Raw genomic sequence first — 110,323 nt, 5'->3', positions numbered from 1 at the left:
GGCATGCCGACCGAGGCGTAGGCGTCCATCATCTGCTCGGCGGTGATCACCTCGATCTGGTTGGGGTAGGTGTCCAGGGCATAGCGTTCGGCGAGTCGACTGATTTCACGGTCGTACTGGCGGATCAGCTCGAAGGTCCACTCCGAGCCGGTAGAAATCGGCTGACGGCGCTTATCTTTGTTCGTGCTCATGTGGCTAGCCTCCGCTGGAACAGGTCGCGGAATACCGGGTAGATGTCGCCGGCCGATACCAGCTGCTGCTGGGCGAAGGTGTCGGCGAAGGCTTCGCTGACCTGCTCGTATTCGAACCACAGCGCCTGATGCTCGCGCGGGGTGATCTCAACGTAGGTGAAGTACTGCACGAACGGCATGATCTGCTTGATCAATATATCCCTGCAGATCGGCGAGTCATCATTCCAGTTGTCGCCATCCGACGCCTGGGCGGCGTAGATATTCCATTCGTTAATCGGGTAGCGCTCAGCCATGATCTCCTGCATCAACTTGAGCGCGCTGGAGACGATGGTGCCGCCGGTTTCGCGTGAGTAGAAGAATTCCTCCTCATCCACTTCCTTGGCGCTGGTGTGGTGACGAATAAACACCACCTCGATCTTGTCGTAATTGCGCTTGAGAAACAGGTACAGAAGGATAAAGAAGCGTTTGGCGATGTCCTTGGTCGACTGCGTCATCGACCCGGACACATCCATCAGGCAGAACATCACGGCCTTGGAGCTGGGGTTGGGTTGTTTGACCAGCAGGTTGTACTTGAGGTCGAAGGTGTCGAGGAAGGGCACGCGCTTGATCCGCGCGCGCAGTTTGCTGACTTCTTCTTCAAGCGCCTGGATATCGCCGAGGTTGTCCGGCTGTTCCAGCTTCAGGCGTTCCAGTTCGGCCTGGGCGCTCTTGAGTTTGTTGCGGCTGCTGCCGGACAGGGCGATGCGCCTGGCGTGGGCTGAGCGCAGGGTGCGCACGATATTGATGCGTGACGGGTTGCCTTCATTGCTGATACCCGCGCGCACGCTCTTGAAGGTGTCGCTGCCGGTCAGGTGGCGTTTGATCAAATTGGGCAGTTCCAGGTCCTCGAACATAAAGTCGAGGAATTCCTCCTGAGTGATCTGGAAGACGAACTCATCCATGCCTTCGCCGGAGTTGCTTGCTTTGCCGGCGCCCTGGCCACTGCCACCGCCTTGTGGGCGGGCAATCTTCTCACCGGTGGTGAATTCACGGTTGCCGGGGTGCACGGTGGTCTGGCGCCCGCCACGGCCGTGGTGCAATACCGGCTCGTCGATATCACGACCGGGGATGCTGATCTGTTCGCCGTGCTCCATATCGGTAATGGAACGGCGGCTGACCGCTTCTTCCACGGCCTTTTTGATGTGGTCGCGGTAGCGCCGCAGGAAGCGCTGGCGGTTTACCGTGCTCTTGTTCTTGCCATTCAGGCGTCGGTCGATCACATGGCTCATCACTGCCCTCCGTGCACTGCAGACATCAGGCGCAATCGCTGGCAGAGCGCTGTCCCGCGCTCTGCGCTGCTGCGTGGCCTGTTGCACCAGGCCGTTCTATTGCGATTTACGAACCCGTAGATACCACTCGGACAGCAGGCGTACCTGCTTGTCGGTGTAGCCGCGCTCGACCATGCGAGTGACGAAGTCGTTGTGTTTCTGTTGATCCTCCTTGCTCGCCTTGGCGTTGAAACTGATGACCGGCAGCAGGTCTTCGGTGTTGGAGAACATCTTCTTCTCAATCACCACGCGCAGCTTCTCGTAACTGAGCCAGGTGGGGTTCTTGCCGTTGTTGTTGGCCCGGGCGCGCAGCACGAAGTTGACGATCTCGTTGCGGAAATCCTTCGGGTTGCTGATCCCAGCCGGTTTTTCGATCTTCTCCAGCTCCTCGTTGAGGGCCACGCGGTTGAGGATCTCGCCGGTTTCCGGGTCGCGGTATTCCTGATCCTGAATCCAGAAGTCGGCGTACAGCACGTAACGATCGAAGATGTTCTGCCCGTACTCGCTGTAGGACTCCAGGTAGGCGGTCTGGATTTCCTTGCCGATAAACTCGATATAGCGCGGCGCCAGGTACTCCTTGATAAAGCGCAGGTAGCGCTCGCGTACTTCGGCGGGGAACTGTTCCTGTTCGATCTGCTGCTCCAGCACATAGAGCAGGTGCACCGGGTTGGCGGCGATCTCGTGCGGGTCGAAGTTGAACACCTTGGACAGGATCTTGAAGGCGAAGCGGGTCGATAGACCGTTCATGCCTTCATCGACACCGGCGCTGTCGCGGTACTCCTGAATCGATTTGGCCTTGGGGTCGGTGTCCTTGAGGTTTTCACCGTCGTATACGCGCATCTTCGAGTAGACGTTGGAGTTTTCCGGCTCCTTCAGGCGGCTGAGCACGGAGAACTGCGCGAGCATCTTCAAGGTGTCCGGGGCGCAGTGGGCCTTGGCCAGGGAGCTGTTGATCAGCAGCTTGTCGTAGATCTTGATCTCGTCGGAGACGCGCAGGCAGTACGGCACCTTGACGATGTAGATGCGGTCGATGAACGCCTCGTTGTTCTTGTTGTTACGGAAGCTGTGCCACTCCGATTCGTTGGAGTGCGCCAGCAGGATGCCACTGTAGGGGATCGCGCCGAGGCCTTCGGTGCTGTTGTAGTTGCCTTCCTGGGTGGCGGTCAGCAGCGGATGCAGCACCTTGATCGGTGCCTTGAACATCTCGACGAATTCCATCAACCCCTGGTTGGCCCGGCACAGTGCGCCCGAGTAGCTGTAGGCGTCGGCATCGTTCTGCGGGTATTCCTCCAACTTGCGGATATCCACCTTGCCGACCAGAGCGGAAATGTCCTGGTTGTTTTCATCGCCTGGTTCGGTCTTGGCCACGGCGATCTGATTGAGGATCGAAGGGTGGAGTTTGACCACGCGGAACTGGCTGATGTCGCCGCCGAATTCCTGCAGACGCTTGGTGGCCCAGGGCGACATGATGCTGTTGAGGTAGCGCCGGGGAATGCCGTAATCCTCTTCGAGGATGGCGCCGTCTTCGGCGTCGCTGAACAGACCGAGCGGTGACTCGAACACTGGCGAGCCTTTGATCGCGTAGAACGGTACTTTCTCAATCAGGTGCTTGAGCTTTTCCGCCAGGGACGACTTACCGCCGCCCACTGGGCCGAGTAGATAAAGGATCTGCTTCTTCTCTTCCAGGCCCTGAGCGGCATGACGGAAGTAGGAGACGATCTGGTCGATGCATTCTTCCATGCCATGGAAGTCGGCAAAGGCCGGGTAACGGCGGATCACCTTGTTGGAGAAGATTCGCGACAGCCGTGGGTCGGTTGAGGTGTCGAGCAGTTCAGGCTCGCCAATGGCCAGCAGCAGGCGTTCGGCTGCCGAGGCGTAGGCGCTGCGATCCTGTTTGCACAGTTCGAGGTACTCCTGGAGGGAGAGCTCCTCCTGGCGAGTCGCTTCGAAACGTTGTTGGAAGTGGCTGAAAATGCTCATGACTTCACCTCGCTCGATGCGCAGAGCCGGTGCGGGTTCGGTCAGGCGCTTGGTAGCCCCGGTGCGGATGCCGCCGGGATAAACCCCCAGAACACCTAATAATCCTAGAGCTTGTCCAACGTCTGCTGCGCGTCGATCCTGCTGCGTTAAGAACAGGCTCGGAATGCTCATTTACATCAGTAAACTTCGCTTCCTCGCCTGTTCTTGCCTTGCATGACTCTAGCTCGCGAGACCTTGAACAGGTTCTTACCGATGGCCCTATGCCGTTTGGCCGGCTCTACCTTGTTTTGGATGGCCTGAGCTAAAGGATAGTTCGGAATCGGCGAGGTCAAGGGCCGCGCAACGATAACAGGATATTACCGTTGGTCGGCAATGCCCGGCAGGCCACAGCTGGTGCGGCCTGGGCGATGAAAAAATTATTCTTCCGAACTGTGCGCGGTGTCGTTGGGAAAAGTGGCGCGCCACAGTTCAAAACCACCATCGAGGCTGTAGACCTCACTGAAACCCTGGCCAACCAGATAGGCCGCTGCGCTCTGGCTGGAGTTGCCGTGGTAGCAGGTGACAATCAGCGGCGCGTCGAGATCGGCCTGGGTGATAAAGGCGTGCAGTGAGTGGTTGTCGAGGTGCTGCGAGCCGCTGATGTGGCCGGCGGCAAAGCTTTGCGGGTCGCGGATATCGACCACCACGGCGCCTTGTTGGCGCAACGCCTGAGCCTGCTCGGGGGGGATGCGTTTGAATTCGCTCATGCTTGCTCCTTACAGTCGCAGCTGTATTTCTCGCCGCTATCGATATTCATCAGGGTCATGCTTGCGCCCCATACGCAGCCGGTATCCAGGGCGATCACGTCGGGCTCAGGGGACTGGCCTTCGAGTGCTGCCCAGTGGCCGAAGATGATGCGCTGACCTCGGGTCTTGCGCTGTTTGTAGCTGAACCAGGGGGCGTAGCCCGGTGGTGCGCTGCCGACGCCTTCCTTGCTTTTCAGGTCTAGGGTGCCATCGGCTTTGCAGAAGCGCATACGGGTGAAGTAGTTGGTGATTACCCGCAGGCGCGTTACACCGTGCAGGTCTCCGTCCCACTTGGCCGGCTCGTTGCCATACATGCCGTCGAGAAACAGCGGCAGGCGCGCGTCATCACGCAAGGCTTCTTCCACTTCAGCAGCGCGGCGAAGGGCTTTGTCCATGTTCCACTGTGGTGGGATGCCCGCGTGCACGAGTGCCATATCGCGGGCTTCATCGTAATGCAGGAGCTTCTGCCGGCGCAGCCAGTCAAGCAGGTCAGCAGCATCTGGTGCGTCGATGATTTCGCGCAGGGTGTCGCCTTTCTTCAGGCGCTCGATATTGTGCGCCACGGCCAGCAGGTGCAGGTCGTGATTGCCCAGCACGCAGGTCAGCGCATCACGGATGTTGTAGAGAAAACGCAGTGTCGCCAGGGATTCTGGGCCGCGGTTGACCAGATCACCTACCAGCCACAGCTTGTCGCGTGACGGATCAAAAGCCACGCGCTCAAGCAGGCATTGCAGAGGTTTCAGGCAACCTTGCAGGTCGCCGACTGCGTAGGTGGTCATTAGGGTCTGTTCCCGCTTCGTCGCGAGCCGCGTTGCTGCGAAAAATTGCGCCAGGCAAGGCGCGAGGCGCAGGTAATGGTCGCTCCCTTGCCAAGCCTCGAAACGCAGCATGGCGCAATTTTTCGCGCAACCCGAAGGGCCGGGCCAGTTTTTGCGCGGTGCTGCGTTATTCGTCGTTCATTTGGAACAACCAAACTTCTCTCCTCATGCCTTACTCCGCGCAAAAACTGGCTCCGGCGCGGTCGTGAACGAAACGGGAGCAGACCCTAGTGCAGTGAGCCCGGCACCGCCAGGCGGAAGGGTGCGATCACGGCGTCAAAGCGTTTGCCGTCTTCGGCGAGCATCTGGTAGCTGCCCTGCATGATGCCGACGCGGGTGGCCATCACCGTGCCGCTGCTGTAAGTGTGGCTGGCGCCGGCCTCGATCAGCGGCTGCTGGCCGATCACGCCGGCGCCGCGCACTTCCTGCACACGGCCATCGCCATCGGTAATCACCCAATGCCGCGAGAGCAGTTTGGCCGGCAGTTCGCCGTTGTTGCTTACTGTGACGGTGTAGGCGAAGGCAAAGCGGTTCTGCTCCGGCTGTGACTGCTCCGGCAGATAGCGGGTGACGACGCTGACGTCGATCTTGTAACGCGAATCGCTCATGCGTAATTAACTCAGTGGGCAGGTACCCAGTCTAGCCGCTGTCAGTCGGCGTTGGGCTGTTCAGCCAGTTTGTCTGCCAGGCGTACAAATGCAGCCAGGTCCAGTTGTTCGGGGCGCAGGCTGCCATCCACGCCGGCCTCTTCGATGGCAGCAGCCGGCAGCAAGGCCTTGAGGGTGTTGCGCAGTGTCTTGCGGCGCTGGTTGAAGGCTTCGCGCACCACGCGTTCGAGCAGGTGGTGGTCTTTAGCTGGATGTGGCAGCACCTCGTGCGGCACCAGGCGGACGATCGCCGAATCGACCTTGGGCGGCGGATTGAACGCGCCAGGGCCGACATTGAACAGATGCTCCACGCGGCAGTGGTACTGCACCATGATCGACAGCCGGCCCCAATCGCCACCGCCGGGCTCGGCAGCCAGGCGCTCGACCACTTCCTTCTGCAGCATAAAGTGCATGTCGCGAATCAGTGCGGCATTGCTCAGCAGGTGAAAGATTAGCGGCGTGGAGATGTTGTACGGCAGGTTACCGACCACGCGCAGGCTGCGTGGCGCGGCCTGCAGTTGGTTGAAATCGAACTTGAGTGCGTCACCCTGATTCAGGCGAAAGCGCGGATTGCTGCCGAACTGATGTTGCAGGATTGGCACCAGGTCGCGGTCAAGTTCAATCACGTCGAGCTGCGCGCCGCTGTTCAGCAGGCCTTCTGTCAGCGCGCCCTGACCTGGGCCGATCTCCAGCATGTGCTCGCCGTCACGGGCGTGGATGGCGCGCAGGATGCGATGAATCACTCCGGCGTCATGCAGGAAGTTCTGGCCGAAACGCTTGCGCGCGCGGTGTTGGTAATCGGACATGCAGCAGCTCCAGGCTTCAAAGCATCGGCTTGAAGCGAATGTAACGCGAGTAGAAAGCCCGGCAGTTTAACAGCATTGGCGGCGTTCGCCCTGTGCCGGGCTTAGTCTTCAGCGGCTTTTCACCTGGTTGGCAGCCATTTCATAGGCGGTTTGCAAGGCGACCTGCAGGCTGCCGCAGTCGATCTTGCCGCTGCCGGCCAGATCCAGTGCAGTGCCATGGTCGACCGAGGTGCGGATGATCGGCAGGCCCAGGGTGACGTTTACCGCCGCGCCAAAGCCCTTGTATTTGAGCACCGGCAAGCCCTGGTCGTGGTACATCGCCAGCACTGCATCGCAATGTTCGAGGTGCTTGGGGGTGAACAGGGTGTCGGCCGGCAGCGGGCCGATCAGGTCGATACCTTCGCTGCGCAGCTGCTGCAGGGTGGGCACGATCACGTCAATCTCTTCACGGCCCAGATGGCCACCTTCACCTGCGTGCGGGTTGAGGCCGCAAACCAGAATCCGCGGCCGTGCGATGCCGAACTTCGTGCGCAGGTCATGGTCGAGGATGCGCGTGACCCGGCTGAGGCGCTCGGGGGTGATGGCTTCGGCCACATCCTTGAGTGGCAGGTGCGTAGTCACCAGCGCCACGCGTAGGCCATGGGTAGCGAGCATCATCACCACCTGCTCGGTGTGGGTCAGCTCGGCGAGAAACTCGGTATGCCCGGAGAAGGTAATCCCGCCTTCGTTGATCACGCCCTTGTGCACGGGGGCGGTAATCATCCCGGCGAAGTGCCCGTCGAGGCAGCCTTGTCCCGCGCGGGTAAGCGTCTCTAGGACATAGCGCGCATTGTCTGCGTTCAGTTGGCTGGGGTTTACGGCGGCGGCCAGCAGGGTGTCCCAGACATACAGGCTGCCGGCGGGGGCAGCCTGGCTTGGCCAGGCATCGGGGCTGACGCTGACCAGGTCAATGCTTAATCCCAGCAGCTGGGCGCGCTCAGCTAGCAGGTCGCGGCTGGCAATAGCGATCAAAGCATGTGGCTGCGCTTCGCGGGCCAGCAGCAGGCACAGGTCGGGACCTATGCCGGCGGGCTCACCAGGGGTCAGCGCGAAAAGGCGGGCGTGGCTCATCGGTAGGCTCTCGCTATGCGTCAACGGGGCAGTGCATCAGTTGATCGGGGTGTAGGGCTATTATGCGTCGGGCCGGCGAGTAGTCGCCAGGCAGGGGCGGCCACAAAAAAGCCCGGTTTGCGTGCGCATAAACCGGGCTTGTCTGTTATCTCGCGTTAGGGCGAGACACCTGTCAGAGCTTGGTCTCGACGTAGGCTTCGTCGCGGATCTGGCGCAGCCAGGCTTGCAGCTCTTCATCGTACTTGCGATTACGCAGTACGGTCATGGCCTGCTGCTCGCGGAACTGGGCGCTGCTGTCAGTGGCACGACGGCCCATGACTTCCAGCACATGCCAGCCGTAAGGGCTCTTGAACGGTTTGGACAACTCGCCAGCTGGCGTGCTGTTCATTACTTCACGGAACTCTGGCACCAGCACGTTCGGGTCGATCCAGCTCAGCGTGCCGCCGTTCAGCGCCGAGCCTGGGTCTTCGGAGAAGCTCTTCGCCAGTTCGGCGAAATCTTCCCCGGCCAGGATGCGCTGGTGTAGGCGTTCAACCAGGCGTTTGGTTTCAGCTTCACTGCGGATTTCGCTAGGCTTGATCAGGATGTGGCGAACATTCACTTCGTCACGTACCTGGCTGTCGCCGCCGCGCTTTTCCAGCAGCTTGAGCATGATAAAGCCGCCAGGAGTACGCAGCGGCTCAGTTACCTGGCCAGCTGACAGGGCGCTAAGCATGGTGTCGAAGGGCGGTGGTAGCTGCCCGGCTTTACGCCAGCCCATTTCGCCGCCTTCCAGCGCGGTTTCACTGGCTGAGCGGGCAATGGCTAGTTGGGCGAAGTCCGCGCCTTGTTGCAGCTGTTGGTACAGATCGCGAGCTTGGCGGTCTGCGGCCTGGATGTCTTCCGGGGAAGCACCTTCGGGTACTGGAATCAGGATGTTGGCCAGGCGGAACTCTTCCGAAAGCTGCATCTTGCCCATGTCCGAAGCGAGGAAGTTCTGCACTTCCTGGTCGGTGACCTGGATGCGCTCAGCCACACGGCGCTGGCGCACACGGCTGATGATCATCTCGCGGCGTACCTGATCACGCGCATCGGTGTACGACAAGCCGTCAGCAGCCAGGGCGGCGCGGAACTGTTCGATGCTCATGCCATTGCGCTGAGCGATGGTGCCGATGGCCTGGTTCAGCTCTTCATCGGTAATCCGAATGCCGGAGCGTTCACCAATCTGCAGCTGGATGTTTTCGATGATCAGGCGCTCCAGCACCTGCTGGCTGAGCACATGCTCAGGCGGCAGGGCGGCGCCGCGCTGGGCAATGGTCTGCTGCACTTCACGCAGGCGTGAATCGAGCTGGCTTTGCATGACGACATCGTTATCGACAATCGCTACAACACGGTTGAGTGGCTGTACCTCAGCGTGTGCCGCAGTACCCAGAAACAGCGCGCCCAACAGCAGCGGGCGCACGCAATCAGAAAGCTTTGTCTTCACGTTCACGATAACCTTGAATGCCTTGGTCGAGGAAAGTCTCAACTTTATTGCCGACTACACCACCCAGACCTTTGAGTACGATCTGCAGAAAGATGCCACGATCAGCCTGGTCGTTCAGCGACGGGTTCAGGCTGACTTCGTCGTAGTCGATCCAGTAGCGGTTGATCAGGCGCAGTTTCCAGCAGCAGCTGTCGTATTCGAAGCCAGCGAAGGCCTCCAAGGTGCGGTCGCGACCGTAGTCATACTGCCAGCGGGAGATCACGCTCCATTGCGGTACGATCGGCCAGATCACCGAGAAGTCATGCTGACTGATCTTGTAGTAGTCCTTGATGTAGTTCGCGCTGCCGGGGGTGCCGTAGTCGCCACCGCCTACTACCCAGTTACCACTGTCTTGGTCGTAACGGATGGTGTCATTGCGGTAGCGATAGCCAGCGTTGACCACCTTGTTCGGGTTGTCTTCTGGCTGGTAATGGAACATCGCGCTACCCGAACGGGTGCTGCCGCTGTCCGGATCCCAGTTGAAGTCCGACGAGAAGCGCCAGTCGCGGTTAAAGCGATACATGTACTCGAGCGCATAAGGCGATACTGATGCCGTGGCGTCGCTGCGGGTGCGGTAATCAATGCCTGGTAGCTGCACTTGGCGATCTTCAAAGTAGAAGGCCTGGCCGATGCTAAAGCGTTGACGCTCAAAGCCGTTGGGCTCAATCCAGCGGTTGGTTATACCCAGAGACAGCTTGTTCTCGTCGCCGATACGATCCTTGCCGGAGAAGCGGTTTTCACGCCACAGCGAGGAGTAGCTGAATGTGCTTTCGCCGGTATCGAAGATTGGGATGTCCGTCTGGTCTTCTTCGGGAACATAGAGGTAGAACAGGCGTGGCTCCAGTGTTTGCCGATAGGACTTGCCGAACCATTGGGTATTGCGGTCAAAGTACAGGCCGCTGTCCAGGCTAAACATGCCGACGCCGCGGCTTTGGCTGCTCTTGTATTCCTGTTCGGCCAGCAGCGTGTTTTTGCCTTGCTGATCCAGGGTCAGGTCATAGTTGGTCTGCAGGTACTTGACCTGCGGCTTGATAAAGCCCCAGCTCCAGTTGAGCGGCAGGCTGACGCCTGGCTCGACATGCAGGCGCTCACCATTGGCGCGTGCCAGGCCTTGAACGACTGTGTCATACCAAGGCTGTTCAACTACCCCATCTTCATTGATGAAGTTGCCTTTGCGTAGGTTGCGGTCGAAGCGCACATATTCCGTGCCATAACTGAAGTTCACCCCAGCTGGTTTAAATGGCAGCACGCCATCCAGGGTCAGTTGTGGCAATCGATTGTACGGGGTGATGTCCGTGATATTGGCCAGCTCATAAGCGTGTGCATTCAGCCGTGCGGTATAGCCGTTGCCGCGATAGGTTAGGGTTCCGCGTTGGTTGATGTAGCTAGTGGAGCTGACTCCCAAGTCAGTGTCTAGGTCTTGAAAATAATACGGATCGCTGATGTCGGTGTAGTCGACTTCAGCCAACAAGCGCGAGGTCAGGCCTGTTTTATGCTGCCAACTGTACATCCAGCGCTGATCTTCGTAGTCCGACTGCAGTTTGCGGTCGTCGTTGCTGTCGTCGAGATACGCGCCGCCAACCTGGCCTTCGCTGTTCTTGGTGAGGTAGCGGAATTCGCCTTCCATCATCAAGCCGCGATCGCTCATATAGGTCGGGTACAGCGTGGCGTCGTAGTTCGGCGCCAAGTTGAAGTAATACGGCGTTTGCAGGGTCAGGCCGTTATCGCTCGAGCTGCCAATGCTTGGTGGCAGGAAACCGGACTGGCGACGGTCATCAATCGGGAAGTAGATATAAGGTGTGTAGAACACCGGAATATTCTTCACCCGCAAGGTGACGTTGGTCGCGGTGCCGAAACCGGTGGCCGGGTTCAGGGTGATGTTGTTGCCCTTCAGGTGCCAGGCGTTGCTGCCCGGTTCGCAGCTGGTGTAGGTGCCGTCTTTCAGGCGGATAATCGCGCTTTCTTCACGCTTGGCGTAAAGCGCGTTACCGCGAATATGGCTCTTGTGCAGCACATATTCGGCGTTGTCGACTTTGGCTTCGCCGTTGTCCAGTTGCAGCTCGGCGCGGTCACCCACCACCAGCATGCCCTGGTCACGCAGGCGCACATTGCCGATCAGCTCACCGCGGTTTTCCGCCTGACGCAGGTTGGCTTCATCCGCTTCAACCTGCATGCCGGCCTGGCGCAGAACCACATCGCCGGCGAGGGTGGCGACCTGTTCTTCCTGCTCGTAGCGCGAAGCTTTAGCCGATACGAACATCGGCGCTTCGTCCATAGGCGTCTTGTCGTCCATGCCCGGCCGCGTCGGCTCTATATAAGCACCTGCGCAATACGGGCCGGCTTCAGCCAGCTGGGCGGCGCTGAGGTTTTCTCGCGGCACCCAGTCCAGGTGGCTGTAGTCAGCGCTGCGCGAAGCGAGGCCTTTGCCACGGCTTTCAGTCACCAGGGTCGCTTGCGCGGCTTTTTCCTGAGGTGCTTCGGCGCTGCCTTCACCAGCTTTGTTGCTGGCAACCGAATCACGTTGTACTGGCCGTGCTGGCAGTGCAGCATTGCTGGTCTTCGGGGCGCATGCCCAGCCGCCGGTGGCGGAGACCTGGCAATCGTACTGCTCGGCAGCGATAGCAAAAGGAACGGCTAAAGGTTGTAGCGCCAGAAGGCTGCCAGTGACCAGTAGAGGGAATTTTTTACGAAACGCGGGGTATTTTACTGCCATCTTATTTTTTCCGGGCTTCCTGCGCGCCATTGGCCCTGAGGCCGCACGCCTCTCGATGGGCTTGAAAAGATGCTGGATAATAAAGCATGACCCGCGCAACGGCTAGCGCCGTCGGAGACCTTGTAATGCCTGATGAAGATGTACGCTTAAAACTTCTCGAAAACTGGCTGGATCAGCAGCTGCCTGAGCTGTTTGCCGAGCAGGGTTGGGGCGCTGTACCCGCCGCCACGCTTACCTCTGCCAGCAGTGATGCCAGTTTCCGCCGCTATTTTCGTTGGCAAGGCGCTGGGCGTAGCCTGATCGTGATGGACGCACCGCCGCCGCAGGAAGACTGCGCACCCTTCGTCAAGGTGGCGCATTTGCTGGCCGAGGCACGTCTAAATGTGCCGCAGATTCTTGCCGCTGATCTCGAACGAGGCTTTTTATTGCTCAACGATTTAGGTCGGCAGACCTATCTGGATGTGATTAACGCAGGCAATGCTGACGCGCTGTTCGCCGATGCGCTGCAGGCGCTATTGGCGTTTCAGCAGCTGCCGATGACTACGCCATTGCCCAGTTATGACGATGCCCTGCTGCGCCGTGAGTTGCAGCTATTCCCCGAGTGGTATGTACAACGCCACCTGGGTGTCGAGTTCAGCGAGCAGCAGCAGGCCCTATGGCAGCGCGTCAGTCAGCTGTTGATCGACAGTGCCCTGGCCCAGCCCAAAGTGCTGGTGCATCGCGACTATATGCCGCGCAACCTGATGCTCAGCGAGCCGAATCCTGGTGTGCTGGATTTTCAGGATGCGGTCTATGGCCCGGTGACTTATGACGTCACCTGTCTGTTCAAGGACGCCTTCCTTAGTTGGCCCGAGGTGCGCGTGCGCAGTTGGTTGGAGCAGTATTGGCAGCAGGCGCGTGATCTGGGTGTACCGGTACAGGCAGAGTTGGAAGACTTCCTGCGTGCCAGTGATTTGATGGGCGTGCAACGCCACCTCAAGGTCATCGGCATCTTCGCACGCATCTGCCATCGCGATGGCAAGCCCAAGTACCTGGGTGATGTGCCGCGGTTTTTCTCTTATATAGAGGCGGTTTTGGCGCGTCGGCCGGAGCTGGCTGAGCTGGGCGAATTGCTGGCCAGTCTGCCGCAGGAATCCGTATGAAGGCGATGATTCTGGCTGCCGGCAAAGGTGAGCGGCTGCGCCCGCTGACCCTGCACACACCCAAACCTTTAGTGCGTGCGGCTGGCGTGCCCTTGATCGAATACCACGTGCGCGCGTTGGCAGCGGCAGGGTTTACCGAATTGGTGATCAATCATGCCTGGCTGGGGCAGCAGATTGAGGATTACCTAGGTGATGGATCGCGCTTTGGCGTCAGCATTGCCTATTCCGCTGAAGGTGAGCCGTTGGAAACTGGCGGCGGGATATTCCAGGCGCTGCCGCTGCTGGGGGATCAGCCGTTTGTATTGATCAATGGCGATATCTTCACCGACTACCCCTTTGCCGAGTTGCGCCGTCCGTTATCCGGCCTGGCTCACCTGGTGCTGATCGATAACCCTGGCCATCACGTCAAGGGCGATTTCTGTTTGCAGAATGGACAGGTTACGGACGCGCGGGAAGGGCAGGACAGTCTGACCTACAGCGGCATGGCCGTGTTATCGCCTGGGCTGTTTGCTGGTTGTGAGGCAGGCGTGTTCTCGCTTGCGCCATTGCTGCGTGCGGCCATGGCGACTGGGCAGGTGAGCGGTGAGCGGTTTGACGGTTGCTGGGTGGATGTGGGTACTCATGAGCGGCTGGCTCAGGTCGAGCGTTTGCTTGAGGCGCGCGGCTAGGATGATCTGGCCTGTGACCTTTCTAGGGGCGGTTGCCGGGCTGGCGGTTGCCAGTATTCCAGGTGCCATGCTCGGCGGTTTGCTGGGCCAGGTTCTGGATCGGCGCTTGCGTCTGCAGTCCTGGGCGGCCTTGCGGGAACGCCTGGGCGGCCGTGCCGAGGTGCGTGACGAGTGGCTGCTATTCGTGCTTTTGGGGCGTTTGGCCAAATGCGGTGGTCGCGTGCTGCCGGCGCATATCCAGCAGGCGCAGGCGGAAATGCAGCGCTTGGGGCTGAATGCCGAGGGGCAGCGTCAGGCCATCGCGGCTTTTGCTCGGGGCAAGACCGGGCGCGACAGTTTGCGCGTGCCGCTGCGGCGCCAGCACGCGCGAAGTGAAATGCTGATGCGCGCGTGCTGGCGAATGGCCTGGGTGGATGGCCAGGTCGGTCAAACCGAGCGCGAGCTGATTATGCTCTGGGGTAAATGGCTGCAGGTTTCATCGGCTACCCAGGCGCAGCTAAGTGATGCTTATGCGCCGCAACGGGGGCCGCTGGTTTCGACGGCCAGCAATGCCTATCAGCGTGCCCTGAATCTGTTGAACGTGAATGCCGATGCCGAGCCGGCGCAGATCAAGCAGGCCTATCGGCGCTTATTGAGCCGCCATCACCCCGACAAGCTTGCGGGCAGCGGGGCCACGCCGGAGCGTGTGCGCGAGGCCACTGAACGTACCCGTGAGTTGCACCAGGCCTATGACCTGGTTCGCCAGCGTCACGGCTTTCGTTAGCAGGCTGTAGAAAGACTACCTGCGTTGCCATCGCGGCATTAAAAGCAAGCTCGGCAAGCCGCTTGCGGCTAACGCGCTTTAGCGCGACCCGAAGGGCGAGTGAAACGAGTAATGCTCATCCGCTTCCTTGCTGGCTTTTGCCTTGCGCTGACTGTCTCGTTAACGTTTTTCAACGGCCTGCTAGGGCTATTTCGCCTGCAATTTCAGCATCAGCCAGCCACGGATACGGCGGTAGAGTTGCTCCTGTTCGGCTTCGCGGTTGCCTGGCAGGGCTTTCATGGCGATCTGTATATAGCTGGGGTGCTTCTGTCGTTTGCTGGCTTGCGAGCGCTTGAGGGCGGCCTGGCGGTCGGCTGCCAGATCCTTGTAATAGAAGTCGCCAGTAGCCAGTTGCAGCTGCGGAATCAGCTCATCGAGTGGCGGTGTATAGCCAGCGGGCAATTGTGGGGCTACCAGCAGCAGGTTCTGAATCTTGGCTGGCTTGCGTTCGGCCAGGTAGCGTGCGGCCCAGTAGGCGCCGCTGCCGTGGCCGAGCAACACAATGGTGTTGGCCTGCCGTTGTTCGGCGAACGCGATGGCCGATTCGATGCGTGCCAATACGCGTTCGGCATGGGCTTTCTGCTGCTCCTCAATGTTTTTCACTTTGTTTGCCGCGGCTTCGGCACTGTCTAGCTGACTATTGCGGTTTTCCGTCGCGGCTTCATCTGTTGCTGGGCTGCTCTCGACGCTTTCCTCTGTCGGTGCTTCTGTGGTGTCGACAGCAGCGTCTTCTGCAGATTCTGTAGTGGGTAGCTCGGCGCTGCGCAGTGGTGGTGCATCGCTATTGGGGTCGGGCAAGGTCACGCTGAGACTATGCCAGCCGCCGTTTGGCAGTTTGCGGCGCAAGGGGCCGACACTTTGCGGCCAGTCGGCGGTTTCATCATCCCCTGGCAGAATGATCACTGCGCCGCTGGGTTCGCCGACATTGGCCGGCAGCCAGAGGGCCAGGAAGCGTTCATCGTCAGCCTGCAGTTGCTGCTGTTCCTTTTGCTCCAGTTGCTGCTCCAGCGCCGTGGCTTCCACTTCGCTGCGTTCGGCTAAGGGCGCACGTACTTCCTCTGTCGTCTCGGTTGAGGCGTCCGTAGCGGCGGGGGCTTCTTCTGCAGGAGTTTCTTCTTCAGCCTGTAGCGGGCTGATCGATAGCAGCAGGCTCAGGGCCAGGGCGGCAGGGCGCGAAAGCATGGGGTTCTCCGGTGAGCATCGGGTTTCAGCAGCCTAGCCTTTTCCGCTCAGCTTTGTCAGGTGTCGCTCATGCGCGCCAGGCCTTGGATCGGGCTGTTACAATGCGCGCCTTCCGTGAATGCCACCGAGGTGCGCTATGCAACCCTTCGCCATTGCTCCGTCGATTCTGTCTGCCGATTTCGCCCGTCTGGGCGAGGAAGTGGACAAGGTGCTCGCCGCCGGTGCCGACATCGTGCACTTCGATGTCATGGACAACCATTACGTGCCCAACCTGACCATCGGCCCGATGGTCTGTGCGGCGCTGCGTAAATACGGCATCACCGCGCCGATTGACGCGCACCTGATGGTCAAGCCAGTCGACCGCATCATCGGTGACTTTATCGAGGCTGGTGCCACGTATATCACCTTCCACCCGGAAGCGTCCGAACACATCGATCGTTCTCTGCAGCTGATTCGTGATGGCGGCTGCAAGGCCGGCCTGGTGTTCAACCCGGCTACCCCGCTGGATGTGCTCAAGCACGTGATGGACAAGGTGGACATGATCCTGCTGATGAGCGTTAACCCAGGTTTCGGTGGGCAGAAGTTCATTCCCCATACCCTGGAGAAACTCAAGGAGGCTCGTGCGCTGATCGACGCCTCTGGCCGTGAAATCCGTCTGGAGATCGACGGTGGGGTGAATGTGCAGAACATCCGCGAAATCGCCGCTGCTGGAGCCGACACCTTTGTCGCCGGCTCGGCGATCTTCAATCAGCCGGACTACAAAACCGTGATCGACGCCATGCGCGCCGAACTGGCTCAGGCGCGCGGATGAGTCTGCTGCGCGAGCTGTTCCGGGGTGAGGTGCCGCGCCTGGTGATGTTTGACCTGGACGGCACTTTGGTGGATTCGGTGCCGGATCTGGCCGCAGCCATCGACAAGACTTTGCGCGATTTGGGGCAGCCTGCAGCGGGTGTGGCACAGGTGCGCGACTGGGTCGGCAATGGTGCGCGGGTGCTGGTACGCCGCGCCCTGGCGGGCGGGCTGGCCCATGAGCATATAAATGAGACCCTCACCGAGCAGGCGCTGGAGCTGTTTATGCAGCATTACGCCGAAGACCATGCGCTGACCGAGGTGTACCCCGGTGTGCGGCCGGTGCTGGATTGGCTGCGCGAGCAACAGGTGGAGCTGGCGATTGTCACCAACAAGCCCGAACGCTTTGTCGCGCCACTGCTGGATGAAAAAGGACTCGGTGGCTATTTCCGCTGGATTGTTGGCGGCGACACCTTGCCCCAGCAGAAGCCTGATCCGGCGGCGCTGCTGCATGTACTAAAGCTGGCACGGGTGACGGCTGAGCAGGCGTTGTTTGTCGGTGATTCACGTAATGATGTGCTTGCCGCCAAAGCCGCCGGGGTGCCGTGCGTGGCGCTGAGTTATGGTTACAACCACGGCCGCCCGATTGCCGAGGAAAACCCGGCGTATGTGCTGGATTGCCTCAGCGGCCTGCTGCGTCCTGCCGAGCCCGCGCTTTTGCCGGGCCTTGCGGGTTGATTCGCCTCCGGCCCTGCGCTAGTGTGGCCGGAGTTCAATCCCGCCTGAATTAAGAGAGTTTCGTGGTGGTCACCTGCACGCGCTGGTCGGCAAGCACCGACATGAAAATCATCAAGGCCCTGGCCCGTTGGCGCTGGCGCCTCTGACCTGATCCTGGCCGCTACGGCGGCGCGCCTGCATTCGACCGTTTTAACCTCAAGCCACGAGGCTGCTCATGACCCGCGAAGAATTTCTGCGTTTAGCCGCTGCCGGCTATAACCGCATTCCTGTTGCCTGCGAAACCCTGGTGGATTTCGACACCCCGCTGTCGATCTACCTGAAACTGGCCGACGAGGCCAACACCTACCTGCTGGAATCCGTACAGGGCGGTGAGAAGTGGGGCCGTTACTCCATCATCGGCCTGCCGGCGCGCACTGTGCTGCGTGCTTATGAGCATGAGGTGACCATCAGCGTCGACGGTGTCGAAGTGGAGCGTCATCACTGCGAAGACCCACTGGCCTTTGTCGAGCAGTTCAAGGACCGCTACAAGGTGCCGACTCTGGCCGGCTTGCCGCGCTTTAACGGTGGCCTGGTCGGTTATTTCGGCTATGACAGCGTGCGCTACGTCGAGCCCAAACTGGCCAAGGGCGTTAACCCCGATGCCTTGGGTACGCCGGATATCCTGCTGATGGTGTCCGATGCCGTGGTGGTGTTCGACAACCTGGCCGGCAAGATGCACGCCATTGTGCTGGTCGATCCGAGTGAGGCCGAGGCGCTGGAGCAGGGCCAGGCGCGCCTGCAGGAAATTTTGCACAAGCTGCGTCAGCCGATCACTCCGCGCCTGGGCGTGGACCTGGCCGCGCCGGCCGCTGCTGAGCCGGACTTCGTTTCCAGCTTCAAGCGTGATGACTACGAAAATGCAGTCAAGGCGATCAAGGAGTACATCCTGGCTGGCGATTGCATGCAGGTGGTGATCTCGCAGCGCATGTCGATTCCGTTCAAGGCGGCGCCGATTGATCTTTACCGCGCGCTGCGTTGCATCAACCCGACGCCTTATATGTACTTCTTTAACTTCGGCGACTTCCATGTGGTTGGCAGTTCGCCAGAGGTGCTGGTGCGCCTGGAAGATGGTCTGGTCACCGTGCGCCCGATTGCCGGCACCCGCCCGCGTGGTGCTAATGAAGAGGCTGACCTGGCCCTGGAAGAGGATCTGTTGTCCGACGCCAAGGAAGTGGCCGAGCACCTGATGCTGATCGACCTGGGGCGCAACGACGTCGGTCGTGTGGCCAGCACCGGCAGCGTCAAGCTCACCGAGAAGATGGTGATCGAACGCTATTCCAACGTCATGCATATCGTCTCCAACGTCACCGGCCAACTGAAAGAAGGCCTGACCGCGATGGACGCGCTGCGCGCCATTCTGCCGGCCGGCACCCTGTCCGGCGCGCCGAAGATTCGCGCCATGGAAATCATCGATGAGCTGGAACCGGTCAAGCGCGGCGTCTACGGTGGCGCTGTGGGCTATCTGGCCTGGAACGGCAATATGGACACCGCCATCGCCATTCGCACCGCCGTCATCAAAGATGGCGAGCTGCACGTGCAGGCCGGTGCCGGCATCGTGGCCGATTCGGTGCCGGCGCTGGAGTGGGAGGAAACGCTGAACAAGCGTCGCGCCATGTTCCGTGCTGTGGCGCTTGCCGAGCAAACCGTTCCTGACCTGTCCACGCGCTGAGGAGTCCCGCCATGCTTTTGATGATCGATAACTACGACTCCTTTACCTACAACGTGGTGCAGTACCTGGGCGAGCTGGGCGCTGACGTGCATGTGATCCGCAATGATGAACTGTCGATTGCCGAGATCGAGGCGCTTAAGCCTGAGCGCATTGTGGTCTCGCCGGGGCCGTGCACGCCGACCGAAGCCGGGGTTTCCATCGAGGCCATCCTGCACTTTGCCGGCAAACTGCCGATTCTTGGCGTGTGCCTGGGGCACCAGAGTATCGGCCAAGCCTTTGGTGGCGATGTGGTGCGCGCGCGCCAGGTGATGCACGGCAAGACCAGCCCGGTGTTCCACCGCGATCTGGGCGTCTTCGCCGGCCTGAACAACCCGCTGACCGTGACCCGCTATCATTCCCTGGTGGTCAAGCGCGAAACCTTACCGGAATGCTTGGAAATCACCGCGTGGACGCAGCATGAGGACGGTTCGGTGGATGAGATCATGGGCCTGCGCCACAAGACCCTGCATATTGAGGGCGTACAGTTCCACCCTGAGTCGATCCTTACCGAACAGGGCCATGAGCTGTTTGCCAACTTCCTCAAACAACAAGGAGGCCAGCGCTGATGAATATCAAGGAAGCCCTCAATCGAGTGGTCAATCAGCTCGACCTTAGCACCGAAGAAATGCAGGACGTCATGCGCGAAATCATGACGGGCCAATGTACGGATGCGCAGATCGGCGCCTTTCTGATGGGCATGCGCATGAAAAGCGAGACCATCGACGAGATCGTCGGTGCCGTTTCGGTGATGCGTGAGTTGGCCAGCCATGTGTACCTGCAGACCCTCGATCATGTGGTGGATGTGGTCGGCACTGGCGGTGATGGCGCGAATATCTTTAACGTCTCCACCGCGGCGAGTTTTGTCGTCGCGGCTGCGGGCGGCAAGGTGGCGAAACACGGCAATCGCGCCGTTTCTGGCAAGAGCGGCAGCGCCGACCTGCTGGAGGCCGCAGGGATCTACCTGAGTCTGACGCCCGTGCAGGTCGCGCGTTGCATCGAGAGCGTCGGTGTCGGTTTTATGTTTGCCCAGGTGCATCACTCGGCGATGAAATATGCCGCCGTGCCGCGTCGTGAGCTGGGGCTGCGTACTCTCTTCAATATGCTTGGCCCGTTGACCAATCCGGCCGGGGTCAAGCATCAGGTGGTGGGCGTGTTCAGTCAGGCGCTGTGCCGACCGCTGGCCGAGGTGCTCAAGCGCCTGGGCAGTCAGCACATCCTGGTGGTGCACTCGCGCGATGGGTTGGATGAATTCAGTCTGGCGGCGGCGACCCATGTCGCCGAGCTGAAAGATGGGCAGATCACCGAATACGAGGTGTTGCCGGAAGACCTCGGGCTGAAGAGTCAGAGCCTGGTCGGCTTGGCGGTGGAAAGCCCGGAGGCTTCGCTGGCGCTGATTCGTGATGCTCTGACGAAGCGCAAGAGCGAAGCCGGGCAGAAAGCGGCCGACATGATTGCCCTGAATGCTGGTGCGGCGCTGTATGCGGCGGATCTGGCGAGCAGCCTCAAGCAGGGCGTGCAGCTGGCCCATGACGCCTTGCACACCGGCCTGGCCTGGGAGAAGTTGCAGGAGTTGGTGTCCTTTACCGCTGTATTCAAAGAGGAGAATGCCGGGTGAGTATTCCAACCGTTCTGGAGAAGATTCTGGCGCGCAAGGCTGAGGAAGTCGCCGCGCGCCGCGCCGTTGTTTCGCTGGCCGAGCTTGAGCAGCAAGCCCGTGCTGCCGATCCGGTGCGCGGCTTTGCCGAGGCACTGATCAGCCAGGCCAAGCGCAAGCAGCCGGCGGTGATCGCCGAAATCAAAAAGGCCTCGCCAAGCAAGGGTGTGCTGCGCGAGCATTTCGTGCCTGCCGAGATTGCCCAGAGCTATCAGGCCGGCGGCGCCACCTGTCTGTCAGTGCTGACCGATATCGACTTCTTTCAAGGCGCGGATCGCTACCTACAGGACGCCCGTGCGGCGTGCTCGCTGCCGGTGATTCGCAAGGACTTCATGATCGACCCGTACCAGATCGTCGAAGCCCGCGCCCTGGGGGCCGACTGCGTGTTGTTGATCGTCTCGGCGCTGGAAGACGCGCAGATGGCCGAGCTGGCTGCGACGGCCAAGGCATTCGATCTCGATGTGCTGGTGGAAGTGCACGACGGCGACGAGCTGGAGCGGGCGCTGAAGACCCTGGATACGCCGCTGGTGGGGATCAACAATCGTAACCTGCACACCTTCGAGCTGAGTCTGGAAACCACCCTCGACCTGCTGCCGCGCATTCCGCGTGATCGTTTGGTGGTGACAGAGAGTGGCATCCTCAATCGTGCCGATGTCGAGCTGATGGAAATCAGCGAGGTGTATGCCTTTCTGGTTGGCGAAGCGTTTATGCGTGCTGATAATCCAGGGGCTGAACTGGAGCGTCTGTTCTTCCCGGAGCGCAAGCGGGTGATCGCTGCCCCTGACGTGGACTGAAACCACGACACGTAAAAAAGCCGACGCATGCGTCGGCTTTTTTATGGCTGCAGCTGGGGGCTCAGCGCGTGCCGAACACCACCATGGTTTTGCCTTTGACGCTGACCAGGCCCTGTTCTTCCAGTGCTTTGAGCACGCGACCGACCATCTCGCGGGAGCAGCCAACGATACGACCGATTTCCTGACGGGTGATCTTGATTTGCATGCCGTCCGGGTGGGTCATTGCATCGGGTTGCTTGCACAGGTCGAGCAGGGTGCGGGCAACTCGGCCGGTAACATCGAGGAAGGCCAGGTCGCCGACCTTGCGCGTGGTGTTGCGCAAACGTTCGGCCATCTGGCTGCCGAGGGCGTAGAGGATGTCTGGATCCTGCTGGGTCAGCTCGCGGAACTTGGCGTAGCTCAGCTCCGCCACCTCGCACTCGGTCTTGGCGCGCACCCAGGCGCTGCGTTCTTTTTCGGTGCCGTCCTTTTCGAACAGGCCCATTTCTCCGAAGAAGTCGCCGGAGTTGAGGTAAGCGATGATCATTTCACGACCATCATCGTCTTCGATCAGGATAGTGACCGACCCTTTGACGATGAAGAATAGCGTTTCGCAGCGATCGCCCGCATAGATGATGGTGCTCTTGGCGGTGTAGCGACGGCGGTGGCAATGCGCGAGAAGCTTGTCGAGATTTTTTATTTTAGGTGTGAGGGTAATAGCTACCATGCCTGAATCCCGAATTTATAAAGGTAAGCCGTTGTGCGGCTGAAGTTCTAATAATAGTTATCTGTACAAGTGTGCCAGTAATTAGCTATCAGCTTAACCACCAGTCTAAGACTAGGTGTTGTTTTGCGACCTGGCTAACACTCAGCACGAGCTTTTGGCTCTCTTGGCACCCAAAGAGGTTGTAACGGTGCTGTGCTAAGCTGCCTTCCTTTTTAACAGCGGAGCCCGAGTAATGAAAGCGCGTATTCAGTGGGCAGGCGAAGCCCTGTTTATCGGAGAATCGGGCAGCGGCCATGCGGTGGTAATGGACGGCCCGCCAGAGAGCGGTGGACGTAACCTGGGTGTGCGGCCGATGGAGATGGTGCTGATTGGTCTGGGTGGCTGCAGCAACTTCGATGTGGTCAGCATCCTGAAGAAGTCCCGCCAAGCGGTAGAAAGCTGTGAAGTTTTTCTGGAGGCCGAGCGTGCTACGGAAGAGCCCAAGGTATTTACCAAGATCCACCTGCATTTCGTGGTCAAGGGCCGTGGTTTGAAGGAGGCTCAGGTCAAGCGTGCGGTTGAGCTGTCGGCCGAGAAGTACTGCTCGGCCTCGATCATGCTGGGCCGCGGCGGCGTCGAAATCACCCACGACTACGAGATTGTCGAGTTGGGCGAGTAAGCGGTTGTAGATACCTGGCGACATGAAAAAGGGCACCTCGGTGCCCTTTTCTGTGCCTGCGATTCAGTCTTACACGCGGTAGGTAGTACTGGTCATGACCTTGGCCAGCAGGCTCATGCCGAACTTCACTGGCGCCGGGAAGCGCAAGCCGCCGGCGTCCAGTGCGTTGCAGGCGTGTTGCTCTTCATCGACACGCATCTGCTCAAGAATCGCCCGGGACTTCTGGTCTTCCAGTGGGATCTGCTGCAGGTGTTCATCGAGGTGTTTGACCACCTGATCTTCGGTGGCGGCGACAAACCCCAGGCTGACCTTGTCGCTGATCAGCCCGGCCGCTGCACCAACGCCGAATGACAGGCCGTAGAACAGCGGGTTGAGAATGCTGGGCTGGCTACCGAGTTGACGGATGCGTTGCTCACACCAAGCCAGATGGTCGATTTCCTCATCAGCCGCATGTTCCATCGCCTGGCGCACCTGCGGCAGCTTGGCGGTAAGGGCCTGGCCCTGGTAGAGCGCCTGGGCGCAGACTTCGCCGGTATGGTTGATGCGCATCAAACCTGCAATATGCTGGGCCTGCTGTTCATCCAGTTCGGCTTCCGGTTGCACGATGGCCGGTGATGGCCGCGTCGGCTGGCCGCTGAAGGGCAGCAAGGTGCGCAGGGCGGCATCGGCTTGCAGCAGCAGGCGATCAACAGGTGAGAAGTGACGTTCGCTGGCCATAGGGACCTCCGGCGATGATGACGGCGCTCAGTTTACTCCACGCGCGGGAGAAGGTCTGTTGACGTTTCGTCGCAGCCTTGCCACGCGTTGACCTCAAGGCAATTCACGCAGCACGCGAAAACCCAGGGCGTAGTCCTTGTGTTGTGGCTGCTTCATATCGCGCTGGCTGCTGCGCAGGTAGGTCGGGCCGCTGTTCCAGGCGCCGCCGCGTACCACGCGCGGGCTTTGATCCAGCACCCCGGCGCTGTGTTGTTCACTGCCGTCGAAGGGGCTGGCGAAGCGCGAGGCGGTCCATTCCCAGACATTGCCAGCGGTGTCATGCAGGCCGAAGGCATTGGCGGTGAACTGGCCGACGCGCTCGGTCTTGCTCTGGATCAGGCGCGAGGTGGCGCAGCCGCGGCAATGCGCGCGCGGGCGGGTTTCCGGGCTGTCGAGCTGCTCGCCCCACCAGTAATAGCTGGTGCTGCCGGCGCGGGCAGCGTATTCCCACTCGGCCTCGGTGGGCAGGCGATAGCGCTGGCCGGTGACCTTCGACAGCCATTGGCTATAGGCCTGGGCCTGATGCCAGGACACATGGATCACCGGTCGCTGCGCCGACAGCCCCCAGCCCTCGTTATCCGGCATGGCCGTAGCGGTGGCGTCGGCATACTGCTGCCAGTCAGCGAAACTGACTTCGTAGCGGCCTATGGCGAAGGGGCGGTTGATCTTTATCGGCGTCAGCGGGCGTTCGTTATGGTTGCCGCGGCCACTGTGATCACCCAACAGATAGCGCCCGGCAGGCAGCACAACCAGCTGCGGTCCTTGCTTGCCCTTGGGCAAGGCGTCGCTGAATACGCTACCAACCGTATGCGCCTGCGTTGGATTGCCAATCAACAGAGCGAGCATGGTCAGCGCGCCGAGTAATGAACGACTCAACCCGGTGGCCATGCCATCTGCCTTTGACCCAGCACGTGCATATGGATGTGGTGCACCGTCTGGCCGCCCAGGTCATTGCAGTTCATCACCACGCGAAAGCCTTCCTCGCAGCCTTGCTCCTTGGCCAGACGCTGGGCGGTAAAGAGAATATGCCCGGCCAGCGGCTTATCTGCCTCACTCAGGTTATTGAGGGTGCTGATGTGTTTTTTTGGGATAACCAGAAAATGCACCGGTGCCTGCGGGCCGATATCGTGAAAGGCAATCACCTGATCGTCTTCATAAAGCTTGCGCGCCGGTATTGCACCAGCGACGATCTTGCAAAATAGACAGTCCATGGGCAGTCTCCTGGCCGGTATTTAACGAGGCCCGAGTTTAGTGGACAAGGAGCGTGGGTGAAAAACGATATTCATGATCTGGGCTTGGTATTGGATTCCAAGACCAAGCTGGTGCTGATCGAATCCTGGGATGAGCCACGAGTGCTGGAAACCCTGACCAGCCTGGCGGTGCGTCGTAGTCTTGGCCTGCAGGTGTGGTCGGTGACCGAGGGCATGCAGCGTGTGGGCTATTCCATCCAGGAGCCGGTCGACAGCACAACCTTGGAGCCTGAAACTGCTCTGCGTCTGATCAAGGCTGATACGCAGCCGACGCTCTATGTGCTGTGCGATCTGCATCCGTTTCTTGAGGACAACCCCAAGCTGGTGCGTCTGCTCAAGGAAATCGCCATGAACGAGTCGCCCAGCAAACCGACGCTGGTGCTGGTCTCCCATGCCTGCAAACTACCGCCCGAGGTGCAGCGCTATGCCTCGCGCTTCAGTCTGTCGCTACCTTCCGAGGAAGAGCTGCTGGCCATCGTGCGTGACGAGGCCACCGGCTGGAGCGCGCGTAACCGCAACGCGCGAGTGCGCACCGATAACCGCACCTTGCAACAGGTGGTGAAAAACCTGCGTGGTCTCAGCCATGCCGAAGCGCGTGCATTAGCGCGCAATGTGATTTGCGATGATGGCGCGATCACCCAGGAAGACCTGCCGGAGCTGAACAAGACCAAGTTCAAGCTGCTCGATCTCGATGGCGTGCTGAGTTTCGAGTACGACACCGCACGTTTCGCCGAGGTCGGCGGGCTGAGCAATCTCAAGCGCTGGCTGGGTGAGCGGCAAGGCATCTTCCTGGAGGGCAAAGGCGTCGATCTACCCAAAGGTGTGCTGCTGGTTGGGGTGCAGGGCGGTGGCAAGAGCCTCGCCGCCAAGGCCATCGCCGGCCTGTGGGGCTTGCCCCTGCTGCGTCTGGATTTTGCCTGCCTGTACAACAAGTTTTTCGGCGAGACCGAACGCAACCTGCGTGAAGCGCTCAAGCTGGCTGAGCAGATGGCGCCCTGTGTGCTGTGGATGGACGAGATCGAGAAGGGCCTGGCCAGTGGTGACCATGATGGTGGCGTCAGCCAGCGTGTACTCGGCACCCTGCTGACCTGGATGGCCGAGCGCAAGGCGCCGGTATTTATGGTGGCCACGGCCAACGCGATTTCCCGGCTACCGCCGGAGCTGATGCGCAAGGGGCGCTTCGATGAGCTGTTCTTTGTCGACTTGCCGGACGCAGCAGTGCGGGCCGAAATCTTCCGTATTCACCTGGCGCGGCGTGAGCTGGAGGTGACGGAGTTTGATCTGGCCCAGTTGGCCACCGCTTGCGATGGCTTTTCCGGCGCGGAGATCGAGCAGGCGGTGGTCAGTGCCCTTTATGCCGCGCAAGCTCAGCAGCAAACGGTCAACCAGGCATTGCTGCTGCAGAGCATTCAAGGCACTGCGCCGCTATCGGTGGTGATGGCTGAAGACCTTGCGGCCCTGCGCGCCTGGGCGGACGGCCGTACGGTCAATGCCGGCTAGCTAGGCTGCCGGCTTACCGAACTGGCGATTCAGTCGTGCGCTGATCCGGCGGACCAACCAGCGCGGTGCCAGGCGCGGGCTGAGGGCGAGCAGGCGGTTGCGCCAGCCCGGGATGATGATCGCGCGATTCTTCTCCAGGGCTTTAACCGTGATCAGTGCCACTTCTTCGCAGCTCATCATCAGTTTGCTGCCTTGCAGGGCTTTGACGTCCATGCTGGCGCTGCGGAAGAACGCACTGCGGGTCGGCCCTGGGCAGAGTACGGATACTTTGACGCCGTACGCTTTCAGCTCCTCGCGCAGGCCTTCGGAGAAGTGCAGCACGTAGGCCTTGCTTGCGTAGTAGTTGCTCATGCCAGGTCCCGGCTGAAAGCCGGCGACCGAGGCGACGTTAAGAATCTGCCCGCTGCCCTGGCCAGCCATGATGGTGCCGATGGCATGACACAGGCGCGCTAGGGCCAGGATATTCAGTTCGATCAGTTGCTGTTCGCGCGCCCAGTCCTGATCCACGTAAGCGCCTGAGCTACCGATGCCGGCGTTGTTTACCAGCAGGTCGATACTGCGTTCGCCCTGTTCCAGCTCATGCAGCAGGCCGCTGACCTGCAGCGGCTGGCTGAGGTCGCAAACGCGAAATAGTACTTCTACGGAAAATCGTTGAGTCAGTTCGCAGGCAATGCTTTCCAGCGCATCGCGCTGGCGCGCCACCAGAATCAGATTGCGGCCACGCCGGGCCAGGGCTTCGGCTAGGGCTAGGCCAATGCCACTGGAGGCTCCAGTGATAAGCGCGTAACGGGTCATAGGGTTCTCCGTGATGGGGCCTTTCGACCCCATGTACCGCGCAAGGTTGCGTAGTTTAGAGCCTGTAGAAAGGCACGCGAGCTAGAGTCCTACAAGGCGAAAACAGGCGAGGAAGCGGAGTGTACTTTTGTACATGAGCATTCCGAGCCTGTTTTTAACACAGCAGGGCCGACGCGCAGCAGGCTTTGAACAGGTTCTTACAGGCCGGCGTCGGCGTAGCCCATATAGGCAGGCAAGGCGATGGCCGCAACAATACCGATGACGATGATTGCCACCCAGAGCAGGGCGAGAATCTTCACTGCGCGGCTGTTCGGCGGTGGCGGCGGACCAAAGCGGTTGGCGGCAGTGCTGCCGGGAATGATAAACATCAGCAGGGAGAACACCCCGCCAACAACCGGCACCAGGGTGACCAGCAATAGCCAGCCCGACCAGCCGATGTCATGCAGGCGCTGCACGCCGAACATAATACCGACCACCGCCACGGCGATACCCACCACCACCATCAGCAGGCCACCAAGAATTTCCGATGCGGCGAAGAAGCCGCCGGCGATGCCGAACAGCGGCAAGCACGCCAGCATCAGCACCATCGACCACGCCAGGTAGCGCAAGCGGCCGATGCGTCCGTCGGTGGTAAAAGCCTTTAGCTCGCCGAACTCCGGCAGAGTTTCCGCTACGGCTGCTTTCGGCGTGGCATAGGGGGTGGCCGCAGCGCTAACCACTTCTGGCTGGCTTTCTGCGAGCATGGCCTGGCGGGCGATAAATTTCTCGATAACGATGCCGCAGGCCGAGCATTCGATAGCTTTGCTTTGCTGGTGGCCGCACTTGGGGCAGGTCATCTGTACGTTGCTTTCAGCTTCGCTGCTTTCCGTACGGTGATCATCGGTTTCCACCAAGCTCAGGCTGGCGGCCAGATCCTGTTCCTTGCGCACTTTGGCACCGGCGCTCTGCAAGGCCTTGAGGTACTGGTCGGCCTCGTTCTCGCTGAGGTCGCGCTTGATGTCGACATTGCCACCGCTAAACAGCGAGTTGATCCGGGTCAGGTCGCTCTTGAACAGGCGGGCGAGGTTTTCTTTGGCTGTTTCCAGGCTGACGTCGGGCATCAGTTCGCCGTTGAACACAATCTTGAAGCGGGCTTGGGTCATATCGGCGTCCTTGTCGGTGCCAGAATGGAGTTGCGCTACAGACTAGCCGGCCTGCAGGCCAGTAAACAAGCTGCCTACGCGCAAATGTGTAAGGGCCTAGAGACGGTTCACGCTCCGCTGGCCGACCAACTGCCGACCAGGCGGCCATTGCGCAGCAGCACCAACTGATTGAGCAGCTCGAACAGCCCTTCCGAGCGCTGCGGGCGCAGGAATACCCAGTCATCGACCTGCAAGCCTGTGCCGAGGGAGCCGATCAGCCGCTCCTGGTTGGCACTGCGGCCATACAGCGCGTCATAGCTGAGCCCGGCCGGTGAAACCGGAGTGGCTGGCCACTGTCCGCCATACAGGTAGTACGTCTGCTGACGGTTACGATCCCAGCGTTGCAGCAACGGCTGTGCCGAGTCGAGAAACGGCAACTGCCCAGGCAGTGCCTTGAGCACCGGGCTGGCGACCCACAAGGCTGGTTGCAGATCGCCGAGCAAGGGGCTGTCGAAGTCGCTGGGTTTGAGTAGCGCGGAGCCCACCGCCACCTCATTCAGCGGTGTGGCGAGGCGTGTGTGCAGGGCATAGGCCAGGCTGCCGGCACCATTGAGCAGCGGTTGCGCCGGCCACAGCTCGCTAAAGGTGGCAGCACTGGCAATAAAGGCCTGGTAGCGTGCTGCGCTCTGGGCGAAGGCAGTGTCTTGATTGACCCAGAAGGGCGTATGGGCCAGGTGCGCGTCATAGCCCATCAGGCCACGGATGCGCAGCAGATTCGGAGTGCTGCGCAGCCAGTTGAGTGCACTGCCGAGCGCTTCTGGTGTGGCAAAACCGCCGCGCGCCAGGCCGATGTCGATCTCGAAGGCAATTTGCAGCGGCTGGTTGAGGGCATTGGCCAGAGCGGCGTATTCCTGCAGGCGCGTTTGGCTGTCGATCAGCCAGGTCAGCTGCCTGGCCGGGACGAAAGCGCTGCCTTGTGGCAGTTGCTGGTAGAAACTCAGGGCCGCCGCCGCGGGCAAGGGCTTGCCGAGCAGCAGGTCGGCCTGGGGGAAGTTCACCGCGAGCTGATTGATCTGCGGTTGGTGAAACACCATAAAGCGCTGCGTACCGAGCTTCTTGGCCAGGTATTCCAGCAGGCCGATAGAGGCCAGGGACTTGGCCACCAGACGCAACGGCAACTGGTTGCCGAGCTGGTTGGCGAGCCTTTCGGCATTCTGATCCAGGCGCGCCAGGTCAACCACTAACAGAGGGATGCCGCCGCCCTCACGGCGCAGCAACTGGTTAAGCGCGGCGAAGTAGGGTGCGTGCGGCTGGCCAAGGTCGCTCGGGCGCAATGCCCAGCCGGCCAGCAGCCCGAGTGCGCCGAGGCCGAGCAGGCTGCGTCGCTTCATCGCGCCCAGCGTTGTTGCAGTTGCTGGCTGCTCGTGAGGGCCGCGCGGTATTCGCTGTCGAGGCGGGTGATCAACTGCTCGACGCTCGGCAGGTCGCGGATATTGCCGACGCCCTGGCCGGCCGACCACACGGTTTTCCAGGCTTTGGCTTCTTCATCCATCGGTTTGAGTTTCTCGCCGTAGTTGACCTCACCCTTGTTCTGCAGCTGCTTGAGGTCGTAACCGGCCAGCTCCAGGCTCTGGCGCATAAAGCTCGCCGGCACGCCGGAAACGGCTGGGGTGTGGATGATGTCGGCGGCTTTGGCGTCGAGGATCATCTGCTTGTAGGCGGGTGATGCGGCGTTTTCCTGGGTGGCGATCAGGCGGGTGCCGAGGTAGGCCAGGTCGGCGCCGAGCAGTTGCGCGGCGAGTATCTCGTGGCCCTGGTTGAGGCAGCCGGCGAGCAGCAGGGTTTTATCGAAGAATTGACGGATCTCGGCGATCAGCGCAAACGGGCTCCAGGTACCTGCATGGCCACCTGCGCCGGCGGCTACCGCGATCAGGCCGTCGACGCCCGCTTCAGCGGCTTTCTCGGCATGCCGGCGGGTGGTCACATCATGAAATACCAAGCCACCGTAACTGTGTACCGCATCGACCACTTCCTTCACCGCCCCGAGGCTAGTGAGGACGATAGGCACGCGCTGCTCGACGCAGATCGCCAGGTCTGCCTGTAGGCGCGGGTTACTGCCATGTACGATCAGGTTGACCGCATAAGGTGCTGCTGCGTGGGTCAGGCCGGCTTCGATTTCCTGCAGCCAATCCTTGAAGCCGCTGCTCTCGCGCTGGTTCAGGGCGGGGAAGCTGCCGACGATGCCGCTGTTGCAGCAGGCCAAGACTAGTTGCGGGTTGGATACCAGAAACATCGGCGCCGCGACGACAGGCAGGCGCAGGCGTTGTTCGAGCAAAGCTGGCAGCGACATGCAGTAATCCTCTTGATGTATTTAGAAAGGGCGCACCACGACCAGAATGACAATGCCAAGCAGAGCCAGTACGGGCGCTTCATTGAACCAGCGGTAGAACACATGGCTGCGCTGGTTCTCACCACTGGCAAAGGCTTTGAGTTGTGCACCGCACATAAACTGGTAGACCACCAGCAGTGCGACCAGACTTAGCTTGGCGTGCATCCAGCCCTGGCTGAAGTAGTAGCTCGGGTTGAGGCTGAGCAGCCACAGGCCCATGCCGACGGTAAGAATCAGCGACGGCCACATAATGCCGCGATACAGCTTGCGCTCCATGATGCAGAAGCGCTCGCGGCTGATCTCGTCGGTGCTCATGGCGTGGTAGACGAACAGGCGCGGCAGGTAGAACAGGCCGGCGAACCAGCAGACCATGGCGATGATGTGCAGGGCCTTGAGCCATAGGTAGAGCATTGTGCGCACTCGTTGCAGGAAAGTGCCCCGATAGTAGTGGGCATGACCGTCTCCGTCATCACTGGCGGCGCTCAAGTGTTGGCCCCTGGCCGAAGCGGCCGTATCATCGGCAGCTTTCCACTGCTGGTATTGCAAAGGGGCAAGTGATGATCAAGGTCGGAATCGTCGGCGGCACGGGGTATACCGGTGTCGAGTTGTTGCGTTTGTTGGCGCAACATCCGCAAGCGCAGGTCGAGGTGATTACCTCGCGCTCCGAGGCCGGCATGCGTGTCGACGAGATGTACCCGAACCTGCGCGGTCATTACGACAGCCTGGCGTTCAGCGTGCCGGATGTGGCTACCCTGGGCGCCTGTGATGTGGTGTTCTTCGCCACGCCGCATGGTGTTGCTCATGCCCTGGCCGGTGAGCTGCTGGCCGCCGGAACCAAGGTGATCGACCTGTCTGCCGACTTCCGCCTGCAGGACGCGGATGAGTGGGCCAAGTGGTACGGCCAGCCCCACGGTGCGCCGGATTTACTTCCTGAGGCGATCTACGGTCTACCGGAAGTCAACCGTGAAGCCATCAAGCAGGCGCGTCTGATTGCCGTACCAGGCTGCTATCCGACAGCCGCACAGCTGGCGCTGATTCCGCTGCTGGAGGCCGGTCTGGTTGATACCACGCAAGTGATCGCCGACTGCAAGTCGGGTGTCAGCGGCGCTGGGCGTGGTGCCAGCGTGGGTTCGCTGTTCAGTGAAGCCGGCGAAAGCATGAAAGCCTATGGGGTCAAAGGCCATCGGCATCTGCCCGAGATTCGCCAAGGTCTGCGCCGGGCTGCCGGTAAGGATGTCGGCCTGACCTTTGTGCCGCACCTGACACCGATGATTCGCGGTATTCACGCCACACTTTACGCCACTGTGGTCGACCGTTCGGTGGATCTGCAGGCGTTGTTTGAGCAGCGTTACGCCAACGAGCCCTTCGTCGACGTGATGCCCGCTGGCAGCCATCCGGAAACCCGCAGCGTGCGCGGCGCCAATGTGTGTCGGATTGCCGTGCATCGTCCGCAGGACGGCGATCTGGTGGTGGTGCTGTCAGTCATCGACAACCTGGTCAAAGGTGCGTCGGGCCAGGCGGTGCAGAATATGAATATTCTCTTCGGCCTCGATGAGTGCCTGGGGTTGTCCCACGCGGGCATGTTGCCCTGATGGCGGGCTGGGAGGTTCGTCCAAGCGATCCGGGGAGTACACGGCGGCGGCGCATGCTTGGGTTGCTGCTGGTGCTGTGCATTCCGTTGGCCTTCTATGTTGGTGGCTGGTGGCAGCAGTACAGTCAGCCTGCAGTGGTGGTGGGGCAGCCGGCCGCGCCAGTGCGTGATGAACAATTGGTGCGCGAGGTCGATGAGTTGCGTCAGCGTGTGGTCGTGCTCAGCAGTGCAGAAAAGCTCAGCCAGCAAGCCAACGAGCAGAACCGTTTGACTATCAAGCTGCTCGAAGAGCAAATCTATAAACAACAGCAGGATCTGGCCTTCTACAAAGGCGTGTTGGCCCCCGCCAGCCGTCGTGAAGGTTTGCGCATCAAGACCTTTGAGCTACAGGCCACGGACAGGCCTGAGCATTTCCGCTACAAGATACTCCTCAGTCGTGTGGGTAAAGGTGAGACGCCGCTGGAAGGCCAGTTGCAGGTGTCGATTGTCGGCAAGCAAGGCGAGCAGGATGTCACGCTTGAGCTGGTGGCATTGGGCGCAGACTTGCCCGCTGCCCTGCCTGAGCAACCGATTGCCTTTGCCTTCAAGCACTTTCAGGCCATTCCCGAGGCTGGGCGATTTGCCGAGCTAAAGTTGCCTGAAGGGTTTATCCCGCGCGAGATCAAGGTGCGTGCCGATGTAAAAGGCGAGAAGCCGTTGTTGCGCACATTTAAATGGAACAAAGAGGAGTAGCTGTTCCTTATGTGGAATAAAGATAAGGCGCGCACTGACGTGCAGCGTTTCGCGGGTAAGACCAGCCTGATTGCGGTGGGTGCCGAACTGCATGGCGATTTGCGTTTTCAGGGTGCGGTGCAGGTCGATGGCAAGGTCATTGGAAATCTGGTGGCCAGCGAAGGTATGGTGCGCGTCAGTGTGCAGGGTAGGGTTGAAGGTGAGATCCGCGCCCCCCATATAGTGATTGATGGTGAAGTAGTCGGCGATGTGCACGCCAGCGGTCATCTTGAGTTGGGCGCGCGGGCGCGGGTGCGTGGCAATCTGTATTACGCCCTAATGGAGATGGCCATGGGCGCGCAGATCGAAGGTCGTCTCTGTCGCTTGCAGGACGAGGCACGGCCGTTGGAATTGCCAGAAACGCTGGATGCCGCACAATAGTTGACCGCTTTTCTCGGGTAAGCGGATAATGCCGATCAGAATGCAGTATGGCGCGTAGCGCCGGGAGTTAATCAGCATGAGCGTCGAAACCTTCACCCCCAGTGCTATGCAATTTACGCAGGGCGCGGCGAACAAGGTGAAGAGCCTGGTCGATGAGGAAGGCAACCCGCGCCTGAAATTGCGCGTGTTTGTAACGGGAGGCGGCTGTTCCGGTTTCCAGTATGGCTTCACCTTCGATGAAGAAGTGGCCGAGGATGACACCATCATCGAGCGCGAAGGCGTGAGTCTGGTGGTTGACCCGATGAGCTTCCAGTACCTGGCAGGTGCTGAGGTGGATTATCAGGAAGGTCTGGAAGGTTCGCGATTTGTCATCAACAACCCCAACGCCACCACCACCTGCGGTTGCGGTTCTTCGTTCTCGATCTGAGTTGCAGGCTGTTCAAGCTAACGCCGTGCCTTGTGCACGGCGTTGTCGTTTTTGCACGTAGCAGACTGCACAGTTGATCAGGCGGGGTAGATCGCGCCAAGTACTCGCAGGCCGCGAGCACCGGTGACGCTGGGCCGGTTGGCGGGGATGCCTTCCAGGCAGCAGTGCGCCAGCCAGGCAAAGGCCATGGCTTCGACCCAGTCGGCGGGCACGCCATGCGCATCGGTGCTGCTCACCTGGCTATTAGGCAGCAGCTGCGCCAGGCGGCGCATCAGTGTGTGGTTATGCGCGCCACCACCACACACCAGTAGCACCTCGGTGTTCTGCTGAGCAGCCCTGAGTGCTGTGGTAATGCTGATGGCGGTCAGTTCCAGCAGGGTTGCCTGCACGTCAGCATTACCACACGTCGGCAGGTTCAGCAGGTGTTGATCCAGCCAGGCAAGGTTGAACAGCTCACGCCCGGTGCTTTTCGGGCCCTGGGTCTGGAAGTAGGGATCGCTTAGCAAGGCTTGCAGAAGCTGCGTCTGTACCTGGCCGCTGGCAGCCCACTGACCATCCTGGTCGTATGGCAGGCCCCGGTGGCGTTGAATCCAGGCGTCCAGCAGCACATTGCCCGGGCCGCAGTCGAAGCCATGCACCGGACTCTCAGGCTCAAGCAGGCTGAGGTTGCTGAAACCGCCAATATTCAGGATCGCACGGGTAGTGCCGTCGCTGGCGAATAATGCCTGGTGAAACGCTGGAACCAGTGGTGCGCCCTGACCGCCTGCCGCTACATCGCGGCGGCGAAAGTCACTGACCACGCTGATGCCGGTCATCTCCGCGAGCAGGGCGGGGTTGCCGATTTGAATGCTGAAACCGCGTGCAGGTTCATGACGTATGGTCTGGCCATGGCTGCCAATGGCGCGAACGCTGCGTGCGTGTAGGTCGTGCTGGATTAGCAGTTCATTGATGCCTTGCGCGGCGAGCGCGACCCACTGTCGCTCGGCTATTGCCGCACGGGCCAGTTCATCCGGGCCGGATGCACACAGGCTGAGTAAGCTGCTACGCAGTTCGTCTGGCATGGGCAGGTAGCGGGTGCCAAGCAGGCGGGTGGTGTGTTCCTGCTCGATCAGTGCGATGTCCAGGCCATCCAGGCTGGTACCGGACATCACGCCGAGGTAGAGGGGCATGGCTTAGCGCTGATTGTTGAGGGCAAGCATTGTGGACTTCTCTTTGTCCATTTGCGCCATCAGCGGTTTGCTCAACTGCATGAAGCGGGCTTTCTCGCTGCTGGGGATCGGATCGGCCATCGGCAGCTTCTGGCTCAGCGGGTCGACGTGCACGCCGTTGACCTGGAATTCATAGTGCAGGTGCGGCCCGGTGGACAGGCCGGTAGTGCCGATATAACCGATGATCTGACCCTGTTTGACGTTGCTACCACTGCGGATGCCCTTGGCAAAGCCGTTCATGTGGGCATACAGGGTGCGGTAGCGTTGACCGTGCTGGATAATGACCGCATTGCCGTAACCGCCGTGACGGCCTGCCAGAGTGATGCGACCATCGCCGGCGGCCTTGATTGGCGTGCCGCGCGGGGCTGCGTAATCAACGCCCTTGTGTGCGCGAATTTTGTTCAGAACAGGGTGGCGACGGCCTGTGGAAAAGCGCGAGCTGATGCGGGCAAAATCCACCGGGGTGCGAATAAAGGCTTTGCGCATGCTCTCGCCATTGGCGTTGTAATAGCTGCTGTTGCCTTGCTTGTTGGTGTAGCGCACGGCGGTGTAGGTCTTGCCGCGGTTGGTGAAGCGTGCCGATAGGATATTGCCGGTGCCGACCTGCTTGCCGTTGACCACTTTTTCCTCGTAAATCAGCTCGAACTCGTCGCCTTCGCGAATATCCATGGCGAAGTCGATGTCGTAGCCGAATACGTTGGCCAGATCCATGGTCAGGCTATGCGACAGGCCAGCACGCTTGGCTGAGAGAAACAGCGAGCTGTTGATCACGCCGTGGCTGTAGGTGGTTTGAACTTCAGGTTTGACCAGTTCGCGCTTGAAACTGAAGCCCTTATCGCTTTTCGTCAGGGCAATGCTTTCCAGATCACTGAGCTTACTGTGCAGGCTTTGAAGTTGACCGTCTGTGTTCAGATTGAATTCGAGCGCTTGGCCTACCTTGAGACGTGTCAGCTGCTTGGCTTCCTTGCTGCTATTGAGCACGTCATGCAGCGTGGTGGCATTCAGTCCGACCTTGGCAAATACCGTAGACAGCGTATCGCCGTTTTCCACGCGGAGGATGTGCTTGAGTGGGGCGATTTCTTCCTGCGGTTTTTCGACCTGCGCAGCCTTCAGCTCATCATCTGTAGGGCGTTCTGCGGCTGCCGTATTGGCGAAAGGTGATTGGCTTTTGTTGGGCGACGGTAGGGCGTCTAAGTTCTGCTCTCCCTGTAGCTCGGCGAACTCGGAGCCGTTGTCTAGCTCAAGATTGATGTAGGTTTTTTGGGCTTCAACTTCGCGGGAGGGAAATACCAGTAGGGCTAGGCTCAGTAAGGCGGCGACGCCACTGGCCGCCAGAATGTGGCTTTTCGGGTACAGGGGCGGCGCTTTAGCTGGAGAGGTCATAGGCTGCTTTTTGACTTTAAAAATGAAAAGAAATAGATAAACGAGATGATGAATATGCAGTAACTGTATAAAATATAACCAAATCGCTAACTAGGCAACCCCGGTTGTCGCGAGGTGGTCTTAGCGTAGGTGGGTGGCGGGCAGAACTTGTGATTTGTCTGCGATCTTGTATGGTTGGTTCCCTTTTGTTTTGAGTGGTCGTGAGTCCTGTCATGAAGTCGGTTGAAGAGCAGTTGGCGCTGATCAAGCGTGGCGCGGAAGAGGTTCTGGTTGAGGCCGAGCTGGTTGAGAAACTCAAGCGTGGTCAGCCACTGCGTATCAAAGCCGGTTTTGATCCAACGGCACCGGATCTGCACCTCGGACACACAGTGCTTATTAATAAACTGCGTCAGTTCCAGGAGCTGGGGCATCAGGTGATTTTCCTGATCGGTGACTTCACAGGGATGATTGGTGATCCCAGCGGCAAGAGCGCAACTCGCCCGCCGTTGACCCGCGAGCAGGTTCTGGAAAACGCGGAGACCTACAAGAGCCAGGTGTTCAAGATACTCGACCCGGCGAAAACCGAAGTCGCGTTCAACTCCACCTGGATGGATAAGATGGGGCCGGCAGATTTCATTCGTCTGACTTCGCAGTACACCGTTGCGCGGATGCTTGAGCGTGATGATTTTAGTAAGCGCTACTCGACCAATCAGCCGATCGCAATCCATGAGTTCCTCTATCCGCTGGTGCAGGGTTATGACTCGGTCGCTCTGCAGGCAGATGTTGAGCTGGGTGGCACTGATCAGAAATTCAATCTGCTGATGGGGCGCGAGTTACAGCGTTCCTATGGGCAGGCGTCACAGTGCATCGTCACCATGCCGCTGCTTGAGGGGTTGGATGGCGTGAAGAAGATGTCCAAATCATTGGGCAACTATATAGGTATCCAAGAAGCCCCTGGTGTCATGTACAACAAACTGGTGTCCATGCCCGATGCTTTGATGTGGCGCTATTTTGAGCTGCTCAGCTTCCGCTCCATGGAGGAGATCGAGCAGTTCAAGCGCGATGTTGAGCAGGGAGCCAATCCCCGTGACATTAAAATCAAGCTGGCTGAAGAGATCGTTGCACGCTTCCATGGCGAAGAGGCGGCGCTCAGTGCTCATCGCTCGGCGGGCAATCGAATGAAGGATGGTGAGCTGCCTGATGATCTGCCAGAGATTGAGGTGTTGTCTGTTGAGGATATGCCGATTGCCGCGCTCCTTAATAAGGCAGGTCTGGTGAAAAACGCTGCTATGGCGCGCGATCTGCTGGGTTCCGGCGGTGTGCGTGTGGATGGAGAGGTCGTGGATCGCTCCTTTATATATAAGATGGGAGCCGTGCATGTCTGTCAGGCCGGCAAGAAGGCGTTTGCACGTATTACGCTTAAGCTCGATTCGTGATGCGCTAGATGCAGTAGGTTCTACAAAGCCGTTGAAGCGTCAGCTTCAACGGCTTTGTCGTTTCTGCGGTCGGCGCATGGGTGTGGAGTCGTCGTGACTCTTGAGTTCGCGGCTTTTGAAACAAAAGCATAACAATCGATTGACCTTCGTTCGGCAGTCCCTATAATGCGCAGCTCTTGAGGCGTATGTGGCTCCTTAAACTTCTTATAAAACAAGAAGTTAGATTTAAATAAGGGGTTGCAAAGCAGCGAAAGCTGCGTAGAATGCGCCTCCTCTTCAGGTGGTAGTGTTTGAATCTGGAGAGTTGTTATTACGCCGATACCTATGTGTTCAACCTAGGTGATGGCGTGGACACGATCACCGAGAGTGCCAATGGCTCCTCGACTGTTTACACCGACATTTTGCGCTTCGGTGAAGGCATTGCGGCATCGGACATTCAGACCCAGCGGGTGGGTGTCGACTTCGTGTTCTCGCACAGTAACGGCATGGACAAGGTGGTGTTGAAGGGCATCTTCTCCGCAACGAGTTCGACGTCCAACTACCTAGTTAACAACGTGCTTGAGAAAGTTGAGTTCGCCGATGGCACGGTGTGGACTTGGGAGCAAATGATGTTGGCCGGCGTTAAGCAGGTCGGTAGCGATGGTGCAGAGACCATTGTCGGCTGGGCGGGTAATGACATCATCGAAGGCGGTGCTGGTAACGACATCCTCGATGGCGGCACGGGCAGCAATAAGCTGTATGGCGGTGCCGGCAACGACACGCTGAAGGTACATCTCTCCTCAAAAGACAACCTGCTCTCAGGTGGTACTGGCGACGACACGCTCGTCGGTAGTTATTACGCCGATACCTATGTGTTCAACCTGGGTGATGGCGTGGACACGATCACCGAGAGTGCCAATGGCAGCTCGACTGTTTACACCGACATTTTGCGCTTCGGCGAAGGCATTGCAGTCACGGACATTCAGACCCAGCGGGTGGGTATCGACTTCGTGTTCTCGCACAGTAACGGCATGGACAAGGTGGTGTTGAAGGGCATCTTCTCCGCAACGAGTTCGACGTCCAACTACCTAGTTAACAACGTGCTTGAGAAAGTTGAGTTCGCCGATGGCACGGTGTGGACCTGGGAAGAGATGATGCAGGCCGGCGTTAAGCAGGTCGGTAGCGATGGTGCAGAGACCATTGTGGGTTGGGCGGGTAATGACATCATCGAAGGCGGTGCTGGTAACGACATCCTCGATGGCGGCACGGGCAGCAATAAGCTGTATGGCGGTGCCGGCAACGACACGCTGAAGGTACATCTCTCCTCAAAAGACAACCTGCTCTCAGGTGGTACTGGCGACGACACGCTCGTCGGTAGTTATTACGCCGATACCTATGTGTTCAACCTAGGTGATGGCGTGGACACGATCACCGATAGCGGGGGCAATGATCAACTGCTCTTGGGTCTGTCCCCCGATCAGCTCTGGTTTCAGCGCAATGGCAATAATCTCGATGTCTTAGTTGAGGGCACCAGTGATCGCGTTACTGTGAGCAACTGGTATTCCAATGGCGCTTCGCGAATAGAGTCGTTGCAGAGCTCTGGTGGTCTTGCGCTTACTGCAGCCCGTGTCCAAACCTTGGTCGATGCGATGGCCTCGTTCGGTGTGCCTGCTGGTGGTGAGTCCAACCTCACTGCCGATCAGCGGGCGCAGCTGGATGTGGTGATTGCAGCCAACTGGCAATAGCTCTATGCGTTGATTGAAAGAAAGGGCTCGTTGAAAGGCGAGCCTTCTCTTTAACTGCAAGTCATCCCCTATGGGTAAGTGATAACTCAGGTAAGCCCTCCACGGAGTCCGTGCACTTCTAAAGCCAAGAGGCTGGAAAGGCCATCGTGGCCGCTTAGCTCACCAGTCCAATAGCAGGACACCTGTAAGTAACGCTGTATTAATGCGTATGTTTTCGTGTTTGTAGTGCTTTAGTCATCTCTCTAAGCGCTGCCAGGTGATTTGATTGCGGAGTTAGTAGGAGGATTGTTTTAACTCGTATTTAAAATTTGCTTGCGAAAGTTTTGTAGGGCAAGGCTGAGTTTTTGGTGCGGTGATATGAAAGTAGTTTGTCAGCTGGGCACAGTTGTACTCTGTTACAGCTAGTTGCTGGTATGCCATTGAGTTAATGGTATAGGCTTGACTCTCTATATCTATGCTCTTGGCGTTGGTGGTTTAGTAAGTTAAAAACTAACAAATATATATAAGGAGCTTGAATGAAACTCAATGGGACTGTGGGTAGCGAAATTTTGATAGGTGGTGCAGGAAATGACACCTTGGAAGGTGGAGACGGCGATGATCATCTAATGGGCATGGCCGGTGACGATCGCCTTTTCGGCGGCGATGGTAATGACCACCTGATGGACTTCGAAGGAAATAACCGTCTGCAGGGTGGTGCTGGCAACGATTGGCTGCATGCCGGCGAAGGTAACGACACTCTGGATGGTGGTACTGGTGATGACACCATGACTGGTGGCGCCGGTAACGATCTCTATATGGTCGATTCTTGGGGTGACCAGGTTATCGAAGAGGTTGATGGCGGTATCGATACCGTCAAGTCGAGTGTCGATTTTGGTTTGGGCGTGAATGTCGAGAATCTGACCCTGACCGGCAGCACGGCGATCATGGGGCATGGTAACGAGCTGGATAACACTATTCGCGGCAATAGTGCGGATAACCACCTATTTGGTGGCGATGGTAATGACCGACTCTACGGCGGTGATGGCAATGATGTATTGGACGGTGCTTCCGGTAACGACAGCCTTGAAGGCGGTGAGGGTTCCGATACTTATCTGTTCGGTATTGGCTCAGATCAGGACCGTATTACCAATAATGACAGCTCGCCGGATAGCGTCGATACCTTGTTATTTGGCGATGGGATATCACTGGAGCAGTTGTGGTTCCGCAAGGTCGGCTCAAGTTTGGAAGTCAGTGTCATCGGCACTGACGATAAAGCAACTGTGAGCAACTGGTATTCGGGCAGCAACTATCATCTGGATCAGTTCAAGACTGCCGATGGTAGAACTTTGTTGGACGGGCAGGTGCAGAGTTTGGTCGACGCCATGGCTTCGTTCGGTGTGCCACCTGGCGGTGAGTCCAACCTCAGCGCTGATCAGCGAGCGCAACTTGATGTAGTGATTGCAGCCAATTGGCAATAGATCATAAGCGATAGTGTCCAAGCAAAGGCCCATCCGATGATGGGCCTTTGCTTTTCTAGGCTGTTAACCCGTTTCTGTATGTCGCTGCGTCTACCTGAGCGAATGGTTTATTCGATCGCTCAGGAGATGCCCCCATGTCTGCTTACCCCGTATTGCTTACCCGCCCTCTGCTTGCCGGTTTTACCGCAGGCGTACTGATCAGCCTTGGTGCTTGCAGCGCCGCCAACCCCGAAGCGCCGGCCACCGAGGCTGGCAGCCCACAGCTGAGCGATCAGGCCCATGAACGTGAACGGGCCGAGTTGCATGAACAGCTGGCCGCTGCCCCTGCGGAACTGCAACGCAAAAGCCAGGTGGCGGGCAGGGCGGTGATGCCCAGCGTGGCGTATGCGCCGATGCCGATGTCTGTGCAAGCCGATTTCTTGCCGCCGGGCTACCGCGACCAGAGTCGCGAGCAGTATCAGAAACTGGCTGACAACCCGGTGCATGCCGTGGCCGAGACTCCGGTGTCGACCTTCAGCATCGATGTGGATACCGGTAGCTACGCCAATGTGCGGCGTTTCCTCAATGGCGGGCAGTTGCCGCCGCAGGACGCGGTGCGCCTGGAGGAGCTGGTCAATTACTTCCCCTATGCCTATCCGCTACCGAAGGGCAATGTGCCGTTCGGCGTGCACACCGAGCTGGCAGCCACGCCGTGGAACCCCGAGAGCCGCCTGCTGCGTATCGCCATCAAGGCTTCGGATCTGCGGGTAGATGAGCTTCCGCCGGCCAATCTGGTGTTTCTGGTGGATGTCTCTGGCTCGATGGATCGCCGCGATGGCCTGCCGATGGTGCAGGGCACGCTGAAGCTGCTAGTCGAGCAGCTGCGCGCTCAGGACAAGGTGTCGCTGGTGGTTTACGCAGGCTCTTCCAGCGTGGTGCTGGAACCGACTGCCGGCAGTGACAAGGCCAAGATTCGTGCGGCTATCGACCAGCTGACGGCGGGTGGTTCCACGGCGGGTGAGTCGGGCATTCAGCTGGCCTATCAGCAGGCGCAGCAGGGCTTTATCGACGGCGGCATCAATCGCATCCTGCTGGCCACCGATGGCGATTTCAATGTTGGCATCAGCGACTTTGAAGCGCTCAAGCAACTGGCCGCCGACAAGCGCAAGACCGGCGTCTCCCTGACCACCTTGGGCTTTGGCACCGACAACTACAACGAGCGCCTGATGGAGCAGCTGGCCGATGCCGGCGACGGTAACTACGCCTATATCGACAACCTGCGCGAGGCGCGCAAGGTGCTGGTGGATCAGCTCAGCTCGACCCTGGCAACGGTGGCCAGTGACGTGAAGATCCAGGTCGAGTTCAACCCGGCCGAGGTCAGCGAGTATCGCCTGTTGGGCTACGAGAACCGTGCGCTGAAACGTGAGGATTTCAGCAACGACAAGGTCGATGCCGGTGAAATCGGCGCAGGACACACGGTAACAGCGCTGTATGAGGTGGTGCCTGTGGGCGGCAAGGGCTGGCTGGAGGCGCTGCGCTATCAGCGGACGGAAAAATCTGTCGGCCAGCAGGGCGAACTGGCGCTTCTGCGTATCCGCTACAAGGCGCCGCAGCAGAGCAGCAGCCGCTTGCTGGAAATCCCTATCGAAGCGCAGCGAAACACCCCTGCGATTGCTCTGGCCAGTGAGGATCTGCGTTTTGCTGCCGCAGTGGCGGCTTTTGCTCAGCAGCTCAAGGGTGGCCAATACACTGGCGCCTTCGGCGTGCCTCAGAGCATCGCATTGGCCCGCTCCGCACGCGGGGATGATCGCTTCGGCTTGCGTGGTGAGTTCATTCAACTGGCCGAAATCGCCCAGAGCTTGCAGCGTGGCGAATCGGCTGCGAGCCTTATTCCGGCGCAGTAGTGAACATAGCTTGCACGGATATTGTCGCCACCCAGCGGCGGCGTTGTTCGTGCAAGGTGATGCCGAAGCGTTCAACCCGTTGTAACCGCTGCAGTTTGATACTGAGGCCGGGCGCAAAACGCTGGCACAAGGACGCTGATATGATCCCAGCGCAATTTCCACCTGAGCCTTGGCAAGGAGAGCCGCGATGACCGTAAAAGGTGCCGAGTACGACTGCCCAGGGCATGATCGTCAGCTGCTGAAGGTGGTGTTGGCTCTATTGTTTTTTATCGTTCCGCTTATGGTAGGGGCTACCCAGCCGCCACTGCTCAGCGCCGGGTTGATCGGCCTGTTGGCATTTGGAATGGGAATGGCCGCCGTCCATGGACGTTCTGATCTCGCCAAGCACTTCAGGTTACCGCTGGTGTTTTCGTTTCTGGGTCTCAGTTTCTACTTGTGGACAGCGGTCTCGGGGTTCCTGGGTTTTTGCGTAGGCCTGTTTATTTTGGTCTTCAGTGTTATTGCCTTGACCCTCTGGACCTCTTACCTGGGGCTTGATAAGCACTTCAAGGCACCGACGGTAACAGCGGGCCGGCAAGCTTTGCTGCGCTTTCAAGGCCACCCAGTTGAGTGGCCTGTTGTTGCGGCGCAGGAGTACCTGCCGGCGAGTGGTTTAGCCTGGACGGAGCTGCTGGGCCGGCGATTTTCGCTGACAAAGGATTTGCGCCACAGCCTGAAACCAGCAGCCTCCAAAGCTAGCTGGTCGCGCCTTGCGGCACAGGTCATTGGGCCTTCGACTGCTGCCATTGATGAGATATCTGCCCCCTTAGTCGAGGAACATACTGGCCTGTGCAGCGGTGAGGTCGATGGCAACGGAACCCTGTGGTTCGTCGCCCCGCAGGCTGGGCATCGTCTGCGGGGTGAGCCTCTATGGCCGGATGGCGTCAACCAGGCAGAGCCGGCGCCTTGCTTCGGCCTGTGGCTGGATGATCAGCCCAGTGGCTTGCTGCTTGATGCCGGTGAAGCAGTGCTGTGGAGGGAGGACGGTGAGTCTCTGGTGTGTCGGGCCCGCCCGGAAAGCCAATCGCATATGGAGACAGGCTCGTCCAGTTGGCTCTGGCAAGCGAGTGTAGGCTGGCGCCTACTGAGTGAGCCTTGGCAACAGCTTGTGGGTGATCCGATGCTTGAGTGGCGTGGGCCGTCGCGCTTGGATGCCTGCCATCTCTGGTATGAAGGGCTGTTGCAACCGCTCAGCACTGAGAGTCTCGAGGGAGGCTACGAGTTGCGGGTGCGTCCTGATTGTCGTGCCGTCCTGCTTGGGCATGATGCCGGCGGGCGGGCACTTCTCGGCCAGCGACATCTGGCCCCGGTGCGACTCTGTACGCCTTTAGATGCTAAGGGGCGAGAAGGTTTATCGCTGGAATTAGCGCCTATGCAAGGTGGTGTGCGGCCCTGTTTGAGTTGGATGCGCACTAGTTTGGATGCCCGTCAGAGTGTCTTTAGCTGCCGCATCGGAACCTGGCAGCTGGAAGGCCAATGGTGTCTCGACCATCGGGTGTCTGATTGCGGTCGCTATCTGGCGCTGATCGCCTTTGCCGAGTTTCCGGCCGTGCCTCACCGTTTGTTCGTCGCCGATATTCTGGCCCAGCGGCTGCTTATGCTGGAGGAGGCGCCGCTGATCGCCTGCCTGGACAGCTTTCAGAGCGGAGTTGTCAGCTTTATCTGTATACGTGGGCGGCTGGCAGATGCAGTCGAGTCTACACCTTTGCAACGCTTCCAGCAGGCGGCGCCTGATCCGCAACAAGGTGACCGCTTCGTGGCCGCCACGGCTGCGGGTAGGCTCTATTACGAGCGTTTGCAGTTGACTGTAGACCCGCTTGGCCTGCGTTTACTGCCTACCTGGCGCCTGGCATTGCAGCCACCTGTAGCCAGTGCTCAGGGCGACTGCATACTGCCGGCTCCCGGAGGGCGAGACGCTGCCTGGATGTTCGCTAGCGCTGGCATCAGCGCGGATAAGCGGGCGAGCTGTACTGAGCCGTGCGGTGGAGCTTGTCTGATTACCGCGTCGGGGTGTGCTGTCCCTGATCTGGCACCTTCGATGATTTGGTCGGCCGATGGACGCTATCTGGTGCTGTCTCGTCTCAGCCACTGTGAGGCTGGGCAAGCGGGTGTGACCGAGGCGCCGCACTGGAATCTGTTGTTACTGGATACCCAGGATCGAGCCCTATACACGGCCCCTCAGGCTATTGGGTGCAGGCCATGCTTTGAAGGTTTCGATGCACAAGTGCTGCTAGTGCGTACCTTTGCCAATGATCAAGAAACAGCAGGGGATCTGGGGGAGCTCATGAGTCTGCCGCTTGCCAGTTTGCTCGCTTGGCCGAAGCAGATGCTGATTCGATCTGTGACCTTGTGGATGCCTAGCGAGGAGTTGCCGCGTGGCAAGCAGTGGGAGCGCCTAGATACTGGTCACCTGCGCAGCTGGAGAACAGTCGGCGATACGCCCGTTGGAATGGCGAAAAGTGTAAGAGAGGCTGCTGTGTGAAATGGCTACTCAAGGCAACAATAGGTGTGGAACTGGTGCAATTTTCCGTCAGTCTGCAGAATCCAAACGATAACCGTCATGCATGAGGGCTGCAGTGAATTCAGCTTTAAAGTATGAAAATGACGCCGCCTTGTTGCGGCGTTACCGCCGCGGTGATGCGGCGGCTTTCGCCGAGTTGTATCAGCGCCATCGCCTCGGCTTGTTCCGCTTTCTGCTCGGCCTGTGTGGCGACCACGCCCTGGCCGAGGAGGTGTTTCAAGACACCTGGATGAGCCTGATCCGCAGCCAGAGTGAACAGCGCGATAGCGTGCTGTTCAAGACCTGGCTATATCAGATCGGCCGCAACCGCTTGATCGACACCTGGCGCAAGCACGGTCGGCACCAGACGGGGCATGCTGAGTACGATGAACAGCAGCATGCCCCGCACGACCCGCAGCCGGGGCCTGAGCAACAGCTCAGCCTGAGCCGCGATCAGCAGCGTTTAGAGGCCGCCCTGGCGGATTTACCGGCAGAGCAGCGCGAAGTATTTCTGCTGCGCGCCCACGGTGATCTGGAACTGGCCGAGATTGCCGAGCTGACCCAAATACCCACAGAAACGGTGAAAAGCCGTTTGCGCTATGCCCTGCAGAAGTTACGTCGGCTGCTGGCTGACCCGGCCGCCGAGGAGTTGTCCGTATGAACCATGATCAACATAGGCTCGATGAGCAGGAACGGCAGATGCTGGAGCATTTCCGCCAGCACAGCGGCGGTGAGCCCAGTGCGCAGCTGGACGCTCAGATTCTCGCGGCGGCCAGTGCCGCCGTGCGCGATGTGGCCACAGATAAGGCTCAGCCCAGTTTGGTCGTGCGCCTGCACAGCTGGCTGTTCGGCGCAGGCGGTCGGCAACGCTGGTCGGTGGCGTTGGCTGGGGTCGCTTGCCTGGGGATTGGGGTGAGCCTGACCTGGCGCACCTTCGAGCAGGCTCCAGATGCCTTCGATGCCGTGCCCAGTGGCGCGCCCATGGCGCCGGCTGCGGCAAGGATGGCACCGCAATCCGCACCGATGCCCGCGCCACTGGCAGAATCCGCGGTGATGGCTGATGAGGCAGAGCGCTCACGTGCGGCGCAGCCTGCGCCAGTGATCCAGGGCTACAGCGCCGATGCCGCCAAACCCGAGAAAAAGCTTTCGGCCGGAGCGTCCAATCAGCTGCTACGTGAAGAACCTGCGGCCGATGCGTTGCATGAACAACAGCCACAAGCAGCCCGTGCGCCCGCTGTATCAGCCCCCGATAAAGCGGTAGAGGCTGCAGGCCGTCAGGCCGAGCAGCAACTGCGCAGCGAGTTGCAACGCTTACTCAAATTGCGCCGTGATGGCTGGACGGACGAGGCCGATGCCTTGCTGTTACAGCTGATGCGCGAGAACCCGGAGCTGGATATCGACGCGCAATTGCAGCAGCTGCAATCGGCTGAATAAGGCGGGGTAGGTCAGTCGCTGGCGGCCATCGATACGGGTGGCCGTCGGCTGATTCTTAGTACGCTGTTACCTGCCGTACCGATTACGCGCTTGCCAGTGCACAGGGCAGGGGCCAGCATAGCGACTTGTGTCACTGCCTTTGTAACTGCCCATGTTGCCTATTCGAAGCCTCGCATTGCTGCTGACACTGTTGTCACTGGCGGCCTGCGAGCAAAGCACCAACCCTCCTGCACCGTCCAAGGTTGAAACCGCCAAGGCGCAACCAGCACAAGCCGTGGTTACCAGCAAAGCGGCCAAGGCCGAGCATGCGCTCGTTGTGAGCAAGCTTGCGCAGCCCAAGGCTGCCGAAGCCAAACCGGTTCCAGCCAAGCCAAAACCCGCTGTGATTGCGAGCAAGCCCGAGCCGGCTGAGCCGAAAGCACCGTTGGATCTGAGCCTGCATACCAATGTGTTTGATCCCCTGCAGCCGGTGGCACCGCTCAGCGACCTGTCGACCCCGCTATTACCGCCTATGTTTGGCGAGAAAGTCGCGCCGGAGAGTCCTTTTCAACTCAATGGCAAGCTGATCACCAACGAGCGCGATGACGACTACTGGCAATCGGTGGAAGGCGCGCAACTGGAGTTCGAATTCAAGCAGTAGCAGGCAGGGCTGAAAGCCTGCCTGCTGGGGGCAATTAGAAGCGATAGGCTTGCTCGCCAATGGCGGCGAACAGGTTGGGGTCCAGTGGGGTAAAGCGCTGCTCGCCCGGCAGACGCACCCATAGCGGTTCTTGCACCCGCGTCAGATCGTAGGCGGCCTGCTTGAGGTCGGCCTTCTTGTATTTGAAGGTGCCGGTGGTTTCCACCTCGCCCAGCAGGCGGATAAACAGCGGTGAGGCGTATACCGGCAATTCGGCATCTAGGTGTGCGGCAATGGCAGCGCTGTCCAGCTGCTGGCCTTCACTCAGGCGCAGCGCAGCCATGCCACAGCGGCCGTTGGTGCCGGGGATTTCCACGCCATACACCACCGCATCCTCGACACCGGGGAAGGCGCCCAGAACGTTTTCCACTTCGGTGGTCGAGACGTTTTCACCTTTCCAGCGGAAGGTGTCACCCAGGCGGTCGACGAATTGCGCGTGCTTGCAGCCGATGTCGCGCATCAGGTCGCCGGTGTTGAACCAGGCATCACCCTTCTTGAACACGTTGCGCAGGATCGCTGCCTCGCTCTTGGCTGGGTCAGTGTAGCCGTCGAACGGCCACTTGGAGCTGATTTCGCTGATCAGCAAACCCGGCTCGCCCTTGTCGGCTTTCTGCAGAAAACCTTTGGCGGTGCGGATTGCGCAGTCGTTCTCCAGGTCGTAGCGCACAATGGCGTAGGTGGCGGGGGAGAAGCCCACGGTATTGTCGAAGTTGAACACATTGGTAAAGCCGATATTGCCTTCGCTGGAGGCATAGAACTCAGTGATCTGCTCGACTCCGAAGCGCGCCTTGAACTCGGCCCAGATCGAGGGCCGCAGGCCGTTGCCAATCATGCAGCGCAGGCTGTTGTTCTTCTCTGCCGGAGTCTCTGGCTGGTTAAGCAGATAGCGGCACAGCTCGCCGATATAGCCGAAGCAGGTCGCCTGATAGCGCTGCACATCTGGCCAGAAGGCGCTGGCGGAGAACTTGCGGCGCAGGGCGATGGCCGCGCCGCCAGCCAGCGCGGCGCTCCAGCACACGGTCACGGCGTTGTTGTGGTAGCAGGGTAGAGTCAGGTAGAGCACGTCCTGATTGTTCAGGGTCAGCCCGGAATGGCCGAAGCCGCCATAGGCCTTGATCCATTTGCCGTGGCTCATGATCGAGGCTTTGGGCAGGCCGGTGGTGCCAGAGGTGTAGATCAGGAAACAAGGATCCTTCATCTGCACCTTGGCGCTGTCCGGCGGGTTATCACTGGCCTGACTGCGTGCCAGCTGCATCAAATTGGTCCAGCCGTTGGGGGCCTGGCCGGCGTCCTGCAGGCAATCCTGATCGGCCACCCAGTAACGCGGCGTCTTTGGGTTATCGAGTTGCTCGGCGACCTCATTGAAGGCGGCGAGCAGCTCTTCGCCGATCAACATAAAACCCGGTTTGACCAGATTCAGACTGTGCGTCAGCACCTTACCGCGCTGAGTGGTGTTGACCAGCGCGCCGACTGCGCCGAGCTTGCTTAGCGCCGCGAGGATCGTCAGCAGCTCCAGGCGGTTTTCCAGCATCACCGCCACCACGCTGCCATGGCGCACGCCTTCGGCCTTGAAGGCCCAGGCCAGGCGGTTGGCCCAGGCGTTGAACTGGGCATAGCTGAGGCTGCGCGATTCATCCAGCAGCGCCGGGCGCTCCGGGTGCTGCTGCGCCGCACGTTCCAGCGCCCAGGCCAGCGACAGGTTCTTCTCGCGATTGCGAATACCGGCGTAATACAGACCGCGCAACATGCGCGGTACGCGCGGCAGGTGCTGGGGCAGGCGGGCAAGGAAACGCAGGGGGGAAATCAGATCGGTCTGGCTCATGGCGCTCGCGTTTAGGGTTGTTATACGGGGCGAAGCCCAACTCTAGTCGCCGGCATGCACCCCTGCCATGGCTCTGGCGCAAGCCGGGTAGGGCAGATCGGCAAATAGCGGGCAGCCCACGTATTGCCAGCGCGCTCGGCGCTGTGGCATTAGTTCGATACGCCAGTGCGATTAGGCGCTGAATCAGGAGGGTGGAATGAACCTGAACCAGATCACTGTGGCGGTCACCGATGTGCCGCGCGCGATCCGCTTTTACCAGCAACTGGGGCTGCAACTGATTGTCGAGAGCCTGCCGGACTATGCACGCTTCTGCTGCCCGGATGGCCAGGCGAGCTTTTCGTTGAGCAGGGCCGAACAGGTGCCGGCCAGCCAGACCCTGATCTACTTCGAATGCGCTGAACTGGATCAGACTGTCGCGCGCCTGCAGGCCCAGGGTATCGAGTTCAGCATGCTGCCGACCGACCAACCCTGGCTGTGGCGCGAAGCCTATCTGCAGGACCCCGACGGTAATCCGCTGTGCCTGTATCACGCCGGTGAAAATCGTCTGAATCCGCCTTGGCGGCTCCAGCCAGTCACCTGAAGCCGAAGGCCAGACCTGCGCCACGGTGAGCTGGCTCAGCGATTAGTCGACAAACAGATCGTTCATCAGTTTGCCGGCCGGGTCATAGCGGTACTGCTCGAAGTCGCTCTGGCCCTGCTCACGGAGAATGTCCTCGTCGATCAGCAGACGCCCGCTGATGCTGCGTTCGTTGCTGGACAGAATGGCGTGGGCGGCATCAGCCATGATCGCCGGCAGGCGTGCCGCCTTCATCACCGCGGGGCCGCCGGCTTCGAACTCGATGGCGGCGGTGGCGATTACCGTCTTTGGCCACAGTGAGTTGACGCTGATGCCGTACTTCCTGAATTCCTCGTGCATGCCCAGGGTCAGCATGCTCATACCGTATTTGGTGGTGGTGTAGGGGCCGTAGTTGGCGAACCACTTGGCGTCGAGGTTAAGCGGTGGCGACAGGCTGAGAATATGGCCACGGCTGTCCTTGAGGTAGGGCAACGCTGCCTGGCTGCAGACCATCACCGCGCGGGTGTTGATCTGGAACATCAGGTCGAAGCGCTTGGGGTCGAGTTTCTCCACACCCACCAGCTTGATGGCACCCGCGTTGTTGATCAGTGCATTGATGCCGCCAAAATGCGCGGCGGCTTTGGTCATGGCGGTTTTTACTGCGTGTTCGTCACGCACATCGACTTGCAGGGCCAGGGCCTTGCCGCCAACTTCCTCAACTTCTGCAGCTACCGAGTGGATGGTGCCGGGCAGTTTGGCGTGGGGCTCGGCGCTTTTCGCTGCAATCACGATATTGGCGCCTTCGCGCGCGGCGCGTAGGGCGATTTCACGGCCGATGCCGCGACTGGCGCCGGTGATAAACAGGGTTTTACCTTGCAGTGACATATGCGTGCTCCAGTTATTGTTGTTTTTGTAGGGTGGATGAGGCTTTTTTCATCCACCTTGGCGGCGTGATGGTGGATGGGGGACGCGTCATCCACCCTGGGCTCAGGCTTCGCGGGCTTCGATTTCCACCAGCAGCTGACGGTTTTTCACCTGATCGCCACGGCTGACGCCAATGCGGCGCACCACGCCGTCGATGCTGGCCTTGAGCGGGTGCTCCATCTTCATCGCTTCCAGCACCAGCAACAGCTGGCCCTTGCTGACGCTGGCGCCTTCTTCCACCAGTACTTCGACAATTGCCCCGTCCATCGGTGCTTTGACGCTGCCCGAACCGGCGCCAGCAGCGCTGCTGACGGGCAAATGGGTGATATCAGTTAGCTGCAGATTGCCGTTATGGCCGTATAGCCAGAGGTTTTGGCCGTCCAGGTGATAGGCCAGGCGCTGGCGAATGCCGTCCAGCTCCAGGGTGGTCCAGCGGCCGTCGCAGGCCAGCAACTTGAGGCTGACTTGCTGTTCGCCAATTTTGGCTAGCAGGCTGGGCTGTCGGCCGTCTTCCAATACTTCCAGCTCCACGCTGAATTGCTGTTCACCCTGTTTGAGCAGAAAACGCCAGGGTGCGCTGCCGGCATTGCGCCAGCCGGACAGGCCCGGTTGGTGAGCGCGGGTATTGGCCGATTGCTGAAACAGCAAGGCGGCGGCAGCGGCTAATTCGGCAGCTTTAGGCGGTTGCGGGCTAAGGCTCGGGTCATCGGCGAAATGCTCGGCGATAAACGCGGTGGTGGCGTTGCCTGCGGCGAACTCCGGGTGCTTGAGCAGGTTGGCGAGAAAGCGCTGGTTGCCGTTGACGCCCAGCAGCACGCAATCCTCAACCGCCCGCACCAATTTGCGTCGCGCTTCTTCGCGGGTAGCGCCATAGGCGATGACCTTGGCCAGCATCGGGTCGTAGAACGGGCTGATGGTTTGGCCTTCGACCAGGCCATGGTCGATGCGAATGCCGTCGCGTAGCGCCGGCTCCCAGCGCAGGGCTGTGCCGGTTTGCGGCAGGAAATTGTGGGCGGCGTCTTCGGCGTACAGGCGCACTTCCATGGCATGGCCGGTCAGACGAATCTCGTCCTGCTTGAGCGGCAGCGGCTGGCCTTCAGCCACGCGGATCTGCCAGGCGACCAGGTCCTGGCCGGTGATCAGTTCGGTGACCGGATGCTCGACCTGCAAGCGGGTGTTCATTTCCAGGAAGAAGAATTCGCCGCTCTGGTCGAGGAGAAACTCCACGGTGCCGGCGCCGACGTAGTTGACCGAGGCCGCCGCTTTCACCGCGGCTTCGCCCATGGCTTTACGCAGCTCGGCCGTCATCACGGGGCAGGGCGCTTCCTCGACCACTTTCTGGTGGCGGCGCTGCACCGAGCAGTCGCGCTCACCCAGGTAAACGATGCTGCCGTGCTGGTCGCCGAACACCTGGATTTCCACATGGCGCGGCTGGATCACTGCGCGCTCCAGAATCAGCTCGCCGGAGCCGAAGGCGTTCTGCGCTTCCGAACGGGCGGTGCGGATCTGCGCCAGCAGCTCACTGGATTCGTGTACCAGACGCATGCCACGGCCACCACCACCGGCGCTGGCCTTGATCATCAGCGGGTAGCCAATACGCTCGGCCTCGCGGCTCAGGGTTTCGTCGTCCTGGGCGGCGCCTTCATAGCCGGGAATGCACGGCACGCTGGCTTCGAGCATGGCGATCTTCGACAGGCGCTTGCTGCCCATCAGGTGGATGGCTTCCACGGTCGGGCCGATAAATACGATGCCGGCGGCTTCGCAGGCGCGGGCGAACTCAGCATTTTCCGAGAGAAAGCCGTAGCCAGGGTGGATCGCATCGGCGCCGCTTTTCTGCGCTGCGCTGATGATGTTCTCAATCACCAGATAGGACTGGTTGACCTGGGCCGGGCCGATGCAGATGGCTTCATCGGCCAGCTGCACATGGCGGGCGTCGCTGTCGGCTTCGGAGTAGACAGCCACGGTGCGGTAGCCGAGATCCTGGGCGGTACGCATCACCCGGCAGGCGATTTCCCCGCGGTTGGCGATCAGAATTTTGTTGAATGCGGGCATCTTCGTGCTCCTGTGAGTCGAGTCGCGGATTGCATCCGGCTACGGTCTCGGGTTTCGTAGGGTGGATCGCGCTTTATCGATCCACCGCTTGTTGTCTTTCATCACGCGGGTGGATGTGAAAAGCGATATCCACCCCACGGGGCCGTCCACCCGATCCGTTACAGCGCCCACGTGGGCGCGCGTTTCTGTACAAACGCCATGGTGCCTTCGATGCCTTCTGCGCCGGTTACCGCTGCAGCGAACTGCTCGGCGGCGCTGTCCAGCAGCGGGCCGAGGGCTTCCTGCTCGGCAGCCAGCAGCAGCGCCTTGGTCTGCGCATTGGCCTGCGGCGCGCATTGGCGTACTTGGCTGAGCACCTGCTGCAAGCGCACGTCGAGGTGCTCGCTGTCGGCTTCACTGAAATGCACCAGGCCCAGCCGTTCGGCTTCGCTGCCGTTAAAGCGGGCGGCGGTGAGGGCCAGGCGGCGGGTCTGGGTCAGGCCGATTCGCTTGACCACAAAAGGCGCGATCTGTGCGGGCAGAATCCCCAAGGTGGTCTCCGGTAGGCCGAACTTGGCGTCCTGCTGGCAGATGGCAATATCCGAGACGCAGGCCAGGCCGAAGCCGCCGCCCAGTACCGCGCCTTCCAGCACGGCGATCAGCACCTGTGGCGCGTTCTGCGCTTCTTCCAGCAGGCTGCCGAAGGCGCGGTTAAGGCTGCGGTAGGCGTCGCCACCGGCTGCTCTTGCACCGGCCATGTCCTTGATGTCACCGCCGGCGCAGAAATGACCACCGGCACCGCGCAGCACAATGGCGCGTACGTTCAGATCATTGCGCAGGCTTTCCAGCACGGCGCGCAATTCGCTGACCATGGCCAGGCTCATGGCATTGCGGCTGTCCGGGCGATTGAGGGTGATGTGCAGCACGCCGGCATCGAGGCTTAGCAGCAGGGTTTCGCAGTTCGGTAGGTCAGCCATGGCAGGCTCCTTGATGTATTCGCCAGGGGAGGTGGGGTAGGGTGGGGCACGTCTTATCGACCCACCGAGCGGTGCCACGGTGGACGTAGAAGCGACGTCCACCCTACGTTTTTCCGTTCTTAGCCCTTCTTTATGGCTCGCCATCCCTGGCGGCCACCCTTCGGGCCGTCGCTACGCGACGTTAAAAATAGCTCCCGGCTATTTTTTCTTCCCCGGCAGAATGCCCATCAGCTTGCAGATAATGCCCAGCATGATTTCGTCGGCACCGCCGCCGATGCTCACCAGGCGCACGTCGCGGTAGGCGCGGGCTACCGGGTTTTCCCACATATAGCCCATGCCGCCCCAGTACTGCAGGCAGCTGTCGGTGACTTCACGGCCAAGACGACCTGCCTTGAGTTTGGCCATCGAGGCCAGGTTGGTCACGTCGCGGCCGCGTACGTACTGCTCGGTGGCCTGATAAACCAGGGCGCGCAGGCACTCGACTTCGGTCTGCAGTTCGGCCATGCGGAAGTGGATGACCTGGTTGTCGATCAGCGCGTTGCCGAAGGTTTTGCGCTCCTTGCAGTAATCGATGGTGGCGTTGATGCAATGCTCCAGGCCCTTGATCATGTTGGCCGCGCCGAACAGGCGCTCTTCCTGGAACTGCAGCATCTGCATCATAAAACCCGCGCCTTCGTGGCCGATGCGGTAGCGCTGCGGCACGCGCACGTTGTCGAAGAACACCTGAGCAGTCTCCGAACTGCGCATGCCGAGCTTGTCCAGGTGCGGGCTGACCGAGATGCCTGGGGTCTTCATCGGCACCATGATTAGCGACTTGTTGACGTGTGGCTTGTCGTCCGAGGTATTGGCCAGCAGGCAGATAAAGTCAGCGGATGGCGAGTTGGTGATCCACATCTTGCTGCCGTTGATTACGTAGTCATCACCGTCTTTGCGTGCGGTGGTCTTTAGCCCGGCCACATCCGAGCCGGCGCCAACTTCGGAGACGCCGATACAGCCGACCATCTCGCCAGTGATTGCCGGCTTGAGGAACTCTTCACGCAGCTCATCGGAGCCGAAGCGCGCCAGCGCCGGGGTGCACATGTCGGTCTGCACGCCGATGGACATCGGGATGCCGCCGCAGATGATGGTGCCGAACTCTTCGGCCGCGATGATCGAGTAGCTGTAGTCCAGGCCCATGCCGCCGAATTTCTCTGGCTTGGAGATGCCCAGCAGGCCCAGGTCTCCGGCCTTCTTGAAAATATCGTGGATCGGGAAACGGCCCTCTTTTTCCCATTGCTCGACGTGCGGGTTGATTTCCTTGTCGACAAAGTTACGGACCGTGCGGCGCAGCTCTTCGTGTTCTTGGGTAAAGATCATCTTTTTATTCTCCGAAGGGTTACAGGCGGGCTACGCCAAAGGTGTTCGATTTAAGAGGGCGGGCGGCGGCCTCGGCACAGATATCCAGTAGGTAGCCGAGCAGCTTGCGTGTATCGCGAGGGTCGATCAGGCCGTCGTCCCACAGGCTGGCGGTGCCATAGAGTGCGGTGGACTGGCTGTCGAGTTTCTGTGCGGTGACGGTTTCCAGCATATCGAGCATTTTCGGGTCGGCTTCCTTGCCTTCCTTGAGGTGTTTTTCCTCGGTGACGATACGCAGCACCTTGCCGGCCTGGGCACCGCCCATCACGGCGGTCTTGCTGTTGGGCCAGGCGAAGATAAAGCGCGGGTCGAGGCCACGGCCGCACATAGCGTAGTTGCCGGCGCCATAGGAGCCGCCGACGACTATGGTCAGTTTCGGCACTGTGGCGTTGGCCACGGCCTGGATCATCTTCGAGCCGTGCTTGATCACGCCGAGCTGTTCCGACTCGGTGCCGACCATAAAACCGGTGGTGTTGTGGAAGAACAGGATCGGCGTGTTGCTCTGCTCGCACAGCTGGATAAATTGCGCCGCCTTGGCCGCGCCTTGCGGGGTGATCGGACCGTTGTTGCCGATAAAGCCGCAGGGCTGGCCTTCGATCTGCAAGTGGCCGCAGACGGTCTGGTTGTCGAACTCGTTCTTGAAGTCGAGAAAGGCCGAGCCGTCGGCGATGCGGGCGATGATTTCGCGTACGTCGTAGGGCTTCTTGGCATCTGCCGGGACTAGGCCGAGCAGTTCTTCAGCCGGGAACAGCGGCTCGCTGTAGACCTTGGCTGGGCGTGCCGGCAGTTGGGCGTTCCACGGCAGCATGGCGAGGATTTCACGAGCGATGCGTACGCCATCGGCGTCGTTCTCGGCCAGGTACTCGGCGGTGCCGGCGACCTGGGCGTGCATCTCGGCGCCGCCCAGTTGCTCATCGGTGGCGATTTCGCCGGTGGCAGCTTTCAGCAAGGGGGGACCTGCGAGAAACATCTTGGCCTTACCGCGTACCACCACCACATAATCCGACAGCCCTGGCTGATAGGCCCCGCCAGCGGTGCTGGAGCCGTGCACCACGGTGATCTGTGGCAAGCCCATGGCCGACATGCGCGCCTGGTTGGCAAAGCCGCGCGCGCCTTCGACAAAGATGTCGGCGGCATAGTTGAGGTTGGCACCGCCACTTTCGGTCAGCGCCACCACTGGCAGTTTGTTCTCGAAGGCGATCTGCTGCAGGCGCAGGGTTTTCTTCAAGCCGGTGGGGGAGATGGTGCCGCCCTTGATCGCGCTGTTGCTGGCGGTGACCAGGCAGCGCACCCCGGCGATATAGCCGATGCCGGAAATGATCCCGCCGCCGGCCTGGGTGCCGTCCTTGTCATCGTGCAGTTTGTAGCCGGCCAGCGACGACAGTTCGAGAAACGGCGCGCCGGGGTCGAGCAGCAGATTCAGGCGTTCACGCGGCAGCAACTGGCCGCGCTTTTCAAATTTGGCCTTGGCTTCAGCAGCCTTGTTCAGGCAGTTCTGTTCGATTTGGCGAAAGCTGGCCACGGCCGCGAGCATGGCCTCGCGGTTGTTGGCGAAGTCCTCGCCATGTACATCGATTTCGGATTGGATAACCGGCATGGCGTTACTCCTCGCCCTTGAACACGTCAGGCATATACGCCCGGTGGAAGCCGTTATAGGTCTCGCTGTTTTTCGCCTTGCCCAGGGTCCAGGCGCGGGTGCCCTGGCTGGCGGCGCCGTCGATGCGGATGGTGTTGCCGCTGATAAAGTTGGCACCCGGCGTGAGGAGGAAGACGATGGCCGCGGCCACTTCCGATTCGCTGCCGATGCGTTGCAGCGGCACGTGATCCTTGAGGTTGCGGATCATGTTTTTCATCGACTCGGGGTAGGTGTCCATGCCGCTGGAGGCGATCCAGCCCGGTGCCACGGCGTTGACCCGCACCCCGGCGTGGCCCCATTCGTAGGCGGCGGTCTTGGTGAAGTTCTCCATACCGGCGCGCGCCGCACCCGAATGGCCCATGCCCGGCATGCCGCCCCACATATCGGCGAGCATGTTGACGATGCTGCCGCCATGTTTGCTCATGCTTTGCAGGAAGACTTCCTTGGCGATCAGAAAACCGCCCACCAGGTTGGTGCGCACCACGGTTTCGAAGCCTTTCTGGTTGATGCCGATCAGTGGCGCGGGGAACTGGCCACCGGCGTTGTTGACCAGGTGATGAATCTGCCCGCGTTCGGCTACCACGGTTTTCACCATGGCCTTGACGGCCTCTTCATCTCGGATATCGCATACCTGAAAACTGGCGCTGCCGCCGTCTTCGATGATCTCGCCGCAGGTGGTTTCGAGCTTTTCCAGCTTGCGCCCGACCAGCACCACATGGGCCCCCAGATTGGCCAGTTCATGGGCGGTGCAACGGCCGATGCCGCTGCCGCCGCCGGTGACCATGATGGTCTGGCCGCTAAACAGGCCGGGTTTAAACACCGAGTCGTAGCTCATTGTTATTGTCCTTGTTCGAGGCTAGCGGCCAGCGCCTTGGGCACCGGTATCGGGAATTCCAGCAACTGTTGGGCGAAGGCCTTGCCTTGCGGGTCGATGCGCAGGGAGGCGACGCCGCCGCCGCCCAGGGCGTTCTCCAGCAGGAAGTTCAGGCTATGGCTGCCGGGCAAATACCAGCGGCTGACCTTGCCGGTTTGCGGGTCGAGCGCGTGCTGCATCCATTCGGCCACGGCTCCCTCGGTTAGCGCAGCGGCGATCCAGGCCAAGTACTCGGGCTTTCTGGCCATTACACCAATGTTGCTGTGGTTGCCCTTGTCGCCAGAGCGCGCTACGGCCAACTTGATCAGCGGTACGCAGGCGTCGGCCTGGCCGCTTGGCTGCGGGGCGGCGATATCGGCAGCAATCTGCGAGCTGTCCAGCACCGCGATCTGCGGCAGTGCGACCGAGGTACGTTCGCCGCCTATTTCCACTTCGAGTGCGCAGGCGCTTTTGTTGGCGAGAAAGCTGAACAGGCGGATTACCGGGTAAACCGTAGGGCGGCCGCCGACGATGCCAGTCAGACCCGGTGCCATGCCGGTGGCCGCCTGGGCGATTTCGCGGGAGAACAGCACCAGCGCTTCCTTCTTGGCATGGCGCACGGCGATCTTGATCACGACCTCGCGGGTGTCGGTGCGCTGGCCACGCGGGCCGTAGGTGGCTTCGCTGCCCAGTAGCTCGATGCTGACTTCCTTGTACGGACCCCAGCCGCGCTCGGCGAACATTTCTTCGGTCTTGCTGATGATCGCCTGGCTGACGCGCCGGGCTTTCTTCACTGCATCGATACCGGCCATCAGACAGCTGGCGGTGCAGCGGAAACCGTCCGGGTAGGTGGCACTGACTTTGTACTGATCAGTCGGCGGCAGGCCGCGTGCACCCTTCAGCTCCACGCGGTTGTCGCCGACCTGGCTTAGTTGCACCTGGGTGAAATCGCAGAGCACATCGGGCAGGTAATAGGCCCGTGGATCGCCGATCTCATAGAGCATCTGCTCGCCCACGGTAAAAGGCGTGACCAAGCCGCCGGAACCTTCCGGCTTGGTCACGACAAAGCTGCCGTCGGCCACCACTTCCACCACCGGGAAGCCGATGTGTTCGTAATCCGGCACGCTTTCCCAGTCGGTGAAGTTGCCGCCGGTGCACTGCGCGCCGCATTCGATGATATGCCCGGCCAGCGCGGCCTGAGCCAGCTGGTCGTAGTCGCTCCAGCTCCAGCCAAACTCATGCACTAGGGCGGCGCTGACCACGGCGCTGTCGACCACGCGGCCGGTGATGACGATATCCGCACCGAGCTTCAGGGCTTCGACGATACCCGGCGCGCCGAGGTAGGCGTTGACCGAGACGCAGAAGGGCGGCAACGGCGCGCCGCTGAACATTTCCACGGTGCCGGCCTTGGCCAGTTCGCCGAGTTTTGGTTGCAGGTTGTCGCCATGCAGTACGGCAATCTTCAGATTGACCCCGGCTTGTTCACAAGCAGTGGCCAGGGCAGCAGCGCAGGCACTGGGGTTGACCCCGCCAGCGTTGCTGATTACGCGGATGTTCTTGGCGGCGATGTCCTGCAGCAGCGGTGCGAGGGCTTCCACAAAGTCAGTGGCGTAGCCGGCGTCCGGCTTCTTCATCCGCGCCCCGGCCATGATCGACATGGTCACTTCGGCCAGGTAATCGAATACCAGGTAATCCAGTTCGGTGCCCTGAACCAGCTGGGCGGCGGCGGTGCTGGTATCGCCCCAGAAGGCAGAAGCACAGCCGATGCGTACGGTTTTAGTCATTTGAAGAGGTCCGCAACACATGAATAAGATGACTCAGAGGCTACCAAGCAAGCGCTTGGTTGAAAAGCCCTGCGGTGAATCTTTCTAACCGAAAGTGTGGCCAAGCGCTTGCTTGGTTGGCTGGCGCAGCATAAATTTCACTAATAACGACAAGCACTTGGGTAAACCAGTTGAGAGCCAGTGTGCAATGGCAGGCTGGATCGCCTGGCCCGAGGCATAAAGAGAGTTGGAGAGTACTTAGCGTGGATGATCAACAAGCGCAGGCGGTGATGCAGCAACTGGTGGCCAGCGGGCAGATCACCGATCCGGACAGCGCACGCGGCAAACTGCTGCAAACCGCAGCGCACCTGTTTCGCAGCAAGGGTTATGAGCGCACCACGGTGCGTGATCTGGCCAGTGCCGTGGGCATTCAGTCCGGCAGCATCTTTCATCACTTCAAGAGCAAGGACGAAATCCTGCGTTCGGTGATGGAAGAGACCATTCGTTACAACACCGCGCTGATGCAGGCCTCGCTGGCCGAAGCCAGCGATCTGCGCGGCCGCGTGCTGGCGCTGATCCGCTGCGAGCTGCAATCGATCATGGGTGGCACCGGTGAGGCCATGGCCGTGTTGGTGTATGAATGGCGTTCGCTGTCGGAGCCAGGGCAGGCGTTTATCCTTGAACTGCGCGACCACTACGAACAACTCTGGCTGCAGGTGCTGGACGAGGCGAAGGCAGCCGGTTACTTCAAGGCTGATCCGTTTATCCTGCGTCGCCTGCTGACTGGCGCGCTGAGCTGGACCACCACCTGGTTCCGCCCGGAAGGTCCGATGACCCTTGATCAGCTGGCCGAAGAGGCGCTGTCACTGGTGATCAAGGACGCCTGAGGAAATTAAGCTACTCTGAAGTGGCACATTGATAGTATTTTGGCGCCAAAGGATTACGAGCGTTTCAGGTTACGGAAGATGTCGCTGCGTTTTGCTCTGAGGTTCGCTGCTTGGCCACCCTGTTACGAGGTTTGCTGCTCGGGTTGATGCTTTCTGCGGTATGCGTTGCGCAGGCTGCGGAAGAAGTGCGAGTGGGGGCCTATCATTTCCCGCCTTATGTGATTAAACCGGAAAGTGAGCGCCCTGGTGGCCTGCTACCGGAGTTGTTGCAGGCGCTCAATCAACTGCAAAGCGACTACCGCTTTACCCTGGTTGCGACCTCGACCATGCGCCGCTACCGCGATCTGCAAAGCGGCCGTTTCGACCTGATCCTGTTTGAGTCTCCGGCCTGGGGGTGGCAGGACACTGCGCATGCCGCGCTGGATCTGCATATCGAAGATGCCGAAGTCTATGTTGCACGCCTGCAACCGGGACGTGACGAGCGCTATTTTGATCAGCTCCAGGGCAAGCGCATGGCGCTGTACAGCGGCTATCACTACGGCTTTGCCGGGTTCAACTCGGACAAGCAGTTTCTCACCGATAGATTCAATGCGGTGCTGACCTACTCCCACGACAGCAACCTGATCATGCTGCTGCGTGGCCGGGCCGATGTAGCGGTGGTCACGCGCTCTTACCTGCGCGCCTACCAACAGCGTTACCCGGAGCAGAGCAGCGCCTTGCTGGTTTCCCAGCGGGTTGATCAGGTTTACCAGCACCAGGCGTTGTTCCGCCCTGAGTCTGCGCTGCAGCCGCAAGCCTTTGCCGAACTGCTCAAACAACTCAATCGCGACAAGCTGCTGGATAAACTACTGGGGCGCTACCATTTGCGTGACGCATCGGTGCTGATAAAAGACTGAAAATGCTCTGTTCGGTCAGATTTGCCTGAGTTAGGCTGCAGTTACTCGAAAAATAGGGAAATTGGCGTCAAATGGGATTCATCAGGCGTGGGGTAAGCAGGTTTTTCGGCATGAGTCTGGCGCTGCTGCTGGCCGGGCCGCTTCTGGCTGCGCAGGAAGTGCGCGTGGCCGCTGTAGATTTTCCACCGTATGTGTTTAAAGCCGAGCAATCCCATACCACCGGGTTACTTGACGAGTTGGTTGCCGCGCTGAATCAGGCCCAGACTGACTATCGCTTTGTTTTGGTGCCAACTGCGGTTAAGCGACGCTTTCGTGACTTTGAGCAACAACGCATTGATTTGGCTGTCTTCGAAAACCCGGATTGGGGTTGGCGGGATGTTCAGCATGTTGCGTTGGATATGTACCTGGAAGATTCTGAAGTGTTTGTTGCCCGCGCTGAGCCGGGCCGTAATCAGCGCTATTTTGATTCGTTCGAAGGCAAGCGCTTAGCGCTCTACCATGGCTATCATTATGCCTTTGCTAATTTCAATGCCTCTCCGGAATACCTGAGCACGACCTTCAACGCCACCCTGACCCATTCCCATGACAGCAATCTGCTAATGGTGCTGCACAAACGGGCTGAAATTGCCTTGGTGACACGTTCTTATATTGGTGTCTTCCTCGAGCGCAATCGGCAATACGCTGGACAACTGCTGGTATCCGAACGCGTCGACCAGCGCTATCGCCATCAAGTCTTGTTGCACCCGCAGGCGCCTATAACGCCTGATCAGTTTATGGTTTTGTATGGAACGCTGCGCAATAACGGTCAGCTGGAGAAGATTTTCAGCCGCTATCAGGTCGCCGTCATCCCACCCGCAGCGGATAACTCAATAGCAGCAGATGTAGCAAATTGACCGCCCCATGGAGGGCGATAGCCAGGCTGATCCGCCCGCTGAAGTGGAAGATCAGCCCATAGCCCAGGCCAGCAATCCCGGCGACTACGGCAAATAACGGGCTGAAGGGCAGATGCACGGCAGCGAACAGCAGCGTCGTCATGCCAATTCCCGCACCGGCACCGAGCCAGCTGACCAGTCGGCTTTGCAGCAAACCACGAAACAGCAATTCTTCGGCCAGCACGGCCACTCCCAGATTGACCGCCAACCACAGCCAAAGCCCGTCTGGCCATTTCGGCTGCCAGCCGACCAAACCCAGCGCCAATGCCAGCAGCGGTACAACGAGCAACGTCAGTGCGGCGGTGAGCCAGACGTTTTTTGACAGTGCTTTGCTCGGTGTCTTCTGCCCCAGCCACCAGGCCAGTAGTGTGACGCCGACCAGCAGCTTGTCCCAGGACAAGCGCAGAGCGTAGGGTGCGGCATCGGCACTCAGTTGGCGCGGCGACCACAGCGGTGTAGCGCTAAACCCTGGAACCAGGTGCGCAGCAAAGCTGATGCAGGCCAACAGGCTTAGCCCAGCCCACAGCGCACTGGGCAGGTATTTGTCGGCAACCAGCAGTAATGCGCAGAGGGCAGCGCCGGCGGCCAGCCCCGCCAGCTGGATATAACCCAGGGCAAACCCACTGGCCAGGCACAGGGCAGGCAGCAGCAGGCGCAGATGCAATGGCATGGTACGTCCTTGTCGGTTGCGGTTAAGGCTCGCGGGCGTCCTTGGCTTCTTGCTCAAGCTGGCGTTGGCGGATCTTCTCCAGCTGTTCCTCGCTTAGCGGCAGCGGTTTGGCAGTGCGTAGCAGCACCATCAGGCCACCCACAATGGAGCCCAGCACCAGAAGCATCAGCAGCCAGATATACCAGGTCATAACACCGTCCTTGCAGAGTTGAGCGGCCACCATAGCGCGCGGCGGCCGGCAATTAAACGGTAACCGTGTTCCGGTGGGGTAGCCCAGCGCTCGGGCTCTGGAAATGAGTGTGACGACTGTCACACGGCAGCAACTTGGCGCTGGTTGAATGGCGGCTTTCCAACGCACAGGGAGTCTGCCCATGACCACTGCCAGCGCGCTTACGCGCTTGCTCAAGCCGGTTACGCCGTTGGCTGCGGACATGAGCATCGCAGATGTGGCGGATCGGCTGCTGACGCCGGAGCTCAAGGCTTTTCTCTCGCTGCCGATTGTCGATAGCGCCGGTCGGCCGCTGGGCCTGGTCAGTCGCACCACCTTGCAGGACATCTTTATGCAGCGCTTCGGGCGCGACTTGCGTGGCCGTCACGCGGTGCAAGAGGTGATGAATGCGGCGCCTCTGGTGGTCAGTCTGGACACCAGCCTGGAGGACGCCGCCAAGCAGATCACCGGGCAGCTGCAATACCCAATCACCGAGGACTTTATCCTGGTCGACGCCCAGGGCCTGTATCGCGGTCTGGGCACCGTGCTCGATCTGCTCAAGGCCATGGAAGCGCGCATCGCCCAGCGCAATCTGGTGCTGCGCAAGGCCTTGGTTGAGCTCAAGGAATCGCAGACTCAACTGGTGCAGTCAGAAAAGATGGCCTCGCTTGGGCAGATGGTCGCCGGCGTCGCCCACGAACTGAACACCCCGCTGGGTTATGTGAAAAACAACGTGCAGCTGCTGCGCGAACTGAGTACGCCGCTGTTTGAACTGGCCGAGGCGCAGGGCACACTGGGCGACTGCCTGAACGATCCGAGCTGTGATGAGGCGCGTCTGGCCATGGCCCTGGAGGCCGCCGCCGAGGCCCGCACCAAGGCTGCACCGGAACTGTTGGTGGAGGACTTTACCCAACTGTTCAGCGACACCCTGTATGGCCTAGAGCAGATTGCCGAACTGGTGGTCGGGCTGAAGGACTTCGCCCGCCTGGATCGCGCCATGAGCGAGGAGGTCGACCTCAATGAGTGCATCCGCAGCGCCCTGGTAATTGCCCGCAATGGCATCAAGGACAAGGCTGAAACCATCCTGCAACTGGGCGAGCTGCCGCGTATTCCCTGTGCGCCGTCGCAGATCAACCAGGTGCTGCTCAACCTGCTCAACAACGCCGCCCAGGCCATTGATGGTTTTGGTCAGATTCTGGTGAAAACCTGGGCCGAAGACAGTGCCGTGTGCATTTCCGTGCAGGATTCCGGGCGTGGCATGCCGCCTGAGGTGCTGGCGCGCATCTTCGATCCGTTCTTTACCACCAAGCCAGTGGGTCAGGGCACCGGGCTGGGGCTATCGATCAGCTACAAGATCATCCAGGACCACGGCGGACAGATCCGCGCAGCGTCCGAGCCCAGGCGCGGTACGCGCTTTCTGATCCGCCTGCCGCGCCCGCAGGCGCTGCCACTACAACGGAGTGCCTGATATGAGCGAGCCGATTCGTATTCTGTTTGTCGACGACGAAGAGCGCATTCTGCGCAGCCTGGCCCTGCAGTTTCGCCGCGAGTATGAGGTGCTGACCGAGAGCGACCCGCGTCGCGCCCTGGAACGGCTGAGAAGCGAGCGTGTGCAAATAATCGTCAGTGACCAGCGTATGCCGCAAATGAGCGGCGCCGAACTGCTGGCCCAGGCACGTGAGATTGCTCCCGATACCCTGCGCATTCTGCTGACTGGCTACTCGGACCTGGATGCAGCCGTGGAGGCGCTCAACAGTGGTGGCATCTTCCGTTACCTGACCAAGCCCTGGGACCAGCAGGAAATGGCCTTTACCTTGCGCCAGGCCGCGCAGATTGCCGCGCGCCAGTTGCAGACGCCGAAAGCGTCTGCAGCTATACCGCAGGCGGCGCTCAATGTGCTGCTCCTGGATGAGGATGCATCGACCCTGGATGTGGTGGCAGAGTTCTGCGTGGCCGGCGGTCATCGCCTGCTGCGCGCGGCATCGCTGAGCGACGCCGTGATGCTGCTTAACAGCCAGCCGATTGATCTGTTGATCAGTGACCTGCAAGTCGCCGGGGAGGACACCGCGCCGCTGCTGAAAAGCCTGGCCCAGGCCCATCCGCGTCTGCTCAGTCTGGTGGTGACGCCGTTCTGCGATACCCAGGCGCTGCTCAAACTGATCAACGAGGCGCAGATTTTCCGTTACCTGCCCAAGCCGATTCGTCGTGGCTTGTTCGACAAGGGCTTGTTGGCAGCGGCCGAACAGGCGCAGATCTGGCGTGCGCAGCCGGCGCAGGTGGTCACGCGACTGGCGCAGCAACCTGTTGATGATCGCGAACGTGAGAAAGTCGGCAGTTTGTTGGGCATGCTCGGACGTTTGCGTGAACGCCTGATTGCCTGAATGAATCCCGCTACTGCGCCTTTTGCGGCGTAGCAGCGGGGCGAGCCGCCGCCGTTAGCGGCGTACCTGCTTGAGGGTTTCGGCGATCAGGAAGGCCAGCTCCAGCGACTGGTCGGCGTTCATCCGTGGGTCGCAGTGGGTGTGGTAGCGATCCGACAGGCCGTCTTCGGTGATCGGTCGCGCGCCGCCAATGCATTCGGTGACGTTCTGTCCGGTCATCTCGATATGGATACCCCCGGCATAGCTGCCCTCGGCCTGGTGCACGGCGAAGAACTGCTTCACTTCGGCAAGAATCTGCGCAAAGTCGCGGGTCTTGTAGCCACTTGAGGCCTTGATGGTGTTGCCGTGCATCGGGTCACTGCTCCACAGCACCTGGCGGCCTTCACGCTGCACGGTCTGGATCAGGCGCGGCAGGCCGGCTTCGACCTTGTCTGCGCCCATGCGCACGATCAGGTTGAGACGGCCGGGATCGTTGTCCGGGTTGAGGATATCGATCAGGCGGATCAGCTCTTCGCTGTCCATGCTTGGGCCGACTTTTACCCCAATCGGGTTGCCGACACCGCGCAGGAACTCGACATGTGCGCCGTCCAGCTGACGGGTGCGGTCGCCGATCCACAGCATATGCGCCGAGCAGTCGTACCAGCCGCCGGTGAGGCTGTCCTTGCGCACAAAGGCTTGCTCGTAGTTCAGCAGCAGCGCTTCGTGAGCGGTGAAGAAGCTGGTTTCGCGCACTTGCGCCGCGCCGTCCATGCCGCAGGCACGCATAAAGGCCAGGGTTTCGTCGATGCGATCGGCCAGTTGGCTGTACTTCTCGCCGAGTGCCGAGTTGGCAATAAAGTCGAGGTTCCACTGGTGCACCTGATGCAGGTCGGCGAAGCCGCCCTGGGCAAAGGCGCGCAGCAGATTCAACGAAGCGGTGGACTGGTGGTAGGCCTGCAGCAGGCGCTCCGGGTCCGGTACGCGGCTGGCGGCGTCGAAGCCGATGCCGTTGACGATATCGCCGCGGTAGGCGGGCAGGGTCACGCCGCCGATGGTTTCATCGTTGGCCGAGCGCGGCTTGGCGAACTGGCCGGCCATGCGCCCGACCTTGACCACCGGGCAACCGGCGGCAAAGGTCATGACGATGGCCATCTGCAGCAGCACCTTGAAAGTGTCGCGGATTTTCGCCGCGCTGAACTCGGCAAAGCTCTCGGCGCAATCGCCACCCTGCAGGAGAAACGCGCGACCCTGGGTGACCTCGGCAAACTGGCGGCGCAGTTCGCGGGCTTCTCCGGCAAACACCAGCGGCGGATAACCGGCCAGGGTCTGTTCGACCTGAGCCAGTTGTGCGGCATTCGGGTATTGCGGTTGTTGCTGGATCGGCTTGGCTCTCCAGCTTTCAGGGCTCCAGGGTTGCGACATTGCGGCTCTCGGCTTCAGTCAATTTAGGCGGACGGGCATGGTAACCGATAAGCCGGACGCTTCAAGCCGATAGGCGCGATAGAGCCGCTGCATGGTGACGTGCGGCTCAGGTAGTGACAGGCCTGAAGCCGCTGACGGTGGCCGTGCGTGGCAATACGTCACGCCCCGGCAGAAAGCAGCCAAAGCCCTGCAGCTTGCCCAGCTCTTGCGGGAACTCGCTGCCGCGACGGTAGGCGATACGGCCGTTGATCAGCGTCGCCTCCACCGCCGCGTCGTTGCGCTTGACCACCCGCTCCAAGCCGAGCACCTCCATCGGTGCCTCATGCATCTCGTCCAGCTCAACGGTCAGCCCGGCCGGGTTGACGATCACCACATCAGCACGGTCGCCAACACGGATAGTGCCGGCGTCCACCCCGATAAAGTCCGCCAGCTCGCCACTCAGGCGATTGATGGCGCGACCCATGTCCATAAACGGCGTGCCGGCCAGTTCGGCGTCACGCACGTATTTAAGGAAGCGCAGCGGGAAGTTGTACTGAGCGATGGAGCGCAGGTGTGCGCCCGAGTCGGCGAACCCCGGCTGGGTCCAGGGGCTGGCCAGTAACTTGTGCATCACCGCCTCGCGCTGGTTGCCGTAGCAGGTGCTCCACTTCAGCGCCTCGCGGTACTGGCAGGCCAGCTCGAAATAGGCATCCACCGGATCCAGGCCACGGGTGGCGCCGAGCTGTTTGAAGTTCTGGCCGACCAGGCTGGCGTCCGGGCATTCGGTTACCCAGCAGTCGGAGAAGTCGCGGTGCCACAGACCCTTGGTCAGCACTGCTTTGACCTGCTTCTTGAACAGGGCGCGGAACTCTGGCTCCAGTACCTTGGCGTACAGCTCGTCCGGGTCTTTGATATTGCGCAGGATCTCGCCGGCACCGAACTCCTCGAAGGCGTTCACGTTCAGCCCTTCCAGGCGCAGGGTGAAGGGCGCCGGCAGGGTCTGCCAGCGGAAGTGGCCACGTAGAACCTTGTTGGCCAGCCAGCCGGAAAGGCGGGTGAAGCGGTGCAGCAGCGGCTGCGATTTCAGGTCCAGCGCGGTGAGCATCGAGCACTTCAGCGGATTTCTAAACCAGCCGTGAGCCTGATACAGGAAAGCGAACACGTTGACCTTGGTTACCGCGTCCGGCGCACCCTGGAGCACCGCGCCACGCCGGCGCAGCACCGCAAACAGGCGGGAGAACTCGGTCCAGCTGGCAAAGGTCGAGGGCAGCGGGCTGGACCAAGCGCGGTCGCCGTCCATCTTGTCGAGTTTGGTGGTCATCACCGAGAGGCCGATGCAGCCGGCGTCCAGCGCCTCTTCCAGCAGCTGTTCCATGCGCTGCAACTCGGCTTCAGTCGGTTTGATCTTGCTGGTTGCCCGTTCCAGTCCCATCACCGCCACGCGTAGTTCGGAGTGGCCGAGGAAGGAGCTGACGTTCGGTCCCAGCGGCTGCTGGTCGTAGAAGGCGCGGTAGCCGGCGGCGTCGCGCCAGGTCTTCTTCTCCTGCAGGATCGGTAGCACGTATTCGCGCGGCACCGCCTCGACGCGGGTGAACAGGTCCGAGCAGTCCTCGGCATCAGCCAGCACCATACTGATCGAGCAGGAACCGATGGTCACGCTGGTGACGCCGTGGCGCACCGATTCCTTCAAGGCGGGCGCGGCGATCACTTCGGCGTCGTAGTGCGAGTGGATTTCCAGAAAGCCCGGCGTCACCCACTTGCCGGCGGCATCCAGCACCTCGGGGCAGCCACTTTCATTCAGCGGGCTGAGGCTGAGCACATCGATCTTGCCGTCGCGAATACCAATATGCCGCAGCGTGCCCTGGGCACCGGTGCCGTCGAAATACAGACCATTCTTGATGATGATGTCGAAGCTCATAGCAGACTCCAGGGCGCGAGCAGCAGGCCGCCGGTGACCAGCAGCAACAGGTAGATGGCAATGCGGAAATGCTGTTCGTTGAAGCGCTGGTGCAGGCGCTCACCCAGCCACACGCCGATCAGCAGCAGAGGGGCGTAGCTGGCGACTTGCGGCAGCGCGGGGAGTAGGCGGCCGTCGAGCAGGAAGGCCAGGGTCAGCAGGCTGTTGAGGGTGAACCACACCGTGACCAGGGTGGCGCGCAGGCGCGCCTTGTCCAGTTGCGTACCGGCCAGGGCGAACACCAGCAGCGGCCCGCCGGAGGCAAACAGGCCATGGCTGACGCCAGCGCACAGGCTGAGCAGGCGGCTAAGCCACATGGGGCGCACGGGCTGCACGGCTGCGTGACGCAGGCGCCACAGTTCTCGAGCGGCAAACCACAGCACCAGTGCGCCAAACAGGCGCTTGGCCAGGGGCGCATCGAGGAAGGGCAGCAGGGCATAGCCGATCAGCGTGCCGACGACCATGCCCGGCAGGATCATGCCCAGCAACAGGCGCCGATCGATCATCTGCCGATGTCGCCAGACCAGGTAACCGGTCATGCAGATATTCAGCGGCACCAGCACTGGCAGCAGCTGGTCAATGGGCAGCAGCAGGGCGCCCAGTGACAGGGCAATCACGATGCTTCCGAAACCGGTGATCGCTTCCAGGGTGTACGCCAGCAGGATAAAACCGGCCAGGGCCAGCCAGACAATCTCCATCAGCCCATCTCCCCGGCGAAGCGCGCGCTCATCTTGCGGTAGTAGAAACCCGGGGCGATGCGCCAGAGCAGGCTGGCCAGCCAGCTGCCTCGGTCGGGAAACAGGCGCTCGCGGCCTTGCATTTGCGCCTGGAGAATCTGCGCGGCCATCCAGTCGGCGCCGCGTATCTGGCCAACGGTCGAGCGGCCGTGTTGCGCCTGCTTGCCGTCGCCGCCGAGGGCATTCTGTTCGATGGGCGTGTCGAGAAAGCTCGGGTAGACCAGCAGCATCTTGATGCCGTCGCGGGCGATTTCTGCGCGCAGTACTTCGAAGAACTGGCCCAAAGCGCTTTTCGCCGCGCAATAGCCGGCGCGGCCGAGCACCGGCATCCAGCCGGCCATGGAACCAATGGCGATGACCTGACCACAGCTCTGGCGCAAAAAGGGTAAGGCGCTCAGGGTCAGCTCCACGGGCGCCTGGTAATCGACGGCCATGACCTTGCGAAACACGGCGGGGTCGGTGTGCAGGGTGGGCGAGCGGTGGGTGATGCCGGCGTTGTTGATCAGCACATCGAGGCAACCGAAGCGTTCACGGCAGGCGTCCAGTAATTGCTGGTGTAATGTGGGGTCGGTGATATCACCGGCCAGGCCGATTACCCGCTCGGCGCCCAGTTCATTTACCCGCGCGCTCAGGCCGGCTGCATTGATGTCGGTGAGCAGCAGGTTGCAGCCTTGGCCGTGATAGGCGCGCGCAAGCTCCCAGCCGAGGCCGCTGGCGGCCCCGGTGATCAAGATGGTGTGCATTATTTTTCTCCAGCGCTGACCAGGGCCGCAGGTGTTAGCGGCAAGCTTGCGGGTGGCTGACGGGACCAGATAAAGGCCAGGGTCAGGCCGCTGACCAGGTGCCAGCAGCCCCAGAACGCGGCGATCAGCAACATGCCGCTGGCCTGTGGGAAGAAGGTGAAGATGATCACCAGGCCCAGGGCAGAGTTCTGGATACCGACTTCCAGGGTGATCGCCCGACGATCTGCTGCCGGCAGCCCGGACAGTCGCGCGCACCCGTAGCCCACGGCCAACGCCAGGGCGTTATGCGCCACCACCAACCAGAAGAACAGATGGAAATGCGTAATGAACTGGTCGAAATTGCGGCTGAAGGCCAGGGTGACGAAGGCCAGCATCACCAGCAGGGCAAAGACGCGTAGCGGCTTTTCCACCTTGAGCGATAGGCCAGGAAAACGCCGGCCAACCCACATGCCGACAATCAGCGGCAGGCCCAGTACCAGCAGCACCAACAGCAACAGGCTGACTGGGTCCATGGCGATCTGCGTCAGCAGGGGCCGGGTCAGCGGGTTAAGCCAGGCGTAGAAGCCGAAATTCAGTGGTGTCAGCACGCTGGCAGCGAGGCTGGATACCGCCGTCATGCTCACCGAGACCGCGACGTTGCCGCGTGCCATCCAGGTCATGATGTTAGAGAAGCTGCCGCCGGGGCAGGCCGCAACCAGCATCATGCCCAGGGCCAGCATCGGCTCGATGCGCAGCGCCCAGCAGGCCAGGCAGGTCAGCGCTGGCAGCAGAACGAACTGCGCGAGCAGGCCAATCACCGGTGCCTTGGGCTCGCGGACGATGCGCTTGAAGTCATCCAGGCGCAGGTCCAGCGAGACGCCGAACATCATCACCGCAAGGATGATGTTGATCAGCACCAGGCTGCTGGGGTCGAACTGGATATTTACCGGTTCCATCACAGGCTTCCTTCGGCAGGACGGCTGGCAGCCGCGGGCAGCGCAGCCAGGCCGGCGCGCAGGCTATTGCTGTGCTGCGCGATGCTCTGACGATAGCTGTCCTTGTGCACGTAGTAGGCCATGCGCTCCAGTTGCAGGTACTGGTAGCCGCCGTCCAGGCGTACGCCGGCGCGTTCGCGTTTGAGCGCCTGGAAGTCTTTGGCCGCCTGGCTGCCGGATTGAAGCCCTTTGATATACAGCGCCACCAGTTCGGCCTGCTCGTCGCGGCCCTGCCAGCCGAGACCCGAGGCTTCGACCATGCCCAACATGAACAGGTCGTCGTATTCGGGGTGGAACACGTTGAGGTAGAGCTGCGGCGCCCCGGCAGTGCTCGGCCAGTTAAGGTGCGCACGGTTGATAAAGGGGTAGTCGAGTTTGTAGCCGGTGCCTTGCAGAATCAGGTCGTACTCGGCCTGTTCGCCATCGCTGAAGGTCACCTGCGAGCCGTCGACCTTGGCCACATCGCGGCGCGCTCGGATATCGCCATGGCCGAGGTAGTGCAGTACCAGGGAGTTCATCACCGGGTGTGATTCGTAGAGTTTGTAATCCGGGTCGGGCAGGCCGTATTGCGATGGCTTGCCGACCAACGCACGTACCAGCAGGCCATCGAGGAATTGCTTGAGCGGGCGCGGCAGCTTGATCGCGCCGCCGAGGGTGTCGGTCGGACGACCCAGGGTGAACTTGGGCAGAAAGTAATAGCCACGGCGCACCGACAGGTCCACCGAGGCGGCGCGATGCACAGCATCCACGGCAATGTCGCAGGCCGAGTTGCCGCAGCCGATCACCAGTACGCGCTTGCCGTCGAACATCGCTGCCGAGCGGTAGTCGCTGGAGTGCATCAGCTCGCCGGTAAACGTGCCAGGCAGTGCTGGCTGGTTAGGCGTATGCAGGGTGCCGTTGGCCATCAGTACGCCGTCGAACAGCCATTCACGCTGTACGCCGTTGTGTTCGCTGATCAGCTTCCAGCCCTTGTCCAGGCGCTGAATTTCCACCACGCGGGTATTGAATTGGTAGTGCGTATACAGGCCGAAGTGCTTGGCGTAGTCACGGAAGTAACGGCGCATCTCACTGTGATGCGGGTAGGGGGCCACCTCGGCGCGCATCGGGAATTCGCTGAACTGGGTGGTGCCCTTGGAGGAAATCAGGTGCGCCGAGTCGTACATGGTGCTGTGCGGATTATCGATGTCCCACAGGCCGCCGACATCCACGTGCAGTTCGAAACCGACAAAGTCGATACCGTGCTTGTGCAGCTGACGTGCTGTACACAGCCCCATGGGGCCGGCACCGATAATGGCGTACATGGCAAACCTCGATAATCGTTTTTATTGTTGTAGTCGCAGAACGATAAACTCGGCGCCCCCGACTGCGGCAAATTATCGCGTGACCGGGGGAGGGTGCCTCAATGACAATTAGCGCCTTTCCTCTGGCCGAAATGGTCGGGGATGTCACGGTGGAGTGTGCGGGATGCCAGGTTTACCTCCGGTTGGGCAGATGCCGGATCCGCTGCTGATCGCCGAAGTGCACGATGCCTTCGGGGTGATTCAGGTGGTCGAAATGGGCGCGTACCGCTTTCTCGAATTTGGTGAGGCGATTGAGCAGAGCTGCGTCTATATGCCGGACCCCAGCTGGCTGGAATACGACTACACCCGCGCCATGCTGCTTGGCGCGCTGTGCCACGAGCACCCGGAAAGTGCGCTGTTTCTTGGCCTCGGTGCCGGCAACCTGACTCAGGCCTGCCTGAAGTTTCTGCCGCTGGATGATGTCGAGGTGATCGAGCTGCGCGCCGATGTGCCTCGTCTGGCCATGGAACATATGGGGCTGACCGATGATCCGCGCCTTACCATCCGTATCGGCGATGCGCTGGAACTGCTGGAAAGCGCGGAAAAGACCGACCTGCTGTTTGTCGACCTGTATACCGATCACGGTCCGGCGACTGGGCATCTGGCCTGGCGCTTTCTGGAAAACTGCCAGAAGCAGCTCAATCCCGGCGGCTGGCTGATCATCAACCAGTGGGCCGGCAACGACGGCAAGCCGCTTGGCGCGCCGCTGCTGCGCGGTCTCTACCATCGGCATTACTGGGAGTGCCCGGTGAAGGAGGGCAATGTGGTGTTGCTGGTGCCGGCGGATCTGGAGCAGGAAGTCGACTTCGACGAACTGCGCCGCCGTGATGCGCTATTGGCGCCGCAGTTCGGTTATTCGCTGGAGTCGTTGATTAAGGCAGTGCGGCCGGCGACCTGAGACCTGTTTACGGTCTGCTGCGCGTCGGCCCTGCTGCGTTAAAAGCAGGCTCGGAATGCTCATTTACGCCAGTAAACTCCGCTTCCTCGCCTGCTTTTGCCTTGCATGATCCTAGCTCGCAATACCGTAAATCAGGTTCTTAACAGCTCGCGGATTATGAAACTCAGCGTCCTTTGAAATCGCCCGGACGGCGTTCCAGCATCGCTCGCACACCCTCCTGCGCATCTTCACTGGCCATCAGGCGGGTCACGGTCGGGTGCAGGCTGGCGGCTGCGGCAGCCGGGCCTTCGACCACGGCCTGGCGCGCTGAGGCCAAGGTGGCCTGCACCCCCAGCGGCGCTTGCGCGGCAATGCGTTCAGCAAGCCACAGCGCCTTGGGCAGCAGCTCCTCACTGGCCACCACCTGCTGGATAAGCCCCAGGCGATAGGCCTCGTGAGCATCGAACTCATCACCCGTCAGCAGCCAGCGCATGGCGTTGCCCCAGCCGGCGGTTTGATGCATGCGCAAGGTCGCGCCGCCGAAGGGGAAGATCCCGCGCTGCACTTCCATCTGGGCGAAACGGGTATTGCTGGCGCACAGGTTGATATCCGAGGCCAGCATCAGCTCGATGCCAATGGTGTAGCAGTAGCCTTGCGCGGCGACGATCACCGGTTTGCTCACCCGTGGCCCGCCGAACACGCCCCAGGGATCGCAACCGCCTTCAGGTATCTTCCAGCCGGCGGCGAACTGCGCCGCCACATTGGCCAGGTCCAGGCCAGCGGTAAAGTGTTCGCCATGGGCAAATACCAGTGCCACCCGCGCCTCGCTGTCGCGTTCGAACTCACCATAGGCCAGGCACATGTCATCCAGCATGGGCATGTCGAAAGCGTTGCGTTTGCTCGCTCGGTCCAGGCCGATCAACATGATCTGGCCGCGTTTTTCACGGCTGACGCGGCCGCTGGTGCTTTGGGTCATGGCGGTGAGTCCTTGTGGCAGGTTATGAAAGTGTGCGCTGTGCTACTGCAGCGTGCCATTTGCAGGCTAACAGAGGATGACCATTCGGCACGGCACAGGCTCTATTTGTGGCTTATTTAGAGAAAATCAGGCACATCGGCCAGGTTTTCCGGTATAGTGCGCGCCGGTCAATTTTTGGCCACGTTCAGGTAGTGCAAATCGCCCGAAGCTTGACTTCGGCAGCCAGTCCGCAAAGCGGGCTATCCTTGACGATTCATTTATCACCATGTTTTCGCAAATCCCCGCCTACAGAGCTGCCAGGGTGACTTTCGGGTCTTACACGGCATGCGCAGCTTTGGAACATGGGTCTTTGCGGATGCACTAGAGGCAGACCCATGACCCAGGAAACCGGCGGCTTCGCCGCACTCGGACTCAATTCCAATATTCTTGCTGCACTGACCGCTGTTGGTTACGAAGAGCCGTCGCCGATTCAGGCCCAGGCCATTCCGGTAATTCTGTCCGGTCAGGATATGATCGGTCAGGCACAGACCGGCACCGGTAAAACCGCGGCCTTCGCCCTGCCGATCCTGTCGAAGATCGACCCGGCCAAGCGCGAGCCGCAGGCGCTGATCCTCGCGCCGACCCGTGAGCTGGCCCTGCAAGTGGCCACCGCCTTTGAAACCTATTCCAAGCAGATGCCTGGCCTCAACGTAGTGGCCGTTTACGGCGGCGCGCCGATGGGCCCGCAGCTGAAAGCCATCCGTCAGGGCGCGCAAGTTATCGTCGCCACTCCGGGCCGTCTGGTTGACCACCTGCGTCGCGACGAGAAAGTGCTGTCGACTATCCAGTATCTGGTGCTCGACGAAGCCGACGAAATGCTCAAGCTGGGCTTTATGGATGACCTCGAAGTGATCTTCGAAGCCATGCCGGCCAGCCGTCAGAGCGTGCTGTTCTCCGCGACCCTGCCGCACTCGATCCGCGCCATCGCAGAGAAACACCTGCGTGAGCCGCAACACATCAAGATCGCCTCGAAAACCCAGACTGTGACTGCCATCGAGCAGGCGCACCTGATGGTTCACGCTGACCAGAAGCACGCCGCCGTCCTGCGTCTGCTGGAAGTTGAAGAGTTCGATGCGCTGATCGGTTTCGTGCGTACCAAGCAAGCCACCCTGGACCTGGCCGCCGCGCTGGAAGCCAAGGGCTACAAGGCCGCTGCTCTAAATGGCGACATCGCGCAGAACCAGCGTGAGCGCGTGATCGACTCGCTGAAAGATGGCCGTCTGGACATCGTCATCGCCACCGACGTTGCTGCTCGCGGCCTCGACGTACCGCGTATCACTCACGTGATGAACGTGGATATGCCGTATGACCCTGAATCCTACGTACACCGTATCGGCCGTACCGGCCGTGCTGGCCGTACCGGTCGCGCGCTGCTGCTGGTAACGCCGCGTGAGCGCCGCATGCTGCAGGTGATTGAGCGTGTAACCGGGCAGAAGGTTGGCGAGGTCAAGCTGCCGAACGCTCAGCAAGTGCTGGACGCGCGCATCAAGAAACTCACCAACAGCCTGGCGCCGCTGGTGGCTGATGCCGAAGCCAGCCACGGTGATCTGCTCGATCGTCTGACTGCTGACATTGGTTGCAGCCCGCGTGCCCTGGCCGCAGCCCTGCTGCGCAAGGCCACCAATGGCCAAGCGCTGACCCTGGCTGAAGTTGAACGTGACCAGCCACTGGTTCCTGGTAGCAGTGGCCCGCGTGAGCGTAGTGAACGCGGTGATCGTCCTGAGCGTCCTGATCGTGAAGGCAGCCGTGAGCGTCGTGCTCCGGTGCCGCTGGCCGAAGGCCGTGCCCGTTGCCGCACCGCGCTGGGCGCGCGTGATGGTATTGCCGCGAAGAACCTGCTCGGCGCCATCCTCAACGAAGGCGGCCTGGTTCGCGAAGCCATCGGCCGCATCCAGGTACGCGAAAGCTTCAGCCTGGTTGAGCTGCCGGAAGAAGGTCTGGAGCGTCTGTTGGCCAAGCTGAAAGACACCCGCGTCGGTGGCAAACCGCTGAAGCTGCGTCGTTATCGCGAAGATTGATTCTTCGGTGAATAAAAAGCCCCGCCTAGTGCGGGGCTTTTTATTGCTGTTACGTGTTGGGCGTATGGCTTACGTGAAGCTGTAGATATCCATGCCTAGCGCGCCAAGCGTGAAACCGCTGTGCTCGACCCTGAACTGCCCGCCAGCGCCTGCGGCAAAGAACAGTGGCAGCAGGTGTTCGTCGCTGGGGTGGTTGCGTTCGGCGTAAGGGGCCTGCCGGCGGTAATCGTCGAGGGCGGCGTTGTTCGGCTCGGTCAGCGTGTTCACCACCCAGTCGCGGAAGGCTTGCGCCCAGGGTTTGATCTGTTCCGGTCCGGCTTGCCAGTCCAGTTCGCCCAGGTTGTGGGTGATGCTACCGGAGCCGATCAGCAGCACGCCCTGCGTGCGCAGGCTGACGAGGGCCAAGCCGACCTGGCGTTGCAAGGCTGGCCCCTGCTGGCTGGGCAGGGAAACTTGCACCACAGGAATGTCGGCCTGTGGGTACATCAGTGTCAGGGGTACCCAGGCGCCATGATCAAACGGCCTTTCAGGGGCGAGCTGCGTCGGCAGGCCGGCTTGCGTTAGCAGGCTGGCGATCTCTGCTGCCAGCTGCGGCTCCCCCGGTGCTGGGTATTGCACCCGATAGAGTTCGGCCGGAAAGCCATGGAAGTCATGCCAGGTTTGCGGTTGTGCCGCACTGCCTACCTGCAACTCGCGGCTTTCCCAGTGCGCCGAAACCACCACAATCGCGCGTGGCTTGGGCAGTTGGCTGGCTAAGCGGGCGAGGGCTGGACCGCTGGTGCCGGGTTGCAAGGCCAGCATGGGGGAGCCGTGGGAGATAAACAGGCTGGGTAATGACATGACAGACTCCTGATGGATTGCTTGCATTTTCCATCAGCCAATCTGTGCATATAAGCGCAAAAGTCTGGGTGTTTTTATCGTTTTAATAGATGGGTTTATACGGACTGAATTCCTTGGCCTTATTGGCTGTGTTACGGCAGGATCTTTGGCTGATTATCTACTGGAGGCGATATGCACGCAGAATTCTGGCAGGCGCGTTGGGCGCGCAGTGAGATCGGCTTTCATCTGCCTGAGGTCAATCCCTATCTGCAGCAGTACTGGCCGGCGCTGGGTTTGCCGATTGGTGCGCGGGTGCTGGTGCCGCTGTGTGGCAAGAGCCTGGATCTGGCCTGGTTGGCGGGGCAGGGCTATCAAGTCGTCGGTGTTGAACTGGCGCAGCGTGCAGTGGAGGACTTCTTCGCCGAGCACGAGCTGCAGCCGGAGGTCAATGAAGCCGGTGCGTTCAGGTTGTATCGGGCTGGCACTGTGGAGATCTATTGCGGTGATTTCTTTGCCCTGACGGCGCAGCAGCTTGCCGGCTGCGCCGCGCTGTATGACCGTGCGGCACTGATTGCATTGCCGCCAGAAATGCGCGCGCGTTATGTGGGCCATTTGACGCAACTTCTACCCAGCGGCTGTCAGGGGGTACTGGTGAGCCTGGACTATGAGCAGGCGCGGATGGACGGCCCGCCCTTCGCCGTTGCGGATGATGAGGTGCAGCGGCTGTTTACGCCCGATTGGCAGCTCGAGGAGCTGGCGTGCGGTGATGTGCTGGGTGACAACTGGAAGTTTCTCAAGCGCGGCCTTGAACGCCTGGATGAGCGGGTCTATCGCTTGCGTAAAGCCTGAAGCACTGAAAAGAAAAAGGCGGCCCGTGGGCCGCCTTTTGCGTTGCTGCTGAACTTAGCCGCGCTGGCGCAGGGCTTCGATGCGCACTTCCAGTGGTGGGTGGGTCATCAGCAGGCCAGCCAGGCCACCTTTGAGGCCACCGTTGATGCCAAAGGCGGTGAGGCTGTTAGGCATGGTGACCGGCACTTCCTGTTCAGCGCGCAGGCGTTGCAGGGCGGCGATCATTGCACCAGTGCCGGCCAGGCGTGCACCGGCTTCGTCAGCCTTGAATTCGCGCTTACGCGAGAACCACATAACGATGATGCTGGCCAGGATGCCGAGTACCATTTCAGCGAAGACAGTCGCCACGATGTAGCCAATACCATGGCCGTCTTCATTCTTCAGAATCACTTTATCGACGAAGTTGCCGAAGATCCGTGCGAAGAACATCACAAAGGTGTTCACGACGCCTTGGATCAGTGCCAGGGTGACCATGTCACCGTTGGCCACGTGGCCGATTTCGTGGGCCAGTACGGCGCGCACTTCATCAGGCGAGAAACGTTCCAGCAGGCCCTGGCTGACAGCTACCAGAGCATCGTTCTTGTTCCAGCCGGTGGCGAAGGCGTTGGACTCATAGGCCGGGAAGATACCCACTTCCGGCATCTTGATCCCGGCTTCGCGGGACAGCTCTTCCACGGTCTGCAGCAGCCACTGTTCATGACGGGTACGTGGCTGGGTGATGATTTCGGTTTTGGTGCTCATCTTCGCCATCCATTTAGACATGAACAGCGAGATGAAGGAGCCGATGAAGCCAACCAGGGCGCAGTAAACCAGCAGGCTGCCATAGTTCTGGCCGGTGAAGCGGTCGAGCCCAAGCAGCTTCAGGGTGATGCTGGCGATGATTAACACCGCAATGTTGGTGGCCAGGAACAGCATAATGCGCATCATGGTGTATTGAGACTCCTCACGGGAAAGATCTATCAGGCCGCTGAAAACCCTGTGTTGGCTGCTTCGCCTGGTTTTCAATGGCCACTATTGGTTATGACGGCTATATAAGGGCGCACCCCCAGGCACTTCAACCTGGCGACTATTTCAAACTATGTCGTTTGCGCTGTTCAGGCTGGATTCGAACAGCAGGCGGGTGAGGCGGGCGACGCGTTCGCCATGGCGCTGGCCCAGTGCTTCGCGCAGCTGAAAGGCCAGGGTCGCGTGTACGCGGCGCACGCTGGGCGGCAAGGCATCGCCCTCGCGCAGGGCGTGGGGTATGCCGCGAGTCAGGCGCAGAAAGCCTTTTTCGCTAAGTACGGCTTGATCAAGGGCGTCGTAACCGATGGTCGAGTCGAAGCGGATGTAACCTTCCTCGGCCAGCCACAGCAGGGCGCCCAGGCAGCTTTGATGGCGTGGCGTGGGCAGGCCGAACTCGTCCGGCTCTTCGCGGCCGATCAGGTCTTCGACATACAGCGCGACTTTGCTGGGGAACGCCTGGTACAGGGTCAGCATGCCGGCGGCGGCATCCTTGTAGAAGTCGTCGATCTGCAGGTCCATGCTTAGAGCGCTCTGGCAATCAGTGTGGTGGGTAACCAGGGCAGCAGGCGGCCAATCAATGCCCAGGGCCAGCCGGGGACGTAAGCGCTGCTACTGCGTTTTTCAATATGGCGGGCGATAAGTGCGGCGCCGCGTTCAACGTCGATCAGAAAAGGACGCGGGCCGGTGCCCTGATTGATCGGTGTGTCGATGTAGCCCGGCAGGATCAGGGTGGTATCTAGGGCGGTGCGGTACAGTTCCAGCTCCAGGGACTCCATGTAGCTGATCAGTCCGGCTTTGCTGGCCGAATAACCCGCAGAAGCGGGTAGGCCGCGCTTGCCGGCCACCGAGGCGATGGCTACCAGGTGGCCGTGACCCTGTTCAAGGAACAGCTGAGTGGCCCCATCCAGGCAGGCGATGGCACCTAGCAGGTTGGTTTCCAGCGTTTGCGGGTAGCGATCAAAGCGTCCGGTCCCGGCCTGACCGGCGAGACCAATGCCGGCATTGGCAATTATCCCGTCGAGCCCGCCGAGTGCATTGGCGGCCATGCCGACGGCGTCCTGACAGGCCGCGTAATCTGTTACATCCAGCGGCAACACCACCACCTTGCGCTGAAAGCGCGCCTGCAGCTCGGCGGCCAGCAGGTGCAGGCTGTCCTCGCGGCGTGCGGCCAGCGCCAGGTCGTAACCCTTGGCCGCCAACTCACGGGCCAGGGCAGCACCGATGCCCGAACTGGCTCCGGTCAGCAGATAGCGTTTGCCCTGGCTCATGGGTTGCTCCGATTACTGTTGGTAAGTCTTGAGGAAGCTACCGATGCGGCCGATGGCCATTTCCAGCTCATCCACCCGCGGCAGGGTGACCACGCGGAAATGATCCGGCCACGGCCAGTTGAAGGCGGTGCCCTGGACGATCAGCAGCTTTTCCGAGAGCAGCAGATCGAGGACGAATTTCTCATCGTTATGGATCGGGCAGACTTTCGGGTCGATCTTCGGGAAGGCATAGAGCGCGCCCATCGGCTTGACGCAGCTGACTCCGGGAATGTCGTTGAGCAACTCCCAGGTGCGATTGCGCTGCTCCAGCAGGCGGCCTTGCGGCAGCACCAGATCATTGATGCTCTGGTAGCCGCCGAGGGCGGTCTGGATTGCATGCTGGCTCGGCACGTTGGCGCACAGGCGCATGTTGGCGAGGATGTCGATGCCTTCGATATAGCTCTGTGCGCGGTGCTTGGGCCCGGAAATCGCTACCCAGCCGGAGCGGAAACCGGCCACGCGGTAGGACTTCGACAGGCCATTGAAGGTCAGGCAGAGCACGTCCGGTGCCAGCGAGGCTGTAGAAATATGCTGGGCTTCGTCGTAGAGAATCTTGTCGTAGATCTCATCGGAGAACAGCACCAAGTTGTGCTGGCGGGCCAGTTCGACGATATCCAGTAGCACTTCTTTGGAATACACCGCACCGGTGGGGTTGTTCGGGTTGATCAGCACCAGCGCCTTGGTGTTCGGGGTGATCTTGGCCTTCATGTCGGCGATATCGGGGAACCAGCCTGCCTGCTCGTCGCACAGGTAATGCACCGGCTTGCCACCAGCCAAAGCCACGGCTGCAGTCCACAGTGGGTAATCCGGTGCCGGGATCAGCACTTCGTCACCGTTATTGAGCAGCGCCTGCATGGCCATCACGATCAGCTCGGACACGCCGTTGCCCAGGTAGATATCCTCGATGCCAACGCCTTCCACCTGCTTCTGCTGGTAGTACTGCATCACCGCCTTGCGTGCGCTGAACAGGCCCTTGGAGTCGCTGTAACCCTGGGCGGTGGGCAGATTGCGGATCACGTCCTGGAGAATCTCTTCAGGCGCTTCGAAACCAAACGGTGCCGGGTTGCCGATGTTCAGCTTGAGGATGCGGTGACCTTCCTCTTCCAGGCGCTTGGCGTGCTTGAGCACCGGCCCGCGGATGTCGTAGCAGACGTTGGCGAGCTTGTTCGATTTGCTGAACTGCATGTAAGTGATCCCGAATGGAGAAACGTCGCTGAATTACCCTGTAAGCAGTCGCGATATGACGCGCCTTGGCAGGTTGTAACGCCGGTGACAGACTGGGGGCGAATGATACGTGGCAGCCCGACCTTGGCAAAGGTACTGGTTGGGCTTTTTTGTGCTCAGCACATCCATGTGCTTCACCCCTTCGGGGCTGCGCGCAAAAACGCTCCTGGCGTTTTTGTGCTGTGCCATCCATGGCCGCCACCTGTGCGTCGTCGTGGCTCCATTTGGGTCGTTGTCACGCGATATTGAATATCGCTTTTGGCGTTTTTATTGAGGATTCTGACCATGGACAAGCTGGAAAAACCCCTGGAAGCCTGGCGCGAAGAGCTTTCCGACGAGCAGTTTCATGTTTGCCGCCTGGGCGGCACTGAACGCGCTTTTACCGGGCAGTATCACGACAGCAAGGAACCGGGTATATACCGCTGCGCCTGCTGCCAGGCTGAGTTGTTCGACTCGGATGCCAAGTACGACTCCGGCAGCGGTTGGCCGAGTTACTTCCAGCCGGTCAGCAGCGAAGCTATCAGTAGCCTGGATGACTTCAATCACGGTATGCACCGCATCGAAGTCAAATGCGCCAAGTGTGATGCTCATCTTGGGCATGTGTTCCCCGACGGGCCAGCGCCGACGGGGCTGCGTTATTGCATCAACTCGGCATCGCTCAAGTTGGTGCCTAAGGCTTAATGCCATTGCACAGGGCCGCTATCAGCGGGCCTTATTTTGCAACAATTAAATTGCATGCAATTTAATTGCTCGCTACCTTGCATCCACTCTTACCTATCAGGATGACCAGCATGAGCAACGCACTCTTCGATATTCCGGTTACCACCATCAAGGGCGAGCAGAAGACCCTGGCCGATTTCGGTGGGAAGGCCGTATTGGTGGTCAACACCGCCAGCAAGTGCGGTTTCACTCCGCAGTACAAAGGCTTGGAAAACGTCTGGCAACAGTACAAAGATCAAGGTCTGGTGGTGCTGGGCTTCCCCTGCAACCAGTTTGGCAAGCAGGAGCCGGGCGATGAGGGGGCGATCAGCGAATTCTGCGAGATGAACTTCGGTGTGAGCTTCCCGCTGTTCAAGAAGGTTGATGTGAACGGCAGCGATGCTCACCCGCTGTTCGTCAACCTGAAGAAGAGCGCGCCGGGCCTGCTCGGTAGCCAGGGTATCAAGTGGAACTTCACCAAGTTTCTGCTGAGTGCCGACGGCACGGTGATCAAGCGCTTTGCCCCGACCACCAAGCCTGAAGACCTGACTGCAGAGATCGAAGCACTGCTGAAATGATCCAGGCCAGCCTGCACGTGGACGAGGGGCTACAGCTGGACAACCAGCTGTGCTTCAAACTCTACGCCGCTTCACGGGCGGTGATCCGCGCCTACAAACCGATGCTCGATCAGCTCGGCCTGACCTATCCGCAGTATCTGGCCATGCTGGTGCTGTGGGAGTGGCAGCAGCAACCGCCGGCGTTGCCGACGGTCAAGGCATTGGGCGAGCGCCTGTTACTGGATTCCGGCACGCTGACGCCGCTGCTCAAACGCCTTGAGCTGCAAGGCTTGTTGCAGCGTAAGCGGTCGGCCAGTGACGAGCGTGAGGTGCATCTGGCGCTGACTCCAGCCGGCGGAGCCTTGCGTGAACAGGTGCTGCCGCTGAAAAGCCAGTTGTTGTGTGAGCGCGGGATTGATCTTGATCAGGTTGCCGTGTTGCGCAGCCAGGTGGGCGTGCTGCTTGATCAGTTTATGGCGCTTAACCACTGATCGAGCAGGGCCGCCAGCTCATCCTTGCGGAAGGGCTTGGCCAGGTAGTCGTCCATTCCCGCAGCGCGGCAGCGCTCGCGCTCATCGGATAGTGCGTTGGCCGTCAGGGCGACGATCGGCAGCTCGGCGAACTCTGCTTTCTGGCGAATCCGCCGGGTGGTTTCATAGCCATCCATGACCGGCATATTGCAGTCCATCAGAATCAGATCGACCGCCTGGGTTTCCAGCAGGGTCAGGGCTTCGCCGCCATGATTGGCCAGCAGCACCTCGCAGCCGAGTTTGCCCAGCATGCCCTTGGCTACCAGCTGATTGACCGGGTTGTCTTCCACCAGCAGTACGCGAGCCTGGCGGTTGCGCTGCGGCTCGCTGTGCTGTTCGGCGGCGTGCGCCTCATCCTGGCCGAGGGTGTGGCGCAGGGCCTGCAGCAGCGCCTGGCGTGACAGCGGTCGGGCCAGTTGTTCGATGGGGGAGAGTTTTTCCACCTGCTCGCTGCTGAGAAAGTTGCCGTAGGCGCTGACCAACAGGATCGGCAGGTTGCAGAGTGTGCGCAGCTCATTCAGGCGCTGCGGGCAATCGCTGATCAGCAGGTCTGCATCAAGCGTGCCCAGCGCGGCATCGGCGTCCAGGTGCTGATACTGCAGGCCCCAGCTCGGCAGCAGGCTTGCCAGCTGTTCGCTTAGCCCCGAGCTGGCCGGGCTGAGTCCGATAACGCGCCCGTGTAACAGGGGAAGTTGCTTGGTACTGGTCTGGCCAGGCAGCGGCAGGTCGACGCAGAAGGTGCTGCCGAAGCCTTCCCGTGTTTCCAGGCTCAACTGGCCGTGCATGGCTTCGCAAAGGCGACGCGTCAGGGCCAGACCCAGGCCGGTGCCGCCAAATTGCCGGGTGATGCCAACTCCGGCCTGGGCAAATGGATGGAAAATCCGCGCCTGGGCGTCTTCAGCAATACCGATGCCGGTGTCGCGGACAATGATCCTGACGCCACTGACCTGGGCGCTGACGCTGATATCGACGCGACCAAAGCGGGTGAACTTCAAGGCATTGGACAGCAGATTGCTGACGATCTGCCTGACCCGCGTTGGGTCGCCGAGCAATTGGTTGGGTAGCAGTGGGTCGATCAGGCAGGTCAGCTCAACGCCCGGCGCGGCGTTTTGTGACAGCAGATTGGCGGTGTCTTCGACCATGCTGCCAAGATCGAAGGGGATCTGTTCCAGTTCCAGCTGCCCGGCTTCAAATTTCGACAGGTCGAGAATGTCGTTGAGCAGCTCGACCAGCACCTTGCCGGAGTCGTGGGCAATCGACAGCTGTTGCCGCTGTTCGTTATTCAGCGGCCCGTCCAGCGACAGCGCGAGCATGCCCAGCAGACCGTTGAGCGGGGTGCGAATCTCGTGGCTCATATTGGCGAGGAAGGCCGAGCGCGCCTGGGCCATATCCAGGGCCGTGCGTTTGGCTTGTTCCAGCTCGCGGTTGGAGTCGAGCAGGCGGCTGTTGGCGGCCTCCAACTGCTCGGTGCGAGCCGAGACCATGTCTTCCAGTTCAGCCAGGTAGCGGGTCAGCCGGGCTTCGGCTTGCTGGCGCTGTTCGATCTCGCTGGCGATGCTGCTCAGCTGGCGGTTGGTCACATCGACCAGTACGCCGATCTCGTCGCGTTCATGGTTGGGCGGGTAGGGCAGCTGGGCGTTGTTGGGGCTGCGCAGGTCTCGCTCGCTGAGGGCGCGGATAAAGCCGGTCAGCGGTTTGGTCAGCATGAAATAGAACAGCACCAGCAGGATCAGCGACAACAGCAGGCTGCGGGCGAAGCCGGTCAGCAGGGTCAGTAGCGAGCGGTTGAGGAAGTGGCTACCAAAGGCGTAGGTGTCGACTTCCAGGCTCAGTTTGCCGAGGGCTTCATTGGGCGAGTGACTGACGAACAGTGCGGTTTCGAAGTGCCGGCGCTTGCCGAACATAAAATCGCTAATGACTCTGTAACGGCTTTCCATGGCCGGGCGGCTGACGCTGGCCAGCGTCAGCTGGTTGTTGTCGATGATCTGTGCGCTGATCACCGCTGGAGAACGCAGCAGCCCCAGCACCAGTTCCTGGGCCAGTTCGGCGTCGATGTTGTAGGCGATGCGTGCAGCCGGGTTGTGGCTGATTTCCATCAGCGCGTTGATCTCGCGGTTGATGGAGGCATCTTCGCTGGCATAATCGATGCCCACTTGTATCAAGCTGAGCGCCGTGCCGAGGATAAAGGCTACCAATACGGTCAGGCCGGCCTGTTTGAATGACAGGCGTTGGGTTAGCGCTATATCCATATGGGCCGGTTGTTCTCGTGTTGAGTCGCTTGCCAAGCATAGCCCATCTGTTTTGCCGGGCGGCAGTGGCAGAACGGCTCGAAAACCCTGGAGTGTGTTGTGGATTCGCGTTTAAGTGATTTTTTGTTGCGCGCTGAGGCTGTACTGGCCCGCTTAGAGCCCTTATTGCCGGTACAGCGTCCGGTTATCGACTGGCAGCAGAGCCTGGCGGCACGTTGGCAGCGCGAGGGCCGCAGCGGTTTTCTCGCGCCGCTGCAGGTCAGTCTGGATGTGAGTCTGGATGATCTGATCGGGGTAGATCGTCAGCGTGCCCAGTTGGCGCGCAATACCCAGCAGTTTATTCAGGGCCTGCCGGCCAACCACGCGTTGCTCTGGGGCGCGCGCGGCACGGGTAAGTCATCGCTGGTGCGGGCGCTATTGGCCGAGCATGCGGCAGCGGGGCTGCGCCTGGTTGAGATCGAGCGTGATCATCTGGCCGATCTGCCGCGAATTGTCGAGCAGCTGAGCGAGCTACCGCAGCGTTTCGTGCTGTTCTGCGATGACCTGTCGTTCGAGGCCGGCGAGGGCGATTACCGCATGCTGAAAACCGTGCTCGATGGCTCCCTGGAGCGCGCACCGGACAATGTGCTGCTGTATGCCACCTCCAACCGCCGCCATCTGCTGCCGGAGAAGCAGAGCGACAACGAAAACTGGCAGCGAGTCGATGGTGAACTGCATCCCAACGAGGCGGTGGAAGATAAGATTGCGCTGTCCGACCGCTTTGGCCTGTGGCTGTCGTTCTACCCCTTCACTCAGGAGCATTTCCTCGACGTGGTCCGCCACTGGGTCGGGGTGCATGCCGCGCAGGCCGGTTTGGCCTGGCAGTGGCACGACGAACTGGAAAAGGCTGCCATACGCTGGGCCTTGGGGCGTGGCAATCGTAATGGGCGCTGTGCCTATCAATTCGCCCGCGACTGGGTGGGGCTGCAACTACTGAGCAAGCACGATGATTGATCTACAACAAAGCGGGCAGGGGCTCGACGGCTATCCACTGCTGGTGGCGCAACTTCAGGCGCTGTTGGCCGGGGAGCGCGACTTTATTGCCAATGCAGCGCAGTTTTCGGCGTTTCTGTTTCAGGAGCTGAGCGACCTGAACTGGGCGGGGTTCTATCTGGCCCGTGGCGAGGAACTGGTGCTCGGGCCTTTCCAGGGTAAAGTGGCCTGCGTGCGAATTCCGTTCGGTCGCGGTGTCTGCGGCGCCGCTGCGGCGACTGGGCAGACCCTGCGAGTCGATGATGTGCATGCCTTTGCCGGGCATATCGCTTGCGACAGTGCATCCAATAGCGAGTTGGTGGTGCCGCTGTTCAAGGACGGCCGCTTGCTCGGTGTGCTGGATCTCGACAGTCCGTCGCTGGCGCGGTTTAGCGCAGCGGATCAGGCCGGTATCGAGCGGCTGGTTGAGGTGTTTGTCGAGCTGACGGATTGCTGAGCCGCTCATCAACGCAAGGTAAAAAGCCCGGCAATTGCCGGGCTTTTTATTGGGGCAGCGATTACTCAGGCTTTGGCGGCCATCTTGGCGAGCATCTTCAGCTCGCCGGGCAACACGGTCTGCACCGAGTCCCGCGCGGTGATTCGCGCATAGTGCGCACTCAGGTTGGGCCAGCGCTGTGCATCCAGTTGCTCGCCGCCATGTTGCATATTGATCAGCTGGCAAGCCAGAGCCAGGTCGGCCAGGGTCAGGCTATCGCCGACCAGATAGTCGACTGAGCCGAGGGTCTGCTCCAGGTAGTCGAAATGCGTCGGCAGTTTTTCGTGCAGGGCTTTCTGCACTGCGGCTTCGTCGCAGCTCTGGCCCATGCTGGGCTTCAGTGCGCGGTTGCGAAATACACTGAAGGTGCACAGCGGAGCCAGTTCATAGTCGGCATACTTCTCCAGCCAACGTACCCGCGCGCGTTGTTCGGCACTCTGTCCAAGCAGGGAGGGGCGCTCGGGGTGTTTGTCGTCTAGGTATTGGCAGATCACACTGGAGTCGGCGAGGGTAAAATCGCCATCCCGCAGGGCCGGAATACGCCCTAGCGGGTTCAGCTCGCGATACCAGGTCGGCTGGCCGAACGGCAGGATGATTTCCAGCTGATAGTCCATGTTCTTTTCAGCCAGAAACAGGCGAACTTTACGGACAAAGGGCGACAGCGGGGCACCATAAACAGTCAGGCTCATGCACGGCACTCATAGGCAGGGCGATAGCGCGCAAGTTACGCGCTGGCAGGGTTAGTCGTAGATGTTCTTCTTCTTCCACTCGTCATCGCCGAGAGATTCAAGGCCTGCGTCCAGTTCGCTGGGTTGGTCGGGGGCGGGCTTGCTGCTTTCAAGAACCATGGCGTTGGCGCGTGCTAGCTGCTCTTCGAATTTCTTCAGGGCGTTCTGGTAAGGGGTGGGGTCGGGTTGTTTGCGCAGGTATTGCACACCGCGCTCGAACGCCAGGCGTGCCTGGCCTGGTTGGTTCTGCTGCAAGGCCTGCTGGCCGAGGTTACCGAAAAATTCGATGTGCACCTGGGTCAGCATATGGCGCACTTCTTTGAGCCATTGCTTGGCCTCGTTGGCCGGGATGATCCCGTCTTTGGCGCAGCGGGTCAGTTGGCCATGAAGGTTTTCCAGCTGAAAACGCACTTCCTTGGCTTTGGCTTCATTGAGGATGGGTTGCGGCGGATTGCTTACGGCAATCGATTCGCCCTGGGCGATCAGTTTGCGCAGTTCTTCAATACGCGCCTTGAGGGCGTTATTGCCCTTTTCCAAAGGCAGCATGCGTTCACTGAAGTGCAATTGCAGGCGACTGAGCATCAGCTTCAGTGCCGGGGTCATCAGCTGACCGGGGAGGGCTTCGGCGAGGTCCGTGCAGCGGCGCAGGCGATCATTGAGGTCAGCCTTGATGCGCGCCTTCTCCAGTTTGTTGTTCTCGACCATATGATTGATGTAGGCAATGGCGATCAACACGACGATGCCAGAAACAATCAATATGGTAATCACGAGTGGGGACATGGGTGGAGCCTCTCGATCACCAGTTTTCGTCCGAGTGTAGTGCCTTAGCCGGGAGGCTGATAGAGCTGCCTCACATTCACAGCTGAAGTCGTTGATTTATAAAAATTTTTACACAGAGGTTGACGGGCCTTTCAAGGCTCCATAGAATGCGCGCCACTTCGTAGCGCAATGCCTCACGGCAAAACGTGTAGAAGCCGGATAGAAGTTGTAGTTTCCGGGCTGCGTCCCCTTCGTCTAGTGGCCTAGGACACCGCCCTTTCACGGCGGTAACAGGGGTTCGAGTCCCCTAGGGGACGCCACTTCTTTATGAAGTGTGCTGCTAAAAACCAAGTTGTATGCGGGAATAGCTCAGTTGGTAGAGCACGACCTTGCCAAGGTCGGGGTCGCGAGTTCGAGTCTCGTTTCCCGCTCCAAATTAAGGTGATCTGCTCAGGCAGGTAGCCGAAAAGTTCCAAGGTCCCCTTCGTCTAGTGGCCTAGGACACCGCCCTTTCACGGCGGTAACAGGGGTTCGAGTCCCCTAGGGGACGCCATTTTTTGTTGTACCAAGTTGTATGCGGGAATAGCTCAGTTGGTAGAGCACGACCTTGCCAAGGTCGGGGTCGCGAGTTCGAGTCTCGTTTCCCGCTCCATTTTCTTTCGATAGAAAGCATAGAAAACGCCGCTCACTGAGCGGCGTTTTCGTTTCTGCTGTTTTTAGTGCCTACAAATTTTAGTGCCTACAAAAAAGCCCGCCGGTTATGCCGTGCGGGCTTTTCTATTTTGGGCTGTGGCTTAGTGTGTGCCGCCTTGAGCGGGCATGCTCAGCAGCTGCTTTTCCTGATTCCAGTCGAAGGGCTCGTCATTTTCTTCGGCGTAGAAGCGGCGTTCTTCGAGGGTCTGGTACATCTCGATCTCTTCGTCCGGCATGAAGTGCAGGCAATCACCGCCGAAGAACCACAGCAGGTCACGCGGTACCAGGTGGGCGATCTGCGGGTAGCGTTGGAATATCTGGCTGATCAGGTCCTGGCCCAGGTAGAGGCTGGCTTCCGGGTCGCTCGGCAGGTCGCTGAGCAGCTCGTCGTAGCGCTCCAGGTACATGGCGTGGCTGTCATCGAGAATCTGCTCGGCTTCGCCCAGGGCGACCAGGATGGTGCGCAGGTGCTGCAGCAGAGTGAGGTGATGGTCGATGTGGGTGTTGGCCATGGGGCAATCCTGTAGGTAAAACGGGCGCGCCAGTATAAGGCTCACGTCGCCCGCTGTCCCGTCGGTTTAACGGACCTTGCCGGAGCCCAAGGTCAGTTCCTCCTTGGCGAAATCGTCGACATCAATCACCACCCGGCGTGCGGCTTCGGCCTGTTGCAGGCTGTGCGCTTCATCGGCGCTGAGCACGCCAGCAGTCAGCGCGGCATCGATCAGGCTTTGGCCTGGCAGTTCCTGTACCTGGCCGGCCTTGACGGCCTTGTGCAGTTTCTTCTGCAGGCCCTGTACGTCTTGCAGCAGGTTCATCGCATATTGCAGAGCCCCCACGGGGTCCTGTTCAGCTTGTGGGCGGTAGCAGCCTTCGAGCAGTTCCTCCAGTGCGGGGTCGCCGCTGTTACGGCCGATAATGCTAGCCACTTCGGCGTCCAGTTCGTCGCTTGGGCCTTTATGACGGCGGCCCAGCGGCAGTACCAGCAGGCGCAGGGCGCAACCGAGCAGTTTGCTGGGGAAGTTGCTGAGCAGTTCTTCCAGCGCCTGTTCGGCTTTGCCCAGGCTTTCCTCCACAGCCCAGCGCAGCATAGGCTGTGAATGCTCGGGGTAACCGAGGTCGTGGTAGCGCTTGAGCGCCGCCGAAGCCAGGTACAGGTGGCTGAGTACATCACCCAGGCGCGCCGATAGGCGTTCGCGGCGTTTCAGTTCGCCGCCGAGCAACATCATGCTGGTATCAGCGAGTAGGGCAAAGGACGCGGCCAAGCGGTTGAGTGCGCGGAAATAAGGGCGGCTGATGCGATCGCCAGGTACCTGGCTGAAAACGCCAAAGCCGAGGCTGAGCAGCAGGCTGCTGGCGGCGTTGCTGACGGCAAAGCCGATATGCTGCAGCAGCAGTGCATCGAACTCCTGCAGTGCCTGATCCTGATCCTCGCGGCTGGCCAGGGCCATTTCCTTGAGTACGTAGGGGTGGCAGCGAATCGCGCCCTGACCAAAGATCATCAGGTTGCGCGAGAGGATATTGGCCCCTTCCACGGTGATAAAGATCGGCGCACCTTGCCATGAGCGGGCCAGGTAGTTGTTCGGGCCCATGACGATGCCTTTGCCACCGTGTACGTCCATGGCGTGGCTGATGCATTCGCGGCCGCGTTCGGTCAGGTGGTACTTGAGAATGGCCGAGAGCACCGAGGGCTTCTCGCCCAGGTCCACCGCATTGGCCGTGAGGATACGTGCGCTGTCCATCAGCCAGGCGTTACCGCCAATGCGCGCGAGGGCTTCCTGAATGCCTTCGAAGGCTGAAAGCGGCACATTGAACTGCTCACGCACCTGGCTGTACTGGCCGGTGGTCAGGCTGGTGAACTTGGCCGCGCCGGTGCCGACTGCCGGCAGGGAGATGGAGCGGCCCACGGACAGGCAGTTCATCAGCATCATCCAGCCCTTGCCGAGCATCTCCTGGCCGCCGATCAGGTAATCCAGCGGGATGAACACATCCTTGCCGGCGTTCGGGCCGTTCATAAAGGCGGCGCCAAGTGGCAGGTGACGGCGACCGATTTCGACGCCGGGTGTGTCGGTGGGCACCAGGGCCAGGCTGATACCAAGGTCTTCCTCTTCACCCAGCAGATGCTCGGGATCGTAAGCCTTGAAGGCCAGACCGAGCAGGGTCGCGACCGGGCCGAGGGTGATATAGCGCTTTTCCCAGTTCAGGCGCAGACCGATGACTTCCTCACCTTGCCACTGGCCTTTGCAGATGATCCCGGTATCCGGCATGGCGCCGGCGTCGGAGCCGGCCAGGGGGCCGGTGAGGGCGAAGCAGGGGATGTCTTCACCGCGGGCCAGACGTGGCAGGTAGTGATCACGTTGCGCCTCGGTGCCATAGTGCAGCAGCAGTTCGGCCGGGCCCAGGGAGTTGGGCACCATTACGGTAGAGGCTAGGTCGCCGGAGCGGGTGGCCAGCTTCATCGCTACCTGTGAGTGGGCATAGGCGGAAAAGCCCTTGCCGCCGTATTGCTTGGGGATGATCAGGGCGAAGAAGCCGTGCTCTTTGATATGTGCCCAGGCGTCGGCGGGTAAGTCCATCTGCTGGCCGATCTGCCAGTCACTGACCATGGCGCACAGCGCTTCGGTCGGGCCGTCGATAAACGCTTGTTCTTCCTCGGTGAGTTGCGCCTTGGGGTAAGCGAGCAGGGTGTCCCAGTCCGGCCGGCCGCTAAACAGTTCGCCATCCCACCACACCGTGCCGGCTTCAATGGCGTCGCGTTCGGTGGCCGACATCGGCGGCAGTACGCGCTTGAACCAGGCAAACAGCGGCGCAGTGAACAGGCTGCGGCGTTGCTCGGGCAACAGCAGTGGCAAGGCCACGGCCAGCAGCAACAGCCAGAAAATACCCATCAACCAGGCGGGGGCGTGGCTGAAGGTGCCCATCAGAATCAGAAAACCGGCCACGATGCCCATTGCGAGCAGGGGCGCGGTGCGGCGGTGAGCGAGAAAGGCCGTGCCAAGCAGCAGGGCGAGTAACCAGAGAGCGAGCATGCAGAATCCTCCATGATGACAATGCGCTATTTACGCACCATCACGAGCGTAGTCGTCATTGATGGCGACAAGAGCGGTGAGCTTGGCCGAATCGTCGTTACATTGGCCGGACTCGCGTGGTTAGACTGGTTTCTCAGTCATTGTTTGCAATCATGAGAAACCCTGATGCGTGAATACCTCGAGCCCGGCCGCTTCATCGATAGTGACCACCCCGCGCTGGTGGAGTTCGCAGAAAAGTTTCGCGGCGCCAGTCGCGATCCGCGCGAACAGGCCGTTAGCCTGTACTACGCGGTACGTGATGAAATTCGCTACAACCCCTATGTATTTAGCCGCGACGCTGACACCTTGAAAGCCAGTCACGCATTGCAGGCGGGGGAAAGTTACTGCGTGCCCAAAGCCACTTTGCTCGCCGCCTGCGCCCGCCATTGCGGTATCCCGGCGCGCATCGGTCTGGCCGATGTGCGTAATCACCTGGCCACTCCACGGCTGCTGGAAATGCTCCGCAGTGAAGTGTTCGCCATGCATGGCTACACCGAGTTGTTTCTCGACGACCGTTGGGTCAAGGCTACGCCGGCGTTCAATTTGGCGCTGTGTCGGGTATTCAAGGTGGCGCCGCTGGAGTTCGATGGCCTGAGTGACAGCGTATTCCACCCGTTCAACCAGCAGGGCGAGCGTTATATGGAGTACCTGCACGACCACGGCCAGTTTGCCGATGTGCCGGAGCAGCTGTTCTTCGGTCATCTGGCCGCCTGCTACCCACATCTGTTTGCCGATGACGCGCTGTCGATCAGTGGTGACTTCGCCGCCGAGGCCGTGCCTGGATGATTTATCGACAGGGTTGATAAGCACCATCGGCAACTGCCGGGTTTAATCTGCACTTGGCGCTGGTAGGCTGCTGCCCAGCCGCGGGGGGCGGCAGTTTTGCGCAAAGATGCTGTGGTGGAGAGGTTCCAGGCGCTAGACTTGGGCCACTTCGCGCGTAAGCGCAGCCCTCTCGAATTTCTTTTATCTGATCAGGTGTGCGCATTTTTATGAGTACCGCTCTGTCCATTCGCCAGTTGACCAAGACTTATGGCAACGGCTTCCAGGCGCTGCACGGCATAGATCTGGACGTGGCTGAAGGTGATTTCTTCGCCTTGCTCGGCCCCAACGGTGCTGGCAAATCCACCACCATCGGCATTCTTTCCACCCTGGTGACCAAAAGCAGTGGCACGGTCAATGTGTTCGGTCACGACCTGGACCAGCAGCCTTCTGCACTCAAGCGCTGCCTGGGTGTGGTGCCGCAGGAGTTCAACTTCAATCAGTTCGAGAAGGCCTTCGACATCGTCGTAACCCAGGCTGGCTATTACGGTATCCCGGCAAAAATCGCCAAGGAACGCGCCGAGCAGTACCTCAACCAGCTTGGCCTGTGGGGCAAGCACAATGTGCCGTCGCGTGAACTGTCCGGCGGGATGAAACGCCGCCTGATGATTGCCCGCGCGCTGGTGCATCAGCCGCGTTTGTTGATTCTCGATGAGCCGACTGCTGGGGTTGATATCGAACTGCGCCGCTCGATGTGGGGCTTTCTCAGCGAGCTGAACGAGCAGGGCATCACCATTATCCTGACCACCCACTACCTGGAAGAAGCCGAACAGCTGTGCCGCAATATCGGCATCATCGACCACGGGCGGATTGTCGAGAACACCAGCATGAAGGACCTGCTGAAGAAGCTGCATGTGGAAACCTTTCTGCTCGACCTCAAGGAGGCGCTGCTGGTTGCGCCGCAGCTGATCGGTTATCCGGCGCAGTTGCTCGATGGGCACACCCTGGAAGTGCAGGTGGACAAGGCCCAGGGCATTACCGAGTTGTTCCGTCAGCTGGCCTTGCAGAACATCGAGGTACTCAGCTTGCGCAATAAAACCAACCGTCTGGAGGAGCTGTTCGTCTCTCTGGTCGAGAAGAATCTGGCGAAGGTGGCAGTATGAGTACGGCTTATCTGAATTCCGAATTCACCGCCAACATGGTCGCGCTGCGCACCATCGTCTACCGCGAAATCCGCCGTTTTACCCGCATCTGGCCACAGACCCTGCTGCCGCCGGCAATCACCATGGTTCTGTACTTCGTGATCTTCGGCAACCTGATCGGCAGCCAGATCGGCGACATGGGTGGCTTCACCTATATGGAGTACATCGTGCCGGGGCTGATCATGATGTCGGTGATCACCAACTCTTACGGCAACGTGGTGTCGAGCTTCTTCGGCAGCAAGTTCCAACGCTCCATCGAGGAATTGATGGTCTCGCCCGTGTCGCCGCATATCATCCTCACCGGTTACGTGATCGGTGGCGTGCTGCGCGGTCTGGCGGTGGGGTTTATCGTCACCTTGCTGTCGCTGTTCTTCACTCACTTGCAGGTTCATCACCTCGGTGTGACGGTGCTGGTGGTGCTGCTGACGGCGACCATCTTCTCCCTTGGCGGCTTTATCAACGCCGTGTATGCGCGCAATTTTGATGATATTTCGATCATCCCGACCTTTGTGCTGACTCCCCTGACCTACCTGGGCGGGGTGTTCTATTCGATCAGCCTGTTGCCGCAGTTCTGGCAGACGGTGTCGCTGGCCAACCCGGTGCTGCATATGGTCAACGCTTTCCGTTATGGCATTCTCGGTGTTTCCGATATCCGCATCGGTGTGGCCATCGCCTTTATGTTGGTTGCCACCGCTGTGCTGTATGCCGTGTGCATCCGCTTGCTGGTTAGCGGTCGGGGCATGCGCCAGTAACCGGACAGCCAATATCGGGAAACATTTTTAACGGCTGATCTGTGCGGCTCGGCCGTTAGACTCGGCCTCTACAAAGAACTAGGGGTTGTATATGTTTGCCCGTGCACCTGCTCTGTTCGGTACAGCTGTTCTGTTGTGTTCGCTCATCAGTGGGCAGGTGCAGGCCAATGAAGGACCATTGGTCGAGGAGGTCAAACCCGAGCGCAGCCTGGTGCGTGATGAACTGGTGACTTTCGGTTCGCTGCGCCCCGACGAGTCGGTGATGATCCGTCCGGAAATTGCCGGGCGAGTGGCGCAACTGCATTTTCGTGAGGGCCAGCGGGTTGAAGCCGGTGCGCTGCTGGTCAGCTTGGATGATGCAGTTGCCCGCGCCGAACTGGCACAGGCGCAGGCCAACCTGAACCTCGCGGAAAAGAACTTTCAACGCGCGCAGATGCTGTTCAAGCGCGGCGCCAGTAACGCTCAGGCGCTGGATGAAGCCAGTGCTCAGCAGCAGGCCTCCCGAGCCAGCCTGGCGCTTTCCCAGGCACGCCTGGACAAGACGCGTATCCTTGCGCCCTACGATGGCGTGCTGGGTTTACGCGCCGTCAGCCCCGGCGATTACCTCAGCGAAGGTCAGGACATCGTCAATCTGGAAGTGCTTGATCCACTCAAGGTGGATTTCCGCATTCCGCAGAAAGCCGTCAGCCAGATCCGCCTCAAGCAGCTTATTGAAGTCAGTCTGGATGCTTACCCGGGCGAACGCTTTAACGGTGAGATTTTCGCCATCAACCCACGTCTGGATGAAGCCGGACGCAGCCAGGCGATTCGCGCGCATATCAGCAACAGCGATGGCCGCCTGAGCCCTGGGCAGTTCGTGCGGGTTTCGGTGATCCTCGCCGAGCGGCCGAATGCCCTGGTCATTCCAGAAGAAGCCATCATGCCGGTGGGCGACAAGTTGCTGGTCAACCTGGTGGTGGCAGGCAAGGTCGAAGTGCGCGAGCTCAAGCTGGGCAAGCGCCTGGTTGGTAAGGTCGAGGTGCTGGAAGGCCTGCAGGGTGATGAAACGCTGATCAGCGCTGGCTGGCAGAAGGTTCGCGCCGGCGCGCCAGTACGCACCAAGGTGGTGGAGCAAGCACCATGACCCTGTCGGATATCTGCATCCGCCGGCCGGTATTTGCCACCGTACTGTCGCTGATTGTGGTGTTGCTCGGTTTGATGGCCTATGACCGACTGGCCGTGCGCGAGTATCCGAATATCGATGTGCCGATTGTCACGGTCAATGTCACCTACCCGGGTGCCAGCCCGGAGATCATGGAATCGCAGGTCGCCCAGCCGATCGAGGATGTGCTGTCGGGCATCGACGGGCTGGATTTTGTCAACTCCATCAGCCGCTCGGAAAATACCCAGATCACTGCGCAGTTCCGCCTGGGCAGCAACTCCGATGAAGCCGCCAACGATGTACGCGATCGCCTGGGCCGGGTGCGCGGCCTGCTGCCAGATGAAATCGCCGAGCCCATCGTGCAGAAGGTCGAGGCCGATGCCCAGCCGGTGATCTGGTTGGCCTTCTACAGCGAACGCTACAGCGCCATGGAGATCACCGATGTGCTGGAGCGGGTGATCAAGGATCGCCTACAGACCATCCCCGGCGTTTCTGAAGTGCAGATTCGCGGCGCGCGCACCTTCGCCATGCGCATCTGGCTGGACCCGGAAAAGCTCGCCGCGCACAACCTTACCGTGCAGGACGTGGAAGACGCCCTGCGTCGGCAGAACGTCGAAATTCCCGCCGGGCGCATCGAATCGCAGCAGCGTGAATTCACCGTGCTCTCGGAAACCGACATGAATACCCCGGAGCAGTTCAACCAACTGATCCTCGATGATTCGCGCGGTTATCTGCTGCGCCTGGCGGATGTCGGTTATGCCGAAATCGGCGCTGCGGACGAGCGCAGTATCGTCCGTTACAAGGGCCAGCCGGCCGTGTCGATGGGCATGATCAAGCAGGCCACCGCCAATCCGCTGGACATTTCCGATGGCCTGGCAAAAGCCTTGCCGGATGTGCGCGAATTGCTGCCCGAAGGCATGCAGATGGCCGTGGCCAACGACAACTCGCTGTTTATCCGCGAGTCGATCGACAACGTGTTTATCACCATCTGGGAAGCAGTGGGGCTGGTCATCCTGATCATCTTTATCTTCCTGCGTTCGCTACGCGCTACCCTCATTCCGCTGGTGACCATTCCGGTGTCGCTGATCGGCGCATTTGCCCTGATGAGCCTGATGGGTTTCACCATCAACACCCTGACGCTGCTGGCCATGGTGCTGGCCATCGGTCTGGTGGTGGACGATGCCATCGTGATGCTGGAGAACATCCACCGGCATATCGAGGTGGGCATGCAGCCACTGCAGGCGGCGCTCAAGGGCAGTCGCGAAATTGCCTTTGCGGTGATCGCCATGACCCTGACCCTGGCCGCGGTATTTGCCCCCATCGGCTTTATGCAGGGCACCACGGGCAAGCTGTTTACCGAGTTTGCCTGGACCCTGGCAGGCGCGGTGCTGGTGTCGGGTTTTGTCGCCCTGACCCTGACGCCGATGATGTGCGCACTGTTGCTCATGCCGCATCAGGCCGGCGAGCGACATAACCGGGTGTACAACCTGATCGAGGATTTTCTCAACGGTCTGACCTACAGCTACAAGCACCTGCTGGCCAAGGCGCTGAGTGCCTGGGTGCTGGTGGTGGGCGTGCTGTTGCTCACCGTGGCGGCCTGCATGCTGTTGTTCTCCGGGCTTAAGTCCGAGCTGGCGCCCACCGAGGACACCGGCACCATTATCGGTGTGTTCAATGGCCCGGACGGTGCCACCATCAATTACACCGGGCGTTATGCGCGTCAGATCGAGAATGCCTACGCCAGCATTGCGGAAACCAATCGCTATATGGTCATCGCCGGCTTCCCTACGGTGGCCCAGGGCATTTCCTTTATGAAGCTGGAAGATTGGGCCGACCGTTCGCGCAGCCAGTTCGAGATTCGCAACGAGTTACTGCCCAAGCTGCAGGATATCGCCGGGGTGCGGGCCTTCCCGGTCAACCGGCCGCCGCTTGGGCAAAGCGCGCGTAACCAGCCGGTGAACTTCGTGATTCGCTCGTCGATGGAGTACAGCGAGCTGCAGGGTTATGTCGATGAATTGCTTAACTCGCTACGCGATTATCCGGGTCTGGAAAGCCTGGACAGCGATCTCAAGCTCAACGCGCCGCAGCTCAAGGTAGCGGTCAATCGCGAGCAGGCGGTGGCGGTGGGTACTGACGTGGCAACGATTGGCCGCAGCCTGGAAAGCCTGTTCGGCAGCCGTCAGGTGACGCGCTTCAAGCAGAACGGCGAGCAGTACGACGTGCTGGTGCAGTTGCAGGGTGTGGACCGCAGCAACCCGCAGGATCTTGACCGCGTGTATGTGCGCGGCCGCGATGAGAGCATGGTGCAGCTGTCCAACCTGATTGAGGTGCGCGAAACCGTGGCGCCGCGCGAGCTCAACCACTTCAACCAGCTGCGCGCGGTGACGGTAAGTGCCAACGTGGGCTCCGGTTACACCCTGGGCGAAGTTCTGACGCATCTGGAAAATACTGCGCGTACGGTGTTCCCGGCCGAGACCCAGTACGACTACACCGGCACCTCGCGGGACTTCAAGGAGTCCAGCGCTGGCATTGCGTTGATCTTTGCCCTGGCCCTGGCGTTTATCTTCCTGGTGCTGGCGGCGCAGTTCGAAAGCTTTACCGATCCGTTGATCATCCTGTTCAGCGTGCCGCTGTCGATGGCTGGCGCCTTGCTGGCCCTGACGTTATTCGGTGGCACCTTGAACATCTATTCGCAGATCGGCCTGGTGACGCTGATCGGCCTGATTACCAAGCACGGCATCCTCATCGTCGAGTTCGCCAACGTGTTGCTGCGTCAGGACCATGAACTGCGTGGTGCGGTGATCGAGGCGTCGGTGCAGCGCCTGCGGCCGATTCTGATGACCACTGGGGCGATGGTGCTGGGCTCGGTACCGCTGGCAATTGCCACCGGGGCTGGGGCGGAAAGCCGTCAGCAGATTGGTATGGTGATTGTCGGTGGCCTGCTGGTCGGCACCTTCTTCACTCTTTTTGTGATCCCGACTCTGTATATGCTGCTGCGCCGTTGGCGGCCGATTAGACAGGATGCGTTAGAGACAGCTGTGGCGTAGAGCATATGAACCTGTGGGAGGGGCTGGGCGGCGTTCCGCTTTAGCCGCGATAGGACGCATCTCGGCTAAAGCCCCTCCCACAAGTGTTACTCGACCTTCAGCACCAGCTTGCCGAAATTCTCGCCGCTGAACAGTTTCAGCAGGGTTTCCGGGAAAGTGCTCAGGCCCTCGACGATATCTTCCTTGGATTTCAGCTTGCCGCTGGCCAGCCAGCCGCCCATCTCCTGCGCCGCTTCGGCGAAGCGCGGGGCGTAGGTCATCACCACCATGCCTTCCATGCGCGCGCTGTTGACCAGCAGGTTGAGGTAGTTGGCCGGGCCTTTGACCGCCTGTTTGTTGTTGTACTGGCTGATCGCGCCGCAGATGATCACTCGCGCCTTGAAGGCCAGGCGGGTGAGCACGGCATCGAGAATGTCACCGCCGACGTTGTCGAAATACACATCCACGCCTTTCGGGCATTCGCGCTTGAGACCGGCGATCACGTCTTCGTTCTTGTAGTCGATGGCACCGTCGAAGCCCAGCTCATCAATCAGGAACTTGCACTTGTCCGCGCCGCCGGCGATGCCGACCACTCGGCAGCCCTTGAGCTTGGCGATCTGCCCGGCGACGCTACCGACCGCGCCGGCTGCGCCGGAAATCACCACGGTTTCACCGGCTTTCGGCGCGCCGACATCGAGCAGGGCGAAGTAGGCAGTCATGCCGGTCATGCCCAGCGCCGAGAGGTACAGCGGCAGCGGCGCACGCTTAGGGTCGACCTTGTAAAAGCCCTTGGGCTCACCGAGGAAATAGTCCTGCACGCCGAGGGCGCCGTTTACATGGTCACCCACGGCAAAGTCCGGGTGCTGCGAGGCGATCACTTCACCGACGCCGAGGGCGCGCATCACTTCGCCAATGCCGACCGGCGGGATATAGGACTTGGCATCGTTCATCCAGCCACGCATGGCAGGGTCCAGCGACAGGTAGGCGTTCCTCACCAGAATCTGCCCTGGGGCGGGTTCGCCGACGCTGGTTTCTACGTAGCTGAAGGTTTCTCGGCTGGGCAGGCCGACCGGGCGTTGGGCAAGCAGGAACTGGCGATTGAGTGGGGCAGTCATGGCAGGTACTCACTGAACGGAAAGCCTGTTGATAGTCCTTAGCTGCGTGATGGGCAAGATTTGCCAGCGGGACGAATGCTTGTAAATCGATTCGAGTGATAGCTGTGCTGGGGTGTTAATCACTCATTTCAATGAGGTCATCACCAGCAGTTTGATAGTGCTGCCTTGGAGTCATGGAGCTGATTAGACTCAATGCAGTTTTTAATCCTTGCGAGGACACGCAGATGAGCTTGAGCTTTTCCGGCCGGGTTGCCCTGGTCACCGGCGGTGCAGCGGGTATTGGTCGTGCCACTGCACTGGCATTCGCCAACGAAGGCCTGCAGGTGGTGGTGTCTGACGTCGATGTGGCGGGCGGCGAGGCGACTGTGGCGCTGATCCGTGAGGCCGGCGGCGATGCACTGTTTGTGCGCTGCGACGTGACCCGCGATGCTGAGGTCAAGGTGCTGATGGAGCGCACACTGGGCGCCTACGGCCGCCTGGATTATGCCTTCAACAACGCCGGTATCGAGATCGAGAAGGGCAAGTTGGCTGAGGGCAGCGAAAGCGAGTTCGACGCCATCATGGGCGTCAACGTCAAAGGCGTGTGGCTGTGCATGAAGCACCAGATCCCACTGTTGCTGGCTCAAGGTGGCGGCGCCATCGTCAACACCGCGTCGGTGGCCGGCCTGGGCGCTGCGCCGAAGATGAGTATCTATGCCGCGTCCAAGCATGCCGTGATCGGCCTGACCAAGTCGGCTGCAGTCGAGTATGCGAAGAAGAAGGTGCGGGTCAACGCGGTGTGCCCGGCGGTGATCGACACCGATATGTGGCGCCGCGCCGCCGAGTCTGATCCGAAGAAGGCCGAGTTTGTCGCCGGCATGCATCCGGTCGGGCGTATCGGCAAGGTCGAGGAAATCGCCGCCGCCGTACTGTACCTGTGCTGCGACAACGCGGCCTTCACCACCGGCCAGGCGCTGGCGGTAGATGGCGGCGCTACCGCCATCTGATTTCATTCAGCAATAAAAAAGGCGCCTATATGGGCGCTTTTTTTATACCTCGCCATTTCTTTCACACGATTGGCCACTAAAGTCACTGCAGTGTTCTACGCCGCTGTTCAAGATCGCCCTGCGCTTTGATCAAGGAGTAAAAAGCCGTGACTGCTGATCCGTTATTGACCCTGTTTCTGCCCATTGCCCTGGGCATCATCATGCTTGGCCTGGGTTTGTCGCTGACCCTGGCGGATTTTGCCCGGGTGGTGAAATTCCCTAAACCAGTGCTGATCGGCCTGGCTTGCCAGTTGTTGCTGCTGCCGCTGGTGTGTTTCTTCCTGGCCAAGGCCTTTGGTCTGGCTCCGGCGCTTGCGGTTGGTCTGATGCTCTTGGCCGCCTCGCCTGGCGGCACCACGGCCAATCTCTACAGCCACTTGGCGCATGGTGATGTGGCGCTGAATATCACCCTGACGGCGGTCAATTCGGTGATTGCTGTGCTGACCATGCCGCTGATCGTCAACCTGTCGTTGGCCTACTTTATGGAAGGCGATCAGGCCTTGCCGTTGCAGTTCACCAAGGTGGTGCAGGTGTTTGTCATCGTGCTCGGCCCGGTGGCCATCGGTATCTGGATACGCAGCCGCTTCCCTGGCTTTGCCGCACGTATGGAAAAGCCGGTAAAGATCATCTCCGCGTTGTTTCTGTTGATCATCATCATCCTGGCGGTGGTCAAGGATTGGCAGACCTTCGTCGATTACGCGCCGCTGGTGGGTGGGGCGGCGCTGGCCTTCAACTTGATCAGCCTGGCGGTGGGTTACTGGGTGCCGCGCCTGTGCAAGCTGAGCCTGCGCCAGTCGATTGCCATCGGCATGGAAATTGGCATCCACAACGGCACCCTGGCGATTGCCCTGGCACTCAGCCCGATGCTGCTGAACAACGCGACCATGTCCATTCCGGCGGCGATCTACAGCATCATCATGTTCTTTACCGCCGCAGCCTTTGGCTGGTGGGTGAACTTCGTCCATGGCAAAGAGCTCAAGGCGACCGAATAGGAATGTCCGAGCATAAAAATGACCGGGAGTCATTTTTAACATCGCGTAGCGATGGCCCGTAGGGTGGTCGCCATGGATGGCAGGACATAAAAAAGCCCGTCACGTGGACGGGCTTTTTTATGGCTTCTGGTTGGATCAGTGCAGCGGCAATTCAACGCCTTCGAACAGTTCTTCCAGCTCGACCTTGCTGTGGCATTGCACGGCTTTGGCCATCATGTCGCGGGTCAGGTGCGGGGCGAACTTCTCGATAAAGTCGCACATAAAGCCGCGCAGGAAGGTGCCGCGCCGGAAGCCGATTTTGGTCACGCTGGCTTCGAACAGCTCGCCGGCATCCAGCACCACCAGATCCGGATCGAGTTTGGGGTCGACCGCCATCTTGGCCACGATGCCCACGCCCAGACCCAGGCGTACGTAAGTCTTGATCACGTCGGCGTCGGCGGCGGTAAACACCACTTTCGGCGTCAGGCCGCGGTGGCTGAAAGCCTCGTCGAGTTTTGAGCGGCCGGTAAAGCCGAACACGTAGGTAACGATGGCGTATTCGGCCAGGGCTTCCAGAGTCAGCTTCGGCAGCTTGGTCAGCGGGTGGCCCTGAGGCACGACTACGCAGCGGTTCCAGCGGTAGCAGGGCATCATGATCAGGTCGTTGAACAGCTCCAGACCTTCGGTGGCGATGGCGAAGTCGACGGTGCCATCGGCGGCCATTTCGGCGATCTGCATTGGCGTGCCCTGGTGCATGTGCAGGGCTACGTCCGGGTATTGCTTGATAAACGCACTGATCACCGGCGGCAGGGCATAACGCGCCTGGGTGTGGGTGGTGGCAATCGACAGGGTGCCTTTCTTCTCGTTGGAAAATTCCTGGGCGATCTGCTTGATGCTTTCGACCTTGCGCAGGATTTCCCCGGCGGTGTTGATGATGCGCTCGCCGGCCGGGGTGATACGGGTCAGGTGCTTACCGCTGCGGGCGAATACTTCAACCCCCAGTTCGTCTTCGAGTAGGCGGATCTGTTTGCTGATGCCGGGCTGCGAGGTGTAGAGGCTTTGTGCCGTGGCAGAAACGTTGAGGTCGTGATGCGCGACTTCCCAGATGTAGCGCAGTTGCTGAAGCTTCATAGAAATCCCTCAAAGCAAAAAGACAGCCGTTCAGGTTACCGGCGTTTTATATAACCATAATGATGATTGAAGCATTAAATCTAGACCAAAAATTAGAAAGTGCAGCGCTTGTTTAAAGGTCACCGCGGCTGCGGTGTTGCAGCATTGGCACCAGGTACACCGGTACTTCAGACAACTGCACCAGGCGCGAGGCGGTACGCCCCAGTGGAATATCCATATCGGTGCCGTGGCTGTGGCTACCTAGGACCAGCAAATCCACGCCGAGTTGCTGCGCCTCATCGAGTATCACCAGCGGTGGATCGCCCTGTACCACGCGCACCGCCTTGATCAACTCCAGATCATGCAGCGCTTCGCCGATCTCATCGCGAAAGCCCTCCAGCACCCGCTGCTCGATGCTCGCCATCACCGTGCTCAGGCCGTTGGCGCGCAGGTCCTTTAGACGTTCTTCATCCAGATAGGTTTGCAGCACCGACTCGGCAAACAGGCCCATGGGCTCCACCGCGTGCACCACATACAGGCTGGCATTGAAGGAACGGGTGAGCGCCAGAGCGTGTTGCAGGATATAGGGGGCGTACAGGCCTAGATCAGTGGCATAGAGAATCGAGCGAATCATGCGGCCTCCTTGACTGCCTGACTGGCGGGCCTGATCTGAGCTTAGCAGCGCCATCGATAAGTCAAAGAAAGCCGAAGTTTTGAGGACGAATGGTTATAACGCAGGGAGATAGGGGGCTAAGCGGCGAGGGCAGTTGAGCGCCCTCGCGCGGGGGATTAGAGCTGCGGTTCGTTGCTGATGCCGTGTGGCACATGGCCGGTGGGTACGACCTTGTTGGCTTTTTCGCAGTGGCCGGTTTGGTCGTCGAAAAATACGTCGGCACCGAAGGTTTCCAGAATTGCGGATTTTTCCAGACCACCGAGGAAGAACGACTCATCCAGGCGGATATTCCACTCGCGCAGCGTGCGAATTACTCGCTCATGGGCCGGCGCCGAGCGTGCGGTCACCAGTGCCGTGCGAATCGGGCACTGCTCTTCGGGAAACTCCTGTTGCAAGCGGTGCAGGGCGGCGAGGAAGGGTTTGAATGGACCGCCGCCGAGCAGCTCGCGGGCCGACTGCCGCTCATGGCTCTGAAAGGCTTCCAGGCCGGCCTGCTGATAGACCCGCTCGGATTCATCGGAAAACAGCACGGCATCGCCGTCGAAAGCAATGCGCAGCTCGTTACTTGCCGCTCGCCGTGCGCCGCCGGAGAGGATGGTCGCCGCACCGAAGCCGGCCCGCAGCGCGCTGCGCACATCTTCGGCGTGAGTGGAGAGAAACAGGTGGCAGCCAAATGCAGCCAAATACGGATCGGGGCTGCGCCCGCCGACAAAGGCCGCGCGGGAGATGCCCAGGCCGTAGTGCTGGATTGAGTTGAACGCGCGCAGGCCAGTGTCGGCGCTGTTGCGTGAGACCAGAATCACTTCAACGCGCTGCTGCTTGAGGGTGGTATTGATCTGCAGCAGCTTCTCGACCAGGGGAAAGGCATCGCCAGGGGGGAGGATTTCGTCCTCATGCTCGATCTGGTATTGGCGATAGGCCTCGACGCCCTGGCTTTCATAAATCTGGTGGCTGTCGCGCAGGTCGAACAGCGCCCGCGAGGAGATCGCCAGCACCAGTTTGTCGCCTAATCCCTTGCTCATGACGGTGTCCTATTACGCGCGTTGTTGAAGAAAACGCAGGGTCTGATAAAGCATTTCGGTGCGCGGCATGGCGCAGCCGGCCTGGGCCGCAGCGGCTAATGGCGCGGCGTAGATGGCGTGCAGTTCCAGCGGGCGCTGCAGGGCATGGTCGTGGTACATGCTGGGCAGATAATCCGGCATGCGGTCGGTGGCCGCTAGCAGCTTGCCGGCAAAGCCTGCGGGTAACTGATAGCCACAGGCGCCGGCAGCATCCACCACTTCCTGCATGATCGCCTCAATCAGCGCGCGGCTGTCAGCGTTACTCATCAGCGCCGTGGTGGCGCTGTTCAGCAGCACGGCCAGGCCATTGTAGGGCACGTTCCATACCAGCTTCTGCCAGCGTGCCTGGTTCAGCTCAGCCATGGCTGTGGAGTCCAGTCCCGCTGCCTGAAACAGCGCGCAGCCTTGCTCAAGGATCTGCTGACGGCTCTCGGCATCGCTCGCCGGTCCTGAGTGATAGCCCAGGTTGACGTTACCCAGGGCCTGGTGCTCGACCACTCCCGGCGCGCTGCGATGGGCGCAGATATAACAGAGGCCGCCGAGCAGGTGCAGTGAGTCCGGCAGCAGCGGTCGCAGTTCATCTTCCACGGCCAGGCCGTTCTGCATCAGCACCACCTTGGCGCCTGGCGCTGCGGCTTGGCTGATCAGCGGAGCCAGTTCGATATTGCTGGTGGTCTTGGCGCCAATCAGCAACCAGTCGCACGGTGGCATATCGGCAACCGACTGGTAGGCCTGCACCGGTTGCAGGTGCAGCTTGCCGTGTAGGGCGCTGTTGACCTGCAGGCCCTGGCTGGCGACTGCGGTGAATTCGCTGCGCAGCAGAAAGTGCACATCAAAGCCGGCGCGGGCCAGCATCAGGCCATAAAAGCCGCCAATCGCGCCGGAGCCGATAATGCCGATACGGGGTGTTGCATTCATCAGGGTAATTCCTCTGCGGGGCGCGACAGGGCAGTCTCCAGCGCCTGAATAAGTGCGGCGGGCTGCAGGCTGCTCTGCAATGCGCCATAAAATTGGCCATCCTGAACCACGAACAGCGCGGGTAGATGAAATACCTCATAACGCGTCACTAAACCGCCGCTGTTGGCCGCGTCGACCCAGGCCAGGCGCTGTATCGGCAGCGGCAAATTAGGCAGCTCACGTCGCGCCCAACGGCAACTGGCACAACCTGTGCTGGTAAATATCAGCAGTGAAGTGCCAGGCAAGTCGAGTAGATGGCGATCTGCATCTAAATCGGTCAGTTCCAGTTCAGTCACTATACTGGCCAATGTGGTATCAAATTGATGGCATCCGAGGTAGTCATAGATGCGTCACTTTCTGCGTCATCCCAGTGATATGCCGGTTGAATTAGTGCTGCGCAAACAGGCATTTGTACCCAAAGAGCGGCTCAACAATATCAGCCTCGGCGGTGTGGCTTGCAACTCCAACCGCGCTTTTCGCCGAGGCACAGCCATCGAGTTACGTATCCCGCTGTTCGGCGAGCATGCGCGTTATCCGGGCCTGGTGGCCTGGTGCCGCAAGCAGGAAGACAAATACCTGGTGGGTATCGCCTTTGTTGATGAGGACACGCTGTTTCGCGCACGCATGGTCGAGCAGGTCTGTCAGATCGAACATTATCGCCATCAGCGCGAGCAGGAGCTGGGCTGCAGTTTGCCGATCGAAACGGTGGCGCAGGAGTGGATCAGCCAGCACGCTGCCGAGTTTTCCCGCGCCAGCCTGAATTAGTTGAACCGTCCAAGTGACGTGGCTAAGCCGCCAAGCCCATTGTCGAGCCAGGCCTATACGCGCTAAGGTTCGGCTTCCCCGCTGTGCTCATATTGCTGTGCTCCGCCACACGGGGATCGCTGGCGGCCGGCACCCGTGACCTGATGACTCTGACTGATGAATAGCACGATGGCTGATTTACCGATTGATGACCTGAACGTTGCCTCCAACGAAACCCTGATCACCCCCGCACAGCTCAAGCGTGAAATTCCGCTGACCGAAGCTGCCCTGCGCACGGTTGCCAGTGGTCGTGAGGTAATCCGCAATATTCTCGATGGCAAGGATCACCGCCTGTTCGTGGTGGTTGGCCCGTGCTCGATCCACGATATCAAGGCCGCCCACGAGTATGCCGAGCGCCTCAAGGCGCTGGCAGCCGAACTGTCGGACAGCCTGTATCTGGTCATGCGGGTGTATTTCGAGAAGCCGCGTACCACCGTTGGCTGGAAAGGCCTGATCAACGACCCGTTTATGGATGACTCGTTCAAGATCCAGGACGGTCTGCACATCGGTCGTCAGTTGCTGCGTGACCTGGCTGAAATGGGCCTGCCGACTGCCACTGAAGCTCTCGATCCGATTTCCCCGCAGTACCTGCAGGACCTGATCAGCTGGTCGGCCATTGGTGCGCGTACCACCGAATCACAGACTCACCGCGAGATGGCCTCGGGCCTGTCTTCGGCTGTGGGCTTCAAGAACGGCACCGACGGTGGTCTGACCGTGGCGATCAACGCCCTGCAGTCGGTCTCCAGCCCGCACCGTTTCCTCGGCATCAACCAGGAAGGTGGCGTGTCCATCGTCACCACCAAGGGCAACGCCTACGGCCACGTAGTACTGCGCGGTGGTAACGGCAAGCCGAACTATGATTCGGTGAGTGTTGCCGTTTGTGAGCAGGAACTGACCAAAGCCGGCATACGCCCGAACATCATGGTCGATTGCAGCCACGCCAACTCCAACAAGGACCCGGCTCTGCAACCGCTGGTGATGGACAACGTCGCCAACCAGATTCTCGAAGGCAACCAGTCGATCGTCGGCCTGATGGTGGAAAGCCACCTGGGTTGGGGCAACCAGTCGATTCCCAAAGACCTCAGCCAGCTCAAGTACGGCGTGTCGATCACCGATGCCTGCATCGATTGGGAAAGCACCGAGAAAACCCTGCGCGGCATGCACGCCAAGCTCAAGGACGTGCTGCCGAAGCGTCAGCGCGGCTGATTTGATTTCAGCGGCTGTAACAAAAACGGGCTTATGCGTTGTGCATAAGCCCGTTTTTTATTGTGGGTGACCTGCGGTCTGCAGGAGGCGCTTTAGCGGCGAGCTTTTATCGCTGTTGTCGCGGCTAAAGCCCCTCCCACGTGGCACTCAAACGTCCCGCTTCCCCCAATTAAGAATCGCCAGGGTTAGCAGCCCCGCAACAATCCCCCAGAACGCCGAACCGACCGAGAACAGGGTCATGCCCGAAGCCGTCACCAAAAAGGTGATCAGCGCCGCTTCGCGTTCTTTCGGCTCGCTCATGGCCTGGGTTAGGCCGCCGATGATCGAGGCGAATAGCGCCAATGCGGCGATGGACAGGATCAAAGCCTTGGGTAGAGCGGCAAATAGCGCCGCCAGGGTTGTGCCGAAGATGCCGGCGATGCCGTAGAACACGCCGCACCAGATGGCGGCGGTGTAGCGCTTTTTCGGGTCTTCGTGGGCTTCTGGGCCGGCGCAGATCGCTGCGCTGATGGCCGCCATATGGATGCCGTGGCTGCCGAAAGGGGCCAGCAGCATGGACGTCAGTCCGGTGCTGGTGAGCAGCGGGCTGGCTGGCACGTCATAACCGTTGGCGCGCAGCACGGCCATGCCCGGCAGGTTCTGTGAGGCCATGGCGACGATAAACAGCGGGATGCCGATGCTGATGGCTGCCGCCAGGGAGAAACTTGGTGTGGTCCATTCCGGTACCGCCAGTTGCAGCTCGAAATGCTCGAAGTTGAGCAGGCCGAAGAGCGCAGCCAGCACGCTGCCGACAATCAGTGCCGCCAACACGGCATAGCGCGGCAGCAGGCGTTTACCAAACAGGTAAGCCAGCAGCATGGCCACCACCAGCACCGGTTGCTGCTCGGCAGCCACGCAGATTTCCAGGCCAATCTTGAACAGCACACCGGCCAGTAGCGCGGCGGCGATGGAGGCGGGGATGCGGCGCATGATGCGGTCGAAGGTGCCGGTCAGACCGATCAGCACAATCAGCCCCGAGGCGAAGATATAGGCGCCAATCGCCTCGCTGTAGGGCACGCCAGGCAGGCTGGTGATCAGCAGGGCTGCGCCGGGGGTGGACCAGGCGATCATGATCGGCGCGCGGTAGCGCAGCGACAGGCCGATGCAGCAGAGCGCCATGCCAATCGACAGCGCCCAGATCCACGAGGAAATCTGTCCGTTAGTCAGCCCGGCGGCCTGGCCAGCCTGGAACATCAGCACCAGCGAGCTGGTGTAGCCGGTGAGCATGGCGATAAAGCCGGCGACTACCGCCGAGGTCGAGGTGTCAGCCAGCGGCCGTAGGCGGGTTTGCGGCAGGTCGTGCATCAGAGCAGTCCGGTGTCGGCGAAGATGGGGTAGAGCGAGGCGACCAGCAGCAGGGCCATACCGATATTAAACACGCGCAAGCGACGTGCATCCTGCAGCCAGTTGCGCAACAGGCTACCGACGACAGTCCAGACACTCATGGTCGGGCAATTGACCAAGGCAAACAGCGCTGAAATCAGCAGCACATTGGTCACGAAATTTTCCTGCGGTGTGTAGGTGGTGATCGCGCCGATCGCCATGATCCAAGCTTTCGGATTGACCCACTGGAAGGCAGCAGCTTGCAGAAAACTAAAAGGTTTACCGCTGGCTGAGGCTTGGCCGTTTGGTGCGCCGGCATTGGCGATCTTCCAGGCCAGGTAGAGCAGATACGCCGCGCCCACATAGCGCAGCACGGTATAAAGCAGTGGCACCTGTTCGAACAGCTGACCGAGCCCCAGACCGACCGATAGAACCAGTAGCATCAGTCCCAGGCTGATACCCAGCATGTGTGGCAGGGTTCGGCGCAGGCCGAAATTTGCCCCGGAGGCGAGCAGCATGGTGTTGTTCGGCCCCGGCGTTACCGAGGTGACAAAGGCAAAGGCAATAAAGGCGAGCAGCAGTTCGGTGGTCATGGCGCAGCACTCAAGGACAGTGCTGCTCAGCCTAGGGGCAGATGCTCAAAGCGTCGCGGTACAGCAATGCTGGCAATGAGCAGTACAGTTTTAGGTGACTCGATCGTAGCGTCAGTACAGTTTTGTCGGGAGCGCTCTGTCAGCCTTCACTTGCAC

103 protein-coding genes, 4 tRNA genes and 1 pseudogene (2 of these 108 running past the window's edge) are annotated in these 110,323 nt (G+C 60.4%); 50 read left to right on the top strand and 58 right to left on the bottom strand.

Going from position 1 to position 110,323, the window contains the following annotated elements; genetic code table 11:
- The 10 genes from ACIN8IBEIGE_RS11170 to ACIN8IBEIGE_RS11125 all read right to left on the bottom strand — a co-directional run.
- Positions 1–191, bottom strand: the 5' portion of a protein-coding gene (locus tag ACIN8IBEIGE_RS11170) for a SpoVR family protein (RefSeq protein ID WP_160014681.1). The gene continues 1,378 nt to the left of window position 1, outside the view; only the first 191 of its 1,569 coding nucleotides appear in the window; the start codon lies at positions 189–191; the stop codon falls past the left edge of the window.
- Entirely contained in the window at positions 188–1,459 is a 1,272-nt protein-coding gene (locus ACIN8IBEIGE_RS11165) for a YeaH/YhbH family protein (RefSeq protein ID WP_160014680.1), read from the bottom strand. The genes ACIN8IBEIGE_RS11170 and ACIN8IBEIGE_RS11165 overlap by 4 nt, the downstream gene beginning before the upstream one ends.
- A gap of 96 nt (positions 1,460–1,555) precedes the next feature.
- On the bottom strand, positions 1,556–3,478 hold the full coding sequence (locus tag ACIN8IBEIGE_RS11160; protein WP_160014679.1) for a PrkA family serine protein kinase: 1,923 nt from the start codon (positions 3,476–3,478) through the stop codon (positions 1,556–1,558).
- Positions 3,479–3,894: 416 nt separating this feature from the next.
- The gene (gene glpE / locus ACIN8IBEIGE_RS11155; RefSeq protein ID WP_090377519.1) at positions 3,895–4,224 is read right to left on the bottom strand and encodes a thiosulfate sulfurtransferase GlpE; all 330 of its coding nucleotides are present in this window, start codon (positions 4,222–4,224) and stop codon (positions 3,895–3,897) included.
- Positions 4,221–5,042 carry a symmetrical bis(5'-nucleosyl)-tetraphosphatase gene (locus tag ACIN8IBEIGE_RS11150; protein WP_160014678.1) on the bottom strand — a complete coding sequence of 274 codons (822 nt, stop codon included), beginning with the start codon at positions 5,040–5,042 and terminating at the stop codon, positions 4,221–4,223. Before ACIN8IBEIGE_RS11150 ends, glpE begins: the two co-directional genes overlap by 4 nt.
- Before the next feature lie 266 nt (positions 5,043–5,308).
- A complete protein-coding gene (gene apaG / locus ACIN8IBEIGE_RS11145) occupies positions 5,309–5,689 on the bottom strand; it encodes a Co2+/Mg2+ efflux protein ApaG (RefSeq protein ID WP_160014677.1) in 381 nt (126 codons plus the stop codon).
- A 41-nt stretch (positions 5,690–5,730) separates the two neighbouring features.
- Complete coding sequence (gene rsmA, locus ACIN8IBEIGE_RS11140) at positions 5,731–6,534, bottom strand: 16S rRNA (adenine(1518)-N(6)/adenine(1519)-N(6))-dimethyltransferase RsmA (protein WP_160014676.1); 804 nt, start codon at positions 6,532–6,534, stop codon at positions 5,731–5,733.
- 108 nt (positions 6,535–6,642) lie between these two features.
- Complete coding sequence (gene pdxA, locus ACIN8IBEIGE_RS11135; RefSeq protein ID WP_160014675.1) at positions 6,643–7,644, bottom strand: 4-hydroxythreonine-4-phosphate dehydrogenase PdxA; 1,002 nt, start codon at positions 7,642–7,644, stop codon at positions 6,643–6,645.
- Positions 7,645–7,816: 172 nt separating this feature from the next.
- On the bottom strand, positions 7,817–9,115 hold the full coding sequence (locus ACIN8IBEIGE_RS11130; RefSeq protein ID WP_160014674.1) for a peptidylprolyl isomerase: 1,299 nt from the start codon (positions 9,113–9,115) through the stop codon (positions 7,817–7,819).
- Positions 9,090–11,861 carry an LPS-assembly protein LptD gene (locus ACIN8IBEIGE_RS11125; protein ID WP_160014673.1) on the bottom strand — a complete coding sequence of 924 codons (2,772 nt, stop codon included), beginning with the start codon at positions 11,859–11,861 and terminating at the stop codon, positions 9,090–9,092. Before ACIN8IBEIGE_RS11125 ends, ACIN8IBEIGE_RS11130 begins: the two co-directional genes overlap by 26 nt.
- A 125-nt stretch (positions 11,862–11,986) precedes the next feature.
- Between ACIN8IBEIGE_RS11125 and ACIN8IBEIGE_RS11120 the strand changes: the two genes are divergently transcribed.
- Genes ACIN8IBEIGE_RS11120 through ACIN8IBEIGE_RS11110 form a run of 3 tightly spaced genes read left to right on the top strand, consistent with a single transcriptional unit; the run spans position 11,987 to position 14,434 of the window.
- Positions 11,987–13,003, top strand: coding sequence for an aminoglycoside phosphotransferase family protein (locus tag ACIN8IBEIGE_RS11120; protein WP_160014672.1), 1,017 nt, complete (start codon positions 11,987–11,989; stop codon positions 13,001–13,003).
- On the top strand, positions 13,000–13,671 hold the full coding sequence (gene murU / locus ACIN8IBEIGE_RS11115) for an N-acetylmuramate alpha-1-phosphate uridylyltransferase MurU (RefSeq protein ID WP_160014671.1): 672 nt from the start codon (positions 13,000–13,002) through the stop codon (positions 13,669–13,671). The genes ACIN8IBEIGE_RS11120 and murU overlap by 4 nt, the downstream gene beginning before the upstream one ends.
- A 1-nt stretch (position 13,672) precedes the next feature.
- Positions 13,673–14,434 (top strand): DnaJ domain-containing protein, encoded by a 762-nt coding sequence (locus tag ACIN8IBEIGE_RS11110; RefSeq protein ID WP_160014670.1) that lies wholly within the window; start codon positions 13,673–13,675, stop codon positions 14,432–14,434.
- A 186-nt stretch (positions 14,435–14,620) separates the two neighbouring features.
- Here ACIN8IBEIGE_RS11110 and ACIN8IBEIGE_RS11105 read toward each other — a convergent pair whose 3' ends face one another.
- Positions 14,621–15,655, bottom strand: a complete 1,035-nt coding sequence (locus ACIN8IBEIGE_RS11105) for an alpha/beta hydrolase family protein (RefSeq protein WP_160014669.1) — start codon at positions 15,653–15,655, stop codon at positions 14,621–14,623.
- A gap of 136 nt (positions 15,656–15,791) precedes the next feature.
- Here ACIN8IBEIGE_RS11105 and rpe point away from each other — a divergent pair, with 136 nt between their 5' ends.
- The 6 genes and pseudogenes from rpe (at position 15,792) to trpC (ending at position 21,377) form a co-directional block, all read left to right on the top strand.
- Positions 15,792–16,466: a ribulose-phosphate 3-epimerase gene (gene rpe, locus ACIN8IBEIGE_RS11100; protein WP_090377485.1), complete on the top strand. Its 675-nt coding sequence runs from the start codon at positions 15,792–15,794 to the stop codon at positions 16,464–16,466.
- Positions 16,463–17,328 (top strand): annotated as a pseudogene (locus ACIN8IBEIGE_RS11095) (phosphoglycolate phosphatase). The gene rpe and the pseudogene ACIN8IBEIGE_RS11095 overlap by 4 nt, the downstream one beginning before the upstream one ends.
- A gap of 68 nt (positions 17,329–17,396) precedes the next feature.
- Positions 17,397–18,890 (top strand): anthranilate synthase component I, encoded by a 1,494-nt coding sequence (gene trpE / locus ACIN8IBEIGE_RS11090; protein ID WP_160014667.1) that lies wholly within the window; start codon positions 17,397–17,399, stop codon positions 18,888–18,890.
- An 11-nt stretch (positions 18,891–18,901) separates the two neighbouring features.
- Positions 18,902–19,495 carry an aminodeoxychorismate/anthranilate synthase component II gene (locus tag ACIN8IBEIGE_RS11085; RefSeq protein ID WP_160014666.1) on the top strand — a complete coding sequence of 198 codons (594 nt, stop codon included), beginning with the start codon at positions 18,902–18,904 and terminating at the stop codon, positions 19,493–19,495.
- Positions 19,495–20,544 (top strand): anthranilate phosphoribosyltransferase, encoded by a 1,050-nt coding sequence (gene trpD, locus ACIN8IBEIGE_RS11080; RefSeq protein ID WP_160014665.1) that lies wholly within the window; start codon positions 19,495–19,497, stop codon positions 20,542–20,544. The genes ACIN8IBEIGE_RS11085 and trpD overlap by 1 nt, the downstream gene beginning before the upstream one ends.
- A complete protein-coding gene (gene trpC / locus ACIN8IBEIGE_RS11075) occupies positions 20,541–21,377 on the top strand; it encodes an indole-3-glycerol phosphate synthase TrpC (protein ID WP_160014664.1) in 837 nt (278 codons plus the stop codon). Before trpD ends, trpC begins: the two co-directional genes overlap by 4 nt.
- A gap of 61 nt (positions 21,378–21,438) precedes the next feature.
- Here the strand turns inward: trpC and crp are convergent, their stop codons facing one another.
- Positions 21,439–22,083, bottom strand: coding sequence for a cAMP-activated global transcriptional regulator CRP (crp, locus tag ACIN8IBEIGE_RS11070; protein ID WP_090377469.1), 645 nt, complete (start codon positions 22,081–22,083; stop codon positions 21,439–21,441).
- A 232-nt stretch (positions 22,084–22,315) separates the two neighbouring features.
- Here crp and ACIN8IBEIGE_RS11065 point away from each other — a divergent pair, with 232 nt between their 5' ends.
- Positions 22,316–22,741 (top strand): OsmC family protein, encoded by a 426-nt coding sequence (locus ACIN8IBEIGE_RS11065; RefSeq protein ID WP_160014663.1) that lies wholly within the window; start codon positions 22,316–22,318, stop codon positions 22,739–22,741.
- A gap of 69 nt (positions 22,742–22,810) precedes the next feature.
- Here ACIN8IBEIGE_RS11065 and coq7 read toward each other — a convergent pair whose 3' ends face one another.
- The 3 genes from coq7 to ACIN8IBEIGE_RS11050 all read right to left on the bottom strand — a co-directional run bounded on the left by coq7 (position 22,811) and on the right by ACIN8IBEIGE_RS11050 (position 24,708).
- The gene (gene coq7 / locus ACIN8IBEIGE_RS11060; RefSeq protein WP_160014662.1) at positions 22,811–23,458 is read right to left on the bottom strand and encodes a 2-polyprenyl-3-methyl-6-methoxy-1,4-benzoquinone monooxygenase; all 648 of its coding nucleotides are present in this window, start codon (positions 23,456–23,458) and stop codon (positions 22,811–22,813) included.
- A gap of 93 nt (positions 23,459–23,551) precedes the next feature.
- Entirely contained in the window at positions 23,552–24,385 is an 834-nt protein-coding gene (locus tag ACIN8IBEIGE_RS11055) for a formylglycine-generating enzyme family protein (RefSeq protein ID WP_160014661.1), read from the bottom strand.
- Positions 24,370–24,708, bottom strand: coding sequence for a histidine triad nucleotide-binding protein (locus tag ACIN8IBEIGE_RS11050; protein ID WP_160014660.1), 339 nt, complete (start codon positions 24,706–24,708; stop codon positions 24,370–24,372). Before ACIN8IBEIGE_RS11050 ends, ACIN8IBEIGE_RS11055 begins: the two co-directional genes overlap by 16 nt.
- 57 nt (positions 24,709–24,765) lie before the next feature.
- Between ACIN8IBEIGE_RS11050 and ACIN8IBEIGE_RS11045 the strand changes: the two genes are divergently transcribed.
- Complete coding sequence (locus ACIN8IBEIGE_RS11045; protein WP_160014659.1) at positions 24,766–26,247, top strand: AAA family ATPase; 1,482 nt, start codon at positions 24,766–24,768, stop codon at positions 26,245–26,247.
- On the opposite strand, the gene ACIN8IBEIGE_RS11040 is transcribed toward ACIN8IBEIGE_RS11045, so the two are convergent.
- From ACIN8IBEIGE_RS11040 to hemJ, 5 genes are all read right to left on the bottom strand, one after another.
- Positions 26,248–27,042, bottom strand: coding sequence for an SDR family oxidoreductase (locus ACIN8IBEIGE_RS11040; protein WP_160014658.1), 795 nt, complete (start codon positions 27,040–27,042; stop codon positions 26,248–26,250).
- A 197-nt stretch (positions 27,043–27,239) separates the two neighbouring features.
- Positions 27,240–28,184: a DUF805 domain-containing protein gene (locus ACIN8IBEIGE_RS11035; protein WP_160014657.1), complete on the bottom strand. Its 945-nt coding sequence runs from the start codon at positions 28,182–28,184 to the stop codon at positions 27,240–27,242.
- Between the two features lie 107 nt (positions 28,185–28,291).
- Entirely contained in the window at positions 28,292–29,554 is a 1,263-nt protein-coding gene (locus ACIN8IBEIGE_RS11030; protein ID WP_160014656.1) for an alanine racemase, read from the bottom strand.
- Positions 29,551–30,513 carry a nitronate monooxygenase family protein gene (locus ACIN8IBEIGE_RS11025; RefSeq protein WP_160014655.1) on the bottom strand — a complete coding sequence of 321 codons (963 nt, stop codon included), beginning with the start codon at positions 30,511–30,513 and terminating at the stop codon, positions 29,551–29,553. Before ACIN8IBEIGE_RS11025 ends, ACIN8IBEIGE_RS11030 begins: the two co-directional genes overlap by 4 nt.
- 21 nt (positions 30,514–30,534) lie before the next feature.
- A complete protein-coding gene (gene hemJ / locus ACIN8IBEIGE_RS11020) occupies positions 30,535–30,963 on the bottom strand; it encodes a protoporphyrinogen oxidase HemJ (protein WP_160014654.1) in 429 nt (142 codons plus the stop codon).
- 146 nt (positions 30,964–31,109) lie between these two features.
- Between hemJ and argC the strand changes: the two genes are divergently transcribed.
- From argC to erpA, 4 genes are all read left to right on the top strand, one after another.
- On the top strand, positions 31,110–32,144 hold the full coding sequence (gene argC / locus ACIN8IBEIGE_RS11015; RefSeq protein ID WP_160014653.1) for an N-acetyl-gamma-glutamyl-phosphate reductase: 1,035 nt from the start codon (positions 31,110–31,112) through the stop codon (positions 32,142–32,144).
- 53 nt (positions 32,145–32,197) lie between these two features.
- The gene (locus ACIN8IBEIGE_RS11010; protein WP_256665113.1) at positions 32,198–32,875 is read left to right on the top strand and encodes a DUF6776 family protein; all 678 of its coding nucleotides are present in this window, start codon (positions 32,198–32,200) and stop codon (positions 32,873–32,875) included.
- Between the two features lie 9 nt (positions 32,876–32,884).
- Positions 32,885–33,295 carry a polymer-forming cytoskeletal protein gene (locus tag ACIN8IBEIGE_RS11005; protein WP_160014652.1) on the top strand — a complete coding sequence of 137 codons (411 nt, stop codon included), beginning with the start codon at positions 32,885–32,887 and terminating at the stop codon, positions 33,293–33,295.
- 76 nt (positions 33,296–33,371) lie between these two features.
- A complete protein-coding gene (gene erpA / locus ACIN8IBEIGE_RS11000) occupies positions 33,372–33,722 on the top strand; it encodes an iron-sulfur cluster insertion protein ErpA (protein ID WP_090256106.1) in 351 nt (116 codons plus the stop codon).
- Between the two features lie 77 nt (positions 33,723–33,799).
- On the opposite strand, the gene ACIN8IBEIGE_RS10995 is transcribed toward erpA, so the two are convergent.
- Together ACIN8IBEIGE_RS10995 and ACIN8IBEIGE_RS10990 are read right to left on the bottom strand one after the other, a co-directional pair.
- Positions 33,800–34,891: an anhydro-N-acetylmuramic acid kinase gene (locus ACIN8IBEIGE_RS10995; RefSeq protein ID WP_160014651.1), complete on the bottom strand. Its 1,092-nt coding sequence runs from the start codon at positions 34,889–34,891 to the stop codon at positions 33,800–33,802.
- A 3-nt stretch (positions 34,892–34,894) separates the two neighbouring features.
- Positions 34,895–36,313, bottom strand: coding sequence for a peptidoglycan DD-metalloendopeptidase family protein (locus ACIN8IBEIGE_RS10990; protein ID WP_160014650.1), 1,419 nt, complete (start codon positions 36,311–36,313; stop codon positions 34,895–34,897).
- A gap of 212 nt (positions 36,314–36,525) precedes the next feature.
- On the opposite strand from ACIN8IBEIGE_RS10990, the gene tyrS reads away from it, so the two are divergent.
- The 8 genes from tyrS to ACIN8IBEIGE_RS10950 all read left to right on the top strand — a co-directional run bounded on the left by tyrS (position 36,526) and on the right by ACIN8IBEIGE_RS10950 (position 47,405).
- On the top strand, positions 36,526–37,728 hold the full coding sequence (tyrS, locus tag ACIN8IBEIGE_RS10985) for a tyrosine--tRNA ligase (protein WP_160014649.1): 1,203 nt from the start codon (positions 36,526–36,528) through the stop codon (positions 37,726–37,728).
- Positions 37,729–38,018: 290 nt separating this feature from the next.
- Positions 38,019–39,452: a calcium-binding protein gene (locus ACIN8IBEIGE_RS10980; RefSeq protein WP_160014648.1), complete on the top strand. Its 1,434-nt coding sequence runs from the start codon at positions 38,019–38,021 to the stop codon at positions 39,450–39,452.
- Positions 39,453–39,967: 515 nt separating this feature from the next.
- Complete coding sequence (locus ACIN8IBEIGE_RS10975) at positions 39,968–40,909, top strand: calcium-binding protein (protein ID WP_160014647.1); 942 nt, start codon at positions 39,968–39,970, stop codon at positions 40,907–40,909.
- 134 nt (positions 40,910–41,043) lie between these two features.
- Positions 41,044–42,792: a VWA domain-containing protein gene (locus ACIN8IBEIGE_RS10970; RefSeq protein ID WP_160014646.1), complete on the top strand. Its 1,749-nt coding sequence runs from the start codon at positions 41,044–41,046 to the stop codon at positions 42,790–42,792.
- A gap of 187 nt (positions 42,793–42,979) precedes the next feature.
- Positions 42,980–45,313, top strand: coding sequence for a hypothetical protein (locus tag ACIN8IBEIGE_RS10965; protein WP_160014645.1), 2,334 nt, complete (start codon positions 42,980–42,982; stop codon positions 45,311–45,313).
- 82 nt (positions 45,314–45,395) lie between these two features.
- Positions 45,396–45,992, top strand: a complete 597-nt coding sequence (locus ACIN8IBEIGE_RS10960; RefSeq protein ID WP_178124353.1) for an RNA polymerase sigma factor — start codon at positions 45,396–45,398, stop codon at positions 45,990–45,992.
- Positions 45,989–46,765, top strand: a complete 777-nt coding sequence (locus tag ACIN8IBEIGE_RS10955) for a hypothetical protein (RefSeq protein ID WP_160014643.1) — start codon at positions 45,989–45,991, stop codon at positions 46,763–46,765. The genes ACIN8IBEIGE_RS10960 and ACIN8IBEIGE_RS10955 overlap by 4 nt, the downstream gene beginning before the upstream one ends.
- Positions 46,766–46,916: 151 nt before the next feature.
- Positions 46,917–47,405 carry a hypothetical protein gene (locus ACIN8IBEIGE_RS10950; RefSeq protein WP_256665112.1) on the top strand — a complete coding sequence of 163 codons (489 nt, stop codon included), beginning with the start codon at positions 46,917–46,919 and terminating at the stop codon, positions 47,403–47,405.
- 34 nt (positions 47,406–47,439) lie between these two features.
- Here the strand turns inward: ACIN8IBEIGE_RS10950 and ACIN8IBEIGE_RS10945 are convergent, their stop codons facing one another.
- Positions 47,440–49,266: a long-chain-acyl-CoA synthetase gene (locus tag ACIN8IBEIGE_RS10945; RefSeq protein WP_160014642.1), complete on the bottom strand. Its 1,827-nt coding sequence runs from the start codon at positions 49,264–49,266 to the stop codon at positions 47,440–47,442.
- A gap of 196 nt (positions 49,267–49,462) precedes the next feature.
- On the opposite strand from ACIN8IBEIGE_RS10945, the gene ACIN8IBEIGE_RS10940 reads away from it, so the two are divergent.
- Positions 49,463–49,846, top strand: a complete 384-nt coding sequence (locus tag ACIN8IBEIGE_RS10940; RefSeq protein WP_160014641.1) for a VOC family protein — start codon at positions 49,463–49,465, stop codon at positions 49,844–49,846.
- Positions 49,847–49,888: 42 nt separating this feature from the next.
- Here ACIN8IBEIGE_RS10940 and ACIN8IBEIGE_RS10935 read toward each other — a convergent pair whose 3' ends face one another.
- From ACIN8IBEIGE_RS10935 to ACIN8IBEIGE_RS10905, 7 genes are all read right to left on the bottom strand, one after another.
- Positions 49,889–50,707, bottom strand: a complete 819-nt coding sequence (locus ACIN8IBEIGE_RS10935; RefSeq protein ID WP_160014640.1) for an NAD(P)-dependent oxidoreductase — start codon at positions 50,705–50,707, stop codon at positions 49,889–49,891.
- A gap of 102 nt (positions 50,708–50,809) precedes the next feature.
- Positions 50,810–52,798: an acetyl/propionyl/methylcrotonyl-CoA carboxylase subunit alpha gene (locus ACIN8IBEIGE_RS10930; RefSeq protein WP_160014639.1), complete on the bottom strand. Its 1,989-nt coding sequence runs from the start codon at positions 52,796–52,798 to the stop codon at positions 50,810–50,812.
- 158 nt (positions 52,799–52,956) lie between these two features.
- Positions 52,957–53,754, bottom strand: coding sequence for an enoyl-CoA hydratase/isomerase family protein (locus ACIN8IBEIGE_RS10925; protein ID WP_160014638.1), 798 nt, complete (start codon positions 53,752–53,754; stop codon positions 52,957–52,959).
- A gap of 198 nt (positions 53,755–53,952) precedes the next feature.
- Positions 53,953–55,110 (bottom strand): citronellyl-CoA dehydrogenase, encoded by a 1,158-nt coding sequence (gene atuD / locus ACIN8IBEIGE_RS10920; protein ID WP_160014637.1) that lies wholly within the window; start codon positions 55,108–55,110, stop codon positions 53,953–53,955.
- Positions 55,111–55,129: 19 nt separating this feature from the next.
- Entirely contained in the window at positions 55,130–56,746 is a 1,617-nt protein-coding gene (gene atuC, locus ACIN8IBEIGE_RS10915; protein ID WP_160014636.1) for a geranyl-CoA carboxylase subunit beta, read from the bottom strand.
- A gap of 4 nt (positions 56,747–56,750) precedes the next feature.
- The gene (locus ACIN8IBEIGE_RS10910; protein ID WP_160014635.1) at positions 56,751–57,620 is read right to left on the bottom strand and encodes an SDR family oxidoreductase; all 870 of its coding nucleotides are present in this window, start codon (positions 57,618–57,620) and stop codon (positions 56,751–56,753) included.
- 2 nt (positions 57,621–57,622) lie between these two features.
- Entirely contained in the window at positions 57,623–59,422 is a 1,800-nt protein-coding gene (locus ACIN8IBEIGE_RS10905) for an acyclic terpene utilization AtuA family protein (protein WP_160014634.1), read from the bottom strand.
- A gap of 242 nt (positions 59,423–59,664) precedes the next feature.
- On the opposite strand from ACIN8IBEIGE_RS10905, the gene ACIN8IBEIGE_RS10900 reads away from it, so the two are divergent.
- The 3 genes from ACIN8IBEIGE_RS10900 to ACIN8IBEIGE_RS10890 all read left to right on the top strand — a co-directional run bounded on the left by ACIN8IBEIGE_RS10900 (position 59,665) and on the right by ACIN8IBEIGE_RS10890 (position 62,077).
- A complete protein-coding gene (locus ACIN8IBEIGE_RS10900; protein ID WP_160014633.1) occupies positions 59,665–60,288 on the top strand; it encodes a TetR/AcrR family transcriptional regulator in 624 nt (207 codons plus the stop codon).
- 146 nt (positions 60,289–60,434) lie between these two features.
- Entirely contained in the window at positions 60,435–61,184 is a 750-nt protein-coding gene (locus ACIN8IBEIGE_RS10895; protein WP_160016363.1) for a PhnD/SsuA/transferrin family substrate-binding protein, read from the top strand.
- A gap of 110 nt (positions 61,185–61,294) precedes the next feature.
- Complete coding sequence (locus ACIN8IBEIGE_RS10890) at positions 61,295–62,077, top strand: ABC transporter substrate-binding protein (RefSeq protein WP_160014632.1); 783 nt, start codon at positions 61,295–61,297, stop codon at positions 62,075–62,077.
- On the opposite strand, the gene ACIN8IBEIGE_RS10885 is transcribed toward ACIN8IBEIGE_RS10890, so the two are convergent.
- Entirely contained in the window at positions 62,028–62,786 is a 759-nt protein-coding gene (locus ACIN8IBEIGE_RS10885) for a CPBP family intramembrane glutamic endopeptidase (RefSeq protein ID WP_160014631.1), read from the bottom strand. The genes ACIN8IBEIGE_RS10890 and ACIN8IBEIGE_RS10885 overlap by 50 nt on opposite strands.
- A 22-nt stretch (positions 62,787–62,808) precedes the next feature.
- Positions 62,809–62,976, bottom strand: coding sequence for a DUF2897 family protein (locus ACIN8IBEIGE_RS10880; protein ID WP_090387853.1), 168 nt, complete (start codon positions 62,974–62,976; stop codon positions 62,809–62,811).
- 181 nt (positions 62,977–63,157) lie between these two features.
- Between ACIN8IBEIGE_RS10880 and ACIN8IBEIGE_RS10875 the strand changes: the two genes are divergently transcribed.
- Together ACIN8IBEIGE_RS10875 and ACIN8IBEIGE_RS10870 are read left to right on the top strand one after the other, a co-directional pair.
- Complete coding sequence (locus tag ACIN8IBEIGE_RS10875) at positions 63,158–64,462, top strand: ATP-binding protein (RefSeq protein ID WP_160014630.1); 1,305 nt, start codon at positions 63,158–63,160, stop codon at positions 64,460–64,462.
- A 1-nt stretch (position 64,463) separates the two neighbouring features.
- Positions 64,464–65,375, top strand: coding sequence for a response regulator (locus ACIN8IBEIGE_RS10870; protein ID WP_160014629.1), 912 nt, complete (start codon positions 64,464–64,466; stop codon positions 65,373–65,375).
- A 54-nt stretch (positions 65,376–65,429) separates the two neighbouring features.
- Here ACIN8IBEIGE_RS10870 and ACIN8IBEIGE_RS10865 read toward each other — a convergent pair whose 3' ends face one another.
- From ACIN8IBEIGE_RS10865 to ACIN8IBEIGE_RS10840, 6 genes are all read right to left on the bottom strand, one after another.
- Positions 65,430–66,776 carry a class II 3-deoxy-7-phosphoheptulonate synthase gene (locus tag ACIN8IBEIGE_RS10865; protein ID WP_160014628.1) on the bottom strand — a complete coding sequence of 449 codons (1,347 nt, stop codon included), beginning with the start codon at positions 66,774–66,776 and terminating at the stop codon, positions 65,430–65,432.
- 106 nt (positions 66,777–66,882) lie between these two features.
- The gene (locus ACIN8IBEIGE_RS10860) at positions 66,883–68,673 is read right to left on the bottom strand and encodes an amidohydrolase family protein (protein WP_160014627.1); all 1,791 of its coding nucleotides are present in this window, start codon (positions 68,671–68,673) and stop codon (positions 66,883–66,885) included.
- Positions 68,670–69,410, bottom strand: coding sequence for a sulfite exporter TauE/SafE family protein (locus ACIN8IBEIGE_RS10855; protein ID WP_160014626.1), 741 nt, complete (start codon positions 69,408–69,410; stop codon positions 68,670–68,672). Before ACIN8IBEIGE_RS10855 ends, ACIN8IBEIGE_RS10860 begins: the two co-directional genes overlap by 4 nt.
- Positions 69,410–70,192 (bottom strand): SDR family NAD(P)-dependent oxidoreductase, encoded by a 783-nt coding sequence (locus tag ACIN8IBEIGE_RS10850; RefSeq protein ID WP_160014625.1) that lies wholly within the window; start codon positions 70,190–70,192, stop codon positions 69,410–69,412. Before ACIN8IBEIGE_RS10850 ends, ACIN8IBEIGE_RS10855 begins: the two co-directional genes overlap by 1 nt.
- On the bottom strand, positions 70,192–71,127 hold the full coding sequence (locus tag ACIN8IBEIGE_RS10845) for a bile acid:sodium symporter family protein (protein WP_160014624.1): 936 nt from the start codon (positions 71,125–71,127) through the stop codon (positions 70,192–70,194). Before ACIN8IBEIGE_RS10845 ends, ACIN8IBEIGE_RS10850 begins: the two co-directional genes overlap by 1 nt.
- On the bottom strand, positions 71,127–72,467 hold the full coding sequence (locus ACIN8IBEIGE_RS10840) for an NAD(P)/FAD-dependent oxidoreductase (RefSeq protein ID WP_160014623.1): 1,341 nt from the start codon (positions 72,465–72,467) through the stop codon (positions 71,127–71,129). Before ACIN8IBEIGE_RS10840 ends, ACIN8IBEIGE_RS10845 begins: the two co-directional genes overlap by 1 nt.
- Before the next feature lie 163 nt (positions 72,468–72,630).
- Here ACIN8IBEIGE_RS10840 and ACIN8IBEIGE_RS10835 point away from each other — a divergent pair, with 163 nt between their 5' ends.
- A complete protein-coding gene (locus tag ACIN8IBEIGE_RS10835; protein ID WP_160014622.1) occupies positions 72,631–73,404 on the top strand; it encodes a spermidine synthase in 774 nt (257 codons plus the stop codon).
- A gap of 163 nt (positions 73,405–73,567) precedes the next feature.
- Here the strand turns inward: ACIN8IBEIGE_RS10835 and ACIN8IBEIGE_RS10830 are convergent, their stop codons facing one another.
- Positions 73,568–74,359, bottom strand: coding sequence for a crotonase/enoyl-CoA hydratase family protein (locus tag ACIN8IBEIGE_RS10830; RefSeq protein ID WP_160014621.1), 792 nt, complete (start codon positions 74,357–74,359; stop codon positions 73,568–73,570).
- 341 nt (positions 74,360–74,700) lie between these two features.
- Here ACIN8IBEIGE_RS10830 and ACIN8IBEIGE_RS10825 point away from each other — a divergent pair, with 341 nt between their 5' ends.
- Positions 74,701–76,416: a DEAD/DEAH box helicase gene (locus ACIN8IBEIGE_RS10825; RefSeq protein WP_178124351.1), complete on the top strand. Its 1,716-nt coding sequence runs from the start codon at positions 74,701–74,703 to the stop codon at positions 76,414–76,416.
- 69 nt (positions 76,417–76,485) lie between these two features.
- Here the strand turns inward: ACIN8IBEIGE_RS10825 and ACIN8IBEIGE_RS10820 are convergent, their stop codons facing one another.
- On the bottom strand, positions 76,486–77,256 hold the full coding sequence (locus ACIN8IBEIGE_RS10820; RefSeq protein WP_160014619.1) for a class III extradiol ring-cleavage dioxygenase: 771 nt from the start codon (positions 77,254–77,256) through the stop codon (positions 76,486–76,488).
- A gap of 171 nt (positions 77,257–77,427) precedes the next feature.
- Here ACIN8IBEIGE_RS10820 and ACIN8IBEIGE_RS10815 point away from each other — a divergent pair, with 171 nt between their 5' ends.
- Positions 77,428–78,084 (top strand): thiopurine S-methyltransferase, encoded by a 657-nt coding sequence (locus ACIN8IBEIGE_RS10815; RefSeq protein WP_160014618.1) that lies wholly within the window; start codon positions 77,428–77,430, stop codon positions 78,082–78,084.
- A gap of 54 nt (positions 78,085–78,138) precedes the next feature.
- On the opposite strand, the gene htpX is transcribed toward ACIN8IBEIGE_RS10815, so the two are convergent.
- The 4 genes from htpX to ACIN8IBEIGE_RS10795 form a co-directional block, all read right to left on the bottom strand.
- Positions 78,139–79,011 (bottom strand): protease HtpX, encoded by an 873-nt coding sequence (gene htpX / locus ACIN8IBEIGE_RS10810; protein ID WP_160014617.1) that lies wholly within the window; start codon positions 79,009–79,011, stop codon positions 78,139–78,141.
- Positions 79,012–79,155: 144 nt separating this feature from the next.
- Positions 79,156–79,608, bottom strand: coding sequence for a hypothetical protein (locus ACIN8IBEIGE_RS10805; RefSeq protein ID WP_160014616.1), 453 nt, complete (start codon positions 79,606–79,608; stop codon positions 79,156–79,158).
- Positions 79,609–79,610: 2 nt separating this feature from the next.
- The gene (locus ACIN8IBEIGE_RS10800) at positions 79,611–80,357 is read right to left on the bottom strand and encodes an SDR family NAD(P)-dependent oxidoreductase (RefSeq protein WP_160014615.1); all 747 of its coding nucleotides are present in this window, start codon (positions 80,355–80,357) and stop codon (positions 79,611–79,613) included.
- Positions 80,358–80,369: 12 nt separating this feature from the next.
- On the bottom strand, positions 80,370–81,581 hold the full coding sequence (locus ACIN8IBEIGE_RS10795) for a pyridoxal phosphate-dependent aminotransferase (RefSeq protein ID WP_160014614.1): 1,212 nt from the start codon (positions 81,579–81,581) through the stop codon (positions 80,370–80,372).
- Positions 81,582–81,905: 324 nt separating this feature from the next.
- On the opposite strand from ACIN8IBEIGE_RS10795, the gene msrB reads away from it, so the two are divergent.
- From msrB to ACIN8IBEIGE_RS10780, 3 genes are all read left to right on the top strand, one after another.
- Complete coding sequence (gene msrB / locus ACIN8IBEIGE_RS10790; protein ID WP_090387167.1) at positions 81,906–82,301, top strand: peptide-methionine (R)-S-oxide reductase MsrB; 396 nt, start codon at positions 81,906–81,908, stop codon at positions 82,299–82,301.
- 110 nt (positions 82,302–82,411) lie between these two features.
- Positions 82,412–82,897, top strand: a complete 486-nt coding sequence (locus ACIN8IBEIGE_RS10785) for a glutathione peroxidase (protein ID WP_160014613.1) — start codon at positions 82,412–82,414, stop codon at positions 82,895–82,897.
- Positions 82,894–83,367 carry a MarR family winged helix-turn-helix transcriptional regulator gene (locus ACIN8IBEIGE_RS10780; RefSeq protein ID WP_160014612.1) on the top strand — a complete coding sequence of 158 codons (474 nt, stop codon included), beginning with the start codon at positions 82,894–82,896 and terminating at the stop codon, positions 83,365–83,367. Before ACIN8IBEIGE_RS10785 ends, ACIN8IBEIGE_RS10780 begins: the two co-directional genes overlap by 4 nt.
- On the opposite strand, the gene ACIN8IBEIGE_RS10775 is transcribed toward ACIN8IBEIGE_RS10780, so the two are convergent.
- The gene (locus ACIN8IBEIGE_RS10775) at positions 83,343–85,655 is read right to left on the bottom strand and encodes a response regulator (protein ID WP_160014611.1); all 2,313 of its coding nucleotides are present in this window, start codon (positions 85,653–85,655) and stop codon (positions 83,343–83,345) included. The genes ACIN8IBEIGE_RS10780 and ACIN8IBEIGE_RS10775 overlap by 25 nt on opposite strands.
- Positions 85,656–85,754: 99 nt before the next feature.
- On the opposite strand from ACIN8IBEIGE_RS10775, the gene ACIN8IBEIGE_RS10770 reads away from it, so the two are divergent.
- Positions 85,755–86,648: an ATP-binding protein gene (locus tag ACIN8IBEIGE_RS10770; protein WP_160014610.1), complete on the top strand. Its 894-nt coding sequence runs from the start codon at positions 85,755–85,757 to the stop codon at positions 86,646–86,648.
- The gene (locus ACIN8IBEIGE_RS10765) at positions 86,641–87,123 is read left to right on the top strand and encodes a GAF domain-containing protein (protein WP_160014609.1); all 483 of its coding nucleotides are present in this window, start codon (positions 86,641–86,643) and stop codon (positions 87,121–87,123) included. Before ACIN8IBEIGE_RS10770 ends, ACIN8IBEIGE_RS10765 begins: the two co-directional genes overlap by 8 nt.
- A 65-nt stretch (positions 87,124–87,188) precedes the next feature.
- Here the strand turns inward: ACIN8IBEIGE_RS10765 and ACIN8IBEIGE_RS10760 are convergent, their stop codons facing one another.
- Together ACIN8IBEIGE_RS10760 and ACIN8IBEIGE_RS10755 are read right to left on the bottom strand one after the other, a co-directional pair.
- On the bottom strand, positions 87,189–87,851 hold the full coding sequence (locus ACIN8IBEIGE_RS10760) for a glutathione S-transferase family protein (protein ID WP_160014608.1): 663 nt from the start codon (positions 87,849–87,851) through the stop codon (positions 87,189–87,191).
- Positions 87,852–87,902: 51 nt separating this feature from the next.
- Positions 87,903–88,670 carry a hypothetical protein gene (locus tag ACIN8IBEIGE_RS10755; protein ID WP_160014607.1) on the bottom strand — a complete coding sequence of 256 codons (768 nt, stop codon included), beginning with the start codon at positions 88,668–88,670 and terminating at the stop codon, positions 87,903–87,905.
- 223 nt (positions 88,671–88,893) lie between these two features.
- Between ACIN8IBEIGE_RS10755 and ACIN8IBEIGE_RS10750 the strand changes: the two genes are divergently transcribed.
- The 4 genes from ACIN8IBEIGE_RS10750 (at position 88,894) to ACIN8IBEIGE_RS10735 (ending at position 89,301) form a co-directional block, all read left to right on the top strand.
- Positions 88,894–88,969 (top strand) — tRNA-Glu (locus tag ACIN8IBEIGE_RS10750).
- Between the two features lie 38 nt (positions 88,970–89,007).
- Positions 89,008–89,083 (top strand) — tRNA-Gly (locus ACIN8IBEIGE_RS10745).
- Positions 89,084–89,126: 43 nt separating this feature from the next.
- Positions 89,127–89,202: transfer RNA gene (locus tag ACIN8IBEIGE_RS10740), tRNA-Glu, on the top strand.
- A gap of 23 nt (positions 89,203–89,225) precedes the next feature.
- A tRNA-Gly gene (locus ACIN8IBEIGE_RS10735) sits at positions 89,226–89,301 on the top strand.
- Between the two features lie 142 nt (positions 89,302–89,443).
- Here ACIN8IBEIGE_RS10735 and ACIN8IBEIGE_RS10730 read toward each other — a convergent pair.
- On the bottom strand, positions 89,444–89,854 hold the full coding sequence (locus ACIN8IBEIGE_RS10730) for a PA2817 family protein (protein ID WP_160014606.1): 411 nt from the start codon (positions 89,852–89,854) through the stop codon (positions 89,444–89,446).
- Between the two features lie 66 nt (positions 89,855–89,920).
- Entirely contained in the window at positions 89,921–92,368 is a 2,448-nt protein-coding gene (locus ACIN8IBEIGE_RS10725) for an acyl-CoA dehydrogenase (RefSeq protein WP_160014605.1), read from the bottom strand.
- A gap of 165 nt (positions 92,369–92,533) precedes the next feature.
- Between ACIN8IBEIGE_RS10725 and ACIN8IBEIGE_RS10720 the strand changes: the two genes are divergently transcribed.
- The 5 genes from ACIN8IBEIGE_RS10720 to ACIN8IBEIGE_RS10700 all read left to right on the top strand — a co-directional run bounded on the left by ACIN8IBEIGE_RS10720 (position 92,534) and on the right by ACIN8IBEIGE_RS10700 (position 99,311).
- Positions 92,534–93,193 carry a transglutaminase family protein gene (locus ACIN8IBEIGE_RS10720; RefSeq protein ID WP_160014604.1) on the top strand — a complete coding sequence of 220 codons (660 nt, stop codon included), beginning with the start codon at positions 92,534–92,536 and terminating at the stop codon, positions 93,191–93,193.
- Between the two features lie 206 nt (positions 93,194–93,399).
- The gene (locus tag ACIN8IBEIGE_RS10715) at positions 93,400–94,332 is read left to right on the top strand and encodes an ABC transporter ATP-binding protein (RefSeq protein WP_160014603.1); all 933 of its coding nucleotides are present in this window, start codon (positions 93,400–93,402) and stop codon (positions 94,330–94,332) included.
- A gap of 11 nt (positions 94,333–94,343) precedes the next feature.
- Positions 94,344–95,123 (top strand): ABC transporter permease, encoded by a 780-nt coding sequence (locus ACIN8IBEIGE_RS10710; RefSeq protein WP_090387851.1) that lies wholly within the window; start codon positions 94,344–94,346, stop codon positions 95,121–95,123.
- Between the two features lie 91 nt (positions 95,124–95,214).
- Entirely contained in the window at positions 95,215–96,246 is a 1,032-nt protein-coding gene (locus ACIN8IBEIGE_RS10705; RefSeq protein WP_160014602.1) for an efflux RND transporter periplasmic adaptor subunit, read from the top strand.
- On the top strand, positions 96,243–99,311 hold the full coding sequence (locus tag ACIN8IBEIGE_RS10700; protein WP_160014601.1) for an efflux RND transporter permease subunit: 3,069 nt from the start codon (positions 96,243–96,245) through the stop codon (positions 99,309–99,311). Before ACIN8IBEIGE_RS10705 ends, ACIN8IBEIGE_RS10700 begins: the two co-directional genes overlap by 4 nt.
- An 86-nt stretch (positions 99,312–99,397) precedes the next feature.
- Here ACIN8IBEIGE_RS10700 and ACIN8IBEIGE_RS10695 read toward each other — a convergent pair whose 3' ends face one another.
- Positions 99,398–100,405: an NADP-dependent oxidoreductase gene (locus tag ACIN8IBEIGE_RS10695; protein WP_160014600.1), complete on the bottom strand. Its 1,008-nt coding sequence runs from the start codon at positions 100,403–100,405 to the stop codon at positions 99,398–99,400.
- 224 nt (positions 100,406–100,629) lie between these two features.
- Between ACIN8IBEIGE_RS10695 and ACIN8IBEIGE_RS10690 the strand changes: the two genes are divergently transcribed.
- Positions 100,630–101,391, top strand: a complete 762-nt coding sequence (locus ACIN8IBEIGE_RS10690; RefSeq protein ID WP_090387146.1) for an SDR family oxidoreductase — start codon at positions 100,630–100,632, stop codon at positions 101,389–101,391.
- Between the two features lie 146 nt (positions 101,392–101,537).
- A complete protein-coding gene (locus tag ACIN8IBEIGE_RS10685; protein ID WP_160014599.1) occupies positions 101,538–102,422 on the top strand; it encodes a bile acid:sodium symporter family protein in 885 nt (294 codons plus the stop codon).
- Positions 102,423–102,557: 135 nt separating this feature from the next.
- Here the strand turns inward: ACIN8IBEIGE_RS10685 and cysB are convergent, their stop codons facing one another.
- The 5 genes from cysB to ACIN8IBEIGE_RS10660 form a co-directional block, all read right to left on the bottom strand.
- Entirely contained in the window at positions 102,558–103,532 is a 975-nt protein-coding gene (gene cysB / locus ACIN8IBEIGE_RS10680) for an HTH-type transcriptional regulator CysB (RefSeq protein ID WP_160014598.1), read from the bottom strand.
- A gap of 112 nt (positions 103,533–103,644) precedes the next feature.
- Entirely contained in the window at positions 103,645–104,145 is a 501-nt protein-coding gene (locus ACIN8IBEIGE_RS10675) for a universal stress protein (protein ID WP_160014597.1), read from the bottom strand.
- A gap of 155 nt (positions 104,146–104,300) precedes the next feature.
- Complete coding sequence (locus ACIN8IBEIGE_RS10670; RefSeq protein ID WP_090387138.1) at positions 104,301–105,206, bottom strand: 5'-nucleotidase; 906 nt, start codon at positions 105,204–105,206, stop codon at positions 104,301–104,303.
- A gap of 12 nt (positions 105,207–105,218) precedes the next feature.
- Positions 105,219–106,163: a putative 2-dehydropantoate 2-reductase gene (locus tag ACIN8IBEIGE_RS10665; protein WP_160014596.1), complete on the bottom strand. Its 945-nt coding sequence runs from the start codon at positions 106,161–106,163 to the stop codon at positions 105,219–105,221.
- Positions 106,163–106,498 carry a thioredoxin gene (locus ACIN8IBEIGE_RS10660; RefSeq protein ID WP_256665106.1) on the bottom strand — a complete coding sequence of 112 codons (336 nt, stop codon included), beginning with the start codon at positions 106,496–106,498 and terminating at the stop codon, positions 106,163–106,165. Before ACIN8IBEIGE_RS10660 ends, ACIN8IBEIGE_RS10665 begins: the two co-directional genes overlap by 1 nt.
- A gap of 49 nt (positions 106,499–106,547) precedes the next feature.
- Between ACIN8IBEIGE_RS10660 and ACIN8IBEIGE_RS10655 the strand changes: the two genes are divergently transcribed.
- Together ACIN8IBEIGE_RS10655 and ACIN8IBEIGE_RS10650 are read left to right on the top strand one after the other, a co-directional pair.
- Positions 106,548–106,967, top strand: a complete 420-nt coding sequence (locus ACIN8IBEIGE_RS10655; protein ID WP_160014595.1) for a PilZ domain-containing protein — start codon at positions 106,548–106,550, stop codon at positions 106,965–106,967.
- 168 nt (positions 106,968–107,135) lie between these two features.
- The gene (locus tag ACIN8IBEIGE_RS10650; RefSeq protein ID WP_178124350.1) at positions 107,136–108,212 is read left to right on the top strand and encodes a 3-deoxy-7-phosphoheptulonate synthase; all 1,077 of its coding nucleotides are present in this window, start codon (positions 107,136–107,138) and stop codon (positions 108,210–108,212) included.
- A 147-nt stretch (positions 108,213–108,359) separates the two neighbouring features.
- Here the strand turns inward: ACIN8IBEIGE_RS10650 and ACIN8IBEIGE_RS10645 are convergent, their stop codons facing one another.
- The 3 genes from ACIN8IBEIGE_RS10645 to ACIN8IBEIGE_RS10635 form a co-directional block, all read right to left on the bottom strand.
- The gene (locus tag ACIN8IBEIGE_RS10645) at positions 108,360–109,556 is read right to left on the bottom strand and encodes a benzoate/H(+) symporter BenE family transporter (protein ID WP_160014593.1); all 1,197 of its coding nucleotides are present in this window, start codon (positions 109,554–109,556) and stop codon (positions 108,360–108,362) included.
- The gene (locus ACIN8IBEIGE_RS10640; RefSeq protein WP_160014592.1) at positions 109,556–110,167 is read right to left on the bottom strand and encodes a LysE family translocator; all 612 of its coding nucleotides are present in this window, start codon (positions 110,165–110,167) and stop codon (positions 109,556–109,558) included. The genes ACIN8IBEIGE_RS10645 and ACIN8IBEIGE_RS10640 overlap by 1 nt, the downstream gene beginning before the upstream one ends.
- A 139-nt stretch (positions 110,168–110,306) precedes the next feature.
- Positions 110,307–110,323 carry the 3' portion of a MarR family winged helix-turn-helix transcriptional regulator gene (locus ACIN8IBEIGE_RS10635; RefSeq protein ID WP_090387122.1) on the bottom strand. It continues 427 nt past the right edge of the window, so 17 of the gene's 444 nt are visible here — the last part of the coding sequence; the start codon falls outside the window, past its right edge; the stop codon is at positions 110,307–110,309.

Source organism: Pseudomonas sp. 8BK, from assembly GCF_902506475.1.
Lineage (GTDB): Bacteria > Pseudomonadota > Gammaproteobacteria > Pseudomonadales > Pseudomonadaceae > Aquipseudomonas > Aquipseudomonas anguilliseptica.
The sequence above is the reverse complement of the archived record's forward strand: the minus strand, read 5'-3'. Positions and strand labels throughout refer to the sequence as shown.

Bases quoted from the DNA above. Each gene is read 5' to 3' on its own strand.
- ACIN8IBEIGE_RS11165 (WP_160014680.1), bottom strand. From the start codon at position 1,459: ATGAGCCATGTGATCGACCGACGCCTGAATGGCAAGAACAAGAGCACG.
- ACIN8IBEIGE_RS11160 (WP_160014679.1), bottom strand. From the start codon at position 3,478: ATGAGCATTTTCAGCCACTTCCAACAACGTTTCGAAGCGACTCGCCAG.
- glpE (WP_090377519.1), bottom strand. From the start codon at position 4,224: ATGAGCGAATTCAAACGCATCCCCCCCGAGCAGGCTCAGGCGTTGCGC.
- ACIN8IBEIGE_RS11150 (WP_160014678.1), bottom strand. From the start codon at position 5,042: ATGACCACCTACGCAGTCGGCGACCTGCAAGGTTGCCTGAAACCTCTG.
- apaG (WP_160014677.1), bottom strand. From the start codon at position 5,689: ATGAGCGATTCGCGTTACAAGATCGACGTCAGCGTCGTCACCCGCTAT.
- rsmA (WP_160014676.1), bottom strand. From the start codon at position 6,534: ATGTCCGATTACCAACACCGCGCGCGCAAGCGTTTCGGCCAGAACTTC.
- pdxA (WP_160014675.1), bottom strand. From the start codon at position 7,644: ATGAGCCACGCCCGCCTTTTCGCGCTGACCCCTGGTGAGCCCGCCGGC.
- ACIN8IBEIGE_RS11125 (WP_160014673.1), bottom strand. From the start codon at position 11,861: ATGGCAGTAAAATACCCCGCGTTTCGTAAAAAATTCCCTCTACTGGTC.
- ACIN8IBEIGE_RS11120 (WP_160014672.1), top strand. From the start codon at position 11,987: ATGCCTGATGAAGATGTACGCTTAAAACTTCTCGAAAACTGGCTGGAT.
- murU (WP_160014671.1), top strand. From the start codon at position 13,000: ATGAAGGCGATGATTCTGGCTGCCGGCAAAGGTGAGCGGCTGCGCCCG.
- ACIN8IBEIGE_RS11110 (WP_160014670.1), top strand. From the start codon at position 13,673: ATGATCTGGCCTGTGACCTTTCTAGGGGCGGTTGCCGGGCTGGCGGTT.
- ACIN8IBEIGE_RS11105 (WP_160014669.1), bottom strand. From the start codon at position 15,655: ATGCTTTCGCGCCCTGCCGCCCTGGCCCTGAGCCTGCTGCTATCGATC.
- rpe (WP_090377485.1), top strand. From the start codon at position 15,792: ATGCAACCCTTCGCCATTGCTCCGTCGATTCTGTCTGCCGATTTCGCC.
- trpE (WP_160014667.1), top strand. From the start codon at position 17,397: ATGACCCGCGAAGAATTTCTGCGTTTAGCCGCTGCCGGCTATAACCGC.
- ACIN8IBEIGE_RS11085 (WP_160014666.1), top strand. From the start codon at position 18,902: ATGCTTTTGATGATCGATAACTACGACTCCTTTACCTACAACGTGGTG.
- trpD (WP_160014665.1), top strand. From the start codon at position 19,495: ATGAATATCAAGGAAGCCCTCAATCGAGTGGTCAATCAGCTCGACCTT.
- crp (WP_090377469.1), bottom strand. From the start codon at position 22,083: ATGGTAGCTATTACCCTCACACCTAAAATAAAAAATCTCGACAAGCTT.
- ACIN8IBEIGE_RS11065 (WP_160014663.1), top strand. From the start codon at position 22,316: ATGAAAGCGCGTATTCAGTGGGCAGGCGAAGCCCTGTTTATCGGAGAA.
- coq7 (WP_160014662.1), bottom strand. From the start codon at position 23,458: ATGGCCAGCGAACGTCACTTCTCACCTGTTGATCGCCTGCTGCTGCAA.
- ACIN8IBEIGE_RS11055 (WP_160014661.1), bottom strand. From the start codon at position 24,385: ATGGCCACCGGGTTGAGTCGTTCATTACTCGGCGCGCTGACCATGCTC.
- ACIN8IBEIGE_RS11050 (WP_160014660.1), bottom strand. From the start codon at position 24,708: ATGGACTGTCTATTTTGCAAGATCGTCGCTGGTGCAATACCGGCGCGC.
- ACIN8IBEIGE_RS11040 (WP_160014658.1), bottom strand. From the start codon at position 27,042: ATGACCCGTTACGCGCTTATCACTGGAGCCTCCAGTGGCATTGGCCTA.
- ACIN8IBEIGE_RS11035 (WP_160014657.1), bottom strand. From the start codon at position 28,184: ATGACCCAAGCCCGCTTCAAGATTGTGTTCAACGGCGAACTGATGCCC.
- ACIN8IBEIGE_RS11030 (WP_160014656.1), bottom strand. From the start codon at position 29,554: ATGAAGCGACGCAGCCTGCTCGGCCTCGGCGCACTCGGGCTGCTGGCC.
- ACIN8IBEIGE_RS11025 (WP_160014655.1), bottom strand. From the start codon at position 30,513: ATGTCGCTGCCAGCTTTGCTCGAACAACGCCTGCGCCTGCCTGTCGTC.
- hemJ (WP_160014654.1), bottom strand. From the start codon at position 30,963: ATGCTCTACCTATGGCTCAAGGCCCTGCACATCATCGCCATGGTCTGC.
- argC (WP_160014653.1), top strand. From the start codon at position 31,110: ATGATCAAGGTCGGAATCGTCGGCGGCACGGGGTATACCGGTGTCGAG.
- ACIN8IBEIGE_RS11010 (WP_256665113.1), top strand. From the start codon at position 32,198: ATGCTTGGGTTGCTGCTGGTGCTGTGCATTCCGTTGGCCTTCTATGTT.
- ACIN8IBEIGE_RS11005 (WP_160014652.1), top strand. From the start codon at position 32,885: ATGTGGAATAAAGATAAGGCGCGCACTGACGTGCAGCGTTTCGCGGGT.
- erpA (WP_090256106.1), top strand. From the start codon at position 33,372: ATGAGCGTCGAAACCTTCACCCCCAGTGCTATGCAATTTACGCAGGGC.
- ACIN8IBEIGE_RS10995 (WP_160014651.1), bottom strand. From the start codon at position 34,891: ATGCCCCTCTACCTCGGCGTGATGTCCGGTACCAGCCTGGATGGCCTG.
- ACIN8IBEIGE_RS10990 (WP_160014650.1), bottom strand. From the start codon at position 36,313: ATGACCTCTCCAGCTAAAGCGCCGCCCCTGTACCCGAAAAGCCACATT.
- tyrS (WP_160014649.1), top strand. From the start codon at position 36,526: ATGAAGTCGGTTGAAGAGCAGTTGGCGCTGATCAAGCGTGGCGCGGAA.
- ACIN8IBEIGE_RS10975 (WP_160014647.1), top strand. From the start codon at position 39,968: ATGAAACTCAATGGGACTGTGGGTAGCGAAATTTTGATAGGTGGTGCA.
- ACIN8IBEIGE_RS10970 (WP_160014646.1), top strand. From the start codon at position 41,044: ATGTCTGCTTACCCCGTATTGCTTACCCGCCCTCTGCTTGCCGGTTTT.
- ACIN8IBEIGE_RS10965 (WP_160014645.1), top strand. From the start codon at position 42,980: ATGACCGTAAAAGGTGCCGAGTACGACTGCCCAGGGCATGATCGTCAG.
- ACIN8IBEIGE_RS10960 (WP_178124353.1), top strand. From the start codon at position 45,396: ATGAGGGCTGCAGTGAATTCAGCTTTAAAGTATGAAAATGACGCCGCC.
- ACIN8IBEIGE_RS10955 (WP_160014643.1), top strand. From the start codon at position 45,989: ATGAACCATGATCAACATAGGCTCGATGAGCAGGAACGGCAGATGCTG.
- ACIN8IBEIGE_RS10950 (WP_256665112.1), top strand. From the start codon at position 46,917: ATGTTGCCTATTCGAAGCCTCGCATTGCTGCTGACACTGTTGTCACTG.
- ACIN8IBEIGE_RS10945 (WP_160014642.1), bottom strand. From the start codon at position 49,266: ATGAGCCAGACCGATCTGATTTCCCCCCTGCGTTTCCTTGCCCGCCTG.
- ACIN8IBEIGE_RS10940 (WP_160014641.1), top strand. From the start codon at position 49,463: ATGAACCTGAACCAGATCACTGTGGCGGTCACCGATGTGCCGCGCGCG.
- ACIN8IBEIGE_RS10935 (WP_160014640.1), bottom strand. From the start codon at position 50,707: ATGTCACTGCAAGGTAAAACCCTGTTTATCACCGGCGCCAGTCGCGGC.
- ACIN8IBEIGE_RS10930 (WP_160014639.1), bottom strand. From the start codon at position 52,798: ATGCCCGCATTCAACAAAATTCTGATCGCCAACCGCGGGGAAATCGCC.
- ACIN8IBEIGE_RS10925 (WP_160014638.1), bottom strand. From the start codon at position 53,754: ATGGCTGACCTACCGAACTGCGAAACCCTGCTGCTAAGCCTCGATGCC.
- atuD (WP_160014637.1), bottom strand. From the start codon at position 55,110: ATGATCTTTACCCAAGAACACGAAGAGCTGCGCCGCACGGTCCGTAAC.
- atuC (WP_160014636.1), bottom strand. From the start codon at position 56,746: ATGCCGGTTATCCAATCCGAAATCGATGTACATGGCGAGGACTTCGCC.
- ACIN8IBEIGE_RS10910 (WP_160014635.1), bottom strand. From the start codon at position 57,620: ATGAGCTACGACTCGGTGTTTAAACCCGGCCTGTTTAGCGGCCAGACC.
- ACIN8IBEIGE_RS10905 (WP_160014634.1), bottom strand. From the start codon at position 59,422: ATGACTAAAACCGTACGCATCGGCTGTGCTTCTGCCTTCTGGGGCGAT.
- ACIN8IBEIGE_RS10895 (WP_160016363.1), top strand. From the start codon at position 60,435: ATGCTTTCTGCGGTATGCGTTGCGCAGGCTGCGGAAGAAGTGCGAGTG.
- ACIN8IBEIGE_RS10890 (WP_160014632.1), top strand. From the start codon at position 61,295: ATGAGTCTGGCGCTGCTGCTGGCCGGGCCGCTTCTGGCTGCGCAGGAA.
- ACIN8IBEIGE_RS10885 (WP_160014631.1), bottom strand. From the start codon at position 62,786: ATGCCATTGCATCTGCGCCTGCTGCTGCCTGCCCTGTGCCTGGCCAGT.
- ACIN8IBEIGE_RS10880 (WP_090387853.1), bottom strand. From the start codon at position 62,976: ATGACCTGGTATATCTGGCTGCTGATGCTTCTGGTGCTGGGCTCCATT.
- ACIN8IBEIGE_RS10875 (WP_160014630.1), top strand. From the start codon at position 63,158: ATGACCACTGCCAGCGCGCTTACGCGCTTGCTCAAGCCGGTTACGCCG.
- ACIN8IBEIGE_RS10870 (WP_160014629.1), top strand. From the start codon at position 64,464: ATGAGCGAGCCGATTCGTATTCTGTTTGTCGACGACGAAGAGCGCATT.
- ACIN8IBEIGE_RS10865 (WP_160014628.1), bottom strand. From the start codon at position 66,776: ATGTCGCAACCCTGGAGCCCTGAAAGCTGGAGAGCCAAGCCGATCCAG.
- ACIN8IBEIGE_RS10860 (WP_160014627.1), bottom strand. From the start codon at position 68,673: ATGAGCTTCGACATCATCATCAAGAATGGTCTGTATTTCGACGGCACC.
- ACIN8IBEIGE_RS10855 (WP_160014626.1), bottom strand. From the start codon at position 69,410: ATGGAGATTGTCTGGCTGGCCCTGGCCGGTTTTATCCTGCTGGCGTAC.
- ACIN8IBEIGE_RS10850 (WP_160014625.1), bottom strand. From the start codon at position 70,192: ATGCACACCATCTTGATCACCGGGGCCGCCAGCGGCCTCGGCTGGGAG.
- ACIN8IBEIGE_RS10845 (WP_160014624.1), bottom strand. From the start codon at position 71,127: ATGGAACCGGTAAATATCCAGTTCGACCCCAGCAGCCTGGTGCTGATC.
- ACIN8IBEIGE_RS10840 (WP_160014623.1), bottom strand. From the start codon at position 72,467: ATGTACGCCATTATCGGTGCCGGCCCCATGGGGCTGTGTACAGCACGT.
- ACIN8IBEIGE_RS10835 (WP_160014622.1), top strand. From the start codon at position 72,631: ATGCCAGGTTTACCTCCGGTTGGGCAGATGCCGGATCCGCTGCTGATC.
- ACIN8IBEIGE_RS10830 (WP_160014621.1), bottom strand. From the start codon at position 74,359: ATGACCCAAAGCACCAGCGGCCGCGTCAGCCGTGAAAAACGCGGCCAG.
- ACIN8IBEIGE_RS10825 (WP_178124351.1), top strand. From the start codon at position 74,701: ATGGGTCTTTGCGGATGCACTAGAGGCAGACCCATGACCCAGGAAACC.
- ACIN8IBEIGE_RS10820 (WP_160014619.1), bottom strand. From the start codon at position 77,256: ATGTCATTACCCAGCCTGTTTATCTCCCACGGCTCCCCCATGCTGGCC.
- ACIN8IBEIGE_RS10815 (WP_160014618.1), top strand. From the start codon at position 77,428: ATGCACGCAGAATTCTGGCAGGCGCGTTGGGCGCGCAGTGAGATCGGC.
- htpX (WP_160014617.1), bottom strand. From the start codon at position 79,011: ATGATGCGCATTATGCTGTTCCTGGCCACCAACATTGCGGTGTTAATC.
- ACIN8IBEIGE_RS10805 (WP_160014616.1), bottom strand. From the start codon at position 79,608: ATGGACCTGCAGATCGACGACTTCTACAAGGATGCCGCCGCCGGCATG.
- ACIN8IBEIGE_RS10800 (WP_160014615.1), bottom strand. From the start codon at position 80,357: ATGAGCCAGGGCAAACGCTATCTGCTGACCGGAGCCAGTTCGGGCATC.
- ACIN8IBEIGE_RS10795 (WP_160014614.1), bottom strand. From the start codon at position 81,581: ATGCAGTTCAGCAAATCGAACAAGCTCGCCAACGTCTGCTACGACATC.
- msrB (WP_090387167.1), top strand. From the start codon at position 81,906: ATGGACAAGCTGGAAAAACCCCTGGAAGCCTGGCGCGAAGAGCTTTCC.
- ACIN8IBEIGE_RS10785 (WP_160014613.1), top strand. From the start codon at position 82,412: ATGAGCAACGCACTCTTCGATATTCCGGTTACCACCATCAAGGGCGAG.
- ACIN8IBEIGE_RS10780 (WP_160014612.1), top strand. From the start codon at position 82,894: ATGATCCAGGCCAGCCTGCACGTGGACGAGGGGCTACAGCTGGACAAC.
- ACIN8IBEIGE_RS10775 (WP_160014611.1), bottom strand. From the start codon at position 85,655: ATGGATATAGCGCTAACCCAACGCCTGTCATTCAAACAGGCCGGCCTG.
- ACIN8IBEIGE_RS10765 (WP_160014609.1), top strand. From the start codon at position 86,641: ATGATTGATCTACAACAAAGCGGGCAGGGGCTCGACGGCTATCCACTG.
- ACIN8IBEIGE_RS10760 (WP_160014608.1), bottom strand. From the start codon at position 87,851: ATGAGCCTGACTGTTTATGGTGCCCCGCTGTCGCCCTTTGTCCGTAAA.
- ACIN8IBEIGE_RS10755 (WP_160014607.1), bottom strand. From the start codon at position 88,670: ATGTCCCCACTCGTGATTACCATATTGATTGTTTCTGGCATCGTCGTG.
- ACIN8IBEIGE_RS10730 (WP_160014606.1), bottom strand. From the start codon at position 89,854: ATGGCCAACACCCACATCGACCATCACCTCACTCTGCTGCAGCACCTG.
- ACIN8IBEIGE_RS10725 (WP_160014605.1), bottom strand. From the start codon at position 92,368: ATGCTCGCTCTCTGGTTACTCGCCCTGCTGCTTGGCACGGCCTTTCTC.
- ACIN8IBEIGE_RS10720 (WP_160014604.1), top strand. From the start codon at position 92,534: ATGCGTGAATACCTCGAGCCCGGCCGCTTCATCGATAGTGACCACCCC.
- ACIN8IBEIGE_RS10715 (WP_160014603.1), top strand. From the start codon at position 93,400: ATGAGTACCGCTCTGTCCATTCGCCAGTTGACCAAGACTTATGGCAAC.
- ACIN8IBEIGE_RS10705 (WP_160014602.1), top strand. From the start codon at position 95,215: ATGTTTGCCCGTGCACCTGCTCTGTTCGGTACAGCTGTTCTGTTGTGT.
- ACIN8IBEIGE_RS10700 (WP_160014601.1), top strand. From the start codon at position 96,243: ATGACCCTGTCGGATATCTGCATCCGCCGGCCGGTATTTGCCACCGTA.
- ACIN8IBEIGE_RS10695 (WP_160014600.1), bottom strand. From the start codon at position 100,405: ATGACTGCCCCACTCAATCGCCAGTTCCTGCTTGCCCAACGCCCGGTC.
- ACIN8IBEIGE_RS10690 (WP_090387146.1), top strand. From the start codon at position 100,630: ATGAGCTTGAGCTTTTCCGGCCGGGTTGCCCTGGTCACCGGCGGTGCA.
- cysB (WP_160014598.1), bottom strand. From the start codon at position 103,532: ATGAAGCTTCAGCAACTGCGCTACATCTGGGAAGTCGCGCATCACGAC.
- ACIN8IBEIGE_RS10675 (WP_160014597.1), bottom strand. From the start codon at position 104,145: ATGATTCGCTCGATTCTCTATGCCACTGATCTAGGCCTGTACGCCCCC.
- ACIN8IBEIGE_RS10670 (WP_090387138.1), bottom strand. From the start codon at position 105,206: ATGAGCAAGGGATTAGGCGACAAACTGGTGCTGGCGATCTCCTCGCGG.
- ACIN8IBEIGE_RS10665 (WP_160014596.1), bottom strand. From the start codon at position 106,163: ATGAATGCAACACCCCGTATCGGCATTATCGGCTCCGGCGCGATTGGC.
- ACIN8IBEIGE_RS10655 (WP_160014595.1), top strand. From the start codon at position 106,548: ATGCGTCACTTTCTGCGTCATCCCAGTGATATGCCGGTTGAATTAGTG.
- ACIN8IBEIGE_RS10650 (WP_178124350.1), top strand. From the start codon at position 107,136: ATGGCTGATTTACCGATTGATGACCTGAACGTTGCCTCCAACGAAACC.
- ACIN8IBEIGE_RS10645 (WP_160014593.1), bottom strand. From the start codon at position 109,556: ATGCACGACCTGCCGCAAACCCGCCTACGGCCGCTGGCTGACACCTCG.
- ACIN8IBEIGE_RS10640 (WP_160014592.1), bottom strand. From the start codon at position 110,167: ATGACCACCGAACTGCTGCTCGCCTTTATTGCCTTTGCCTTTGTCACC.